Origin of the sequence: Pedobacter ginsengiterrae (assembly GCF_039537385.1) — a bacterium.
Classification (GTDB): Bacteria; Bacteroidota; Bacteroidia; order Sphingobacteriales; family Sphingobacteriaceae; genus Pedobacter; species Pedobacter ginsengiterrae.
The window spans coordinates 288358-403700 of record NZ_BAABAK010000020.1 but is presented as its reverse complement, the minus strand read 5'-3'; the positions used below and the strand labels follow the sequence as shown (position 1 = coordinate 403700).

The 115343-nt window shown below is 35.8% G+C and carries 109 protein-coding genes and 1 riboswitch (2 of these 110 only partly in view); of the genes, 43 read left to right on the top strand and 66 right to left on the bottom strand.

Going from position 1 to position 115343, the window contains the following annotated elements:
• The 5 genes from ABD692_RS20485 to ABD692_RS20465 all read left to right on the top strand — a co-directional run.
• Nucleotides 1–97, top strand: partial view of a LemA family protein gene (locus ABD692_RS20485; protein ID WP_344769967.1) — the final stretch only. 485 nt of this gene lie to the left of the window's left edge; 97 of the gene's 582 nt are visible here — the last part of the coding sequence; the start codon falls outside the window, past its left edge; it ends in the stop codon at nucleotides 95–97.
• Between the two features lie 83 nt (nucleotides 98–180).
• The gene (locus ABD692_RS20480; RefSeq protein WP_316762516.1) at nucleotides 181–621 is read left to right on the top strand and encodes a TPM domain-containing protein; all 441 of its coding nucleotides are present in this window, start codon (nucleotides 181–183) and stop codon (nucleotides 619–621) included.
• Nucleotides 622–627: 6 nt separating this feature from the next.
• The gene (locus ABD692_RS20475; protein ID WP_316762519.1) at nucleotides 628–1419 is read left to right on the top strand and encodes a TPM domain-containing protein; all 792 of its coding nucleotides are present in this window, start codon (nucleotides 628–630) and stop codon (nucleotides 1417–1419) included.
• 75 nt (nucleotides 1420–1494) lie between these two features.
• Nucleotides 1495–1881: a hypothetical protein gene (locus tag ABD692_RS20470; protein ID WP_316762522.1), complete on the top strand. Its 387-nt coding sequence runs from the start codon at nucleotides 1495–1497 to the stop codon at nucleotides 1879–1881.
• Between the two features lie 10 nt (nucleotides 1882–1891).
• Nucleotides 1892–2443 carry an NUDIX hydrolase gene (locus tag ABD692_RS20465; RefSeq protein ID WP_316762525.1) on the top strand — a complete coding sequence of 184 codons (552 nt, stop codon included), beginning with the start codon at nucleotides 1892–1894 and terminating at the stop codon, nucleotides 2441–2443.
• Between the two features lie 248 nt (nucleotides 2444–2691).
• On the opposite strand, the gene dnaA is transcribed toward ABD692_RS20465, so the two are convergent.
• The 3 genes from dnaA to ABD692_RS20450 form a co-directional block, all read right to left on the bottom strand.
• On the bottom strand, nucleotides 2692–4122 hold the full coding sequence (gene dnaA / locus ABD692_RS20460; RefSeq protein ID WP_109930718.1) for a chromosomal replication initiator protein DnaA: 1431 nt from the start codon (nucleotides 4120–4122) through the stop codon (nucleotides 2692–2694).
• Between the two features lie 469 nt (nucleotides 4123–4591).
• Nucleotides 4592–6139 (bottom strand): acyl-CoA mutase large subunit family protein, encoded by a 1548-nt coding sequence (locus ABD692_RS20455; protein WP_344769961.1) that lies wholly within the window; start codon nucleotides 6137–6139, stop codon nucleotides 4592–4594.
• A 125-nt stretch (nucleotides 6140–6264) separates the two neighbouring features.
• Nucleotides 6265–6795 (bottom strand): DUF7935 family protein, encoded by a 531-nt coding sequence (locus tag ABD692_RS20450; protein ID WP_344769959.1) that lies wholly within the window; start codon nucleotides 6793–6795, stop codon nucleotides 6265–6267.
• 91 nt (nucleotides 6796–6886) lie between these two features.
• Between ABD692_RS20450 and ABD692_RS20445 the strand changes: the two genes are divergently transcribed.
• A complete protein-coding gene (locus tag ABD692_RS20445) occupies nucleotides 6887–7240 on the top strand; it encodes a HesB/IscA family protein (RefSeq protein WP_316762536.1) in 354 nt (117 codons plus the stop codon).
• Nucleotides 7241–7352: 112 nt separating this feature from the next.
• Nucleotides 7353–8585, top strand: a complete 1233-nt coding sequence (locus ABD692_RS20440; protein ID WP_344769957.1) for an ABC transporter permease — start codon at nucleotides 7353–7355, stop codon at nucleotides 8583–8585.
• Between the two features lie 13 nt (nucleotides 8586–8598).
• Here ABD692_RS20440 and ABD692_RS20435 read toward each other — a convergent pair whose 3' ends face one another.
• From ABD692_RS20435 to ABD692_RS20415, 5 genes are read right to left on the bottom strand one after another with little or no spacing between them, the layout of a single operon-like run.
• Nucleotides 8599–9336 carry a tyrosine-protein phosphatase gene (locus ABD692_RS20435; RefSeq protein WP_344769955.1) on the bottom strand — a complete coding sequence of 246 codons (738 nt, stop codon included), beginning with the start codon at nucleotides 9334–9336 and terminating at the stop codon, nucleotides 8599–8601.
• A 16-nt stretch (nucleotides 9337–9352) separates the two neighbouring features.
• Nucleotides 9353–9907 (bottom strand): hypothetical protein, encoded by a 555-nt coding sequence (locus tag ABD692_RS20430; protein WP_344769953.1) that lies wholly within the window; start codon nucleotides 9905–9907, stop codon nucleotides 9353–9355.
• On the bottom strand, nucleotides 9908–10930 hold the full coding sequence (galE, locus tag ABD692_RS20425; protein ID WP_344769951.1) for a UDP-glucose 4-epimerase GalE: 1023 nt from the start codon (nucleotides 10928–10930) through the stop codon (nucleotides 9908–9910). It lies immediately after the preceding gene.
• 2 nt (nucleotides 10931–10932) lie between these two features.
• Complete coding sequence (locus tag ABD692_RS20420; RefSeq protein ID WP_316762548.1) at nucleotides 10933–11922, bottom strand: UDP-glucuronic acid decarboxylase family protein; 990 nt, start codon at nucleotides 11920–11922, stop codon at nucleotides 10933–10935.
• Nucleotide 11923: 1 nt separating this feature from the next.
• A complete protein-coding gene (locus tag ABD692_RS20415; protein ID WP_316762550.1) occupies nucleotides 11924–13234 on the bottom strand; it encodes a UDP-glucose dehydrogenase family protein in 1311 nt (436 codons plus the stop codon).
• Nucleotides 13235–13299: 65 nt separating this feature from the next.
• On the opposite strand from ABD692_RS20415, the gene ABD692_RS20410 reads away from it, so the two are divergent.
• Nucleotides 13300–14514 carry a 3-deoxy-D-manno-octulosonic acid transferase gene (locus tag ABD692_RS20410; protein ID WP_344769948.1) on the top strand — a complete coding sequence of 405 codons (1215 nt, stop codon included), beginning with the start codon at nucleotides 13300–13302 and terminating at the stop codon, nucleotides 14512–14514.
• Nucleotides 14515–14546: 32 nt separating this feature from the next.
• Here ABD692_RS20410 and ABD692_RS20405 read toward each other — a convergent pair whose 3' ends face one another.
• The 8 genes from ABD692_RS20405 to ABD692_RS20370 all read right to left on the bottom strand — a co-directional run bounded on the left by ABD692_RS20405 (nucleotide 14547) and on the right by ABD692_RS20370 (nucleotide 20806).
• A complete protein-coding gene (locus ABD692_RS20405) occupies nucleotides 14547–15167 on the bottom strand; it encodes an HAD family hydrolase (RefSeq protein ID WP_344769946.1) in 621 nt (206 codons plus the stop codon).
• A gap of 6 nt (nucleotides 15168–15173) precedes the next feature.
• Nucleotides 15174–16184 carry a ferrochelatase gene (gene hemH, locus ABD692_RS20400; RefSeq protein ID WP_344769944.1) on the bottom strand — a complete coding sequence of 337 codons (1011 nt, stop codon included), beginning with the start codon at nucleotides 16182–16184 and terminating at the stop codon, nucleotides 15174–15176.
• Nucleotides 16185–16281: 97 nt separating this feature from the next.
• Nucleotides 16282–16956, bottom strand: coding sequence for a fatty acid desaturase (locus tag ABD692_RS20395; RefSeq protein ID WP_344769941.1), 675 nt, complete (start codon nucleotides 16954–16956; stop codon nucleotides 16282–16284).
• A gap of 70 nt (nucleotides 16957–17026) precedes the next feature.
• Entirely contained in the window at nucleotides 17027–17875 is an 849-nt protein-coding gene (locus ABD692_RS20390) for a 4-hydroxy-3-methylbut-2-enyl diphosphate reductase (RefSeq protein WP_344769939.1), read from the bottom strand.
• Nucleotides 17876–17905: 30 nt separating this feature from the next.
• Nucleotides 17906–18562: a carotenoid biosynthesis protein gene (locus tag ABD692_RS20385; RefSeq protein WP_316762565.1), complete on the bottom strand. Its 657-nt coding sequence runs from the start codon at nucleotides 18560–18562 to the stop codon at nucleotides 17906–17908.
• On the bottom strand, nucleotides 18532–19629 hold the full coding sequence (locus tag ABD692_RS20380; RefSeq protein WP_344769936.1) for a glycosyltransferase family 2 protein: 1098 nt from the start codon (nucleotides 19627–19629) through the stop codon (nucleotides 18532–18534). Before ABD692_RS20380 ends, ABD692_RS20385 begins: the two co-directional genes overlap by 31 nt.
• Nucleotides 19626–20264: a 1-acyl-sn-glycerol-3-phosphate acyltransferase gene (locus ABD692_RS20375; protein WP_344769934.1), complete on the bottom strand. Its 639-nt coding sequence runs from the start codon at nucleotides 20262–20264 to the stop codon at nucleotides 19626–19628. The genes ABD692_RS20380 and ABD692_RS20375 overlap by 4 nt, the downstream gene beginning before the upstream one ends.
• Before the next feature lie 32 nt (nucleotides 20265–20296).
• Nucleotides 20297–20806, bottom strand: a complete 510-nt coding sequence (locus tag ABD692_RS20370; RefSeq protein ID WP_316762573.1) for a phosphoribosyltransferase family protein — start codon at nucleotides 20804–20806, stop codon at nucleotides 20297–20299.
• A 187-nt stretch (nucleotides 20807–20993) separates the two neighbouring features.
• Between ABD692_RS20370 and ABD692_RS20365 the strand changes: the two genes are divergently transcribed.
• On the top strand, nucleotides 20994–21701 hold the full coding sequence (locus ABD692_RS20365) for a head GIN domain-containing protein (RefSeq protein ID WP_316762575.1): 708 nt from the start codon (nucleotides 20994–20996) through the stop codon (nucleotides 21699–21701).
• Between the two features lie 129 nt (nucleotides 21702–21830).
• Here the strand turns inward: ABD692_RS20365 and ABD692_RS20360 are convergent, their stop codons facing one another.
• From ABD692_RS20360 to ABD692_RS20340, 5 genes are all read right to left on the bottom strand, one after another.
• Complete coding sequence (locus ABD692_RS20360; protein ID WP_316762578.1) at nucleotides 21831–22235, bottom strand: hypothetical protein; 405 nt, start codon at nucleotides 22233–22235, stop codon at nucleotides 21831–21833.
• A gap of 63 nt (nucleotides 22236–22298) precedes the next feature.
• Nucleotides 22299–23711 (bottom strand): 23S rRNA (uracil(1939)-C(5))-methyltransferase RlmD, encoded by a 1413-nt coding sequence (gene rlmD / locus ABD692_RS20355; RefSeq protein ID WP_344769929.1) that lies wholly within the window; start codon nucleotides 23709–23711, stop codon nucleotides 22299–22301.
• Between the two features lie 175 nt (nucleotides 23712–23886).
• Nucleotides 23887–23997 carry a hypothetical protein gene (locus tag ABD692_RS20350; RefSeq protein ID WP_025145553.1) on the bottom strand — a complete coding sequence of 37 codons (111 nt, stop codon included), beginning with the start codon at nucleotides 23995–23997 and terminating at the stop codon, nucleotides 23887–23889.
• 169 nt (nucleotides 23998–24166) lie between these two features.
• Nucleotides 24167–24436, bottom strand: coding sequence for a hypothetical protein (locus tag ABD692_RS20345; protein ID WP_344769926.1), 270 nt, complete (start codon nucleotides 24434–24436; stop codon nucleotides 24167–24169).
• Complete coding sequence (locus ABD692_RS20340) at nucleotides 24433–24921, bottom strand: PH domain-containing protein (RefSeq protein WP_344769924.1); 489 nt, start codon at nucleotides 24919–24921, stop codon at nucleotides 24433–24435. Before ABD692_RS20340 ends, ABD692_RS20345 begins: the two co-directional genes overlap by 4 nt.
• 294 nt (nucleotides 24922–25215) lie before the next feature.
• Here ABD692_RS20340 and ABD692_RS20335 point away from each other — a divergent pair, with 294 nt between their 5' ends.
• From ABD692_RS20335 to ABD692_RS20320, 4 genes are all read left to right on the top strand, one after another.
• On the top strand, nucleotides 25216–25674 hold the full coding sequence (locus tag ABD692_RS20335) for a DoxX family protein (RefSeq protein WP_344769922.1): 459 nt from the start codon (nucleotides 25216–25218) through the stop codon (nucleotides 25672–25674).
• Between the two features lie 62 nt (nucleotides 25675–25736).
• Nucleotides 25737–27440: a M28 family peptidase gene (locus ABD692_RS20330; protein ID WP_344769920.1), complete on the top strand. Its 1704-nt coding sequence runs from the start codon at nucleotides 25737–25739 to the stop codon at nucleotides 27438–27440.
• Between the two features lie 14 nt (nucleotides 27441–27454).
• Nucleotides 27455–28927: a 1-hydroxycarotenoid 3,4-desaturase CrtD gene (gene crtD, locus ABD692_RS20325; RefSeq protein WP_344769918.1), complete on the top strand. Its 1473-nt coding sequence runs from the start codon at nucleotides 27455–27457 to the stop codon at nucleotides 28925–28927.
• A gap of 55 nt (nucleotides 28928–28982) precedes the next feature.
• Nucleotides 28983–29390 carry an acyl-CoA thioesterase gene (locus tag ABD692_RS20320; RefSeq protein ID WP_316762606.1) on the top strand — a complete coding sequence of 136 codons (408 nt, stop codon included), beginning with the start codon at nucleotides 28983–28985 and terminating at the stop codon, nucleotides 29388–29390.
• On the opposite strand, the gene ABD692_RS20315 is transcribed toward ABD692_RS20320, so the two are convergent.
• Genes ABD692_RS20315 through ABD692_RS20295 form a run of 5 tightly spaced genes read right to left on the bottom strand, consistent with a single transcriptional unit; the run spans nucleotide 29387 to nucleotide 33089 of the window.
• Complete coding sequence (locus ABD692_RS20315) at nucleotides 29387–29896, bottom strand: shikimate kinase (RefSeq protein ID WP_344769915.1); 510 nt, start codon at nucleotides 29894–29896, stop codon at nucleotides 29387–29389. The genes ABD692_RS20320 and ABD692_RS20315 overlap by 4 nt on opposite strands.
• The gene (locus ABD692_RS20310) at nucleotides 29893–30336 is read right to left on the bottom strand and encodes a DinB family protein (protein WP_344769913.1); all 444 of its coding nucleotides are present in this window, start codon (nucleotides 30334–30336) and stop codon (nucleotides 29893–29895) included. The genes ABD692_RS20315 and ABD692_RS20310 overlap by 4 nt, the downstream gene beginning before the upstream one ends.
• 1 nt (nucleotide 30337) lies before the next feature.
• Nucleotides 30338–31393 carry an ABC transporter permease gene (locus tag ABD692_RS20305; RefSeq protein ID WP_344769910.1) on the bottom strand — a complete coding sequence of 352 codons (1056 nt, stop codon included), beginning with the start codon at nucleotides 31391–31393 and terminating at the stop codon, nucleotides 30338–30340.
• On the bottom strand, nucleotides 31393–32544 hold the full coding sequence (locus tag ABD692_RS20300; protein ID WP_344769908.1) for a BT_3928 family protein: 1152 nt from the start codon (nucleotides 32542–32544) through the stop codon (nucleotides 31393–31395). The genes ABD692_RS20305 and ABD692_RS20300 overlap by 1 nt, the downstream gene beginning before the upstream one ends.
• Nucleotides 32544–33089 carry a DUF1599 domain-containing protein gene (locus ABD692_RS20295; RefSeq protein ID WP_316762621.1) on the bottom strand — a complete coding sequence of 182 codons (546 nt, stop codon included), beginning with the start codon at nucleotides 33087–33089 and terminating at the stop codon, nucleotides 32544–32546. The genes ABD692_RS20300 and ABD692_RS20295 overlap by 1 nt, the downstream gene beginning before the upstream one ends.
• 98 nt (nucleotides 33090–33187) lie before the next feature.
• On the opposite strand from ABD692_RS20295, the gene folP reads away from it, so the two are divergent.
• The 3 genes from folP to cdaA all read left to right on the top strand — a co-directional run bounded on the left by folP (nucleotide 33188) and on the right by cdaA (nucleotide 35454).
• Nucleotides 33188–34039, top strand: coding sequence for a dihydropteroate synthase (gene folP / locus ABD692_RS20290; RefSeq protein WP_344769906.1), 852 nt, complete (start codon nucleotides 33188–33190; stop codon nucleotides 34037–34039).
• Nucleotides 34040–34208: 169 nt separating this feature from the next.
• Nucleotides 34209–34571 carry a four helix bundle protein gene (locus tag ABD692_RS20285; RefSeq protein WP_344769904.1) on the top strand — a complete coding sequence of 121 codons (363 nt, stop codon included), beginning with the start codon at nucleotides 34209–34211 and terminating at the stop codon, nucleotides 34569–34571.
• 91 nt (nucleotides 34572–34662) lie between these two features.
• On the top strand, nucleotides 34663–35454 hold the full coding sequence (cdaA, locus tag ABD692_RS20280; RefSeq protein ID WP_316762625.1) for a diadenylate cyclase CdaA: 792 nt from the start codon (nucleotides 34663–34665) through the stop codon (nucleotides 35452–35454).
• A 78-nt stretch (nucleotides 35455–35532) separates the two neighbouring features.
• Here the strand turns inward: cdaA and ABD692_RS20275 are convergent, their stop codons facing one another.
• The 7 genes from ABD692_RS20275 to recJ form a co-directional block, all read right to left on the bottom strand.
• Nucleotides 35533–35943, bottom strand: coding sequence for a BrxA/BrxB family bacilliredoxin (locus ABD692_RS20275; RefSeq protein ID WP_316762628.1), 411 nt, complete (start codon nucleotides 35941–35943; stop codon nucleotides 35533–35535).
• Nucleotides 35944–36037: 94 nt separating this feature from the next.
• A complete protein-coding gene (locus tag ABD692_RS20270) occupies nucleotides 36038–36511 on the bottom strand; it encodes a CCC motif membrane protein (protein ID WP_344769900.1) in 474 nt (157 codons plus the stop codon).
• A 9-nt stretch (nucleotides 36512–36520) separates the two neighbouring features.
• Nucleotides 36521–36832 carry a DUF2752 domain-containing protein gene (locus ABD692_RS20265; protein WP_344769898.1) on the bottom strand — a complete coding sequence of 104 codons (312 nt, stop codon included), beginning with the start codon at nucleotides 36830–36832 and terminating at the stop codon, nucleotides 36521–36523.
• An 8-nt stretch (nucleotides 36833–36840) separates the two neighbouring features.
• A complete protein-coding gene (locus ABD692_RS20260) occupies nucleotides 36841–37257 on the bottom strand; it encodes a YkvA family protein (RefSeq protein WP_344769896.1) in 417 nt (138 codons plus the stop codon).
• 46 nt (nucleotides 37258–37303) lie between these two features.
• Nucleotides 37304–38821: a GH3 auxin-responsive promoter family protein gene (locus ABD692_RS20255; RefSeq protein WP_316762637.1), complete on the bottom strand. Its 1518-nt coding sequence runs from the start codon at nucleotides 38819–38821 to the stop codon at nucleotides 37304–37306.
• A gap of 130 nt (nucleotides 38822–38951) precedes the next feature.
• On the bottom strand, nucleotides 38952–39692 hold the full coding sequence (gene lptB / locus ABD692_RS20250; protein ID WP_316762639.1) for an LPS export ABC transporter ATP-binding protein: 741 nt from the start codon (nucleotides 39690–39692) through the stop codon (nucleotides 38952–38954).
• 70 nt (nucleotides 39693–39762) lie between these two features.
• Nucleotides 39763–41463 (bottom strand): single-stranded-DNA-specific exonuclease RecJ, encoded by a 1701-nt coding sequence (gene recJ, locus ABD692_RS20245; RefSeq protein ID WP_344769893.1) that lies wholly within the window; start codon nucleotides 41461–41463, stop codon nucleotides 39763–39765.
• Nucleotides 41464–41561: 98 nt separating this feature from the next.
• Between recJ and ABD692_RS20240 the strand changes: the two genes are divergently transcribed.
• A complete protein-coding gene (locus ABD692_RS20240) occupies nucleotides 41562–42353 on the top strand; it encodes an MBL fold metallo-hydrolase (RefSeq protein ID WP_316762645.1) in 792 nt (263 codons plus the stop codon).
• 512 nt (nucleotides 42354–42865) lie between these two features.
• Here ABD692_RS20240 and ABD692_RS20235 read toward each other — a convergent pair.
• Nucleotides 42866–43438, bottom strand: coding sequence for a YceI family protein (locus ABD692_RS20235; protein ID WP_344769891.1), 573 nt, complete (start codon nucleotides 43436–43438; stop codon nucleotides 42866–42868).
• A gap of 360 nt (nucleotides 43439–43798) precedes the next feature.
• Between ABD692_RS20235 and ABD692_RS20230 the strand changes: the two genes are divergently transcribed.
• Nucleotides 43799–44158, top strand: coding sequence for a VOC family protein (locus ABD692_RS20230; protein ID WP_344769889.1), 360 nt, complete (start codon nucleotides 43799–43801; stop codon nucleotides 44156–44158).
• Nucleotides 44159–44417: 259 nt separating this feature from the next.
• Here the strand turns inward: ABD692_RS20230 and ABD692_RS20225 are convergent, their stop codons facing one another.
• Together ABD692_RS20225 and gcvP are read right to left on the bottom strand one after the other, a co-directional pair.
• Nucleotides 44418–48257 carry a TIM-barrel domain-containing protein gene (locus ABD692_RS20225; protein ID WP_344769887.1) on the bottom strand — a complete coding sequence of 1280 codons (3840 nt, stop codon included), beginning with the start codon at nucleotides 48255–48257 and terminating at the stop codon, nucleotides 44418–44420.
• 855 nt (nucleotides 48258–49112) lie between these two features.
• Nucleotides 49113–51989: an aminomethyl-transferring glycine dehydrogenase gene (gene gcvP / locus ABD692_RS20220; protein ID WP_344769885.1), complete on the bottom strand. Its 2877-nt coding sequence runs from the start codon at nucleotides 51987–51989 to the stop codon at nucleotides 49113–49115.
• A 359-nt stretch (nucleotides 51990–52348) separates the two neighbouring features.
• On the opposite strand from gcvP, the gene ABD692_RS20215 reads away from it, so the two are divergent.
• From ABD692_RS20215 to thrC, 4 genes are all read left to right on the top strand, one after another.
• Nucleotides 52349–52795, top strand: a complete 447-nt coding sequence (locus tag ABD692_RS20215) for a GyrI-like domain-containing protein (RefSeq protein ID WP_344769883.1) — start codon at nucleotides 52349–52351, stop codon at nucleotides 52793–52795.
• 776 nt (nucleotides 52796–53571) lie between these two features.
• Complete coding sequence (gene thrA / locus ABD692_RS20210; RefSeq protein WP_344769881.1) at nucleotides 53572–56022, top strand: bifunctional aspartate kinase/homoserine dehydrogenase I; 2451 nt, start codon at nucleotides 53572–53574, stop codon at nucleotides 56020–56022.
• Between the two features lie 148 nt (nucleotides 56023–56170).
• Nucleotides 56171–57133 carry a homoserine kinase gene (locus tag ABD692_RS20205; RefSeq protein ID WP_316763143.1) on the top strand — a complete coding sequence of 321 codons (963 nt, stop codon included), beginning with the start codon at nucleotides 56171–56173 and terminating at the stop codon, nucleotides 57131–57133.
• Nucleotides 57134–57204: 71 nt separating this feature from the next.
• A complete protein-coding gene (gene thrC, locus ABD692_RS20200; RefSeq protein WP_344769879.1) occupies nucleotides 57205–58515 on the top strand; it encodes a threonine synthase in 1311 nt (436 codons plus the stop codon).
• A gap of 342 nt (nucleotides 58516–58857) precedes the next feature.
• Here thrC and ABD692_RS20195 read toward each other — a convergent pair whose 3' ends face one another.
• The 9 genes from ABD692_RS20195 to murQ all read right to left on the bottom strand — a co-directional run bounded on the left by ABD692_RS20195 (nucleotide 58858) and on the right by murQ (nucleotide 69954).
• Nucleotides 58858–60363: a glycoside hydrolase family 10-like protein gene (locus ABD692_RS20195; RefSeq protein WP_344769877.1), complete on the bottom strand. Its 1506-nt coding sequence runs from the start codon at nucleotides 60361–60363 to the stop codon at nucleotides 58858–58860.
• A gap of 142 nt (nucleotides 60364–60505) precedes the next feature.
• Nucleotides 60506–60925, bottom strand: a complete 420-nt coding sequence (locus tag ABD692_RS20190) for a tail fiber domain-containing protein (RefSeq protein WP_316762665.1) — start codon at nucleotides 60923–60925, stop codon at nucleotides 60506–60508.
• A 70-nt stretch (nucleotides 60926–60995) separates the two neighbouring features.
• Nucleotides 60996–61304 (bottom strand): hypothetical protein, encoded by a 309-nt coding sequence (locus ABD692_RS20185; protein ID WP_344769875.1) that lies wholly within the window; start codon nucleotides 61302–61304, stop codon nucleotides 60996–60998.
• Between the two features lie 625 nt (nucleotides 61305–61929).
• A complete protein-coding gene (gene metF, locus ABD692_RS20180; protein ID WP_344769873.1) occupies nucleotides 61930–62883 on the bottom strand; it encodes a methylenetetrahydrofolate reductase [NAD(P)H] in 954 nt (317 codons plus the stop codon).
• 251 nt (nucleotides 62884–63134) lie between these two features.
• A complete protein-coding gene (locus tag ABD692_RS20175) occupies nucleotides 63135–63512 on the bottom strand; it encodes a four helix bundle protein (protein ID WP_344769871.1) in 378 nt (125 codons plus the stop codon).
• 72 nt (nucleotides 63513–63584) lie between these two features.
• Entirely contained in the window at nucleotides 63585–67286 is a 3702-nt protein-coding gene (gene metH / locus ABD692_RS20170) for a methionine synthase (protein WP_344769869.1), read from the bottom strand.
• A 170-nt stretch (nucleotides 67287–67456) separates the two neighbouring features.
• Nucleotides 67457–67560: riboswitch (SAM riboswitch) on the bottom strand.
• A 114-nt stretch (nucleotides 67561–67674) separates the two neighbouring features.
• Nucleotides 67675–68430, bottom strand: coding sequence for a Bax inhibitor-1/YccA family protein (locus ABD692_RS20165; RefSeq protein ID WP_316762684.1), 756 nt, complete (start codon nucleotides 68428–68430; stop codon nucleotides 67675–67677).
• Nucleotides 68431–68469: 39 nt separating this feature from the next.
• Complete coding sequence (locus tag ABD692_RS20160; RefSeq protein ID WP_316762690.1) at nucleotides 68470–69036, bottom strand: hypothetical protein; 567 nt, start codon at nucleotides 69034–69036, stop codon at nucleotides 68470–68472.
• Nucleotides 69037–69135: 99 nt separating this feature from the next.
• Nucleotides 69136–69954 (bottom strand): N-acetylmuramic acid 6-phosphate etherase, encoded by an 819-nt coding sequence (gene murQ / locus ABD692_RS20155; protein WP_344769868.1) that lies wholly within the window; start codon nucleotides 69952–69954, stop codon nucleotides 69136–69138.
• A 189-nt stretch (nucleotides 69955–70143) separates the two neighbouring features.
• Here murQ and ABD692_RS20150 point away from each other — a divergent pair, with 189 nt between their 5' ends.
• From ABD692_RS20150 to ABD692_RS20140, 3 genes are all read left to right on the top strand, one after another.
• On the top strand, nucleotides 70144–71751 hold the full coding sequence (locus ABD692_RS20150) for a S41 family peptidase (protein ID WP_316762696.1): 1608 nt from the start codon (nucleotides 70144–70146) through the stop codon (nucleotides 71749–71751).
• Between the two features lie 12 nt (nucleotides 71752–71763).
• Complete coding sequence (locus ABD692_RS20145) at nucleotides 71764–72360, top strand: short chain dehydrogenase (RefSeq protein ID WP_344769867.1); 597 nt, start codon at nucleotides 71764–71766, stop codon at nucleotides 72358–72360.
• An 83-nt stretch (nucleotides 72361–72443) separates the two neighbouring features.
• On the top strand, nucleotides 72444–72962 hold the full coding sequence (locus tag ABD692_RS20140) for a GNAT family N-acetyltransferase (RefSeq protein ID WP_344769866.1): 519 nt from the start codon (nucleotides 72444–72446) through the stop codon (nucleotides 72960–72962).
• Here ABD692_RS20140 and ABD692_RS20135 read toward each other — a convergent pair.
• From ABD692_RS20135 to ABD692_RS20105, 7 genes are all read right to left on the bottom strand, one after another.
• Nucleotides 72952–73461: a GNAT family N-acetyltransferase gene (locus ABD692_RS20135; RefSeq protein WP_344769865.1), complete on the bottom strand. Its 510-nt coding sequence runs from the start codon at nucleotides 73459–73461 to the stop codon at nucleotides 72952–72954. The genes ABD692_RS20140 and ABD692_RS20135 overlap by 11 nt on opposite strands.
• Before the next feature lie 62 nt (nucleotides 73462–73523).
• The gene (locus tag ABD692_RS20130) at nucleotides 73524–74810 is read right to left on the bottom strand and encodes an MFS transporter (protein ID WP_344769864.1); all 1287 of its coding nucleotides are present in this window, start codon (nucleotides 74808–74810) and stop codon (nucleotides 73524–73526) included.
• 89 nt (nucleotides 74811–74899) lie between these two features.
• A complete protein-coding gene (gene recG / locus ABD692_RS20125) occupies nucleotides 74900–77005 on the bottom strand; it encodes an ATP-dependent DNA helicase RecG (protein ID WP_344769863.1) in 2106 nt (701 codons plus the stop codon).
• A 5-nt stretch (nucleotides 77006–77010) separates the two neighbouring features.
• Entirely contained in the window at nucleotides 77011–77913 is a 903-nt protein-coding gene (locus ABD692_RS20120; RefSeq protein WP_344769862.1) for an EamA family transporter, read from the bottom strand.
• A gap of 2 nt (nucleotides 77914–77915) precedes the next feature.
• On the bottom strand, nucleotides 77916–78296 hold the full coding sequence (locus tag ABD692_RS20115; protein ID WP_344769861.1) for a RidA family protein: 381 nt from the start codon (nucleotides 78294–78296) through the stop codon (nucleotides 77916–77918).
• 20 nt (nucleotides 78297–78316) lie between these two features.
• The gene (locus tag ABD692_RS20110) at nucleotides 78317–78457 is read right to left on the bottom strand and encodes a DUF6728 family protein (RefSeq protein ID WP_344769860.1); all 141 of its coding nucleotides are present in this window, start codon (nucleotides 78455–78457) and stop codon (nucleotides 78317–78319) included.
• A gap of 75 nt (nucleotides 78458–78532) precedes the next feature.
• Nucleotides 78533–79894: an OmpA family protein gene (locus ABD692_RS20105; protein ID WP_344769859.1), complete on the bottom strand. Its 1362-nt coding sequence runs from the start codon at nucleotides 79892–79894 to the stop codon at nucleotides 78533–78535.
• Between the two features lie 172 nt (nucleotides 79895–80066).
• Here ABD692_RS20105 and ABD692_RS20100 point away from each other — a divergent pair, with 172 nt between their 5' ends.
• The gene (locus ABD692_RS20100) at nucleotides 80067–81356 is read left to right on the top strand and encodes an aminopeptidase P family protein (protein WP_344769857.1); all 1290 of its coding nucleotides are present in this window, start codon (nucleotides 80067–80069) and stop codon (nucleotides 81354–81356) included.
• A gap of 215 nt (nucleotides 81357–81571) precedes the next feature.
• Here ABD692_RS20100 and meaB read toward each other — a convergent pair whose 3' ends face one another.
• Nucleotides 81572–82474, bottom strand: coding sequence for a methylmalonyl Co-A mutase-associated GTPase MeaB (meaB, locus tag ABD692_RS20095; RefSeq protein ID WP_344769855.1), 903 nt, complete (start codon nucleotides 82472–82474; stop codon nucleotides 81572–81574).
• A 73-nt stretch (nucleotides 82475–82547) separates the two neighbouring features.
• On the opposite strand from meaB, the gene ABD692_RS20090 reads away from it, so the two are divergent.
• From ABD692_RS20090 to ABD692_RS20070, 5 genes are all read left to right on the top strand, one after another.
• Nucleotides 82548–83426 carry a glycosyltransferase family 2 protein gene (locus tag ABD692_RS20090; protein WP_344769853.1) on the top strand — a complete coding sequence of 293 codons (879 nt, stop codon included), beginning with the start codon at nucleotides 82548–82550 and terminating at the stop codon, nucleotides 83424–83426.
• Entirely contained in the window at nucleotides 83427–84413 is a 987-nt protein-coding gene (locus ABD692_RS20085) for a glycosyltransferase family 2 protein (protein WP_344769851.1), read from the top strand. It abuts the gene before it with no gap.
• A 128-nt stretch (nucleotides 84414–84541) separates the two neighbouring features.
• Complete coding sequence (locus tag ABD692_RS20080; protein WP_344769849.1) at nucleotides 84542–86368, top strand: ABC transporter ATP-binding protein; 1827 nt, start codon at nucleotides 84542–84544, stop codon at nucleotides 86366–86368.
• Between the two features lie 19 nt (nucleotides 86369–86387).
• Entirely contained in the window at nucleotides 86388–87344 is a 957-nt protein-coding gene (locus ABD692_RS20075; protein ID WP_344769847.1) for a WaaS/CpsH family glycosyltransferase, read from the top strand.
• On the top strand, nucleotides 87337–88359 hold the full coding sequence (locus ABD692_RS20070) for a glycosyltransferase (RefSeq protein ID WP_344769845.1): 1023 nt from the start codon (nucleotides 87337–87339) through the stop codon (nucleotides 88357–88359). The genes ABD692_RS20075 and ABD692_RS20070 overlap by 8 nt, the downstream gene beginning before the upstream one ends.
• A gap of 11 nt (nucleotides 88360–88370) precedes the next feature.
• Here ABD692_RS20070 and ABD692_RS20065 read toward each other — a convergent pair whose 3' ends face one another.
• Nucleotides 88371–89222, bottom strand: coding sequence for a glycosyltransferase (locus ABD692_RS20065; RefSeq protein WP_486352095.1), 852 nt, complete (start codon nucleotides 89220–89222; stop codon nucleotides 88371–88373).
• A gap of 83 nt (nucleotides 89223–89305) precedes the next feature.
• On the opposite strand from ABD692_RS20065, the gene glf reads away from it, so the two are divergent.
• Both glf and ABD692_RS20055 read left to right on the top strand, forming a co-directional pair.
• Nucleotides 89306–90421 (top strand): UDP-galactopyranose mutase, encoded by a 1116-nt coding sequence (glf, locus tag ABD692_RS20060; protein ID WP_316762744.1) that lies wholly within the window; start codon nucleotides 89306–89308, stop codon nucleotides 90419–90421.
• Nucleotides 90411–91226, top strand: a complete 816-nt coding sequence (locus ABD692_RS20055; RefSeq protein ID WP_316762747.1) for a DUF4422 domain-containing protein — start codon at nucleotides 90411–90413, stop codon at nucleotides 91224–91226. The genes glf and ABD692_RS20055 overlap by 11 nt, the downstream gene beginning before the upstream one ends.
• On the opposite strand, the gene ABD692_RS20050 is transcribed toward ABD692_RS20055, so the two are convergent.
• Nucleotides 91223–92317: an acyltransferase family protein gene (locus ABD692_RS20050; protein WP_344769839.1), complete on the bottom strand. Its 1095-nt coding sequence runs from the start codon at nucleotides 92315–92317 to the stop codon at nucleotides 91223–91225. The genes ABD692_RS20055 and ABD692_RS20050 overlap by 4 nt on opposite strands.
• 394 nt (nucleotides 92318–92711) lie before the next feature.
• On the opposite strand from ABD692_RS20050, the gene ABD692_RS20045 reads away from it, so the two are divergent.
• Nucleotides 92712–93815 (top strand): glycosyltransferase family 4 protein, encoded by a 1104-nt coding sequence (locus tag ABD692_RS20045; protein ID WP_344769837.1) that lies wholly within the window; start codon nucleotides 92712–92714, stop codon nucleotides 93813–93815.
• A 70-nt stretch (nucleotides 93816–93885) separates the two neighbouring features.
• Here ABD692_RS20045 and infB read toward each other — a convergent pair whose 3' ends face one another.
• The 4 genes from infB to ABD692_RS20025 all read right to left on the bottom strand — a co-directional run bounded on the left by infB (nucleotide 93886) and on the right by ABD692_RS20025 (nucleotide 99275).
• Entirely contained in the window at nucleotides 93886–96951 is a 3066-nt protein-coding gene (gene infB / locus ABD692_RS20040) for a translation initiation factor IF-2 (RefSeq protein WP_316762756.1), read from the bottom strand.
• Between the two features lie 61 nt (nucleotides 96952–97012).
• The gene (gene nusA, locus ABD692_RS20035) at nucleotides 97013–98257 is read right to left on the bottom strand and encodes a transcription termination factor NusA (RefSeq protein WP_316762759.1); all 1245 of its coding nucleotides are present in this window, start codon (nucleotides 98255–98257) and stop codon (nucleotides 97013–97015) included.
• Between the two features lie 2 nt (nucleotides 98258–98259).
• Nucleotides 98260–98724 (bottom strand): ribosome assembly cofactor RimP, encoded by a 465-nt coding sequence (gene rimP, locus ABD692_RS20030; protein ID WP_316762760.1) that lies wholly within the window; start codon nucleotides 98722–98724, stop codon nucleotides 98260–98262.
• A 122-nt stretch (nucleotides 98725–98846) separates the two neighbouring features.
• Entirely contained in the window at nucleotides 98847–99275 is a 429-nt protein-coding gene (locus ABD692_RS20025; protein ID WP_344769833.1) for a hypothetical protein, read from the bottom strand.
• An 18-nt stretch (nucleotides 99276–99293) separates the two neighbouring features.
• Here ABD692_RS20025 and ABD692_RS20020 point away from each other — a divergent pair, with 18 nt between their 5' ends.
• Nucleotides 99294–99638, top strand: coding sequence for a phage holin family protein (locus tag ABD692_RS20020; RefSeq protein ID WP_344769831.1), 345 nt, complete (start codon nucleotides 99294–99296; stop codon nucleotides 99636–99638).
• Nucleotides 99639–99734: 96 nt separating this feature from the next.
• On the opposite strand, the gene ABD692_RS20015 is transcribed toward ABD692_RS20020, so the two are convergent.
• The 4 genes from ABD692_RS20015 to panC form a co-directional block, all read right to left on the bottom strand.
• A complete protein-coding gene (locus ABD692_RS20015; RefSeq protein ID WP_344769829.1) occupies nucleotides 99735–100874 on the bottom strand; it encodes an acyl-CoA dehydrogenase in 1140 nt (379 codons plus the stop codon).
• A gap of 256 nt (nucleotides 100875–101130) precedes the next feature.
• A complete protein-coding gene (locus ABD692_RS20010) occupies nucleotides 101131–102123 on the bottom strand; it encodes a lysylphosphatidylglycerol synthase transmembrane domain-containing protein (protein WP_344769827.1) in 993 nt (330 codons plus the stop codon).
• A gap of 5 nt (nucleotides 102124–102128) precedes the next feature.
• Nucleotides 102129–102479, bottom strand: a complete 351-nt coding sequence (gene panD, locus ABD692_RS20005) for an aspartate 1-decarboxylase (RefSeq protein ID WP_316762775.1) — start codon at nucleotides 102477–102479, stop codon at nucleotides 102129–102131.
• A 117-nt stretch (nucleotides 102480–102596) separates the two neighbouring features.
• Complete coding sequence (gene panC / locus ABD692_RS20000; protein WP_344769823.1) at nucleotides 102597–103442, bottom strand: pantoate--beta-alanine ligase; 846 nt, start codon at nucleotides 103440–103442, stop codon at nucleotides 102597–102599.
• 149 nt (nucleotides 103443–103591) lie between these two features.
• Between panC and ABD692_RS19995 the strand changes: the two genes are divergently transcribed.
• The 3 genes from ABD692_RS19995 (at nucleotide 103592) to glmS (ending at nucleotide 107854) form a co-directional block, all read left to right on the top strand.
• On the top strand, nucleotides 103592–104416 hold the full coding sequence (locus ABD692_RS19995; protein WP_344769821.1) for a glycogen/starch synthase: 825 nt from the start codon (nucleotides 103592–103594) through the stop codon (nucleotides 104414–104416).
• 21 nt (nucleotides 104417–104437) lie between these two features.
• Complete coding sequence (locus ABD692_RS19990) at nucleotides 104438–105877, top strand: DUF4270 family protein (RefSeq protein ID WP_344769819.1); 1440 nt, start codon at nucleotides 104438–104440, stop codon at nucleotides 105875–105877.
• A gap of 138 nt (nucleotides 105878–106015) precedes the next feature.
• Complete coding sequence (gene glmS, locus ABD692_RS19985; RefSeq protein ID WP_316762787.1) at nucleotides 106016–107854, top strand: glutamine--fructose-6-phosphate transaminase (isomerizing); 1839 nt, start codon at nucleotides 106016–106018, stop codon at nucleotides 107852–107854.
• Nucleotides 107855–107927: 73 nt separating this feature from the next.
• Here the strand turns inward: glmS and ABD692_RS19980 are convergent, their stop codons facing one another.
• Both ABD692_RS19980 and mutY read right to left on the bottom strand, forming a co-directional pair.
• A complete protein-coding gene (locus tag ABD692_RS19980; protein WP_316762789.1) occupies nucleotides 107928–108368 on the bottom strand; it encodes a single-stranded DNA-binding protein in 441 nt (146 codons plus the stop codon).
• Nucleotides 108369–108443: 75 nt separating this feature from the next.
• Nucleotides 108444–109487 carry an A/G-specific adenine glycosylase gene (gene mutY, locus ABD692_RS19975; RefSeq protein ID WP_344769815.1) on the bottom strand — a complete coding sequence of 348 codons (1044 nt, stop codon included), beginning with the start codon at nucleotides 109485–109487 and terminating at the stop codon, nucleotides 108444–108446.
• Between the two features lie 171 nt (nucleotides 109488–109658).
• On the opposite strand from mutY, the gene ABD692_RS19970 reads away from it, so the two are divergent.
• From ABD692_RS19970 to ABD692_RS19945, 5 genes are all read left to right on the top strand, one after another.
• Nucleotides 109659–109961 carry an HU family DNA-binding protein gene (locus ABD692_RS19970; protein ID WP_056093708.1) on the top strand — a complete coding sequence of 101 codons (303 nt, stop codon included), beginning with the start codon at nucleotides 109659–109661 and terminating at the stop codon, nucleotides 109959–109961.
• A gap of 10 nt (nucleotides 109962–109971) precedes the next feature.
• Nucleotides 109972–110847, top strand: coding sequence for a tetratricopeptide repeat protein (locus ABD692_RS19965; protein WP_344769809.1), 876 nt, complete (start codon nucleotides 109972–109974; stop codon nucleotides 110845–110847).
• Nucleotides 110848–111127: 280 nt separating this feature from the next.
• A complete protein-coding gene (locus ABD692_RS19955) occupies nucleotides 111128–112678 on the top strand; it encodes an Rne/Rng family ribonuclease (RefSeq protein WP_344769807.1) in 1551 nt (516 codons plus the stop codon).
• 122 nt (nucleotides 112679–112800) lie between these two features.
• A complete protein-coding gene (radA, locus tag ABD692_RS19950) occupies nucleotides 112801–114177 on the top strand; it encodes a DNA repair protein RadA (RefSeq protein WP_316762806.1) in 1377 nt (458 codons plus the stop codon).
• Nucleotides 114178–114528: 351 nt separating this feature from the next.
• On the top strand, nucleotides 114529–114993 hold the full coding sequence (locus ABD692_RS19945; RefSeq protein WP_316762809.1) for a DUF4920 domain-containing protein: 465 nt from the start codon (nucleotides 114529–114531) through the stop codon (nucleotides 114991–114993).
• 79 nt (nucleotides 114994–115072) lie between these two features.
• On the opposite strand, the gene ABD692_RS19940 is transcribed toward ABD692_RS19945, so the two are convergent.
• Nucleotides 115073–115343, bottom strand: the 3' portion of a protein-coding gene (locus ABD692_RS19940) for a branched-chain amino acid aminotransferase (protein ID WP_316762813.1). Its footprint extends 794 nt past the window's final position; only the last 271 of its 1065 coding nucleotides appear in the window; its start codon lies off the right edge, out of view; its stop codon occupies nucleotides 115073–115075.

The window sequence follows — 115343 nt, the reverse complement described above, 5'->3', positions numbered from 1 at the left end:
TCCGAATAACTTAACGGCTGGCATGTTCGGCTTTAAGGCTAAAGGTTATTTCGAAGCCGATGCTACAGCCAAAGATGTGCCTAAAGTAGAATTTTAATATTCTGACTATAACATTTGAGGGTAATAGATGTTTATTCAGTTGAACATTTGTTACCCTTTTTACATCATTTAGATAAAGACATGTCGTTATTTTCGGATATTGAACAAGAAAAAATTGCCAAGGCAATTGCAGATGCAGAGCAAGCAACTTCAGGAGAAATCAGAATTGCTATAGATAAACGTTGCGAATCAGACCCATACGAAAAAGCTATTGAATACTTTTCCAAGTTAGATATGGATAAGACGGCTCAACGAAATGGGGTGTTAATTTATTTGGCTCACGCCGACCATAAATTTGCCATTATCGGAGATAGCGGGATTAATAAAGTTGTTCCTGCTGATTTTTGGGAAACAACTAAAGTGGCCATGACAGCGCATTTTGCCAAAGGTAATCTGGCAGATGGTATTATTGCAGGTGTTTCTTTAGCTGGCGAAAAGTTAGCTTTATTTTTTCCTTATCAACCAGGAGATATAAATGAATTGCCAAATGACATTGTATATATGGATCATAAAGAAAATTAATAACCGATGAAAAAATTATTCCTTTTATCGCTCTTCAGCTTATTATTTTCTTTTGCCTTTGCGCAAGATTTCCCTGAAAAGCCCTCAACTCTAGTTAATGATTACTCGGGGGTTTTATCTGCAAGTCAGAAACAGGCGCTAGAACAAAAACTTGTTGCTTTTGATGATTCTTCTTCTACTCAAATTGCCATAGCGATCTTAAAATCGGTTGGCGATTATGATATTAATGAATATGCGGTAGGCCTGGGCAGAAAATGGGGTGTTGGTCAAAGTGGCAAAAACAACGGTATTATGATTGTTGTTGCTGTTGGCGATCGAAAAATATCCATTCAAACTGGTTATGGCGTAGAGGGTGCTTTACCTGATATTTATGCCAAAAGGATTATTGAAAATGATATTAAACCCTTTTTTAAGGCTGGCGATTACTATTCTGGCCTGGATGCGGGTACCACTTCCATAATAAAATATACCAAGGGTGAGTACAAAAACGACAATCCACGGGTTTCTTCTAAAAAGGGAGGTTCGGGAAGTGTAGTTGTAATCATTATCATCATCATTGTTATAATAATTATTATGCGCAAAGGCGGTGGCGGTGGAAATGGCGAAATTATAGGAAGTCGTGGTGCATCGAACGCTTTATTCTGGGCTATGCTATTTGGAAGCGGAGGCGGTGGCCGAGGTGGAAGTGGTTTTGGTGGTGGAAGTAGCTGGGGTGGCGGCGGATCATCGGGCGGTGGCGGATTTGGCGGCTTCGGTGGAGGAAGTTTTGGCGGCGGCGGTTCTAGTGGAAGCTGGTAGTCTTGTTTGGTGATTGGTTGTTTGGTTATTTGAGAATATTAGCCCGATGTTATAGTTTAAATTAACTTTGTTAAAGTGTATAGAAAAGATCTGATTACGGCAGAAATCCAGAAACTGGCTGAAGTTTTAGCCAAAATAATGGGTTTAAAACTGGAAGGTAAATTTGCAGAGGCTGAAGTTATTTTTAATGATACCATGCAGAATAGTTTTGCTATTCCAAAAGAAATTCTGGATGGGGATAACCTTTCATCATTTGAAAAGTGGCTAAACGAAAGTGATATTCCTGCCGATAAACTTGACTCCTTAAGTGAATTTTTATACTACGAACTAGGTGTTAGTGATGCAAGAAATAAAGCCATAGCCCCAAAACTCAATTTAATTTATAATCTGCTGGCCGACAAACACAAAATTGTTCACCTGGTCAACCTGCATCGGCAGAAAACCATACAACAATATATTTAATTAACGATTTATGATCAACATAGAAAAGTGGCAAAGAGTTGCTTCTAAATATTTAGTGAGAGAGAAATGGGCAACCCTTCGTGTGGATGAAGTAAAATTACCTGATGGAATTATTAAAGATGATTATTATGTTTTGGAATATCCGAATTGGGTTAACGCAATTGCCTTAACAGCGGAGGGAAAAATAATTATGGTCCGTCAATATCGTCATGCAGCAGATCTAATTTCGTTAGAAGTTCCGGGCGGGGTAATTGATGGTGATGAAGCACCTGAGTTTGCGATTAAACGGGAATTACTTGAAGAAACTGGCTATAGTTTTAAAACCTGTAAACTGCTTGCCGAGCTTTATCCAAATCCTGCAACAGCTAATAATATTACTTATACTTATTTTTTAACAGGCGGAGTAAAAACTCATGAGCAACATCTGGATGAACATGAAATTCTAAATGTAGAGGAATACACCGTTGAAGAGGTTAAACAATTTTTAAAGGATAATAAAATTGCCCAGGCTCTTCACGTTGCTGCATTACTTTATGGTTTGGCGGAAATCGATAAAGGTTAAATTTACTGTAAAAGATTTTACCAGCTAAGAAAGCTTAGGGCATCTAAGTATTTGTAGTACAAACTTTGCAATAAAAGATTTTTACCATCTAAGAAAGCTTAGGGCATCTAAGTATTTAGAGAGTACAGATTTGCAATAAAGATTTTATCTGCTAAGTATTTCAGAGGGTTAATTAAATAAAAGAGGCCTGATTTTTATTAAATCAGGCCTCTTTTGTTTGTGATGAGTTTAATGGCTTTCGCCTTAAATTAACTCATTTTTAGTTTTTTCTGGATATCGTGAACGTAAGCTTTAAACTTTTTATCGGTATCAATTAAGTCTTCTACCGTTTGGCAAGCATAAATTACCGTACTGTGATCGCGGCCACCAAAGAAAGCACCAATTGTTTTTAGTGATGATTTGGTATGGCTTTTTGACAGGTACATCGAAATTTGGCGAGCCTGAACAATTTCTCTTTTACGGGTTTGCGATTTAACCATATCAACTGGTACTTCGAAATATTCGCAAACCAACTTCTGAATGTATTCCATCGAAATCTCTTTTGAAGTATTCTTGATGAAGTTCTTCAGCATTTGTTTTGCCAGATTCAAATCGATTTCCTTTTTATTCAAAGTAGCCTGAGCCAATAAAGAAACCATTGCACCCTCTAATTCACGTACGTTGTTATCAATATTATGCGCAACGTATTCAACAACTTCACCTGGCAATTCAATACCATCGGCATACATTTTCTTTCTTAAAATGGCAATACGGGTTTCCAAATCAGGGATTTGCAAATCTGCAGATAAGCCCCATTTAAAACGACTTAATAAACGTTCTTCCAAACCAGCTAAATCTTTCGGTGCTTTATCAGAGGTTAAAATAACCTGTTTGCCCGATTGGTGTAAGTGGTTAAAAATATGGAAGAAAATATCCTGAGTTTTTTCTTTACCAGCAAAGTTGTGTACATCATCCATGATGATTACATCCATTGCCTGATAGAAATTAACGAAATCGTTAATTGTGTTGTTCTTTAACGAGTCTACAAATTGCTGGCAAAACTTCTCACAGCTAACATAAATAACAAGCTTATCAGGCATGCTGCGCTTAATCTCATTACCAATTGCTTGTGCAAGGTGTGTTTTACCTAAACCTACTCCGCCATAAATCATCAAAGGGTTGAAAGATGTACCACCTGGTTTAGCAGCAACAGCGTAACCTGCCGAGCGAGCCAAACGATTGCAATCTCCTTCGATGTAATTTTCGAAAGTATAATTAGAGTTTAATTGTGGATCTACGTTTAATTTTTTTAGTCCAGGAATGATAAACGGATTTTTAATATCCTTATTTATCGATACCGGAATTGGCATGGATTGCACCTTAGCTTCTGCCCCGTTTCCGTTCGAAGGCATGTTTGTGGTGTAAGGATTACCGCTATTCGACGATTTGTCTACAACGATATTGTATTCCAACCTGCCATCCTCTCCAAGTTGTTTTTTTACTGTTTTACGTAGTAAGCCTACATAGTGCTCTTCAAGCCATTCGTAAAAGAACAAACTCGGTACCTGAATGGTTAAAACCTTACCTTCCAATTTAAGGGCTGTTATTGGCTCGAACCAGGTTTTAAAACTTTGGTTCGGGATGTTATCCTTAATAATTTGAAGACAGTTCTTCCACACTTCTGTACAAGTTTTTTCCATTGCGATTTCTATAATTTATTGGTTTTCAGTGCCGATTCGAATTTACGGGATGGTCCGTTTCGGGACTACGAATATTGAGAAAATTATCAACATTTGAAACAAAAATCTCAAATATTTCGTAACATATTCATAAGCAGGAAACTACCCTCCTTAACCTGAATTTTTAATGTGGATAACTATTTATTAACATTGGTTTTCCACATTAAAACTGATTTCTTAATCCTTTTACCCCTTAATTGCAAATCAGACACAGAAAAGCAAATTCCAAGCCACTATCTTTGTTAATCGGGCTGTTTGCTTTAGTTTTTATTTGCTGTAACCTAAAACCCACTGAAACCAAAGGGGTTGCAGCAACACAAATAAAAAGCTATCGCGGCCATCCCGTTTATTACACAAAACACCGTGGTGCTATTTCCCCTTTTCTGGTCAAAAGGCTTAACAAGAATGATTAATTTAGCGTATTACAAATTTAGTATTCACCAAAGCTATTTCTCAATGCATCGGCAATTTCCCCAAGGGTTGCGTACTTTTCAACAGCATCAATGATAAGTGGCATTAAATTCAAATTACCCATGGCCGAAACCTGTATTAAATCTAACGCTTCCTTTACCGCAATGTTGTTTCTTTCGGCTTTTAGTTTTTCAAGCTTATCGGTTTGTAATTTGCGAATAGAATCATCGATATTAAAAACCTCGGTAAGGCCTTCTTCCTTTTGAGTAAACTTATTTACGCCAACAGAAATGCGGGTTCCATCTTCTATTTCATTTTGATAGGCATAAGCCGAAGCCGCAATTTCCTGCTGCATGTAATCGCTTTCAATTGCATTTACAGAACCACCCATAGCATCAATCTTATCAATATAAGCCCAGGCAGCTACTTCAACTTCATCGGTTAGGTTTTCTACAAAAAAAGAACCCGCAAGCGGATCTACAGTATCCGTAACTCCGCTCTCGAAACCAATAATTTGTTGGGTACGAAGGGCAATTTTTGCGGCAGCTTCGGTTGGGAGCGATAATGCCTCATCGTAACCATTGGTGTGCAACGATTGGGTACCACCTAAAACAGCCGCCATAGCCTGATTGGTTACGCGTATTACATTATTTAAAGGCTGTTGCGCAGTTAATGTAGAACCGCCAGTTTGCGTGTGAAAACGAAGCATTTGCGCTTTTTCATCTGTTGCACCAAGTTCCCTGGTTATTTTTGCCCACATCCGCCTTGCGGCTCTAAATTTTGCTATTTCTTCGAAAAAGTTGTTGTGGCAATTAAAGAAGAAGGATAATCGCTTAGCGAAAACATTTATATCTAAACCTTTATCGATAGCGGCCCTTAAATAAGTTTTACCATTAGCTAAAGTAAAAGCCAGTTCTTGCACTGCGGTTGAACCTGCCTCCCGAATATGATAACCCGAAATGGATATCGTATTCCATTTAGGCACCTCTTTACTACAGAATTCGAAAATATCAGTAATTAGCCGCATCGACTGCTTAGGTGGATAAATATATGTCCCTCTGGCCGCGTACTCCTTAAGTATGTCGTTTTGTATGGTTCCCGAAATTTGCTTTAAATCTGCTCCTTGTTTTTTAGCCAAAGCAATATACATGGCTAGTAAAATCGATGCCGTAGCGTTGATGGTCATCGAAGTGGTAATATTTTTAAGCTCAATGCCATCAAACAGAATCTCGATATCCTTTAGCGAATCGATGGCGACACCAACCTTTCCTACTTCACCGTCGGCCATTTCATGATCGGAATCGTAACCAATTTGAGTGGGCAAATCAAAAGCAACCGATAAGCCCGTTGTACCCTGACCTAATAAATAATGATAACGTTTATTCGATTCTTCGGCGGTTGAAAAACCTGCGTACTGCCTCATTGTCCATAAACGTCCGCGATACATATCCTTCTGAATCCCCCTGGTAAAGGGATATTCGCCAGGTTTTTCATCCATCGGCTTCGAAGAAATGTAGAGTTCTTTTATTTCGATGCCCGATGTGGTCGTATATTTCTTATCGCTCATATTTGGTTATGCTTGGTTAACTGATAAAGTGTCTGGTTGGTTAACTGTTCAAGAATTTATTAGTTAACTCAGTTTGCGTGGTTATGATTAAACAGTTAAAACAATTAACCAATTTTAACACTTGATTAAAACAGTTTTTCAATATCTTTTTTAATTAACTCAATAGTTAAATCATATGGATTTTCATCAATACTTGCCATATGTTGCAAAATTGCTTTACTAAGTTCAATACCATTCGCATCGGCAGGTAAACCTTGTACCGCATTATTTATCATTGCAATTGTATCATCTTTTAATTTGCGAACCACATTCCAGGTAACGCTACCAACATAAAGCTGTTGTGTAATGTTATGCTGATATTCTGAACGCACCTCATTTAAAATACCTGCTTGTAAAGTAGAAATACCAATGCCTTGCTGGTGAAGACGAACCAATAGATTTGCAGGATTAATTCTATCAACGAAAATAATTAAACGCTCATGCGCCTGTAACCGAAGAGGTAAAATATGGGCTCTGCTTTCTTTATCCAATTCAATTGTTTTCAGGTTAAAAAATCGCTGAATATCATTCTTCAGCACATAATAAATAGCTAAAAGCGAAAGAAAAATCCCTGTAAATAAGGTTACAATATCTGTAATTATTTGTTGTGTGTTCATGGTATTGTTTAACTACGGTAATATTAACATCCGGATAAAAGCAAAAATGTGCATTATTATTTATATTTGTAACAGATAAAATTTAAATAACATGAGCACAACAGTTGATACCGCATTTGCACCAGTTACTTTTTCAGAAGGCGCAGCAAAAGAGTTATATAAATTAAAAGATCAGCAAGAAATTGGTGAGGATTACGGCTTACGTGTTGGCGTTGAAGGTGGCGGTTGCGCAGGCATGAATTATATTTTAGGTTTCGATCAAAGAAAAGATGGTGACCAGGAATTCTTAATTGATGGCATTCGTGTTTTTATGAATAAAGCACATCAAATGTATTTAATGGGTATGATGATTGACTGGCAAGACGGTTTAAACTCTCGTGGTTTTACTTTTGTTAATCCAAATGCAACAAGTACCTGCGGTTGCGGTACAAGTTTTTCGGCATAAAGAAAATATTATTGTAACATATTGCACAGTCCCCTTGTCTAAACATCGGGACTTTTTTATTTTTAGGGCAATAGTCTTTGAAATATCCATCGCAATTACGCTATATAACTAAATGAATTACAGAGAAAATATCAGGCTGGCATTACAATCTATCAAAAGCAATCGCTTACGTACCATGCTTACAGCGCTAATTATTGCGATTGGCTTAAGTGCTTTGGTTGGTATTTTAACTACGTTAGACGCTGTAAAAACCAGCATGACTGATGCTTTCAGCAGCATGGGCGCTAATTCATTTACAATCCGTAATCGTGGTACCGGGATAAGAATTGGTGGACAAGGTAAAAGGCCAAAACCTTTTAAAGCAATAAGGTATGAAGATGCAATTCGTTTTAAAGATAGTTTAAACACGCCAGCAACTGTTGCTGTAAGTTTCTTTGCCAGTGGTGGTTCTACTGTAAAAAATGGCAGCTTAAAAACCAATCCAAATATTAATGTTCAGGGGATAGATGAAAATGGACTGGCTTCTCAGGGTTTAAACCTATCGCTCGGAAGAAATTTCAGCGTTTCGGAGATCCAGATGGGCAATAACGTTTGTATAGTGGGGAGTGAAGTTGTAGATAAGCTTTTTAAAAGTGAAGATCCAATGGACAAAATGATTAGCGTAGGTAATAATCGTTTTAAAATTATTGGCGTTTTAGCTACAAAAGGTTCGAGTATGGGTTTTAGTGGTGATCGAGCGGTTTATGTTCCACTTTTAAAAGCCAAACAAATTAATTCAAATGCAAATCCTTCTTACACCATTACCGTTATGGTGCCTACAAATGAAATGCAGGAAAACATAATTGGAGAATCTACCGCACTTTTTAGAAACATCCGTAAGGTTAAAATTGCTGAAACGAATAATTTTGAAATTACCAAAAGTGATGCCGTAGCACAAACCTTGTTTGAAAATTTAGCTTTTGTGGTTTATGGTGGTGTTGCAATTGGTGTTATTACATTAATTGGTGCATCTATCGGGTTAATGAATATCATGCTGGTATCGGTGACTGAACGTACCCGCGAAATTGGAATCCGTAAGGCAATTGGGGCTAATCCGAAGGTTATTCGTCGCCAGTTTTTAATTGAGGCCGTAGTAATCTGTTTAATGGGTGGTAGCTTTGGAATATTTTTAGGTATTCTAATTGGCAATTTAATATCGCTTGCAATGGGCGGCTCGTTTATAATTCCCTGGTTATTTATAATTGGCGGTTTTGCAATATGTGTTGGTGTGGGAATTTTATCGGGTTATTACCCTGCTAAAAAAGCTTCTAAGCTAGATCCTGTTGAAGCGTTGAGATACGAATAAAAAAATTGAAGATTTAAAGCAAAACATTATTCAGCAGGTGCACTGTTAAAAGGCTTTGCATCGCAGCTGTATTTAAGCTTTCTTCTAAGGCTTTAGCGTGTTTTAAATGATGCATATCGCTGCCGATAAAATCGACCAGGTGATGTTCGACCATTTCTTCGGCTACTTTTTTAGCACCCGAACCGTAATAGCCAGTTAAAGCAATAGAGTTTAATTGTAAGAGGCAGCCTGTTTCTTTTATTTGATGATAGTTTTCTACGGAGGAGTAATAATAAGGATATCTCTCAGGATGAGCTAGAACAGGCTTATAACCTGCATCTTGCATTTTCTTAATAAATTCTACTAGATTTTGAGGCTGGTTGATGTACGACAATTCAAAAAGGAGAAAATTATCGCCAAAAGTTAAAACGTCTTTTTGATTAATCTTTTTCTCCAAAGTTTCATCCAAATAGTATTCTGCCGCTGCCTCAACTTCTAAATCTATTTGAATTTCATGCAGTCCTTTTCTTAAAATATCCAGGCCCCGATTAATGGTATCTGGTGTATTCCGAAAATAATCGGCCATAATATGTGGCGTTGCAATTAATTTTTTAAAACCCAATGCTTTAAACCTTTTTGCAAGTAATAAAGAATCGTTTAATGTTTGAGCACCATCGTCTATACCAGGAATAATGTGCGAATGCATATCAATACCGATATTCGAAAAATTAAATTCGGGAACGATTTGTTTCTTTTTAAAGAATCCGAACATTAGAATAGTTTATAAATTAAATTTCCTTAGGCAAATTCGCTTCTTCTGCAGCGCTTGCTAATTTAGAAGAATAAATTTTGGAGAGCAACTGATTTATCGTTTCTGATAAGTCGAATTGCAGATCTTCGTGTAATTTATGAAACTTATTTAAAGTTACAGACACGGTTTTGACGTAATATGTGGCAAACAAAAAACCAAAGTCTTTGTAGCCAAATAACGATCTTTTATAATCTAATGGAATAACGCTTAAGATAAAGAGCTTAAGTTCAACCTCCCCGAATGGGTCTTTAGTAACTTTATAAAAGTGGTTAACGCTTGTTATCATTTTTCGAACTTTAACAAGCGCTTCCTTAACATTCAGCTTTTTTAGCTCTGCGATCTGAGCTTCAATATCTGCTTTTATATTTTCTTTGCGAAGTTCTAAATCACTTTCATCTTCAAGCAACTTGTAATGAAGATGTTCTGTAAGCACTTTATCCTTTGCAATTAAGCGCAGCAATAACTTATCTTTTTCTTTAACGGGTAAATCTGTTATAGCAATCTTTAAGTCTTTGTGCTCTGCAAGCTTCATTTAAAAAGGATTAGCCTTTATGTATTTTTCCCATTCCCATGCAGAACGCATCATTTCATTCAAATCCAGTTCCGTTTGCCAGCCTAATAATTCTTTAGCCTTGCTAACATCGCCATAAATTTTTTCGATATCACCGCCTCTTCTTGGGCCAATCTGGTAATTTAATTTCTCACCTGTTGAACTTTCAAAAGCATTAATAATTTCCAATACAGAAGAACCTTTACCTGTTCCGATGTTAAAAACCTCGTAATTAGATGCTGATTTCTTTTCTTCTAATCTTTTTATTGCCGCTACGTGTGCTTTCGCTAAATCTACAACATGAATATAATCGCGTATTGCACTTCCATCTGGAGTACTATAGTCATTTCCATGTACCATAATCGGACCACGTTTGCCAATTGCAGATTGTGTAATAAAAGGTACTAAATTCGCTGGAACGCCGTTTGGTAATTCACCGATCAAAGCACTTTTATGTGCGCCAACCGGATTAAAGTAACGAAGCGCTACAATATTTAGAGCTGGTGTAACCGCAGCAGTTTCTACTAAAATTTCTTCTGCAATTTGTTTTGTATTTCCGTAAGGCGATTCTGCGGGTTTTACTTTTTCAGCTTCTGTTACGGGTAAACTATCTGGTTGCCCATAAACGGTACAAGATGAAGAGAACACAAAATCAATATTCTTATTAAAAACCTCTAATAAATTGATTAAGCTAAAAAAGTTATTTCTATAGTATTTTAAAGGTTTTTCTACCGATTCGCCAACGGCTTTAAAAGCAGCAAAGTGAATGATACCTGTAATATCAGTGTGCTTTGCTGCAAAATCGTTTACCTTTTGGATATCGCATAAATCAAATTGATGAAATTCGGGTTTGATTCCAATTATCGATTCAATCTGATCTAAAATTTTAATACTTGAGTTCGATAAATCATCAACAATTACAACTTCGTATCCAGCATTGTGTAATTCTACAACTGTATGGGAGCCAATATATCCTGTGCCTCCAGTAACTAAAATTTTAGACATTTTTAACGATTATATTTTTGGAAATCTTTGTGTTCTATTTTCGCCAAAGCCTCTTCAGGCAATGATTTAAAGTATTCGTATGTAATTTTTAATCCTTCAGCTCTACCTACCTTTGGTTCCCAGCCTAATAAAGCCCTTGCTTTAGTAATGTCTGGTCTGCGCTGTTTAGGATCATCCTGAGGAAGTTCTTTGTAAACTATTTTTTGTGAAGTACCCGTTAATTTGATAATTTCTTCGCAGAATTGTTTAATGGTAATTTCATCTGGATTACCAATATTTACTGGCTGCGCATAATCACTCATTAACAAACGGTAAATACCTTCAATCAAATCATCAACGTAACAGAATGAACGGGTTTGACTTCCATCACCGAAAACTGTTAAGTCTTCGCCACGTAATGCCTGGCCAATAAAAGCAGGTAACACACGACCATCATTTAAGCGCATTCTTGGTCCGTAAGTATTGAAAATACGAATAATTCGTGTTTCTACACCGTGAAAAGTATGGTATGCCATAGTAATGGCTTCCTGGAAACGCTTTGCTTCATCGTAAACACCGCGAGGACCAACTGGGTTTACATTACCCCAATATTCTTCTGGTTGTGGATTTACGCTTGGATCGCCATAAACTTCTGAAGTAGATGCGATAAGCATTCTTGCTCCTTTTGCTCGGGCTAATCCTAATAAGTTATGTGTACCCAATGAACCAACTTTTAAGGTTTGGATTGGAATTTTTAAGTAATCTATCGGGCTTGCAGGCGATGCAAAGTGTAATATGTAATCTAATGTTCCTGGGATATGAACAAACTTAGAAACGTCGTGATTATAGAATTCGAAGTTTTCTAAATGAAACAAGTGTTCAATATTGCTTAAATCGCCAGTTATTAAGTTATCCATTCCGATAACGTGATAACCTTCTTTTATAAAACGATCGCAAAGGTGTGAACCCAAAAATCCAGCTGCACCAGTAATTAAAATTCTTTTATTGCTCATGTTAATCTACCAGTTTACGGCCTATGCTGTTATAATAATATCCTAAATCAATCATTTTTTCAAGACTGTATAGGTTACGTCCGTCAAAAATCACTTTGTTTTTTAATGTTGCATCCATTTTATCAAAATCAGGATTACGGAAAACAGACCACTCTGTTGCAATTAAAAGTGCATCAGCGTTTTCCAGGGCATCGTACTGGTTATCGGCATATTCAACTTTATCGCCAATTACACCTTTAACATTTGCCATTCCTTCAGGATCGAAAACAGTTACAGTTGCACCGTTTTTAACTAATGCATCAATTATATATAAAGCTGGTGCTTCACGAACATCATCTGTTTCAGGTTTAAAGGCTAAACCCCAAAGTGCAAAATGCTTACCCTGAATATCATTTTTATAGTATTTCAAAACTTTATCAACCAAAATTGTTTTCTGGCGTTCGTTTACTTCCATAACTGATTTCAGGATCTGGAAATCGTAGGTATTCTCATCTGCCGCCATAACCAATGCCTGAACATCTTTAGGGAAACAAGAACCGCCGTATCCAATCCCTGGAAACAAGAAACGTTTACCAATTCTTTCGTCAGAACCTATTCCCTTTCTTACTGCATCTACATCGGCCCCTACCAATTCGCAAAGATTTGCAACCTCGTTCATGAAAGTGATTTTTGTAGCTAAAAACGAGTTAGCCGCATATTTTGTTAATTCTGATGAACGCTCATCCATAAACAAAATCGGATTTCCCTGGCGAACATATGGTCCGTAAAGGTCGGTCATTAATTTTGTAGCTCTTTCGCTTTTTGTTCCTAAAACAACGCGATCAGGCTTCATAAAATCTTCTACAGCAACACCTTCGCGTAAAAACTCAGGATTAGAAACTACATCCACTTCGATGTCGGTGTTTTCAGCAAAAACTGCTCTTACTTTATCCGCAGTTCCTACAGGAACTGTAGATTTATTAACGATTACTTTATATTCCTTAATAATTTTAGAAATATCTTTCGCTGCGCCTAAAATGTAAGAGAGATCTGCAGCACCATCACCGCCTGGAGGCGTAGGCAATGCCATAAAAATAATTTGAGCTTCTTCAATTGCTTCCGCCAAATTTGTGGTGAAATGTAATCTACCTTGCTCAATGTTTCTGTGAAAAAGCAAATCTAAACCAGGTTCGTAAATCGGAACCTCGCCGTTTTGCATTTTTTTCACCTTTGCTTCATTTATATCTACACAAATTACGTTATTACCTGTTTCAGCTAAACAGGTTCCAGTAACTAAACCTACGTATCCAGTACCAACTACGGCTATTTTCATATATTTAATAGGGGATTATATATATTTTCGTTTTATCTTGCCACGAAGATAATAAAATCCAATCAATGCTTTTACTTTATACAATAGGAATTAAACTTTATAACTTAATTATTTGGATTTTCGCCTTTTTTAATCAAAAGGCGGCACAATTTATTTTGGGCAGAAAACAGATTTTCAGTCAGATAGCAGAAAAAGTAAGCCCAAATAACCAAAACATATGGTTTCATTTTGCTTCTTTAGGGGAGTTTGAACAAGGCCGACCAGTTTTAGAGAAAATAAAATCATTACATCCTCAAAAAAAAATAATTGTTACTTTTTTTTCTCCTTCGGGATATGAGATCAGAAAAAACTATGCTTTGGCTGATGGAATTTTTTATTTGCCTTTAGATAGCAGCAAAAATGCGAAGCGATTTATTGAGATCGTTAATCCTGAAATGGCCATTTTCACCAAGTATGAGTTTTGGTATTACTATTTTAAAGCGCTGCATAAAAACAAAATCCCTTTGTATTTAATATCTGGTATATTTAGAAAAGAACAGATTTTTTTTAAGGGTTATGGCGGTTTTTACAGAGATATATTAAAATGTGTTACTCATTTCTTTGTTCAAAATGAAGAAAGTGATTTGTTATTAAAATCAATTGGGTTAAGTAATACAACTATAAGTGGCGACACTCGATTTGATCGGGTATTTGAGAACGCGGTTGCGCCTAAACAATTACCAGAAATTGCAGCTTTTTGTGCAGGTGCGCCTGTTTTAGTCTGCGGAAGTACCTGGCCAGAAGATGAAAAATTATTGACCAGTTTAGCGGCAAAATACCTGGATTGGAAATTGATTATTGCTCCACACGAAATTGATGATGGCCATATTCAAAGCATTCAGGCTTTATTTCCGCAAGCGATAAAATTTTCGGATTTAAAATCTCAAACTCCAGGTACGGAATCTCAGATTTTAATTATTAATAATATAGGCATGCTTTCTTCCCTATACCAATACGGCAAGGTGGCCTACATTGGTGGCGGGTTTGGTGTGGGAATACACAATACACTTGAAGCGGCGGCATTTGGTTTGCCAGTAATTTTCGGCCCTAAATACAGTAAGTTTCAAGAGGCTAAAGATTTAATCGCAATTGATGCTGCAAAAAGCATTTCATCAAATGAAGAATTAATTGCTGCATTTGAGCATTTCAATCGAAATGACGAATCATCAATTGCAGCAAAAAAATATGTTAACAGTAAACAAGGTGCTACTGAAATAATCCTGTCGAGTATTAATTTGTAATTAGTAGATAATTAAAGTAGGGAAGACTTAACTTATATCTGATCTACCCTAACCCAATCCATACCAGCACTAATTGCGGCTTGCACGCCAGGTTCTCCATCTTCGAAAACCATACATTTTGCCGGGTTTACATTTAAAATTTCTGCTGCTGCCAGAAAAGGATCGGCAAAAGGTTTACCTCTTTCTGTTTCGCCTGCACAAACCAGAGCTTCAACATAGGGTAGCAAACCAATTACGGCTAAAGTTTTCTCAACCGTTTTCCTGCTTCCGCCAGAAACTACACCAATTTTAACTTTACCCACATTATTTTTAAGGTGCTCGGCTACAAATTCTATAGGGAGTGTGGCCTCAATATAGTTCTGAAAAAAAGCTTCTGATTTTTCAATAGCAAAAGTTACCGGGAGTTGTACCTGATATCGCTTAGCAATTTCTTCTACTACCAAAACAGTTGGCCAACCCGCTAACTCATCAATAATTGCGGTATCTAAATCGAAGCCGTACTTCGCAGCAACAAGCTTATACGATAACCTATGCGCTTCCATATTATCGGCCAATGTTCCATCACAATCGTATAAGAAACCTTCGTAATCACCAGCAGTAAGTTCCCTTAGTTTATTAAGTTTATCTGCGCTTGTTTGTTGTATATCAATCATAATATATTACTTCACCATTCCAGCCAAAGCATCAATAAACTTCGGATTATCGTTTAAACTTTCCACTAACTGAACATGTTCGCCACCTAAAGCCTTAAACTCTTCGTGATACTCTACTGTAATTTCATATAGGGTTTCTAAGCAATCGGCAACAAAAGCAGGACTAAAAACTAATAATCGTTTTTTGCCTTCAGAAGCTAATCTTTTTAAAACATCAGTTGTGTAAGGTTGAACCCAAGGCTCTTTACCCAGGCGTGACTGAAAACAAACGGTATAGTTTTCTTTTGAAATATTTAGCTTCTGAGCGATTAATCTTGCCGTGTCGTGCCCTTGAGCAGAATAGCAGTATTTATTGGTGTCGTTTAAAGTTTGGCAACAATCTGCATTTTTAAGACAATAGTTACCTGTATGGTCGCACTTTAAAAGTTGTCTTTCAGGCAAACCATGAAAGCTGAATAAAATATGATCGTAAGTTTCGGGGTTATGTTTTCTGGCGTTTTCAGCAAAAACCTCAATCATCAATTCATTATCGTGAAACGAATTAACAAAAGAAATGGGTGGCATAGTTGGCCATTTGCTAACCAATTCCATAACGAGTTGCATTACTGAACCCGTGCTTGCTGAAGCATATTGAGGAAACATTGGAATTACCTGAATGCTTTCTACCAAGCCTGCTTTTAAATTTGCTAAAGCAGATGCAACAGATGGACTTTGATAACGCATGGCCAGTTCTACATGGTAATCATCTCCCAGTTTTTCTTGCAGCATTTTAGCTTGCAACCTACTGTAATACAATAATGGCGAACCATTTTCATTCCATATTTCTTTATAAAGCTTGGCGGTTTTAGGACTACGGAAAGGAACAATAATACCCTTAACCAGTAACGTTCTGTTAAATGCAGGAATATCAATTACTCTTTCATCCATCAAAAACTGATCTAAATACTTTCTTACATCAGGTACCGCAGGACTATCAGGTGTTCCTAAATTAACCAGTAAAATTCCCTTTTTGCTCATTTATAAATAATATGTTTTGTGCCGCAAATATCGTTTTTTTATTGTTTTCAACCTATCTCAAAAATATGATAGCCGACATTTTTCAGTCAAATTACCATCAGTTTTTCGTTTTATACAGTTGCCACCAGGGCGTTGCTGGTTTTTGATGATGCTCTAAGTGATAACCAAAAAAATAACAGGTTATAAAAGCGATGAAATGATTTTTATTTAAGGTTGAAGAATGGTATTCGTTATCGTGTTCACCTTTATGTGGCAAGTAGGTACCGAAATAAAAAAGCTGAAACGTACTTAGCAGCGATGGCAAAACCCAAAAAAGCAGTAAGTTTCTTTCATCAATCCAGATTTTTAAAACATTATACGCAACCGCCATTATGATAAGTTGAATAATGGTTACATAATTTAACATAAAGCTTAAATACCATTTCCAAAAGCCATGCGGGGCAAAATCGGGGTCGTCATTGGTATGAACGTGGTTATGGTGTTTGTGGTGTTTTTTGAAAAGTGTATTATAAAAAAAGCCTGCGTACAAGAATACTGCGGTATAACCAACTACCTTATTAATTATCTTGTTTGATGAAACTGTACCATGCATGGCATCATGGGCGGTTATAAACAAACCTGTAAATAAATGCATCTGCACCAGAATCATTAAATAAACAAGTGGATTACTCCATGAAAAATCCCAGTTTAGAAGAAAAAACAGACAACAGAACCAGCAGAAAATCACCGATAAGGCAACGAAAAATCCAGTAAGTTTTATGGCTGTTTTCAAAAAATATTTATGATGAGTTATTGTGATAAACAATAAAATCGAGAAAATGATTTACAAAATGTAAATTAGGTTAGTATTGCTCGAGCGCAGATTTAACCTTTTCCATTAACCACATGGGGGTTGATGTTGCACCACAAATCCCAACTTTATCATGCGCTGCAAACCAATTTTTATCTAATTCCTCTACATTAGAAATGAAATAAGAATTTTCATTATACTTTTTGCACACATCATACAAAACTTTTCCGTTTGATGATTTCTTACCTGAAACAAAAACTATTTTATTGTAGTTGCTTACAAAGTTCTCTAATTCCTGGTAACGGTTTGATACCTGTCTGCAAATGGTATCGTTCGCTTTAACTTCGTAACCACGAGATAACAACTGATCTTTTATATGATAAAACTTATCTACACTTTTTGTGGTTTGGCTGTAGAGTGTAAATTTTGATGGCAATTCTACATGATCCAATTCTGCCAAATCCTGAAAAACAATTGCCTTTCCATCGGTTTGCCCTTGCAAGCCAATAACTTCTGCATGCCCGTGTTTACCAAAAATTAAGATTTGTTCCTCATCATCGTGAGAATTCTTAATCCTGTTTTGCAATTTTAAAACAACAGGACATGATGCATCTATTAAGGTAAGGTTGTTTTCTAGGGCAAGCATGTAAGTAGAAGGTGCTTCACCGTGTGCTCTAATTAAAACTTTTTCGTTTTTTAAAGTTTTCAGCACTTCATGATCGATGATTTTAAGCCCCATATTGGTTAGGCGATCCACCTCTTCATCGTTGTGTACAATATCACCAAGGCAGTATAAACTTCCTTCATTTGCCAAAATATCTTCGGCCATTTCGATAGCGTAAACTACGCCAAAGCAAAAGCCTGATGATTTATCTATGGTAACTTGTAAATTGTAACTCATTGTATTGCAAAATTAAGCAAAAATATCCTATCATCTTGTCATGTACAAGACAACAAAAAATATTAGTTGAGAAATGTACATGGTAGTTCCGATATACTTTTGCTGCTTAAGCCCCAAAGCGTAATAAAATTTCAGTAAAATTACCGACACAATAAACCAGGCAATATAGTTTTGAACAGGAATTTTATGCCAATCCCAGTGCCAATAATCGAATTTCATCGCTACAGGTTCTAAAAAGAAATCGAAAATGATCAGGCATAATCCACCCAAAAGCGAAGCTAAAATGCCATTTCTAATTTTAAGGCTTTTTATCATTTGCCCTGTGCTAAAGATTAGAATTACCCAATTAACGCCCATTAACAGTGGAACTGTACCAACTTTAACACCTAATGTGGTGCCGTAATAATAGCTGCCAAAAATTTTACCTGTTTTTACGCCTAAAACTTCGACCAAAAACCCGCATAGAAATACACCACAAACAAAAAGTAAAAGCCTTTTAACATCTGCATTGTACGAAAAAACAATAACGGCAAACATTAATAGAAGATGAAAAGGAACTAATTTTATAAAATACGGTTGCGCAGCAGGAATTAAAAAACCAACTAAACCGACAGCATGAAAAATTAGGATAACGGCAACCGCCAAACGTTTTATTCTTAAATCTGCCTGATCAATCTGCCCTTCCATGTGCCTTTTTTAAATAAATAATTTTTTATTGAAATCATTGAAATTAAGAAAAAAAACAACATCTGTAAAGGGTGTAAAACTAAATTTAAAACCACGTTCTGTCCCGATAAAAAAGATATCATTAATCTAGTTAAAACAATTAATGTTAGTGGTAAAACCAGAAAACTTATATTAAGGTTTAAAATTAAAATAAGCGGCCCAACAATTACCAAAAGCTGGTAAAGTAATAATATTATGATGTTATTACCAAAACCTGCAAGTAAATTTTTACTAAACCCGTTTACACTTTCGCCCAGGTTTTTATACATTCTACAGTAAATTAACCCATTAGCTAATAAAGCTTCTACTTTAAAACCTTCTTGTTTAAGTTGTTTAATAATTTCTACATCTTCCACAACCTGGTTTTTAACCCGATAATGCCAGTTGTTTTCGCGGTAATTAGTGGCATTAAAAAACATACATTGACCACTTGCAGCGGCAAACGCTGGGTTTTTAGAAAGCCGAACCAGCCGAAGCGGTAAAAGATTCAGCAAAATAAAATGCATTAGCGGAACCGTTAATTTTTCGCCCGTTGTTATCATTTGCTGGTTGGTAAACAAACTAAGCAAGCTTAATTCGTTCGTTTCCATTCTGAAAATAAGGCTGTTAATTAAACCTCTTTTAATAACCTCGTCTGCATCAATAAACAAGAAATATTTGCCATTAGCCATTTCTGCAAGCTGATGACAAGCGAAATTTTTACCTAACCAATTCTTTTGTAATTCGGCTCCCCGCACCACTTTAAACTGAGGATTTTCTTTAGAGAAATCGTTAACGATATTAAATGTAGCATCCTTACTCCCATCATCTAAAACAATAACCTCATAATTAGAATAATCTTGTTCTTTTATAGATTGAAGTAACTGAAGAATATTTTCGGCCTCATCTCTTGCAGGAATTAGAATCGAAACTTTATCCTTATAATGTTTTATTGCTCTGGGCAATCTCGGATTAGAAAGGAAGTTAAAAACAGTAACCGAAAACCTGATGACTAAAAAAATAAGAATAGCGTAGATAAAAACTGTCATTCGGTTATTTTTGTTTGTTTAGCAAGCGAATGATCGTAATGTTTATTGAAGGCACTTTTTAGGAGTTGCAAACTAATGTATTCTTCGCTCTCCCAGTTTTGTAAATAGGTATAAGCCGATGCTTTTCGTTTGGCAAAGTAATCGATAAAGGTAGCCGCAAAAATGATATTGATTTTCTTTTGGCTTGCATTAATCATTTGCATCACCCCTTTTTCAAAAGAAATATTTTTTAAATGATTGGAATACAATTTACCTTGAGGGAAAACTAACACCAGGTTATCGGGATTATCGAGCAATTTACCTGCATAATTTAAAGTTTCTAAAACATCTTTCCCACTATGTTCTGCAGCAAAGGCGCCAAGGTATTTTAAAAAACCAACTTTATTATAGTTCTCCGCATTTACCAGAACATGAAATTGCTTTTTAAAAATCTTTTTGTTGATGTAAAATATAAAGAAACCATCCCACCAGCTAAAGTGGTTTGCGAGAATTAAAACGGATGAATCTTTTTTAAGTGCTGCCCGATCAAAATTAAAAGCGGCGAAATCTTTATCTATAATGAATTGAATATACCAGCTGAAAAATTTATGAATGACTGTATTTCTTCGGGGCTGATACATTTCGGGAAATTGCAAAAAATTGGGGTTAATTGCAAATGAACTTCGATTTAACTCAGATAAACTCTGTCTTCCTCGCCTTCTACATCCATTACAACATCTACATGTTCTTTTAAAATGGTAGCCAGCTCCAGTCCTACAAAATCGGTAGCAATCGGGAAAATTTTATGACTTCTATCAACAAGTACAACTGTTCTGATCTTTTTATGTGGCGTATTTAAGAAAACACCTAAGCCATAAGCTAACGTTTTTCCACTGTTTAAAACATCATCAACCAGAATAATTACTTTGTTTTTCCACTGGCTTTCATCTAAATCTGTTGACGCGATAAGTTTACTTGCTTCTCTTTCCAGATCGATACGAAGTAAGGTGAGTTTAAAGTCAGAGATTTTTTTCAGCACTTTTTCCAATCTTAAGGCCAGTTTATAACCTCTATCCCAAATTCCGGCAAGTACAATTTCTTTTTCGTTTAGGTTATCTTCCAAAATTTGGTAGGCTATACGATCTATTTTTTGTTGTATTTGTTTTTTATTCAGAATAAGGAATTGCGATGCGGCCATTTCAAAAAGGTTTGAATACAAAAAGAACGATTTTAAGGATTAAATTCAAGCATTTTTAAAAATAATTTAAATCGTTTGCAACGTTTTGCCAATGGCAACGTCTAATGATTAACCAAAAAACAAAATCAATCCACTATTTCGGCTCATAAAAATTAAAATAAACCCGAAGCATTTAATTAAACATATTATGAAAAACATCTTAAAAACATCCGCTACCCTATTATTTATCGTTGTAAGCAGTTATATAACGAAAGCACAGGACACTAAAACTGTCGAGATAAAAAACATTAACAGTGTAACCGTAAGTAGCGGCATTGATTTATACCTAACGCAAGGCAATAGCGAAAGTTTAAACATTAAAGCAAGTTCCGATCTATTAAAAAACGTTGTTGTTGAGTCAAGTGGAGGAAATCTAACGATTAAAATGAAGGAAGGCATCAACTGGGGTAGTATGTTTAAAAACCAGACAATTAAAGCTTATTTAAACTTTAAAACATTGTCGGCATTAACGGCTTCAGGTGGAAGCGATGTTTACAGTCAGAATCAGGTTAAGGCAGATAAATTTGCTTTACGTTCATCTGGTGGCAGCGATGTTAAGCTTAACTTAATCTGTAAAGATTTACAATTACAAACTAGTGGCGGCAGTGATGTTAAATTAACAGGAAAAGCAGAAAATATGGTATTACAAACTAGTGGTGGTAGCGATGTTGATGCTTATGATTTCGTTGTCGATTATGCAAAAGTAACTGCATCTGGAGGTTCTGATGCAAATATAAATGTAACAAAAGGTTTAGAGGCAGGTGCTTCAGGCGGAAGCGATGTACATTATAAAGGAAATGCTTCATTAAAGAAAACATCATCATCTAAAAGTGGCGATGTTACAAAAGTAAATTAGTAAGTTTAGTTTAAATCATTTTATTAGCGCTGTTTTGCATGGGCAAGACAGCGCTTTTTTTTGAAGGTGACGACAGGTTAAAAGGTTTATACTGCCAATCATTTCTGAAACCTAATGTCGTTCTCTTTTCTAAGCTTTTTTATAAGGATAATAAATAAAATTCGCTCCTTCTGGTACGATTACAAAAACACACATAAAGTTCTCTGGCTTTTTGTAAACCTTTAAAAACGGCTCTTTTTTCTCTTTATTAATAATTCCTTTTTCTACAAACTCTTCTAATGTTGATGCTTGAATAGACCAATCGGTATTCAGCTCTTCCCTATTCAGAATAAGTTCGCCAATGCTTACCTGGTGTTGATGCGCTATAAAAATTGGATGAGCTGAAATTCCCTCAACCATAATTTCTATTGCTACTTCTTTAATTGTATCTGAATAAAATTCTAAATCTTTTTCTAAACTAACTAAAGGGCTCTCTTGTTTTTTCGGTGCGCCGCTATCTTCTGGCGTTGCGTTTAATAATTCTTCTCTATCCATTTATAGTAAAAGTATATGGTTTAAGGGATAAGGTTTTGACAATTAATTTAAGGCAATCATACCTTATGCCTTCAACCTTAACAATACTACATTTTCTACATGTTGTGTATGTGGAAACATGTCAACGGGTTTAATACGAACAACATCATATTTATCCTTTAATAGCTCTAAATCTCTTGCTTGTGTAGCTGCATTACAACTTACATAAACAATTTTTTCGGCTTCCATTTCTAATAAACGTTGCACAACATCGGCATGCATACCTGCTCTTGGCGGGTCGGTAATTACAACATCAGGTTTGCCATGTTCTGTAATAAACTCACCTGTTAAAATGTCTTTCATATCGCCAGCATAAAAAATGGTATTATTAATTCCATTTAATGCTGAGTTAAATTTTGCGTCTTCAATTGCAGTAGGCACATATTCTACCCCTACAACCTGTTTAACATCTTTAGCTATAAAGTTTGCAATGGTTCCTGCACCCGTGTATAAATCATAAACCAGTTCATCGCCTTTAAAGCCAGCAAATTCTCTCGTAATTTTATACAATTCGAAAGCTTGTTCAGAATTGGTTTGATAGAAAGATTTAACGCCAATTTTAAATCGAATACCATCCATCTCTTCAAAAATATGATCGCGACCTGAAAAGGTAACAACATCCTGATCAAAGATTGTATCATTTTTCTTTTGATTAATGATGTACAATAAAGATGTGATTTGGGGAAATTCGGTTTTCAGGAAATTCATTAAACCATCAACTTGTTCTTGCTCTGGATAGGCAAATACGACCGCAACCATTACTTCTCCAGTTGATGAAGTACGAATAATCAGGTTGCGCAAAACCCCCTCATGGTTTCTTAAATCGTAAAATGAAAGCGAATTTTCGAGTGCATATTTACGAACGGAATTTCTAATTTGATTAGAAGGCTCGTCTTGTAAATAGCAGTGTTCTATATCTAAAATTTTATCGAAACGCAATGGAACGTGAAAGCCAAGTGCATTCATATCGAAATCTTCGTCGCGTTCTATATCGGTTCTATCCAACCAACGTTTATTCGAAAACGTAAACTCTAATTTATTGCGGTAATATCTGTTGTTTTCCGAACCTAAAATCGGCTCGGCAAACGAAGTATCTATTTTTCCAAGGCGCTGTAAAGCGGCCTCAACATTTTTTTGTTTAAATTTTAATTGAGAATCGTAACTCATGTGTTGCCATTTGCAACCTCCACAAGTACCAAAATGAGGACAAAACGGATCAGTACGCAAAGCTGATTTTTCATGTAGCTGTGCGATAATGGCTTCAGCAAAATTCTTTTTCTTTTTGGTTAAGCGAACATCAACCACATCTCCTGGAACGGCTTTATCCACAAAAATTACCAATTCATCGGCTTTACCTACACCTTTTCCTTCTTCGGCGATATCAATTATTTGTACGTTCGGAATTATAGTTACCGTACCTGGTTTTCTTCTACTCATTATGCCGCAAAGATAAGGGTAAAACCTGAAAGACTAAAGTGGAAAGCTAAGGTAAGAATGAATACAAATAAGTACAGTAGAAAAATATGAAATACGAATGTAATCTGAAAATAAAAGGCAATAAAAACCCGCTCAAACAGTAGCGTTTGATTTGGTAATTTTTAGCTATGAATGATTATTTGCCAAAAAACTTAAATGCCGCGCCCCAAAAGCCATCTAACCAGTTAAATTTTAAGTCAAATTTTTCATCTACCTGTACAGAAAACTCTAATATTTCTTTGCTCATGATAAAAAACTTAATCTATTTAAGCAATAATACAAAATTCAGACCAAAAACCCAAACGGTTCAAATTAAATTTAAGTTAAAATTACATGAATGATAGAATTAAGGTTTAATAAGATCTATATCTTTTGGGATGTGAAAAGGATGAGCTATTTATTCAAGTTGTTATAAATTACTTGCCATATTTTTTTCTAATTTTCTCTGTGATGACTGCTAAAATTAGGGAAACAATAATGTAATTAATTGTCAAGAAGTATGGATTTAATTTTACTCCCAAAGAATCTCTTAAAACAATCAAAGGATAGGAAAAAAATGTTGTAAGTCCACTGAAAATTTTGGCAACAGCTCCATCACTATTTTTAGTATCCGCCCATCCAGCGTAAATAACCATAATGAGGAAAAAGTAAAGAAATGTAAAGAGCAATATTAATTTAATTTTCATGGCAAAAATGCGAATAGTTTTGTATGATACTTAAATTTACTGAGATTCAAATACCTGTCAATATTCAGAAGATCAGGATAAAGTAAGTTGTTGATTATAATTTCTCCAGAGTTTGTTACAATTATTGCATAGTAGTATTCCTCTGAAAGAAGCCTACCTGAAGCGTAGCCTGTTTCATACATCGACACCGACATATAAAGATCAATTCGCACAATATCTTCATCTTTTATAATCTGCAAAGTTTCTCCTTGAAAAACCTTCATGCCATCAGTAGTAAATTCTATCTGCATATCTTTAGCTTGCATATAGTAAGTGTAGTGAAGAATTGTGACTGGAGAGAAACCAAGTGTCATGAATATTATAAACAATTCAGAACCTTTAAACTGTGCTAACAATGCAATGGTAATTATTACAAGATATAATACAATAGATAATAAGTTTTGCTTTATTAAAAGATAGTGATTCCGTAAAGTGACACGATGCATAATTATGGTAGGGAGGCCTTATTTTACTACTTTAGTCTTTATAAAAATCGAATATATTATTTTAAATTTAAAAGGAACTAAATTTCGATAACAGTCTCAAAAAAGAGGGGCTTCGCTGAAAGAAAAATCACATTTATCTTGCTGGGGTTTAACGAACAAGAAACGACCATATTTTCGTTTTGAACACGACAAAAATACTGACAATCAAAACGTTTCAATAAACTGATTTTTATTGGATTACGTTTATTAAATCCGTAACTTAATACATCATTTCACCTAAAAAGGAGGTTCATCATGAACGTAATCCGTAAAATTGAACATTGGGGCGATGTTCATCAAACAAAATGGCTTGATTTTCTCAGAATTATATTAGGCTTGATTATTTTTGGAAGGGGCGTTTCTTTTATCAGCGACACTACAACACTTCAAAATCTAATTACAGAGAACAATGTTTTTGGCTTCTCGGGCGTATTAATCAGTGTAGCGATACATATCGTTGCGTTTGCTCATTTAGTAGGCGGCATTTTAATAACGCTTGGTTTGGTAACACGTTTTGCAGTGGTTATTCAAATTCCAATACTACTGTTTGCGGTATTTTTTGTAAACCTTACCAAAGGATTTTCGATGCTAAATTCTGAGCTTTGGTTATCGGTTATAGTGTTATTTATGCTAATTCTGTTTTGGGTTGTTGGCTCAGGACCATTATCTGTTGATGAAGGTTTAAAAAACAAAAAAGGCAAGCGTTACGATTAACAAAAAGCTTAGCCAAATTAAAAACTATTCTTAGTATCTTTCAGCCTTTATAGCTGATTTTCATGAAAACTAAGATATTTTTAGGCCTGCTTTTAGCGGGATTTTCGAGTTATGCGCAAAACTCGCCAGAAGCAAATTTCAAATTAACCCGCCCTGCATTTAAAGAACAGAATGCGTTTCAAACCACGGCCTTTGTAGAAAAGTATTTTCGCTTGCCTGGCAACACGGGTTTTGATGCAAGTATTCATCATGTAGAAGATATTTTAAAAAAGGCAGGTTTTGTAGCGCAAAAACAAAATGAGTTTGAAGCACCGTTAACTTATCGCATCGAAAAACGAGCGATGAAAAACAAAACCTGGGAACCTGTTAACGCAAATATCGATATCGTTGGAGAACAACAGCCTTTGATTTCTTTCAAAACCAATCGCAACATGATTCCGATTAACTGCCAATCTACACCAGCAGAAGGTGTTACGGCAGAGGTGGTTTACATTGCCAAAGTTGTTCAAGCCGAAATCGATAAAATGGATTTAAAAGGGAAAATTCTTTTTTCAGAAACCAATCCAGCCCGATTATTGGCTATGGCAGCGAAAGCTGGTGCTGTTGGCGTTTTAGGTTATTCTATGCCTGCCTATACTAAACCAGAAATTCATCAAACTTCAATTCAGTTTGGAAGAATGGCTGCTAATAGTGAGGTATGGACCCTGTTGTTATCTTACGGCGCTAAGGAAAAGCTAAAAGCAGCTTGTTTAAAGGGTTCTACAAAACTGAAGGTTAATATTGAAACTAAAATCTATCAGGCTGAGGAATTAACCATTGTAGCCAATTTAAAAGGCAGTGAAAAACCTGATGAACGCTTCGTATTCAGTGCCCACGTTCAGGAACCTGGCGCCAATGATAATGCCAGCGGTGTAGGTACGCTTGCAGAAATGGCCAGATTAACGGCTGAACTTTACAAGGCAAAAAAGATTAGTCCAAAGCGCAGCTTAACCTTTTTATGGGGCGATGAAATTGTATCGACCAAAAGATACATTACAGAAGATACCACTCGTGCAAAAGGTATTTTATGGGGAATGAGTTTAGATATGGTTGGCGAAGACACGCAAAAAACGGGTGGTTCTTTCTTAATCGAAAAAATGCCAGACCCATCTGCAATCTGGACACGAGGAACGGACAAACACACGGAATGGGGTGCTGGAGATGTGACGGAGAAAGACCTTTTCCCGCATTATTTCAACGATTTTATTTTCGATATCTGTAAAACTCAAGGGAAATTCGCAAACTGGACGGTTAACTATAATCCTTTTGAAGGTGGAAGCGATCACACGCCTTTTCTGCAAAATAAAATTCCAGGCTTGTTAATGTGGCACTTTACAGATGTTTTTTATCATACAGATAATGATCGATTAGATAAAGTATCGCCAACGGAAATGAAGAACGTTGGTATAAGCGCTTTAACCGCTGCTTATACTTTAATTTCTGCCGATGAAAGCACAGCAACCGCAACGGTTTCGCAAGTTAAAGCTGACGCTTTGGTTCGACTTAAAACTGAATTTGACCTCAGTAAAAAAGCAATTGCAGACGGAAAATCTGCGACTGATGAAAAACACATTATAGAGGTTTGGAGTAAATGGTATATTGATGCTTTGGCTACGATTAATAAAATGCCAGTTAAACCCGAAACAACAAGAGTGGGTTCAGCTATAAAAGTTGCTACTGGCGAAATTGAAAAACAAACAAAAACTTATTTAGAAGAGTTAAAGTAGTTCAATTGCATTAAATGCCAAAAGCAATAATTATAGGTTCGGGAATTGCAGGAATTGCAACTGCAATAAGATTGGCGGTAAAAGGTTATGCAGTAACGGTTTTCGAATCAAATTCTTATCCTGGCGGAAAACTTACTGAAATTAATATCGATGGTTTTCGTTTTGATGCTGGACCGAGCTTATTTACCATGCCTCAATACGTAGATGAACTTTTTACGCTTGCGGGTAAAAATCCTAGGGATTACTTTCGATATGAGAAACTGGAAGAAATTTGTAAGTATTTCTATGAAGATGGCTTGTACTTAACTGCATCAGCTGATCTAAATGAATTTGCCAAAGAAATTGAGCAAAAAACCAATTCATCGGCAAGTGAAGTTTATAAATACCTCTCTAAAAGTGAAGCCATATACGAGATAACACATAAGGTTTTTTTAGAAAGAACTTTACACAAACTTAAAAGTTATTTACATTGGGACACGCTAAAATCGGCACTCCGATTTGGTCAAATCGATGCTTTTAGAGATCAAAATAAGGCAAATCAAAGCTTTTTTAAAGACGAGCGAATTGTTCAGCTTTTCAATCGCTATGCTACTTATAATGGTTCCAATCCGTATCAGGCGCCTGCAACTTTAAATGTAATTCCGCATTTTGAATATCATTTTGGTGCGTTCATTCCTGATAAAGGGATGTATAGTATCATCACGTCTTTAGTAAAGCTTGCCAAAGATTTGGGCGTAAAATTTCAATTCGATTGCAGAGTCGAAGAGATCATCTATTCGGCAGATGTTGTAAAAGGCATAAGAATTAAAAACTCGACCATTGAAGCTGATTTAGTTGTTTCGAATTTAGATATCTGGTTTACTTACAAAAACCTACTCCCAAAATTTGAAGCACCTGAAAAATTGCTTGCTCAGCAAAGAAGCAGTTCTGCCCTAATTTTTTATTGGGGTATAAAAAACGAATATCCAGAATTGGGGTTACACAACATTTTTTTTGCAGAAAATTACAAGACAGAATTCGATGCAATATGGCATGATCGAAAAATTCATACCGATCCGACAATTTACCTGAACATCACATCGAAATATATTAAAAACGATGCGCCAGTTAATTGCGAAAACTGGTTTGTAATGATAAATGTTCCTGCAAATAATGATCAAAACTGGGACGAACTTATCGCTAAAGCAAGACAAAATATCATTCAAAAGCTAAGCAGGTTATTAAAGAAAAACATAGCTGAAGATATTATTTGCGAGCAAATTCTCGACCCAAGAAGCATTGAGCAACAAACAGGCTCTTATCAAGGATCATTATATGGCAACAGCTCTAACAACCAGTTTGCAGCGTTTTTAAGGCATTCTAACTTCAGTTCAAAAATAGAAAATTTATATTTCTGCGGTGGAAGTGTGCACCCAGGAGGCGGAATTCCTTTGGCTTTATTATCTGCTAAAATTATTGACGATAATCTGAAGTTTCCCAAAGCCTAAAAGGATATATTTGCTTGCAAGGCATCTGAAATGTCTTTCAATAAAAAATCACTTTATGAATTTTCACACACGCAAATGGATAAAACCCGAAGACTTAAATCCTAACGGAGGATTATTTGGCGGAAGTCTTTTAAAATGGATAGACGAAGAAGCAGCAATTTACGCTATTGTTCAACTTGAAAACCCAAAGGTAGTAACCAAATATATGTCGGAAATTAACTTTGTTAGCTCAGGCAAACTAGGCGATATTATTGAAATGGGTATCACAGCAACAAATTTTGGTACAACTTCGATTACGATGTGCTGCGAGGTAAGAAACAAAATTACCCGTAAAAGTATTTTAACAATTGATAAAATTGTTTTCGTAAACATTAACGATTACGGCGAGCCAACACCACATGGCAAAACGAAAATAAAATATATTGAAGAACAATTTGCGCAGGAAGACGAGGGCAATGCTTAGCTATTTGTTTGCTCTTTAATTGCTTCTTCTAATTTTTCTGCATCCAAATCGAAAGCATTAACAATTACTTTTGCCTGGGTGTAAAAAGGATTACGCTCAGCAAGTTTTACATTTATAAAGTCTAATAGTTGCTCATCATCTAAATCCTTTATTAAAGGTCGTTTATGTCGATTCTGCAACCTAGATACCAATTGAGCAGGCTCTATTTCGAGGTAAACGGTCATGCCATTTTGATTCATCCAATCCATATTATCGAAAAAACAAGGTAATCCACCACCCGTTGCTACAACACAATGTTCAGGATAGCTGTGTGTTTTAAGCGTTTCACTTTCATAATCCCGGAAACCGCTTTCACCAAAAGCTTCGAAATATTCGGCAATTGTTTTCCCTGTTCTGGAAACAATTTCTGCATCTAAATCAATTACTGGGCAATCTAATCTATGTGCAAGTTGTTTAGCTTTGGTACTTTTGCCACAGCCCATGTAGCCGATCAGAAAAATTATCATAAAAGGTTATTACGTTTAAACAAGATATAATCGGTTGCTGAGGGTTCAATTCCAGCAGCTTTAAGCATCGACACAATTTGCCCGCGATGATAAGTTGAATGATTTAACATCTGCATAAACATGATGCCTATCGTATTTTTATGTTCATTGCCACGAGAATCATAATACAAAACTAAGGTTTCGAGCGATAAATTATCCAGGCAAGATTCTATCAATGCAAAATTGTCTTTAGAAATTGCTTGAAAATTATGTTTATCGTGTTCCTGCCAAACTTCAAATACAGGTTTTAACCCAACAATTCTGTTGGCCCAAATATGCTGTGCATTCAGAATGTGGCTAAATAATCTTTCTGCGTCAGGTAGATTTTTATCAATGGAAGAAAAAACATCCATCACCTTTGTGTCGGCTAGTTTTGTATAGGCAATAAATTCTTCAATCATTTTAAACCAATTTAACTCTTGGATCAACATACGCGTAAAGAATATCAACCAAAATATTTATCACCACAAATACAAAGGCAATAAATAAAATGGAACCCATTACGACAGGGAAATCAGACATTTCGAGGGCGGTTACTGTAGTTCGTCCTAATCCGTTATATCCAAATATATATTCAACAAAAAATGAACCAGCCAGTAGCGACGCAAACCAACCAGAAATAGCGGTTATAACAGGATTCATTGCGTTTTTTAAGGCATGTTTGTAGATAATAGCATTTCTACCCAAACCTTTTGCTTTTGCTGTGCGAATGTAATCTTGAGCTAAAACGTCAAGCATAGCACTTCTAGTTAATTGAACAATTATTGCCAAAGGCCTTAAACCTAAAGTTATCATGGGTAACCAAAGATTTCTTAATGTTAAAATTTCTCCGTTAAAAGGGTCGTAACTGTATAAGCTACCACTCATTTTTAATCCAGTGTAATTACTTAATACAAAGCCGAAAAGCCAAGCGATTATAATTCCTGCGAAAAATGATGGCGCCGAAATGCCTAAAATAGCAAATGCATTGGCCGATTTATCGATCCAGGAATCTTTATAAACTGCGGAAAGCACGCCTAAGAATACACCGATTAGCGTTGCAAAAATCATTGCGGTTAAGGCCAGAATAAAAGTATTCGGAACAGTTTCGGAAAGAATAGCCGTAACATCTCTTTTCGTTTGGTAAGAACTTCGTAAATATGGCCATTTTATCACCAAGGCCTTTTTATCGAAATTAATAAGTTTTGCGTAGTGATATTTTTTTTGTGTCAAACTATCATTATCTAAAACACTAACTGGAGATAAATCGTTGATGTACAAAACAAATTGCATAGGTTTCGAACGATCTAAACCAAACTCTTTACGTACGGCTTCCAGCGACTGCACGTCAGCTCTTTGCCCCATCGTCATTCTTGCAGGGTCGCCAGGCAAAATGTTAAACAATACAAAAACAACCAATACAACCCCAGCCATAACCAGTAATCCGTATAAGAGTTTTTTTATTGCGTAACCTAACATTATTTGCTAAAATATTTACTGCCCAATTGTTCGAAGCTTGGCACATTATGAAAATGCCACTTACTTATAACTACTCCATTTTTTAAAAGCAAAACACCTGGATTAGCCCTTACCATACTTTTTAATGGAACTGCATCTGCATAAAAAACTTCAGAGAAAAGGTTATATTTTTTGATGAATTTTTCTGCATCACTAGCCGAACTGGAGGTAAGTAAAACACTTCTGATATTAAATTGCTGCGTGGCATTTAGTGCTAAGGCATTTAAATCACCAATAGCTTTTTCATTCGTATCGTTTAAGTTATAAGCCACAAAAACCAAACTATAATACGGGTTTTCGATCAGCTCTTTTGTATAATCAGTTCCCGATGCATCGGTAATAATCAAATCTTTAATTTTAGGCTCGTACCCTTTTTTAACCAATGTTTTCGAAGGTTCGCCAACAATTTCCCAGTTATCATCTTTCCAGATTTCAGTTTTAAGGTAGTCCTTATCACTCATGTCTTTTTCAGCCTTGGTTTTTTTATTTTTAAGGTGATACATGATTTGAAACTCATCGGGTTTTTCTCCTGGCGGGATAACCATTAAAGAAGGAATATGCGCTCCGACTTTGTAAGGCAGAAAATCGATAACGGGTAAAAAATTATAGGTGTATAAACCAAAAAGCAACGAAACAACTGAAACTACAATTGCAATATTCCGTTGCGATTTCGCCTTTTGGACAGCAGGCTTAATAAAATCCTTTTTAAGGAATATATAAACGATCAGCACCAATAATACAAGATCCTTACCGAAAGATTGCCAAGGCGTAAGTGGAATGGCATCGCCAAAACAACCACAACTGGTTACTACTTTAAAAAAGGCAGAAACAAAAGTTAAAAGGGTAAAGAAAATGATAAGTATCAACAATCCCCAGGAAACTTTTTTACCCCAGAAACCCAGCAAGAGCAATGCGCCTAAAACAATTTCTAAAGTGCAAAGTAAAATCGCTATTCCCGTAGCAATCGGACTTAAAAAACTAATATGAAAGACATCAAAATACTCCTGAAGCTTATAACCAAATCCTAATGGATCATTGGCTTTTATTAATCCTGAAAAGATAAATAGTACCCCGACAAAAATTCTGGAAAAGGTTAAAAGTATATTCTTCATTATTTTACGCCTAGTTTAATTAATGCAAAAACCGAATAGTTTAACATATCCTGGTAATTTGCATTTACACCTTCTGATACTTGTGTTTGCCCTTCGTTATCTTCTATTTGCTTAACTCTAAAAACTTTCTGTAAAATTAAATCCGTTAAAGAGCTGATTCGCATATCTCTCCAGGCTTCGCCATAATCGTGGTTTTTAGCAAACATTAAATCCTTTGTTTCCTGCACTTTGCCATCGAATATCGATTGTACTTCTGCAAATGGCACTTCTAATGGATCATTTTCCGTTAACTCCAATTGCATCATGGCGATAACACAATAGTTAACAATGCCAATATACTCTGGAATAATGCCCTCGCCTACTTTACTTACTTTTTTTTCTTCTAAAGTACGAATGCGCTGCGCTTTAATAAAAATCTGATCGGTGATAGAGCTTGGTCTTAAAATGCGCCATGCAGTGCCATAATCTTTAGTTTTTTTAAGAAATAGTGATCTGCAAACTGCAATCACAGCATCGAATTCAGAAGAGGTATTTGTTTGTGCCAAGGCCAATAATTATTTAGTTTTAGTGTATTTTTGTAGTGGAAAAACAAAAGCTAAAGATACATTTTTAAAGCGAAACCCAAATCCCGAAAGGGTTTAATATGGCAGAAAAAAACTTTTTTGAACCAAAACAAAGCCTAAATATTAAAGGTAAAATCTTCGATTTAAGTAAGCCTAAAGTTATGGGCATCTTAAATATTACGCCCGATTCTTTTTATAACAATAGCCGAACAAATTCGATTGATGAAGCGCTTAGAAAAACGGAAACTTTCTTAAATGATGGCGCAACTTTTATTGATATTGGCGGCTATTCTTCAAGGCCAGGCGCAAAAGATATCTCAACAGATGAAGAACTTGGCAGACTTATTCCTGTAGTTGAGGCAATAAACAAAAATATTCCAGAAGCGATAATTTCTATCGACACCTTTAGAGCAAAGGTAGCAGAAGAAACAATTTTAGCAGGAGCACACATTATTAATGATATTGCTTCAGGCGATATGGATGCTAAAATGTTCGAAACCGTTGCCCGTCTTCAAGTACCCTACATTATGATGCATATGCAAGGTACACCGCAAAACATGCAGCAAAATCCTATTTACGATAATGTTTTATTGGACGTTATTGATTATCTCGTAAAGAAAATCGATATGTTAAAAAAACTAAAAGTTCATGATGTAATTATTGACCCAGGTTTCGGTTTTGGAAAAACGATTGAGCACAACTACGAATTGTTAAATCAAATGCAGGAATTTAAAATTTTCAAATTGCCTGTTTTAGCAGGATTCTCGAGAAAAGGCATGATTTATAAAGTTTTAAAAAATACAGCTGCAGAAGCATTAAATGGCACAACAATTTTAAATACCATTGCACTCCAAAAAGGCGCAAAAATTTTAAGGGTGCATGATGTAAAAGAAGCTGTTGAATGTGTGAAGCTAGTGGAAATGCTGGGATAAAAGGGTTAATTGTTTAAATTGGTTATTTGCTTAAATCGTTAATTACCATTTTCTGCAAAACTTAACTGTTATTTGTTTGAATTGGTTATTTGATAAATTACTACTGTAAAACTGCAGAACAAAACATCTGCCTATTGTTAGGATTGCATTAATGATTAATTAAATTATTATGCATATTTATTCATTTGAAAAACTGGAGACTTGGCAAATAGCCAGAGTTTTCAGAAAAGAAATCTACTTACTTGTCAAGAATTTCCCAAAAGATGAAATCTTTGGCTTAACAAGTCAAATTAAAAGATCAGCAAGTAGCATTGGAGATTGTTTAGCCGAAGGCTCAGCCCGCATCACAGCTAAAGATAAAGCCCATTTTGTTTCAATGTCTTATGCAAGTGCAGTGGAAACAATTAATCATATAATTGGGGCACATGATTTGGGTTATATATCAACTGATGATTATATACTTTTTAGACAAAAGCTCGACCAATTGACTAATAAATTAAATGCATTACGAAAATCGATTTTGAAAAATTAGACATTAATACATAAAAGCTAAACAATTCCCACAATTAACCAATTTAACATCAATTAAAACACTTTCCCAAAAAACAACTATCTTGGCATTGATGAAAAGCTTCGACTTCGATTTTCTTAAATTATCTGTAACGGATGCCGTTGACATTATTTTAGTTGCATTATTAATCTATTACGTTTATACGTTAATTCGTAACACGCTTGCCGTAAATTTATTGGTAGGCATGTTTATTATCACGGTTTTCTACTGGATAGTAAAAGGATTACATATGGAATTGCTAACCACCATCATAGATAAATTTATGAGTGTTGGTATTATCGCGTTGATTGTAATTTTCCATCCAGAGATTCGAAGATTCTTGTTGCTAATCGGAAAAAATGCCTTTTTACAAAAAAATAAAGCCTGGTGGGGTTATTTATTCGGCAGGAAAGAGATAGAAAGAAATAACTTAACACGGATTAAGCCAATTATTGATGCTTGTAAAACGATGAAGAAAACCCGAACAGGTGCATTAATTGTATTTGTTAAGTTTTACGATGAACAATTTTTTGCCAATAGCTGCGAGGTTGTTGATGCTAAAATTTCAAAACGTTTACTGGAAAGTATTTTTCAGAAAAACAGTCCGCTGCATGATGGTGCTGTTGTAATTTCTGAGAATAAAATTAAAAGCGCAAGTTGTATTTTACCCCTAACCGATAACGATCAGTTACCCTCGCAATTTGGACTAAGACACCGCGCTGGAATTGGTGTTTCTGAAACTACAGATGCTGTAGCGGTAATTATTTCGGAAGAAACTGGAGAAATATCTTATGCCAAACAAGGGCGTGTAAGAATGAATGTTTCTTTTGGAGAACTGGAGAAACTGCTTAATAAAGATTTTTAATTAGTTTTTTTAATGTTTGGGTGTTGGTTGGTTAGAATCCTGTAAAGCCAAAAAACTAACCAGCCAAAAGCCAAAAAACTAGCAGTATTGCTCAAAAGCACCGATTAAGTTATCGGCAATCATTTGTGCAGGGCGGCCTTCAATCTGATGACGCTCGATCATGTGTACCAATTTACCATCTTTAAATAAAGCCATTGCTGGTGATGATGGAGGAAAAGGCATCATATAATTTCTTACCTGATCTACTGCTTCTCTTTCCATGCCTGCAAATACAGTAACCAATTTATCAGGATGTTTTTCGTGTGCTGCCGCTGCTCTTGCTGCCGGGCGAGCATTTGCTGCTGCACAACCACAAACCGAGTTTACGACTACTAAAACAGTTCCTTCGCCTTTAATGGCTTGATCTACTTCTTGTGCATTTTTTAATTCTTCAAAACCAACGTTAGTTAATTCCTTACGCATTGGTTCTACTAAATATTCTGGATACATTATCTTTAATTTTTTATTTACAATTTCTACGGTACAAAAATAAGAAAATCGAACAGCATGAGCCATTCGATTTATATTTTTAAGGTAAATTTATTTATTGTAACCCTTTCTCTCTCAATAGCTCTTTCATAACTTCTGGATCTCTTAGTGCAGCCCAACCAAATAAAATTAGCATAGCAACAAGGCAGATGATATAAAGTAGACTTAAGATTGAACCAATTATGCCACAAACTTTACCTGCTTTAGTATTTTTATATGAGGATATTGAGTAATTAGCAGGATTAAGATTATACTTTTTAATATCCGCAGCACTTAAAACCCAAGCGATAATTCCAAAAATTAAGCCTAACCCGTAGCAGCAACAAGCTGGAATTGATAAAATCCCTAAAATTAAAGCGACAGTTGAGTTTGGTAAATTTTGCGGTCCGCCAAATTGATTAAACTGGGGATTTTGCTGAAAAGGTGGCGGAGTTAATGGCGGTTGAGATACTGAGCCAAATGCAGGAACATCATTATTTACTGGATTAACAGGTTGATTTTCTTGCGGATTTCCTTGTTCTTCTGACATAAAGTTAATTTAGTTTATAAGTTGATGGTTGTATATTTTGTAAATGTAATTGATTAGAATAATTACCGCAATAGCTACAAAGGTGATTTTTATAAGTTGAGCGCCAAATTTAAAATCAACTTTAAGGTGAATAAAAGTAAAAACCACGATAAAAATTAATGGTATTGTTGCAGGATACAATTTAAAAGAATCGATAAAATTGCCTTTAAGCAAAGCTAAAACTGATCTTTGTAAGCCGCAGCCAGGGCAATCTATCCCGAAGTGAGATTTAAATGGGCAACTTAACAGGTGTAGACTTAACCAATCTAAAAAGCTATGCATTAGATTCATCAATTGTACCGACTATTTTTTAGCTGACTATCCTTCCAAATTTTATACCGCTCCAGATCTTTAATAACTTGTTTATAAACGAGATTTAATATAAAAACATCATCAATAAAACCTAAAACAGGCACAAAATCTGGTACAACATCAATTGGAGAAAGGAAATAAATTAATCCACCCAGAATGGCTACGATGGAGCGTTTAGGGATTTCGGTGTAATCTCCGTTTACATAATCTTTTGCAACGGCAAAGAGCAACAGCATTTTTGCCCAAACACCTTCCAAATCACTTTTATTCGTAACGGCTTTACCCAGCGCCTCTTTAATGGTATCGCCAGCTTTGGCTTTATCTTTTAATATAACCGAAGCTTTGCTTTCTGATTTTTTGAAGAAATCTAATATTTTCTGCCTGTCCAATTTCATAATTGCTTTATTAAAAAACGATTAAATAGGGAATAAAATATTTAATCTACTGCGCTTTTATCATTTCCAAAATATCGTCTACATACTTCCGCTCGTTGGCTAAACGCGGAACTTTGTGTTGCCCGCCTAACTTATCTTTAGCTTTTAACCAATTGTAAAATGTATTGGCAGGGGCATTATGTACTTTTGGACGACATAAAGCCATATCTTTAAATCGCTTTGCATCATAATCAGAATTAACCTCGCGTAAGGTTTTATCCATCACATCGATAAATTTCTCGAAGTCGTTGGGTTGTTTATCAAACTCAATAATCCATTCGTGTCCACCAGCTTTTTCATCCTTAAAGTAAATCGGTCCTGCTGTATAATCTTTAATTTCTGCACCTGTTTCGCCGCAGGCTTTTGTTAAAGCTTGTTCGGCATTATCGATAATTACTTCTTCGCCAAACGCATTAATAAAATGTTTGGTTCGGCCAGTTATCTTTATTCGGTACGGTGCTAACGAAGTAAATTGAATCGTATCGCCAATCATGTAGCGCCATAATCCCCCATTGGTAGATATCACAATTGCATAGTTTTTATGCAACTCTACCTCGCCCAACAACAATGCTTTTGGATTTTCATCCCCAATGTTTTCCATCGGAACAAATTCATAGAAAATACCATAATCAAGCATTAAAAGCATTTCTTCTGAATTATCCTGATCCTGAATACCAAAAAAACCTTCTGATGCATTGTAGGTTTCCAGATAATACATATCATCAGATGGAATTAACTGCTTAAACTGCTCGCGATAGGGCCCGAAATTTACAGCACCATGAACGTAAAGCTCCAAATTAGGCCAAACTTCAAGCAGATTTTTCTTACCTGTGAGTTCTAAAACCTTTTTAGCTAAAACAATTGTCCATGTTGGCACACCCGAAATACTGGTAACATTTTCCTGAATGGTAGCTTCAGCCATTCTATCCATCTTGATTTCGTAATTATCCATCAGGGCGATAGACATATCTGGAGTGCGATAAAACTCAGCCCAAATTGGTAGGTTTTTAATCAGCACGGCTGATAAATCACCGTAAAAACAATCTTCATTTAGTTGATTAACCTGATGACTTCCACCCAAAACCAAACCCTTTCCAGTAAACATCTGGTTATCTGGCCGATTATTACAGTAAATGGAAAGCATATCTTTGCCGCCCTTAAAGTGGCATTCTTCTAAAGATTCTTCCGAAACTGGTATAAATTTACTTCTATCACTGGTAGTTCCCGATGATTTTGCAAACCACTTTATATCGGATGGCCATAAAATATTTTGCTCGCCATTCAGCATTCGCTCGATGTATGGCTTTAACGTATCATAATTTTGAATTGGAACCCGTTCCTGATATTGATAAGTGGTTAGAATCGTTTTGTAATCGTATTTTTTTCCCCACTCGGTATTTTCAGCACTATCTATTAAAGTATGAAACCACTCCTGCTGAACATCGTGAGGATATTTCATAAAAAGCTCGATCTGATGGATCCGCTTTTTCATTAGCCAGGTAAAAATTGAATTTACAAATGCCATATTAACCCCTAAACTTCTGATTTCTACTACTGATGAACACAGATAAACATTGATTTATTTGTGTTATAATTAATTTCATCTCTTTTTTTGAAGTCATATTATCAGTGCACATCCTTATTTGTGGTTAATATTAAACATCAAAATTCTTACGCTTCAAAACAAAATTCGAACCCAGATAAACTTTTCTTACCATTTCGTTTTCGGCTAACACTTCGGGAACGCCCTGCTCTAAAATTTTTCCTTCGAAAAGTAAATATGCTCGATCGGTAATCGAAAGGGTTTCCTGCACGTTATGATCGGTAATTAAAATACCAATATTTTTATGTTTAAGCTTCGCTACAATACTTTGAATTTCTTCAACAGCAATTGGATCTACACCTGCAAAAGGCTCATCTAAAAGGATAAAATTAGGATTTGCAGCCAAAGCACGGGCAATTTCTGTACGTCTTCGCTCGCCTCCAGATAATAAATCGCCGCGGTTTTTACGAACTTTATGTAAACTGAATTCGTTAATTAATTCTTCCAGTTTATCCCTCTGTTCTTCCTTGCTCATGTTGCTCATTTCCAAAATGGCAAGAATGTTATCTTCTACTGTAAGTTTTCTGAAAACCGATGCTTCCTGAGCTAAATAACCTATTCCTTTCTGTGCACGGCGATACATTGCATCTTCGGTAATGTCTTCTTCTTCTAAAAATATGCGACCTTCATTTGGCTTAATTAAACCAACAATCATATAAAATGAGGTTGTTTTACCAGCACCGTTCGGTCCTAATAAACCAACAATTTCACCTTGGCTTACATTAAAAGAAACATCGTTTACAACAGTACGCTGCTTATATTTTTTAACCAGATTTTCGGCTCTTAATATCATATATAACTTAACAGTTGATGTCGTTGTTGAGTTCTTCGATAAACTCAGGATGACATCTTTTGTAGATTTACTAATTAACTTTTATTCCTTTAATATTTAATTGCAAACGTTTTTTATCACGCCACACATTTTCTTCAATAGTATAACAAACAGAGAAAGGTACTTTTGGTTGTAAAAGTTTTTCAAATTCTGCTAGTCCGAAAGCAATGCCTTCAAAAATACTCGAATTTTGTTGTTTTATATTAACTTTTAAATGATTTGCGCCAACTACCATTGCGTGCTGAGCTAAATAAACATTATGTGTTACAAAAATAGGTGCCATGTTTTCTGGTCCGAAAGGGCCCATTTGTGCCAAAACACGATAAAATTTACCATCAATTTGAGCCAAATCTATTTCCGCATCAATCCGGATCATTGGGATTAATAACTCATCAGTAATACTTGCGGAAACAATTTCTTCAAATTTATCAGCGAAGGCATTAACATTACTTTCCTGCATGGTTAAGCCTGCGGCAAATTTATGTCCACCATATTGATCGAGCAAATGTGCACAACCGCTTAAAGCTTCGTATAAATCGAAACCAACAACCGAGCGACAAGAGCCTGCCACGTGTCCGTTCGACTTGGTTAAAACGATCGTTGGTCGATAATATTTTTCTGTTAAGCGCGACGCTACGATTCCAATTACACCCTTATGCCAGTTTTCATTAAAAACAACGGTTGTTTTTTTATTAATTAAAACTTCGCTGTCGCCTATCAAAGCCAAAGCCTCTCGGGTTATATCCTGATCGTAAGTTTTACGTTCGGTATTTTTTAAGTTGATCAGCTCGCTTTGTTCTGATGAATTGCCATCAACCTGGCAAAGCAACATAGCTACGGCGTGTTTTGCATGATCTATTCTACCTGCAGCATTAATCCGTGGACCTAAAGTAAAAACCACATCGGTAATTGTGTAGTTTTCGGTTTTACCCGAAACTTCCATTAAAGCTCTTAAACCTTCGCATGGATTTGTATTGAGTTTTTTGATGCCATAATAAGCTAAAATTCTGTTTTCGCCAACTACAGGCACAATATCTGCAGCAATGCTTACCATCACTAAATCAAGATATTGCAAATAGGTTTCTTTGGGTAAATTATGCTTTTGTGCATAAGCCTGAGCCAGTTTAAAACCAATTCCGCAGCCAGCCAGTTCTTTAAACGGGTATTCGCAATCCAAACGTTTTGGATCGAGAACAGCTACAGCTTTAGGAAGCTCATCTCCAGGTAAATGGTGATCGCAAATAATGAAATCGATTCCAAAAGTATTTGCATAATCAATTTTATCAATGGATTTTATGCCACAATCTAACGCAATAATTAGCGAAAAACCATTTTCATTTGCATAATCTATTCCAGCATTAGAAATGCCATATCCTTCCAAATATCTATCTGGAATATAGTATTCGATATTTTTAGTGAGTTGAGAAAAGAAACTATAAGCTAATGCAACAGAAGTTGTTCCATCGACATCATAATCGCCATAAATCAGAATTTTTTCATGAGTAGCTAAAGCTGATTCAATTCTTTCGATTGCTAAATCCATATCCTTCATTAAAAAAGGATTGTGAAGATGGTCTAAATCAGGTCTAAAAAAGTCTTTTGCCGAATCGAAATCACAAATATTTCTTTGTACTAATATTTGTGCAAGCGATTTATCTATATTGAGTTGTTCTGCTATTGTTGTTATGGTATCATCATTACAATTTGACGATTGCACCCATCTTTTTTCCATTTATTATATCTCCGAACAGTAAATATACATTTTAATTAAATACGGTTACATAATTTAGACTCACATACGAAAACGAATAAGCAAATAGATTGTTAACTTTGCTGTACAAATTAAATCTTCATATTTTGCAAGTTCACACCCTATTCGAAGGCACATATTCAGTCGATGCATCAAAGAAATTTGTTCCTTTCGATTCTGCTATTCATAGCTTTAAAGATAGACCAGCATCTTTATTTATAAACGTTCAACCTTTTTTAGTTGAGTTAAAAAATGACTTAGTTCTTTTTGATACTGGATTAGGTTTTAGTGATGATCATGGCGAATTAATTCTGCATAAAAATATTCGTAATGCAGGTTTCGACCCTACTGATGTTACTAAAGTTTTAATGTCGCATTTACATTACGACCACTCTGGCGGAATGATTCATAAACTTGGCGATAAAACAGAACTAAGTTTCCCCGATGCTGAATATGTAATTAATCGTGGTGAATGGGAAACTGCTTTCAGCAGCACTTCTTCATCTTACCACACAGATATTTTCGAGTTTATACAACGCAACGCTCAACTTAAATTTGTAGAAGGCGATGGAAATTTAGATGAAACCATTGCTTTTGAATTTACAGGAGCACATTGTCCAAACCATCAGGTTTTTCTTCTATCAGAGGGCAATCAAAAGGTATTTTTTGGTGGAGATGTTTTACCTGAACCTGGCGAATTGATTAAAAACTTTATTGCTAAGTACGATTTCGATGGCCGCAAAGCGATGGAATTACGCAAAGAGTTTGGTAAAAGAGCAGCTGCCGAAAACTGGGAATGTTTATTTTACCACAGCAAAGAACAAGCGACTGGTTTTGTAGATGAAATTGAAGGCGGGTTTAAGATTAGATAAGGGGAATTGAGTTGAAAGATAAAAGCGGAAAGACTAAAGCTGAAAGATAAAAGATTAAAGGTGAAAGATAAAAGCGGAAAGATTAAAGATTAAAGGTGAAAGACTAAAGCGGAAAGATTAAAGCTTAAATAAAAGTTCAAAAGAGCTAAAGCAAAAGTGCAATTGAATATGATTTCATTGCCGTCAGTTTCAACTGACGGATAATAAATGAAGTAACCAGGGCTTTAGCCAAATCCTGCAGTTTGAAAGTCTTTATTTCTTGTAGCTCAGTAAGTACATAAACCCGAAAGCAGCGAAAATACTTTTTACTTGTAGCACCCTTGAATGAAGCATCTGCATCCGATGAAACAGATTAAATCACCATCTGAGAAATCTTAGGACAGCTTAGCTTGTTTATATATTCTTTAAAAATTGTTATTAAAATCTTAGATATAACTTAGATGGTAAAAATCAATTAGCAAAAAAAGGTCTCGATTACATCGAGACCTTTCGTAATTCCGAGACAGGAATAATTATTTTTTAGCTACCAATTTAACAGCTAATTCAAACTCATCGTTAATTGCTTTGTCACCAATGCTATCAAAGAATGATTTTGAACCATATTTAATGTCGTATTTAGTTCTATCAACAACAATTTTACCAGCTAAAGCAGATACAGTACCATCAGCATTAACAGTTACAGTTGCAGGGAAACTTAATGGTTTAGTAATACCTTTAATAGTTAAGTTACCTGCTACAGTTGTACCAGCAACTTTAGTAATAACGAAAGTAGCCGTTGGGAATTTAGCTGTACCGAAGAAATCATCAGCTTTTAAGTGACCTTCTAATTTAGCACTACCATCAGCATCTTTAATTGAGTTCATATCGATAGTGAAAGTACCACCTGTAACTTTTTTACCATCAACATTTAAAGTACCTGATTGTAAAGCGATTGTTCCGTTGTGAGAACCTGTTACTTTTTTACCAACCCAAGTAATGGTCGATTTTGCTGCATCTACAGTGTAAGTAACTGGTTTAATAGTTGTAAAAGCTGATAAAGACACAACTGCAACTAATAAAAAGATTGAAGAGATTTTTAATTTCATTTTCTGGTTTTTTATAATTTGATACAAAGATATATTAACGTTCGGTAATCTGTTATTGACCTATGTTAAGTTTTTCAAAAATAGTCGATTTATTTAAAATCATTCTATTGACTAAAAAATATTGATGAGGTTTAATCGGAGTTCGTTTAAAAATGATTTGAAAAGCAAATTCCGCAAATAAATTAACGTTAGTCGGGCTTTACGCTGTATCTTTTAGCTTTTTCTTCGACTGCGCTCAGAATGACAGCTTAAAAGTATATCGCTTCAATCCCGTTTAAATAACAAAAACTATTGCTACTAGGTAAAGTTGTAAAACGCCTAATTGTTATTTCGCTATATTAGTTTTCTCAAAACAAAGAAATGAATCACAACGCAAAATCAATCCGTCCGTTTATTGGTGCTAAAGATTTCGAAGCATCGAGAAGTTTTTACCGCGATTTAGGTTTCGAAGAAATTACTTTAGGCAATCAAATGTCTGTTTTTAAAAGTGGAGCAATGGCTTTTTACTTGCAAAATGCCTACGTTAAAGATTGGGTAGATAATACCATGATTTTTATGGAGGTTGATGATGTATCTCGTTTTTATCAGGAACTTTTAGCTTTAGATTTAACCGCAAAATATAATGTTAAAGTAACACCAATTCGAAATGAAGATTGGGGAAGTGAATGTTTTTTACATGATCCTGCAGGGAATTTATGGCATTTTGGACAGTTTAGTTGAACTTATTACGCTCTGTCAGTTTACAAAATGTGTCATTCTGAATGCAAATGAAGAATCTACAATCGATTAGCACTGTCTAAAATTTAACGAAGTAAATTAGTTTGGTAATTTAATAAGGTAGTTTTTCATTGCCTGGAGATTTTTCGTTCCTCAGAATGACAAAGAAAAATTAAACAAAAATGTCGTCATTGTAAGGTACGAAGTAATCCTTGCAACAAAATAAATTGCTTCGTACCTCACAATAACGATTATTGTAATCTTAAAATTTAACCGAATTCAGCTTCTTATCAACAAGCAATCCATCAACAGCTTTTAAATCAAATTTAATATTTCGCTTAGCTTTCAGTTTTATAATAAACAATTCTTGCGTACCATTGAGTGTTTCTTTTTCGCCGACATTAACAAAAGTAGGATAAAGCACTTTCTTACCATCCGTATGTAGCCTATCGTTTGTTAGGTTTTCCATAGCTTTTGTTCCAACTATTTTTATGCTTTCAAATTCATAATCTTGCGAATTGTAAGGCAAAGCAAAACCCAGTGCATTTACCGAATGTAAATCAGTCCCTTTCACTTTAATTTCAATCGTTTCACCTTTATTATAAGCTTGTTTTGAAGTTGAAATTTCAATTTTACCAGAAACTTTATCTATGTTATTACTTCCTACTCCGCTCTCTAACTGGGTAGCCACAACAGAAATATCATAAGCATCGATTACATTATTTTTGTTTATATCGCCATTGCTTATATAACCTTCAAAATCGGCATCACCTTTTTTCAGTCCAGTATAATTAATGTACGAGGTTAAATCATTTCTATCAATTAAACGGTCATTGTTAATATCGCCAGGCAAATAACTTTCTGTTCCAGGCACTTTAAAAACATATAACTCTCTACCCGATCCGAAGCCACCTACAGCATCGGTAATGGCAATTTTAATATACCTCGCGCTTGGCTGGCCGCTAAAGGCAAAGGTTTTTACATCGCCATTATTTTTCCATTCAAAAGTTCCTGCGGTTGTCCACGTTTCTTTATTATTGCTATAGTAAATTGTACCTTTTAATAAAATACCGTTCCCTCTGCCCCAGCGAGGAACGTAGTTAAATTTCTCTAATTGATTAACTGATTTCAAATCCATCACCAAATCGAAAGGAACTGATTTAGTGCCCCATGCAGTATGCCAAATAGTACTTTCATCGAAATCGAAAAGATTTTCAATGCCTGAGCTCTCCTGATTTTTGGCGGTAGTTTCGCCAACAATGCCTTGAATGGCAAATTGCAAAGGGTTGGGTTTTGTTTTCCCACTAAATGTTTCCCAATTCGAATTCCCATCTTTATTTACAGCACGAATCTTAAATGAATAGTCGGTTTTAGGGTTTAAGCCATCGAAAACCAATGTCGTATCCTTAATGGTACTGTAATTCATATTGTCGAATTCGATTTCGTAATAATCAGCGTTATCCACTTTGCTCCAACTTGGTTTTAAGCTAAAAGCTTCACTATTTTTATCGGGTATTGCTATATGCTTTGGTGCGGATAGCGATCCTGTTTTTATCTTTTGTTTATTTACAGGCTGGAATACAAAACCTTGAACTTCTACTAAAATTTCATTCAAAGTAATATCAGCAGCTGCTAATTTCACCAACAATTGAGGGGTTTTAGTTAAAACACGCTTTTCGAAATCGCTACCTTTTGTGGCAAATTGATTTAAATTTGGAGCAACATCGTAGAAATAAACGTTTTCCAGTTTTGAAAAATCGCCCAACGAATTAACTTCTTTAAGTTTAACCTTCTGTTTTCCAATTTTAGCAGAAATAGACTTAGGTTTCTCGGTTAGATTGATACGTAAAACGGTAGCTTTTACTTTTTCGAAGCCAGTAAAACTACCTTGTGCAGCGTGAATATGAATATCTAACTTGTCATCCGCATTGCTTTCTATTAAAGTAGATACACCTTTCTCATATTTATAAGCTTCAGTTGTACCATCGTCGTCGTACTCTGTAAAAGAAGTTTTTCCAGCTGGATAAAACTCATATATCCGTAATTTCTTATTGATTTCTGAAACATTATTATTAGGATTAACCATCGGAATAATCGCTCCATTTTTTACAAAAACAGGCAGTTTCCAAATTGGGGCATCGAAGTTATTAAGGATTCGATTACCATCATATTTTTCACCTGTGAAATAATCAATCCAAACGCCTTCTGGCAAGTAAATTCCATCTCTAATATCATTTCCTTTTTCATCTGCTTTTGTTGCTTGATAAATTGGCGCAACTAAAAATGATGGTCCATATAAAAACTGATATTGCGTTGCCTTACCCTGAGTATAAGCATTCGGATATTCTAAAAACATGGCCCGCATAATTGGCAAACCATTTAATGCCTGTTTTGCAATGTTGTAAGAATAAGGTAAAAGCTCCGATTTCAGTTTTAAATAAGTTCGGTTAATCGATGTAGCAGATTCTCCCAAAGCATGTGGATATTTTTCGTTCGAGCCCCAACCATCCATATTTAACTGCATGGGGGTAAAAGCTTTCCACTGAAAATCTCTAGCATTAATTATTGGACTTTTGCCACCAAAAATACCATCCATATCAGAGGTAATATTCGGTTGACCTGATAAACCTGAACCGATATAAGTTGGAATATGAAAACGGATATATTCCCAAACACCACCAGTTTGATCGCCGCTCCAAATGGTTGCATAACGCTGTGTTCCTGCCCAGCCATCCAATGAAATAATAAATGGTCTGCTATTTTTTCCATAATCAGGCATTATTTTTCCAACATCGGCCACACCATTTAAACCAAAAGAATAACCAGCACCAACCCAAGCCACGTCGGTTTTCAGTACGCGAACGCCTGCATCTCTTACTTCTTTAATTATATCTCTTTGCAAAAGCGGACTTACCTCAGGTTTCGGATGCAAATCTGATTGTGTCCATAAGCCAATTTCAACACCATTTGTCCTGGCGTAATCGCCAAAACTTTTCAAGTTTTGAATATTTCCATCTAAAGTTTGGGTTTGGCCATAACCAGCGCCATAGCCATCATTTGGCAATATCCAACCAAGTGGCATATCGTGCGCTTTGTAACGATCGATAACTGCCCGAGCAGAAAACTGATAATTATTCTTCTCCCCGTTTAGCGATTCTTTTATTCCGCCGTTATCTTTCTGACTTTCCTTATATTTTTTTCCGTCTTCGAACGTAATACCTGTAGAATCTGCTTTCCAAAAATCGCGATTGTAAGCATTTAAATGTCCTTCGTAAAATCCAAATTTTGGCAAAAGAACTGGGTTGCCCGTTAATTGATAAAAATCATTTAACAAAGGAACTGCACCAGCATTAACCATTACAAATAAATCGAGGTAATTGGTTTCGTGAGTTAATTTTACAATTCCTTTTTCTTTCGACCCGAAATCATACTTACCTTTTTTGAAAGTATAAAACATAATGCCATAGCCATTGCTAGACCAGTAAAATGGATTTGGAGAGGCTACGCCCCCATCTGTCCAGCTGTTTTGATTTTCGATAGCAATAGCTTCCCCTTTATGAGAAAAACGACCATTTTGAACACCTCCACCATAAAAGTATTCTTGCGGATTTTCTTTTAAAATTAACACCACACCTTTCTTTTCGAACGCAATTGGTTTTAATAATTCTAATACCGTGGCTTTGGTTTTTAGATTTATAACCTTAAGTAGCGAAGTATTTTTATCTATCTCTACATCAACCAAATTTGTTGTAATGGAAATTTGGCTTTTATCATCCTTAAACGAAAGACTAGAAAGTGATTTTCTTGGATTATCGACTAAAATTTTAGCATCAGGTTTTGCTGCTGGATCACGGAGAACTCCTCCTGTATTATCTTGAAACAAGCGAAAAATATTCTCGTTATAAAAATCGAAGAGCAGTTTTTCGTTATTCGCATACAGTACCTCAACAGTAGTTGAATTGATTTTTTTAGCACTAACTATTTTAATTGGCTCCTTCTCTTTTTGCTCATCTTGAGCATAACTATATGTTGCTGATAAAACCAAAAAAAAGGAAAGCAGCATTTTTTGGTTTCGTTGAAGTATTAGAAATAAATTCATCATTATTTTAAGTTTGGCTAGTATTTTTATGTTTAAAAAAGCTTTCACAACAGTGTAAAAGCTGGTTTTAAATGGCTGACTTAGCCTTTGATAAAATTAATAAAAGCAGATTCAATTAGTCCTAGTAATGAGAATGATACGAAAACGTTTGCGTAAGAAGCGCATTTGTTATTACTTGAGATCGTTACTTTCTCTTTAAACCTGCCCCCACAACAGAAATACTTGCAAAAAAAATCTGCAAAGTTTTATGAAAATGATTCATAAATTTGCAGATGATTGGTTCGTGTGGACACCAAACCAAGGCCGTAGTCGTAAAATCAAAATCGTCTTTTAGACTGAAACGCAACGAAATGGAGAAATCTTTGAACCTAAGTTTTTCATTATAAAGATTTCTCGGCTTCGCTCGAAATGGCAACAAAAAAAAACTCGCAGATGATTGGTTCGTGTGGACACAAACCAAGGCCGCAGCCAAAAAATCAAAATCGTCTTTTCGACTGAAACGCAATGAAATGGAGAAATCTTTGAACCTAAGTTTTTCATTATAAAGATTTCTTGGCTTTGCTCGAAATGACGACCAAAAAAACTCGCAGATGATTGGTTTGTGAGGACACAAACCAAGGCGGGGGTTTATGCTATAATTATTGCAAAACGGATACCAATCGGAATAGAATCATTTTATTGGACATTCGATTTCAAAAAAAATCTGCAAGTCGTATGAAAATGATTCATAAAACTTGCAGATGACTGGCTTGTGAGGACACAAACCAAGGCTATGATCCGTCTCGCCTGCTTACAGCAGGCAAACAATGACGGAGTTCGCTTTGGAAAGGAAAAACCTTAAACCCTAAACTCTAATCCTTAAGGAACTATTTCTTCTAAATAACTCTCCACTGGTGGACAAGCACAAATTAACGATCTATCGCCGTGGCTATCGTTTACACGACCAACCGATGGCCAAAACTTGCGTTCCAACACATAAGGAAGCGGGAAAGCAGCAGTTTGACGGCTGTAAGCATGTTCCCATTCGTTAGCTGTAATTACTGAAACGGTATGAGGTGCATTTTTCAATGGATTATCAACCTTATCAAAAGTTAAATTTTCAACCTGATCTATTTCCTTTTTAATAGCGATTAGTGCATCACAGAAACGATCTAACTCATGTTTAGGCTCAGATTCTGTTGGCTCAACCATTAAAGTACCTGCAACAGGGAAAGAAACCGTTGGTGCATGGAAACCATAATCCATTAAACGTTTTGCAATATCAGTAACTTCAATTCCGAAAGCTTTGAAAGAGCGGCAATCTAAAATCATCTCGTGTGCACAACGACCCTGAGCACCTGAATAAAGCACTGGATAGTGTTGCTCTAAACGAGTTTTCATATAATTTGCGTTTAAAATCGCATATTTTGTAGCGTTGGTTAATCCCTCTGCACCCATCATAGCGATGTAAGCATGTGAAATAATCAAGATTGAAGCTGAACCCCATGGTGCAGATGAAACTGCAGAAATTGATTTTCCTTTATCGATATCTACCACAGCGTGACCGGGAAGATAAGGAACCAAGTGTTTTGCAACACCGATTGGACCCATACCTGGACCACCACCACCGTGAGGAATACAGAAAGTTTTGTGCAAGTTTAAGTGGCAAACATCTGCACCAATATTAGCTGGACTTGTTAAACCAACCTGGGCATTCATATTTGCACCATCCATATAAACTTGTCCACCGTTAGCGTGAATCGTTTCACAAATTTCGATTATGCTTTCTTCGAATACACCGTGAGTTGATGGATAAGTTACCATCAAACAAGATAGATTGTCTTTATGTAATTCTGCTTTTGCTTTTAAATCTTCCACATCGATGTTACCGTTTTCCAACGATTTTACAACAACGATTTTCATATCAGCCATTGCTGCAGAAGCAGGATTTGTACCGTGAGCAGATGCAGGAATTAAAGCTACGTTACGGTGGAAATCACCTCTATCTTGGTGGTAAGCACGAATAACCATCAAACCAGCGTACTCGCCTTGAGCACCAGCGTTTGGCTGTAAACTCATGGCAGCGAAACCAGTAATTTCACTTAACCATTTATCCAGTTCGTTGAAAACCGAATAATAACCTAATACTTGATCAGCTGGCGCAAACGGGTGTACGCGACCAAAGTGAGACCAGGTTACTGGAATCATTTCTGCAGTTGCGTTCAATTTCATTGTACAACTTCCCAAAGCAATCATCGAGTGGCAAAGCGATAAATCTTTCGCCTCTAAAGATTTAATGTAACGCAACATTTCATGCTCCGAATGGTGCGAGTTAAAAATTGGGTGTGTTAAATATTCAGAAGTACGCTGTAAAGCTGATGGAATTACGGTTTCAACATTTTCAACAACTTCTACCTGATCAGCGGCTACTGCTTTTACTTTAGCGAAGATTTTAGCGATTAAAGCAATGTCTTCAAAAGTGGTAGTTTCATCGATTGAAATAGTAGCAACATTACCAACATAGTTTAAGTTGATTTCGTTATCTAAACAACCTGAATGAATGCCACCTTTTAAATCGCCTAAATCGAAACGAATCGTATCAAAATAAGCTGAATTTAATTGCTCGTAACCTAAACCTTTAAGTGTTGAGACTAAACTTACCGCCAAACCATGTGTGCGTTCTGCAATAGCTTTTAAACCTTTCGGACCGTGATAAGCCGCGTAGAAACCAGCCATAATAGCCAACAATGCTTGTGCAGTACAAATGTTTGAAGTTGCTTTATCTCTACGGATATGCTGCTCGCGGGTTTGCAAAGCCATACGTAAAGCGTAATCGCCATGGCTATCGATGGTTACACCAATAATACGACCTGGGATTGAACGCTTATATTCGTCTTTAGTTGCAAAGAACGCAGCATGTGGACCACCAAAACCCATCGGAATACCGAAGCGTTGAGTTGTTCCTACAACAATATCCGCTCCCCATTCGCCTGGAGGCGTTAATAAGGTTAAGCTTAAAATATCAGCCGCAACTGTTAATTTAATATTTTGATTATGTAATTCAGAAGCAAAGTTTTTATAATCGAAAACCTCACCATTACCTGCAGGATATTGAACAATCGCACCGAAGAAATCTTCCGTAGCAACGAAATCTAAATGACTTCCAATAACCAATTCGATACCGTAAGGATTAGCACGGGTTTTTAAAATATCTATCGTTTGAGGAAAAACTAATTCCGAAACAAAGTACTTTTTCGCAGCTTGATTTTTACGCGTGCTGTATTGCATAAACATCGCCTCAGCTGCAGCCGTACCTTCATCTAAAAGAGATGCATTGGCAATTTCCATTCCAGTTAAATCAATAACCATCGTTTGGAAATTCAACAATGCCTGTAAACGACCTTGAGCAATCTCCGCCTGGTATGGCGTGTATTGCGTGTACCATCCTGGATTTTCGAAAACGTTACGCAAAATTACACCTGGCGTAATCGTATCGTAATAACCCTGACCGATAAAGCTTTTGAAAACTTTATTTAACAACGAAGTTTGTTTTAAAGCACCAAGATATTCAGTTTCTGATTTCGCTGCAGGCAAATTTAGAGGTTGTTTTAACCTAATCGCCGTCGGAACAGTTTGTTCAATTAGCTCATCAATAGAATTTACGCCAACAGTCTGCAACATTTCAGCAGTATCTGCCTCATTTGGTGCAATATGACGATTTTGAAAATCTTCCTTGTAATGGATATTTAAGCTCATGCGGGTATGAATAATAAATTTGCTGCAAAGGTAGCAAAAAGCCAAGTATTTTTAAACAGGAAAAGCACCTCAAATCGTCATATTTTCGTAGCTATACATCAGATAAAATCTACGTTTTTAGTAGGATAAGTCAATTTTTAAATAATTTCAAAATTATATAAGGATAGGTGAAACTTTAGCTTTTAAAAATTCTGTTTTAAGGATTTGAACATATAGAAAGTTAAAGTAATTTAAAATTCGTATTCGATCTACAAACAACCCAATAAGCTTACTAAACACCTTGTTTAGAAGTCATTTTGTGGAAAACATTAACTCATAATCTCTGTTACAAGCAATATCTTCGTTTAAAATCTAAACTAATGGAAAACTTCAAAATTATTGGCATTTCGGTTGAAACCAAAAACCAAAATAGCCAGGCGGCAACTGATTTAGGGCAACTTTGGGGAAGGTTTTATAATGAACAAATTTTCAATAAAATACCAAATAAGGAAAGCGAAGAAGTTTACGCCGTTTATACCGATTACGAAAGTGATTATACTGGAAAATACACCACGATTATTGGGCAAAGGGTAAATTCATTAGACAATATTCCTGATGGATTGGTTGGGAGAGAAATTAATAATGAAAGGCTTTTAAGATATGTTGCAAAGGGAGAAATGCCGAATGCGGTTGTAGAAACCTGGAAAGAGATTTGGGCAAATAATATTGCTTTATATCGTACATACAACGCCGATTTTGAGGTGTATGGTGAAAAATCTCAAAATGGAAACGAATCGGAAGTAGAGATTTATATTGGGATAAGGTAATTTATATTATGTATCTATTATCTGTTGGTTGAAACCAACTGGATTGAATATGAAAAAAGACAAATAAAAGCAATTTTACACTTTTGGGTTTGAACACTGAACGCATTAAGATTGCTTCATAACCTCGCAATGACGACCGACGTCAAAATCCCTAAACCCACTAGGGCGGCAATAAACTCAAATAGTAATTCAAACCTAATTTAACCAAACCTGACAGTAGCAAAAACACTTTTTGTTTTGCTGACTTAAATAAAGAGCAACTTCTTGACTCCTCGCAATTACGATAATAGGAACGCAATTGCATCCACAAAAAGATTGTAGCAAATGGCAGGACTGCTGTAACTGAAGAATTACTGAAGCACCTTTTCTAATAATTAAATTTTGAAGCAAGATTTCCACGTTGCCCCGTCCACAATGACAGTTTATCTGTTTTAGTTTTCAGTTCAAAAAATATCATTATTCAATCCACTTAAACGTTTTATTAAAAAATTTTAAAGAAAATTTAAAAAACATTTGCATTTTAAAAAAATAATCTCCTACTTTACGGTGTACAAAGTACACAAAGACGATATGAATTTTAACACATCAATTATTACAACGATTATTATTACCACCGGAGAAAATCAGGGAGGCTAATTTGTTGTAAATTGAAAAAATATAAAAACAGAAAGCGTCCCGACACAAATCGGGGCGCTTTTTTTTTACCCAAAACCATTGAAAACTGCATAAACCAAAATTAATTAACAAACCCGCAAGGTTCATTTAAACTAAAAAAAATGAAAGTATTAAAATTCGGCGGCACATCCGTAGGTTCGGCCGAGAACATTAAAACCCTCTTACGCCTGGTTGGTGAAGAAAAACAGAAGAACAATCCGATAGTTGTATTATCGGCAATGAGTGGCGTAACTAATTTGCTTACCGATATGGCTGAAATGGCCGAGCGTGGCGAGGATTACGACGTACATTTAAAAGAAATTGAGGCTAAACATTTTGCTGTTATCCGCTCGCTTTTACCAGCGGCAGCTCAAAACCCAGTATTTACCCGCTTAAAAATCTTTTTTAATGAGTTAGAAGATTTATTGCAGGCAGTAACCAATTTACGTGAGTTGAGTTTGCAAACGAAAGACCAGATTTTAAGCTACGGTGAACGCTGCTCGAGTTTTATGATTGCACATATTGCAGCTCAAAGTTTTGGCAATGCAATGTATGTGAACGGTGCTGAATTAATTAAAACCGACAGCAACTTCGGCCAGGCAAAGGTTGATACCGAATTAACAGAGATCTTAATTAACGACTTTTACCAGGCCAACGAAGATAAAGTGCTTTTCGTTACTGGTTTTATTGCCAGCAACGCAGCGGGTAGAGTTACTACGCTAGGTCGCGGAGGTTCTGATTATACCGCGGCGGTTTGGGGCGCTGCCTTAAATGTCGAGGAAATCGAAATCTGGACAGACGTAAACGGCATGATGACTGCCGACCCCCGCATTGTTAAAAAAGCATTTTCTTTACCAGAATTGAGCTATACAGAAGCAATGGAATTGAGTTATTTTGGAGCGAAAGTGATTTATCCGCCAACGATGATTCCTGCGTTCATGAAAAAAATTCCAATTGTAATTAAAAATACTTTCGAGCCTGATTTCGGAGGAACTTATATTAAAAGCGATGTAAAGTCTTCGAGTTTACCCATTAAAGGCATCTCATCGATCGACCACATTAGTATCATCAACCTAACTGGAAGCGGTATGGTTGGTAAGGCTGGTTTTAGCGGCCGATTGTTTTCTTTGCTTTCTCGTGAGCAAATTAATGTAGTTTTGATTACGCAGTCATCTTCAGAACACAGTATAACTTTCGCAGTTAAACCGACAGATGCCAGCCAGGCAATCAGCTTAATCAAAAAAGAATTTGAACTGGAATTAGATGCTAAAAAACTGGAACTTCCAGAGGTTGAAAACAACCTGGCTGTTTTAGCTATTGTTGGCGAAAATATGAAACGCACACCAGGTATGAGTGGTCGTTTGTTTAATGCTTTGGGTCGTAATGGTATTAACGTTAGGGCGATTGCACAAGGTTCTTCAGAATATAACATTTCGGTAATTATCAGTAAAGATGATTTATCAAAAGCAGTAAATGCGGTGCATGATGCATTCTTTACCGACTTAAAACGTACACTGAATATTTTTTGCTTAGGAACAGGAAATATTGGCAAAACTTTGTTCAATCAATTGAAAGAGCAAATGCCGTTCTTGGCGGCCAATAATGATTTACAGGTTAAGGTTGCGGGAATTTGTAACACCAGAAAAATGATTTTCAATGCAGAAGGTTTGTCGCTGGAAAATTGGGAAACTGAATTAAGCAGCAATGGAACGCAGGCAGATTTGGCCACTTTTGTAGCTAAAATGAAAGCCATGAATTTGCCAAACTGTGTTTTTGTGGATAATACCGCAGCAGAAACGCCAATTGAATTTTATCAGGGTGTTTTTGAAAGTAGCATTTCGGTGGTTACTTGTAATAAAAAAGGTAATTCTGCCGATTTTGCTCAATACAAATCTTTTAAAGATACCGCCCGTAAATTCGGCGTAGATTTTTATTATGAAACTAATGTTGGTGCAGGTTTACCGATTATCCGCACTTTAAAAGAGTTGATGGTGAGTGGGGATAAAGTTGCCCGCATCGAAGCGATTTTATCTGGAACGATTTCTTACATCTTCAATAACTTTAAAGGAGAAGCTGGTTTTTACGAAACCGTAAAAGAAGCACAGGAATTGGGCTATACCGAACCAGACCCACGCGACGATTTAAATGGAAAAGATTTCATGCGTAAAATGTTAATTCTGGCTCGCGATGCAGGCTATCCTTTAGAAGCTGCTGATGTGAAAATTGACAATATTTTACCTGAGGCTTGCTTAAACGCAACATCTGTTGAAGATTTTTATAACGAATTACAGGCGAACTCGGCTTTCTTCGAAGATCTGAAAAACAAAGCTGCAAACGATGGTAAAGTCTTACGTTACATCGGGAAACTGGAAGATGGCAACGTAGAAATCAGCTTGCAAATGGTTGATGATAGCCATCCTTTCTATATGCTTTCGGGAAGTGATAATATTATCTCGTTTACCACAGACAGGTACAAATCTCGTCCGCTAGTGGTAAAAGGCCCTGGTGCTGGTGCAGAAGTTACGGCCGCAGGTGTTTTTGCAGATATTATAAATGTTGGGCAGAACCCATAAACCCCCTAGCCCCCTAAAGGGGGAACTAAAGGCGTGATGGAAAGAGAAAGAAACTAAAAAGCCAATAGCCTTGGATTTAATCCTTAGGCAGTAAAAAAATAAATAGAAAATGTCAAATAACAATATAAGCCCTGCTGAAACATTAGACATGAACAATGGAAATACAACTCCAATTTTAGGGGGACAGAGTGTTAGAGTTTTCGCTCCTGCAACTGTTGCCAACGTAGTTTGCGGTTTCGATGTACTGGGTTTCGCTGTTAATGAGCCTGGCGATGAAGTTGAAATGCGCTTAACCGATACGCCTGGTGTGATCATAAAAAGGATTACTGGCGATGATGGAAAATTACCTTTAGATGCTGCAAAAAATACAGTAAGCGCCAGCGTTCAACATTACTTGCAACACATTAACCGATTGGATGTTGGTGTTGAAATCGAATTACATAAGAAGATGCCTATTGGAAGTGGTTTAGGCTCGAGCTCCGCAAGTACGGTTGCTGGTTTATTTGCCATTAACAAACTGATGGGTGATTTATTAACCCCTAAGGAGCTGGTTCCTTTTGCGATGAAAGGCGAAGAACTTGCTTGCGGTTATGGTCATGCAGATAACGTTGCACCTGCAATAATGGGTGGTTTTGTTTTAGTTAGAAGTTACGAACCATTGGATGTAATTTCATTACCAACACCTGCTGGAATGTATGCCGCAATTGTTTATCCACAAGTTGATGTACCTACAAAAGATGCCCGCCAGATGATTCGTAGCAAGGTATTTTTAAAGGATGCAGTAACCCAATGGGGAAATGTTGCAGGCTTAGTTAGCGGGTTATTCATGAATGATTTTGATTTAATCGGCCGCAGCATGAAAGATGTTTTGGTAGAACCAACACGTTCGATCCTGATTCCAGGCTTCGAAGAAATGAGAAATCTAGCTATGGAAAATGGTGCAATTGGTTTCGGAATTTCAGGTTCGGGCCCATCAGTTTTCGCCTTAACCAAAGACGAGGAAACCGCAAAAAAAATAACCAAAGCCCAACAGCAACACTTACATAAACTTAATATTAACAGCAAAGCTTACGTTTCTTCGGTTAACGCCGAGGGACCGAGGGTAATTTAAGTAATAAGTTTTACGTGATAAGTCAGCTTGTGCAAAGCTTCACGTAAAACTTAGAACCTACAACTTAAAACATGAAACTATACTCAACCAACAATAAAGATTTACGTGTTTCTTTTAAAGAAGCCGTTTTTAATAGCATGCCGCAGGATAAAGGCTTATATATGCCTGTAGAAATTCCGCAATTGGATGCAGATTTTATCCAAAATATTGAACAATATTCTTTACCAGAAATCGCTTGCAAAATCGCATCAACTTTGTTGAAAGATGAAATTCCTGCTGACGATTTAAAGGCTTTGATTGATGATGCGATTAACTTCGAAGCACCAGCCGTAAAACTTGATGATAAAACTTTTGTACTGGAACTTTTCCATGGCCCATCACTGGCTTTTAAGGATTTCGGAGCACGGTTCATGAGTCGTGTAATGGCTTATTTTTTAAAGGATGGAGAACAATTATTGGATGTTTTGGTTGCCACCTCTGGCGATACAGGTGGCGCTGTAGCTCTGGGTTTTTTAGGTGTACCAAATACTCGTGTAACTATTCTTTATCCAGAGGGAAAAGTGAGTCCGATACAAGAGCTGCAATTAACCACAAACGGACAGAATATTAGAGCCATTGAGGTAAAAGGAACTTTTGATGATTGCCAGGCCCTGGTTAAACAAGCATTCGCTGATGATGAACTGAATGCAAAATTTCGTTTGACTTCTGCAAATTCGATTAATATTTCGAGATTAATTCCGCAAACTTTTTATTACTTCAACACTTATGCACAGCTGAAAAAACAAGGCTTAAATGATGTAATCTTTTCTGTTCCAAGTGGAAATTTTGGCAACATCGGCGCTGGTTTATTGGCTTATAAATTAGGCTTACCAGTAAAACAATTTATCGCTGCAACAAACGTAAACGATACGGTTCCACGCTTTTTAGAAACTGGCGTTTATGAAACCAAACCATCAACTCAAACCTATTCTAACGCGATGGATGTTGGTGCACCAAGTAATTGGATTCGCATTATGGATTTGTTTAACAATAATGTTGATGCTTTGAAAAAGGTTGTTACTTCTTATCGTTTCAATGATGAAGAAACCCTTGAAGGCATTAAAGAAATCGATGCTAAATTTAATTATGTTGCTTGTCCGCACACCGCAATTGCTTATTTAGCCATTGAAAAATTCAGAAAAGAAAATCCTGCTGATGAAAGTGCTGCTGTATTCTTATCTACCGCTCATGCTTGCAAATTCCCAGATATCTTCCCTCAAGATATTGCAGCAAAAATTGAAATACCAGAACAGGTTACTGCTTTAGAGAGCAAACTGCAACATGCAGATAAATTAAATGCTGATTTTGAAATATTTAAAAGTTATTTATTAGATAAAGCTTAATCTTGGGTGGATTATAAATCCACAGAAATAACGGTCGAGATTGCAAATCTCGACCAACTTTATAGGCTAGTCGCAACATGTTAGTTGGGGATTTGAAATCCCGACTTAAAAACTAAGGATTTTTAATCCTGTGGAATCAGTTATTGTTTCGGAACCAGAACATTATAACTATAGCTCGGCGATAAACTATAGTGGTGGATTAGAGATAATTGAAGTTGTTTATTTGTAAAATCATGGGTGGATTAGAAATCCAAAATATAATAGACGAGATTGCAAATCTCGACAAACTTTATGCTAGTCGGGATTTGCAATCCCGACTTAAAAACTAAGGATTTTCAATCCTTAAAACACTTGCTCAATTCGAACAACACTTTCATTCCCAGTTCTGTCGATTGCAGTAACGGCTATTCCCTGTAACTTCTGAGAAACCAATTTTGCTGCATCGGCAAATATGGATTTTGGAACCTGTAAAAATCTGCTTTTATAATTCAGAATAACGTAACTCCATTTACCACCGTAGTTGGTATAAACAATATATTTAAAATCATCCTTTTCATAAGCAGGGTTCCACTTAATATAAATATCCGTCGTTCGATCTTCTATGGAAACTTTAGGTGCAATCGGTTTTTCATTATCCAGCCAAGGCGATTCAGGCACCAAAGCTTCATTTTTATATGGGCCTTTAAGTAAATCATTTCGTAAACTTTCGTGGGTTAATAAAGCAGCAATGCTCCAATGCGCTGCACCTGGCGATTTTGGCAGGATACCTCTGGTAATCATAATTTGATTAATAATTTCATCGCTATTTTTATCTCCGCCACCAATTCCGCTGTTCATTCCAGGCCAAAGATGCCTTTGTTTAGTGTTCTCTGATTGCCACCAACCTAGCAGCACAGGAAAACTTTGAGGAATGTTGTTTACTTGCCAATATAACTGAGGCATAAAATAATCGATCCAACCCTCATTTAGCCAAAGTTTCGCATCCGCATAAAGTTTATCGTATTGGTCGAATCCTTTAATAGATTCAGGGAAGCCTGGACGCCAAATTCCAAAAGGACTTATGCCAAATTTTACTTGTTTTTTTTCTTCTTTTATCGTTTTATAAATTCTTTGAATAAATACATTAACCTGTTCTCTTCGCCAATCTCCACGTTCTAATCGGCCTCCAGTTTTTTGATACTCAGCATAACTTGCCGAATCGGGGAAATCTTCTCCACCATTATATTCAGCATAAGGATAAAAGTAATCATCAAAATGAACACCATCAATATCATAACGTTTCACTATATCTTTAACTACGGCAGCCGATAAATCTTGTGTTCCTTTTTTTGAAGGATCAAGCCACCAATAGCCCTGTTTTAATTTATACACCAGTTCTGGGTGTTTTTTAACAACCGAAAACTTAGATGGCTGACCTCCAGAAATATGATGAGCACGATATGGATTTAGCCAAACATGTAGTTCTAATCCCCTGTCATGAGCAGCTTCTATCCAAAATTCTAGCGGATCGTAATAAGGTTTAGGAGCCTGCCCCTGCTTTCCAGTTAAAAAGTAAGACCAAGGCTCAATATTACTCTTGTATAAAGCATCGGCTTGCGGCCTAACCTGAAATATTACCGCATTGAAGTTATTTTTCTTCAACATATCCAGCAAAGCGATGGCCTCATCTTGCTGTTGCTGCGTAGATAAACCTGGTTTACTAGGCCAGTTGATATTAGCAACCGATGCTACCCATGCCGCCCGAAATTCTCTTTCAGGTTTTGGAATTGCAGGTGTAATAATTTCTTGAGCAATTGTTTTCTTTGTAAAACCGATTACTATAAAAAAGGCAATTAATATATTTCTCATAAATAAATGTTGGATAAACTTAAGCCATTTGTTTTACTTAAATCCGTGTATGGTATTTTTTGCAAGGTAAACAGGATTCATTAAAAACAAAAAAGGCCAGAATATTAATATCCTGGCCAAACCAACCTATTAAACTAAAAAACTATCTTGTATTTCGAGATTTTAACACATTAATCTCTTTCTTTAATTGTTCAATTTGTTCTTGCTGCTCTTTAATACTCCCCACTAAAAGTGGAATAAGGCTTTCATAATCAACTTTTGATACAGTAGCCGAACGGAAAGAATTTTTACCAGACGAATAATCCTTAGCGGTTTTGGTAACCAAAGCTGGCAATACTTTCTGCACATCAGCTGTTACGAAACCAAATTGCGATTTGTCTGAGATTTTCAGCTTATCCGCCCATTGCTTATCGTAATTAAAACTTACTGGTTGTAACTGTGTAACCACAGAAACTGAATTATTAATGGGCTTAATATTTGTTTGTGCAACTTCTTGTGCACTAATTTTTAAAGATGCAGATATTAAAAATACCGCAAATGATAATGAAATTGCTCGTTTCATATTATGATAGAATTATTAAATTTAAAAGAATAGACTACGGTATTTAACCCGTAACAGTTTAATTAAGAAATTAAACCAATGATGAAGGAGGAGGTGTTAAAACCTCAGGAAAATATGCAGGTATAAAGAAATTTAAAGGCAGTAAAACCTTTGTTGGAATCAAAACAGGCGATTTCAAATCGTGATAAGAAACCAAATGATCGTACAAGTATTCAGCTTCAACTTGTTTTTCTTCCTTTTCTGTTGATTCTTTATCTGATTCAGAATACTCGATTTGGCTAACTGATTTTTTGAAAACAGATAATGCACCGCTTGCCTTAAAAAATAATGTTAAAGCAAAACAGCAGATTAAAATGTATTTGAAAATACCTGCGTTCATGGTTACAAAGATAAAACCTCTGCGCTTAAAACAGAATTTTTAAGTTAAAGTTCTGTCAAAATTTGAAGCATTTAGGTTTTAGCGAAATCAATATCTGCAACTGTTGTTCTATAATTTACAAAAGCCGCTCTTATTCCTTTCTTTCTATTGTAGAAGGTTGAAGTCATAAATGCCTTAGCCGTGACATTCATTTTATTAAGGAAATCAGATACTAAGTTTTCATTTGTTAAAGAAAAACAACCGTATTTAAACGAACAGGCGCTAATAAAACAAAGTTGTCGTTTATAAAGCTTGCAAATAATTGCGCCATGTTTACATTGCTTTCTACAATTTGCCGATATCCATATTACCATAACTCCTAAAGTAAACCATGCTGGTAAAGCTTTTTAACTGCGGGAGTTTTCGGGAAGAAAATTTAGATAGCTGAAATTTTATATAGGTATTGCTTCAAGGTTTATAAATCGTCGTTTAGATGGTTTTATAGACTGATTATGCTTGTTTTTAGGTTTGCTTTAACGATGGAAACGGCATCCTTTTTAGCTGTCATCCTGAGCGAAGTCGAAGGACAGCTAAAAAGATATAGCTTACAGCGTGTTAAAACGCCAAAAACACTACGACTGCTTGATTAAAATATTGCTCTTGCGATTTGCTTAGTTTGTTCTGGCCTTCCCATTGTATAAAAATGCAATACAGGTGCGCCAAATTCCATAAGCTCTTTACATTGCTTAATCATGGCTTCTGTACCAATTTCTTTCGCTTCAGCATTATTTTTTGCGTGAGATAATGCATCCGTTAATTCATCAGGTAAATCGATGTGGAAGATTTTTGGCAAAACATTTAACTGTGTGAGCGTACTGATTGGTTTCAAACCCGGGATAATCGGCACATTAATATCATTCTCTCTACATTTTTTAACAAAATCGAAGTACTTCTGATTATCAAAAAACATTTGTGTTACAATAAATTCAGCACCCATGTCCACTTTCTTTTTCAAGTATTTGAAATCGGCATTTAAGTTTGGTGCTTCAAAATGCTTTTCAGGATAACCGGCAACACCGATACAAAAATCACTTTTAAATGTCTCTATATCCTCATGGAGAAATTTACCATCATTGTGATTTTTGATGTGTTCGATTAAATCTGTGGCATAACAATGGCCACCTTTCGTTGGCACGAAAGAATGATCGGCTGCACGGGCATCACCACGTAAAGCTAAAACGTTATCGATTCCTAAAAACTGCAAATCGATAAGTGCATTCTCTGTTTCTTCTTTGGTAAAACCACCACAAATTAAATGCGGAACGGCATCAATTTTATATTTATGAATGATTGCCGCACAAATGGCAATAGTTCCTGGACGCTTACGGTAAGAAACCTTCTGCAACAAGCCATTTTCCTGCTCTTTGTAAATATAATCTTCGCGGAGTGAAGTCACATCGATAAAAGGCGGGTTAAACTCCAAAAGCGGATCAATGGCGTCATAAATCCACTGAATACTTTGTCCTTTTATCGGCGGTAATAGTTCAAAAGAGAATAAGGTTTTACCCTTTGCGTTTTTTATATGGTCTGTAATCTTCATTCTGTTGCGTGTTGTTCGTTACGTGTTGCCTGCTTGGATGCCTATTTCACAAATTGTTGGTAATATTTGATAAATCCACTTAGAAGCTTTCTGGTTATCTCAATTCTATTTAATAAAAGTTCGTTACGTCTTGCCTGTTTAGATGCCTATTTCACACGTTGTTCTTAATATTTAACAAATCCAATTCGAAGCTTTCTGTTTATCTCAATCCTATTTAATAAAGATTCGTTACGTGTTGCCTGGTTAGATGCCTATTTCACAAGTTGTTGGTAATATTTGATAAATCCACTTAGAAGCTTTCTGGTTATCTCAATTCTATTTAATAAAGATTTAAACAATTCAGCAGTTAAATAGCTTTGATCAAAAGCAATATAAGTTTGAGTTTCCAATTCATATATTGATCCTCTTGCAATGAAGAAAAATTGAATGCTGTCTTTTGGATAATTCCTTCCACACCCTTCTGCGATATTTGAAGCGATTGAAACAGCACATCTTCTCATTTGGCTAGTTAAACCAAACAATTCCTCTTTAGGAAATAACTTGGATGCAGTATAAATTTCATTCGCCAAAATCCTCGCCTCTTTCCAAACATCTAAATCGGTGTAAGCTTTTTTTTCTTTTTCTATCATGTTTATTCGACGGAAATCTTCTTTATGTATTATCTCCAAGACAGGTAACTGAAAACTCGCAACTGGCATCAGTTAATAGGCTAAATTCGGCGAAAGCCACCTTTCTACCTCTTCAACCGACATATCTTTACGAATGGCATAATCATCAATCTGATCTTTTGTAATTTTTCCTAAACCAAAATATCTTGATTGTGGATGAGCAAAGTAGAAACCGCTTACCGCAGCTGTTGGATACATGGCGTAACTTTCAGTTAAATGTAAATCGATTTTATTTTCTGCATCAAGTAATGCGAACAGCGTTCCTTTCTCGGTATGTTCAGGACAGGCAGGATATCCTGGCGCTGGACGAATTCCTGCATACTCTTCCTTAATTAATTCAGAATTGCTCAGGTTTTCTTCTTTTGCATAACCCCAGAACTCTTTACGCACACGTTCGTGCATACGCTCGGCAAAAGCTTCAGCTAAACGATCGGCCAAAGCCTTGGCCATAATGCTGTTGTAATCATCGTGATTCGATTCAAATTCCTCAACCAAAGCATCAATCCCAATACCCGCAGTTAAAGCAAAACCACCAAAATAATCTTGTATTCCACTTTCTTTTGGTGCGATAAAATCGGATAAGGCATAATATGGTTGTCCATCTACTTTCTCTGCCTGTTGACGAAGCGTGTGAATGGTAACCATTTGCTTATCACCTGTTGCATGTTGAGCGTTAGCTGGTAACACATCACCGTCAACAGACAACTGAATATCATCACCAACCGTATTGGCAGGCCAAAAACCAATTACAGCCCTGGCTGTTAGCAACTTACCATCCAAAATTCGTTTTAACAAAGTTTGCGCATCATCAAATAGCTTTTTGGCTTCATCGCCAATATTTTTATCATCAAATATTTTCGGATAACTTCCGCGAAGTTCCCAGGTATGGAAAAATGGTGTCCAATCGATATATGGAACCAATTCTTCCAAAGGATAATTATCGAAAACCCTGGTGCCTGTAAATTCAGGAACTGGAAGGTTTTGTTCGAAATCGATTTTGAATTTATTTTCTCGAGCCTGTTCAAGCGTTTTAAAACGTTTATCAGAACGTTTGTTTAAATGTGCTTCACGTGCTTTATCATATTCAGCCCTGATGCCTGCAACATATTCATCTTTTGTTTCAGGATTCATTAAGGTGCTACAAACGGTAACGCTCCTCGAAGCATCTAAAACGTGAATGGCAGGCCCCGAATAATTTGGTGCTACCTTAACTGCAGCATGAATACGAGAAGTTGTTGCTCCACCAATAATTAAAGGAATAGTAAAATTCTCACGCTCCATTTCTTTGGCGAAGTGAACCATTTCATCTAACGATGGTGTAATCAAACCACTTAAGCCAATTATATCGGCATTGATTTCTTTGGCTTTTTTAATGATTTCCTGTGCAGGAACCATGACACCCATATCTACAATTTCAAAGTTATTACAAGCCAATACTACGCCTACAATATTCTTTCCAATATCATGCACATCACCTTTAACCGTAGCCATTAAAACCCTACCCGCTGATGAACTTTGATTCTGGTCTGGGTTATCTAACTTTTCCTGCTCAATAAATGGTAATAAATAGGCCACGGCTTTTTTCATTACCCTTGCCGATTTTACCACCTGCGGAAGAAACATTTTGCCTGCGCCAAATAAATCTCCCACAATATTCATCCCATCCATTAACGGACCTTCAATAACCTGAATCGGACGGGGATATTTCTGACGAGCCTCTTCAACATCATCATCCAGGTATTCTACAATTCCTTTTACAAGCGAATGCGATAACCTTTCTTCCACCGTTCCTTTTCTCCATTCTTCATCTCGAACGACTTCTTTACCTTTACTTTTTATGGTATCGGCATATTCAACCAATCGTTCGGTAGCATCATCTCTGCGGTTAAGCAAAACGTCTTCCACACGCTCTAAAAGCTCAGGTGGAATTTCCTGATAAACCTCTAACATACCAGCGTTTACAATGCCCATATCTAAACCCGCCTGAATGGCATGATACAAAAAGGCAGAATGCATCGCTTCGCGAACGGTATTATTTCCTCTGAAAGAGAATGAAATATTCGAAACTCCACCACTCACTTTTGCATGTGGCAGATTTTCTTTGATCCACCTTGTGGCATTTATAAAGTCAACAGCGTAGTTATTATGCTCCTCCAATCCCGTTGCAACGGTTAAAATATTCGGGTCGAAAATGATATCCTCAGGAGGAAAACCAATTTCACTGACCAAAATATCATAACTTCTTTTACAAATCTCTTTTCTACGTTCGTAATTATCGGCTTGTCCTTGTTCATCGAAAGCCATTACCACTACCGCAGCACCGTATTGCATAATTTTACGAGCGCTCTCTCTAAATTTATCTTCGCCTTCTTTAAGTGAAATCGAGTTTACAATTCCTTTTCCCTGCAAGCACTTCAAACCATTTTCAATAACCGACCATTTAGAAGAATCGACCATGATTGGCAATTTGGCAATATCAGGTTCTGAAGCAATGAGGTTTAAGAATTTGGTCATGGCTGCTTCTGAATCGAGCATACCTTCATCCATATTCACATCAATTACCTGTGCGCCACCTTCTACCTGTTGCAAGGCAACGGCAAGAGCAGCTTCGTAATCTCCGCCTAAAATCAATTTAGAAAACTTTGGAGAACCTGTGATGTTCGTTCTCTCCCCAACGTTTACAAAAATACTGTCTGGTTTAATAGTTACTGGTTCCAAGCCGCTTAAACGCATAAAAGGCTCAATTACTGGTAATTTTCGTGGAGCTGCCTTTCTTGCATTATTCGCAATACAACCAATATGTTCTGGCGTTGTGCCACAACAACCACCCACAATATTTACAAAACCTGATGCAATAAAATCATCAACCAAGTGTGCGGTTTCATGCGGTTGCTCATCATAAGCACCAAACTCATTTGGCAAGCCTGCATTGGGATAAGCAGAAACATAACAACCTGCTTTATTTGCCAATTCTTCAATGTGAGGCCGCATTTCTTTTGCCCCTAAAGCACAGTTAAAACCGATACTTAAGGGTTTTGCATGCATCACAGAATTTAAGAAAGCTTCTGCAGTTTGTCCAGATAAAGTTCTGCCCGAAGCGTCGGTAATGGTACCAGAAATCATAATTTCCAGTTTCCGCCCAATTACTTCTTCGTATTTTTTGATGGCTACAATAGCCACTTTAGCATTTAAAGTATCAAAAATGGTTTCAATTAAGAGTACATCTGCACCACCATCTACCAAGCCACGTACCTGCTCGTAATAAGCTTCCTCTAATTCATCAAAATAAACGGCTCTGTAACCAGGGTCGTTTACGTTAGGCGACATAGAAAGGGTACGATTAGTTGGGCCAATAGCGCCAGCAACGAAACATTTCCGATCAGGATTCTTTGCCATAAACTCATCAACCGCTTCCTTGGCAACTCTCGAACCTTCGAAACTCATCTCGTAAGACAAATCTTCCATCTGGTAATCGGCCATGGAAATACGTTGTGTACTGAAGGTATTGGTTTCTATAATATCAGCGCCCGATGTTAGATATTCGAGGTGTATGGCTTTGATAATATCAGGGCGTGTAATGTTTAGCAAATCGTTATTGCCTTTAACATCACAAGGATGATTTTTAAATCTCTCCCCTCTAAAATCTTCTTCCGTTAAAGTATAACGCTGAATCATGGTACCCATCGCACCATCGATTACCAAAATACGTTTTTCTAATTCTTCTCTAATGCTCATTTGTTGTTTCTAGTAGCAAGTTGTTAGTGTCGAGTAGCAAGATTTCTTGACATCGATCTAACTGCAGATAACGAGCAAAAAATATTAGACGAACATGTCTTTATATTTGATACTTTATACCTGATACTTAAAAAGCTTATCTTAAAAGTTGGCGTGTAAACTACCACTAAAACTTATCTGCTCTCGCCACTGCTGAGATTAGAATGTAGCACCTTGTTGGCACAGGTTGCTAAGACTTCGTTGGGTCTAATCCCTCCGTCTTTCTTAATAAGCATACAAAAATGCAACAAAGCAACATCAATTCCAAAAATTATCGCTTTGCTACCAAATAAAATTACAAAGGCCACGCAAAACTGCATGGCCTTAAGAATATTGTTCTGTTTACAGATTACTTTCTGCTTCCGAAAATACGAAGTAAGAAAAGGAAGATGTTTAAGAAATCCAAGTATAAAGATAATGCTGCAACAATGGCCATTTTCTTAGATTCTACTTGTAAAACCTGCTCGCCACTTGCTTCTATTCCTTCGCCAATACGTTTAATTTTTTGAACGTCGTAAGCGGTTAAAGCTGTAAAAATAGCGATACCGATGAAAGCCATAAATAAACTGAATTGCTCACTTTGAATAAACATATTAACAACACTCGCAATAACTAAACCGATCACGCCAACCATTAAAATTGGTCCGAATTTACTTAAATCGATGTTTGTGGTGTAACCCATTACAGCCATAATACCAAATATACCAGCAGCACCTGCAAAACAGCTTACTACCGAACCTGAAGTGTATGCAAGAAGGATAAAGCTTAAACTGATACCTGTTAGTACCGAATACAAAACAAAAACTCCAACTAATGCTGGGTATGAAAGTTTACTTAAACCAAAACCCATTAGCAGAACCAAACCAAGTGGTGCAAACATAGCAATATAGCCAAAAATTGACATACCAGCTTTTCCTGTTTCTGGATTGATATTAATTAAGTATTGCATAAATTGTTCGTTTGTACCGAAAAGATATGCAGCAACTGTTGATAAGCTTAATGCCACAAACATCCATAAGAAAACATTTGCGAAGAATTTCTTAGAAACAGAACCTTCTTGTACAAAAACGCTGTTTTCCTGATATTGATAATTTTGTTGTTCCATTTTTTATTTTGTGTATTTAATGATTTTAAAAATAACAATTTAGTTCAATCTTTTTGTCAGTAATTCTTCAACTTTCTTAAAGAACTGTAACGGTTTTAGTGTACGCCAGGGAAGATTATCAAAAGCACCACCAAAATTAATATAATAATCGATGCTATTATCTTTAAACTCCTGAATAACGTGCTCCTGGAAATTTACGCCCACAATCCAGCCATCTTCTACTTCCTGAAACCATTCTTCATAATAACTATCATCAGAAGCATGGAAGTTTAAAACATTCTCACCAATAAGGATGAATTTGTTTATGCCTTCATCCATCATCAACTCTAAAATATCCCGTTTGAGCAGCATGATGTCGTTATTTATCGCATCATTCCATTCACCGATTAATTCAATTATAGCGTAACTCCGATCGTAATCTGCATAGAGCACTTTCATGTAAAGCGTGTTCGATCCAAATTCATCCCACTGCGGATGGAGTAAAAAATTGTAAATCTGTTTATCGAAGTAAAGTTCCGAATATTCGGTATTGTAAAATGGCGAACGCTCATCTTCTGCCGAAATGTATTCATCTCTCCACTGGTAATAAGGTTCGATTTCGTGCATTTTAAGTTAAAAGTTGAAGGTTAAAAGCTAGCTAATGGCTTTGCTAAAAATTAAACTATATGGGTTCTTTCTGAAAATTCGTCCTTAAACAAGTAGCTTTTAACTTTTAACGCCTTGTTGCTTTGCTTCTACCGCTTTTCGTACGCTTCCATGAACCGATAAAAGATCGGCAGCTTCATCATAACCAATATTTAATTCGTCGGCAACCATTTGTATCCCTCTATCAACCAATTTATTATTAGTTAACTGCATATCAACCATTTTGTTTCCAACAACACGCCCTAACTGAACCATAACTGTGGTACTCAGCATGTTTAAAACCAGTTTTTGCGCCGTTCCAGATTTCATACGAGTAGAACCTGTAATATATTCAGGTCCGACCACTACTTCTACTGGAAAATCAGATTCCGCCGCAATTGGGCCTCCCGTATTACAAACAATGCATCCTGTTAAAACGCCAAGTTTTCGGGCAGTATTTAAGCCGCCAACCACATAAGGGGTAGTGCCCGATGCCGCCAAGCCTACTAAACAATCATGTTCATTAATATCGAATTCCTGTAAATCCTTCCAGGCCTGCTCTGCATCATCTTCGGCAAACTCAACAGCTCTTCTAATTGCCGTATCGCCACCTGCAATAATACCTACAACCCAATCAAACGGCACACCATAAGTAGGCGGACATTCTGAAGCATCGACTACGCCTAAACGACCACTCGTACCCGCTCCGATATAAAAAAGACGACCGCCTTTTTTCATTCTTTCGGCAACTGCCGAAGTTAGTTTTTCGATCTGAGGCAAAGATTTTTCTACTGCAAAGGCTACAGTTTTATCTTCGTTGTTGATGCCCTGCAAAACTTCCATTACCGACATTTTATCGATGTCGTTGTAGTTTGATTCTTGCTCGGTAACTCTGTTCATAAATTTAATTTTGATAAAATTCGGTAAATTCTTTCTAAAAACTACCCTAAAAAACGAAAAATATATGTTATAAAATTAGCTGAACGGTTTTTTGGCGTTAATTTATGTTAAAAATTAGAAACAAAAGACGATAAAATGTGGTTAAAAAAATAATCAACCCGCTAATTTTCATAAATTTGCATAACGCCAATGAAAAAGAATACCCGTAATAATATCCTAATCGCGACAAGCTATTCTGTAATTTTAATAGTTGGGATGTTTTTGGGCATAAAATTCATCAAAGACCAGGGTTTTGGCGTTAAAAAAAGTCCTTCGTTAACTGCAAATAATTCTGCAAAACTAGATGAAATCCTACATATCATTAATGGAAATTATGTAGATGACATCAACACGGATTCTTTGCAAAATTTACCTATCGATAGCGTCTTACATCAACTAGATCCTCATAGTGTTTACCTTCCTCCTGCAAATGCACAGGATATGCAGGATAATTTAGAAGGAAATTTTGAAGGGGTCGGCATAGAATATTATATGCTTAACGATACCATGATGGTTACAGGCGTAATTAAAGATGGCCCTGCATACCAGGCAGGCATAAAACTTGGTGATAAAATTTTAAGTATAGATACCGCGACTGTAAGCGGAAGAAATTTAGGCAAGGATCAGCTATCAGGCCGTTTTAGAGGCAAAGCTGGAAGCGGTGTAAACGTACTTTTAATGCACAGCGGAAACCAGCTACCAAATCGTGTAATGGTTACAAGAGGTAAGGTAAGTATCAGTAGCATTGATGCGGCTTATATGTTAAATCCAGAAACTGGTTACGTACGCATTAGCAAATTTGGTGCAAATACAGATAGTGATTTTAGTGCAGCAGCAGCAAGCCTGAAAGCAAAAGGAATGAAAAAGCTGATTCTCGATTTGCGTGATAACGGAGGAGGATACTTTAGTGCTGCAACTGGCCTAGCCGACCAGTTTTTACCCGAAAATAAGTTAATTGTTTATACGCAAGGCAAACACGAGCCACGTACGGATTACTTTTCGACGGGCAATGGGGCATTTCAACAAGGAAAATTAGCCATTCTGATTAACGAAAACACAGCGTCGGCAAGTGAAATTGTGGCAGGAGCCATCCAGGATTTAGGTCGTGGAATTATTGTTGGTCGCCGTTCTTTTGGTAAAGGATTGGTACAGGAACAATTTGCTTTTGATGATGGTTCGGCATTGAATTTAACTATTGCAAGATATTATACACCATCGGGGCGAAGCATTCAAAAATCTTATAAAAAAGGTTACGATGCTTACAAGCATGAATTAGATGAACGCATGAATGATGGCGAATTAACAGGCGATTTAACCTCGTTTAAAGATTCCCTCGAAAAAAATGGTGGCATAAATTTATCGCAGCCGAGAAAGCCGAAAACTACAGGTGGAATTCAGCCTGATATTTTTGTGAAACTCGATACCATTGGTTATAATAAATTTTACAGCAACCTGGTTAGCAAAAAGGTACTGTCTGATTACGTTTTTAACACCCTCACCAATAAATATAGTCAGGCGTATATTGAACAAAATGTAAATGTTTTTACCTTAAACGACCTTGATTTTAAGGATTTCATCGGTTATTTACAGCGCAAAAATGTAACCATCGATCGTTTTCAATTATACAATTCTAAAACCGTTATTCTAAACGATTTGAAGGCTTTGCTTTGCCGTTATTACTTAGGTGATGTTGGTTACTATAGAGCGGCAAACCAAAACGATAATGCAGTTAAACAGGCGTTAAATAGTCTTCAATAAAAACTCAATATTATGAAAATAATTATAGTTGGAGCTACAGGAACACTGGGCAAAAAAGTTTCGTTTGCATTTTCCCAAAATCACGAAATTATTCGTGTAGGTAAAACGAATGGAGATATTCAGGCAGATATTACAGATGAAAAATCCATTAAGGCAATGTTTGATAAGATCGGAAACTTTGATGCATTGATTTGTACAAGTGGCAAAGGCCCTTTCGCACCATTAAGCCAAATGACGGGTACTAATTTTAAAGAGGCTTTATTGGATAAACTTTTAGGACAAATTAACCTTGTTCTGATCGGGCAAAACTACATTAACAACAATGGTTCTTTTACACTAACCTCTGGCATACTTGCTGAGCACCCAGTTCTATCAGGTGCGGCATTAAGCACTGCAAACGGCGGCTTAAATTCTTTTGTTTATGCTGCATCAGCAGAACTTAAAAATGGCGTTCGTATAAATGCCGTAAGCCCAAATGTTGTAGAAGATTCTCCTTCTTACTTCGATGCTTTTCCTGGCGAAATTCCTGTAAGTATGGATAAGGTTGTTAAAGCATTCGAGAAAAGTGTTTTGGGTATTATAACTGGACAAATAATTAAGGTATATTAAAATTTAATTAACAAAAATTTGATTTAATTTTCAAGGAGTTAAATTACTTTTCTTATTATATTCAACCGTTTAAATTACCAGAAATGATAGAAACGGAACGCCTCATTTTAATACCGCTTAACCACGATCAGTTATTAAAATACATTAAAGATGATCATTCCCTTGAAAAAGAGTTTAATCTCTTTCCAACAAAAAAAAACATATCAGCCGAATTACAGGAAGCGTTGTGGCAAACCATATTGCCTAATGTATTCGATAAAGATAAAAACTACCTCTATCACACTTTGTGGACTATTATTTCTAAACCCGACCACAGGATGGTAGGTGATATTTGCTTTGTTGGCGAACCAGATGCCAATGGCGAAATCGAAATTGGTTATGGTACTTATGAGGAATTTAGGAACCGTGGTTTTATGACGGAGGCTATTGCCAGGATTATAGAATGGGCAAAGGAACAGCAAAATGTAAAAAGTATTTCAGCATCGACCGAGATCGAAAATGTTGCTTCCTACTCTATATTAAAGAAAAATAACTTTATTAAAATTGCAGAAGGCGAAGGGATGTATGCCTGGAAATTAGATTTCAGCCAATCTATACTTTAATCTCAAATAAGCTTAAGCTTATTCCTTCATAGTGTTTAGGTAAACCTTCGGTTTCCTGCATCGTTACTACGCCCACATAATCAAAACCGCAACCAGTGTAATAGGCTAAAAGTTTTTCGTTATCGGCCCAAGTATCCATTCTGATATATTTTATGCCATTTAACGGAGCGAATGCTTTAGCCCATTTAATAATTTCTTTAACAAAAGAATAGCCTCTAAACCCTGGATGCGTAACAATACGATGAATGTAAATAGAATCGACATCCTGATCGCCCCAAATTAATTTATCTTCAAAAGTTACCGCGAAAATGCAGGCGACCTCGCCATTAACCAAGATTTTATATTGTCTGTTTTCAGCAATTTCTGTTTCTACAAGGCTTCTGCTGAAACCCTGCCAGTGTTTATTAAATACTTTTTTTTGATGAGCAATTGCCATATCGTAAAACTGAAAAATAGTTTCGATATCAGAAATTTGGCTATTTATTACCTGAATTTGCATACAACGAAGATAGGAAATACAATTTGAGTTAATTTGTCTTTCTGTTGAGATGAGGTTAAGAATTAAGCGGCTTTAGAAGTTTGCTCATTTATATCTTGAAGGCTTAACTTCGTAAGTGATCTTGTTTTCAACCAGGTTAAAAATGCAATGCCAATTGTCATGCTTCCACCAAATACAACTGCTGGAACCAACGTTAGCAATTTAGCCGATAAACCAGATTCAAACTCTCCTATTTCGTTTGATGAACCAATAAACATGCTATTTACCGCAGATACTCTTCCTCGCATATCGTCGGGCGTAAGCAACTGCATAATGGTTTGACGGATAATTACACTTACACTATCGAACGAGCCTTCCAGAAACAGGAAGAATAGCGTTAAATAAAAGTTTTTCGACAACCCATAACAGATGATACTTAGGCCAAAACCCGTTACCGCGATAAGTAAATTACGCCACGGTTTGCCCATTGGAGAAAAACGGGTCATAGCTAACATCGTAATTACCGCTCCAGAAGATGCAGCACCACGCATCATACCCAAACCGAACGAACCCAGATGAAAAACATCTTTAGCAAACATGGGCAACAAGGCAACAGCTCCGCCAAAAAATACAGAAAACAAATCTAAACTCATGGCCCAAACCATCATTTTGGTTTTAAAAACGAAGTTAATCCCTTCTTTTAAGCTGTGAAATATGCTTTCTTTCGGAACGTAAGTGGATGGATGCTTTTTGAAAGTGAAAATACAGATCAATGATATAGAAACCAATACAACAATTACGCTATACGCGGCCGTTATGCCCCAAAGCCAATTTACCAAGCCACCAACCAACGGACCAATAATCGTTGCCAGTTGCCAGCTGCTGCTATTCCATGTGCTCGAATTAGGATATAATTCTTTTGGAACAATTTTAGCCATCAGAGAGAATGTGGCGGGACCAAAGAAACCACGGGCCAAACCTATGCAGAAGACCAAACCGTACATAATCAATACAATTAAATCTTCTTTAAGATGAAGATATTTACTCGTTATGATCAACATTAAAACGGATGCGAACCATACGCCTGAGAAAATTTTGATTAGCAAACCACGTTTTTCGCTCTTATCAGCAATGTAACCACCATACAAAGCAATTCCTATAGCTGGAATGGCCTCACATAAGCCAACTAAACCAAGTTTTAATGGGTCGTGTGTTAAATCGTAGATATGGTAACCAATTACAACGGCCTGCATTTGATAAGCAAGTGTAAAGAAGAAGCGCATACCTAAAAAAGAGCGAAATTCTTTATAACGTAAAGCCGCAAATGGGTCTGGCTTGGTTAAAACGGAGTTGGGGTCTGAATCTGCCACTGAATATTTTTATTTGCAAAACTAAGTGTTGAAAAATTAAAATCGCAACAGAATTAAAACTACATTAGAAACCTTACCAAGATATGATATTAAGAGATTTTATCGAATGATATTCCTCTTTCAAGTTTTGTGAGATGTGCTTTAAGCAAAGCATTTTCAGGCTTTTCTAACTGTGGGTCTGTTTCAAAAAGTTCGATTACGGTATTTCTAGCTTCTGATAAGATAATCTGATCTTTAGCTAAATCAGCAAGTTTTAGATCAAGTACACCACTTTGTTGTGTTCCGGTAATATCTCCAGGCCCTCGAAGTTGTAAATCTATTTCCGAAATTTCGAACCCATTATTCGTTCTAACCATGGTATCTAACCGAACTTTACCTTCTTTGCTGAGTTTGTTTCCACTCATGAGAATACAAAAAGAATGGTCTGAACCACGCCCAACCCTTCCTCTTAATTGATGCAGTTGCGAAAGACCAAAACGTTCGGCATTTTCGATAACCATTACCGATGCATTTGGAACATTTACACCAACCTCAATTACCGTAGTTGCAACCATAATCTGGCATTTACCATCAATAAACTGTTGCATCTCAAACTGTTTATCTGCGTTTGGCATTTGGCCATGCACAATGCTGATCTGATAATCTGGACGGGGAAATTGATAGCTCAGCTGCTCTACTCCTGCCTCCAGGTGCAACAAATCTAATTTTTCGCTTTCTTTTATTAAAGGATAAACAATGTAAACCTGCCTGCCTTTTGCAATTTCCTGCTTCATAAAACCAAACATCCGCAATCTTTGACCTTCAAAAAGATGCTTGGTTTCAATTGGTTTTCTTCCTGCGGGTAACTCATCAATTACCGAAACATCCAGGTCGCCGTATAGAGTCATGGCCAAAGTTCGTGGAATTGGCGTTGCAGTCATTACCAGGATATGTGGTGGAATAACATTTTTACGCCAAAGTTTCGCCCGCTGTTCCACACCAAAACGATGCTGCTCATCGATAACCACCAATCCTAAATTTTTAAACTGAACCTTATCTTCAATTAAAGCATGTGTGCCAATCAGAATATCAATTTCCCCATTTTCCAACTGTTCGTGTAAAATGATTCTGTCCTTTTTCTTCGTATTTCCAGTTAAAATGGCAACTCTAACCAAATCATCGGTTACCAGTTCAGTTATGGAGGCATAATGTTGTCGAGCCAAAATTTCAGTTGGCGCCATCATACAAGCCTGATAGCCATTATCGTTTGCCAAAAGCATACTCATTAAAGCAACAGCTGTTTTCCCGCTTCCTACATCGCCCTGCACAAGCCTATTCATCTGAACACCGCGTTGGGTATCAATCCGTATTTCCTTAACAACACGTTTTTGGGCATTTGTTAATTCGAAAGGTAAAAACTCTTTATAAAAACGGTTAACCTTTTCGCCAACTTTCTCAAAAGTTACACCCTTAAATTTTAACTGGCGCAGTTGCTTATTATGCAAGAGCTGCAATTGAATAAAGAATAGTTCCTCAAATTTCAGCCTTCGTTCGGCAGCATTTAAATCTTTCTGGTTCTTAGGAAAATGGATATTCAGCAAAGCCATTCTTTTATCTGGAAGCTGATATTTATTTAAAATATAAGGTGGCAAATTCTCTGGAACCTGCGGAATAACCTGATCCAATAAACCGGCTATTAAGCGCTGTAATCCTTTCGAATCGAGATTAAATTTTTTAAGCTTTTCAGTTGAATTATAAACAGGTTGTAAAGTTAAATTACCTCGTCCTGCGGGTTTATTTTGATAAAGCTCCATTTCTGGATGAGAAATACTAAAAGTACCGTTAAACAACGTTGGTTTTCCAAAGGCTACATAAGCCGTACCAACCACAATATTATCTTCTACCCACTTTAAACTCTGAAACCAAACCAGTTCCATTATTCCAGTTTCGTCTTTAAAAACGGCAATAATCCGTTTGGCTCTTTTCTCCCCAATAACTTTTTTGCTAATTACCCGCCCAATAATTTGGATGTATTGAGAATCGAGATTAATCTGATTAATTTTGAAATACTTTGTTCTATCAATATATCGGAATGGATAATGTGCAAGCATATCCTGAAAGGTAAAAAGACCAAGATCTTTTTTTAAAACATCGGCCCTGCTTGGGCCAACACCTTTAATAAATTCTACAGGAGTATCTAAAACCGAATTGAACAAAATAATTAGTCTTTCTTGTAAGCAACACTTTTTAGCAATTGTGCATTAAAAATAATTATCGACAGCAGTAAAAGCAAGTAAGCAAATAACTGATGTATATCTATTTTCTCTTTAAAATAGAAAAATGCAACTGCAAAAGCAACTATCGGGTTTAAATATATCAAAATTCCTAAGGCTGAAGATGGCATCCCCAATAGCGCATACGAATTTAGAAAAAGCGGAATTATAGTAAAAACAATTGCAATTAAGAAAATGTGTGTCCAAAAATAAGTATCAGTAGGAAAAGCATTTGAATTTACAAAGTACATCGGCAACATGATTAATCCAGAAAGAATTAGCTGTACACCTAGGAAATTAAACTTATCTACTTGCTTAATAACTTTTAAAACAATTACATAAAGCGCATAAAATGAAGCTATAATTACCGCCCAGGCTACCTCATACAAAGAACCCGTTGCGAGTAAAATTATACTTATAAACGCTACAGCAATTGCAATAACCTTAGTTCTGGTAAGCCTTTCTTTAAGAATAATAAATCCACATAACGCCGTTATAAGCGGGCAAACCATGTACGCAAAAGCAGCCGCCTTTAAACTAACGCTATTTACCGCAAAAATATACGTAAACCAATTGCCCGTAATTAGAACAGCAGATAAAATAGTGAGTAACGCCAGCTTTGTTTTCTCACCTTTTTTTAATGATCGAACATGGATTATATCTTTTTTGAGTGCTGTTCTTCTGAATAAAAGAATGGTTCCCCAAACCATAATGATGGAAATAAATATTCGATAGTATAAAATTTCCTGGGGTGGGAAATGTTTTATATTTCTAAGCGGAACAGACATTGTTCCCCAGATAATGTAGGGAATAATGCCTGCTAAAAAGTATTTGCTTTTACTCGATATCAAAGTTATGATACAATGGCAATTACCGAAATTTCTACATTAACATTTTTAGGCAGTACTGATACTTGTACCGTTTCTCGTGCAGGAAAATCTGAAGTGAAGTATTTTCCATAAATCTCATTTACCTGAGTAAAGGTTCCCATATCAGTTAAAAAGATAGTGGTTTTTACAACGTTTTCGAAATCAAGGCCAGCCTCTAACAAAACCGCTTTTAAATTACGCATAACTTGATGAGTTTCCTCTTCTATATTGCTGATGTTTAATTCACCATTTTCGGGGTTAATAGCAACCTGACCAGATACAAAAAGAAAGTTTCCTGCTAATACAGCCTGATTGTATGGCCCAATTGGCGCTGGTGCATTGGTGGTTTTAATAATTTTTTTCATTTCGAATATTGTAGTGATTTTTAAGATTTAGTAAGCCATTGAATAAGCTTATAAATGATGCCCGCAAGAAAAACTAAAATAGCCAATGCATTAATAAAATGCATAATCCTTATATTAATGTTATTAGGTCTATTCGGATCCTTTTTTCTAAAGAAGTACATAAGGCAAATGTATGAAATAAAAAAAGGGTCGCGACATAAAGTCGCGACCCTTTTTTAAAATTTTATATTGAAATACTAGTTTCTAGCAGTTTCAACACGACGGTTTTGGATACGACCTTCTTCAGTATCGTTAGAAGCAATTGGATTAGCTTCGCCATTACCTTTAGTAGCAACTTGAGTAGCGTTAACGCCAGAGTTTACTAAGTAAGTTTTAACAGAGTTAGCTCTGTCTTTAGATAATTTCAAGTTATATGCAGCAGTACCTTCGCTTGAAGCGTAACCGTTTACAGTTACTTTACCACCGTTTTCACGTAACACTGAAGATAATTTATCTAAAGTAGGGTAAGACTCAGTTTTTAATACTGAAGAGTTGAAATCGAAACCAATTTTCTCAAAACCTGTTACAGTTGAAGAATCTTTAGCAGCTTCGAATTTAGGAAGTGGACATCCTGAACCATCAACAGCAGTACCTGCAGGAGTTCCTGGGCATTTGTCGAATTGATCAGCAACACCATCACCATCAGTATCTTTTTTCAAATCTTCAACAGATTTTTCAACAGCAGATACACGGTTTTTCAAAGCTTCAACTTCTTGACGTAAAGTTGGATCTTTTAACTCATCGTACATAGTAGCTAATGGGTTAGTCCACTCTAAGCTAGGTTTAGCAGAAGAACCTAAAGAGAATTCTAAACCAGCATAACCGTAAGAGAATTTATCTTTAGTAGTACCTTGAGCATAAACTCCATCAAAGTTATCAGCATCAATAAAGTTCATTGTGTAACCTAAGTTGAAGTTAACACGCTCAGAAACTTTAAATTTAACACCAACACCTACTGGAATGTACATGCCTTTTACGTAATCTTTAGCTTCATGTGGATCGCCTACAGGACCTGTAGCTTTACCTTTCCAATCAACAACAGCACCGTTAGTATAAGTTACTTTTGGAGCATAAGCCATATAACCAGCACCTGCAGTAACGAAGAAACCTACTGAATTCTCACGACGTAAGAAATCGATAGAACCAACGTTAACAACACCGCGTAAATCTACAGCATATTGTAATTGAGTTTCGTATTCTTTAGCAGTTGCACTACCTGGAGCAATAGGACCATTTGTAGAAACATTTGAACCTGAAACTTTACCACGAACACCATTCAATTCTAATGCAAAAGAATGACCTAATTGTTTACGGATATTTAAACCGTAACCTAAGTTAACATCCCATTGGTTAAAATCGTTAGAACCGCCAATAGCAACAACTGGAGCTAAAACACCACCGTTCACACCGATTGACCAAGTTCTGTACTGTCCTCTTCCACCAAATACTTTGGTAGAAGAAGTTGTTGCAGGAGCATCTTGAGCGACAGCAAGAGTAGCTACTCCTGTTAATGCCACTAAAGAAAGTGCAACACTTTTCTTTAAAGTAGAATAATTCATAATCTTTTTTCTTTTTTAAGGGTTAAACAATTTAATTGATTAATTTTTTAGTAACTGCAAAATTAAACAAAATATTAAATTTTCAAACTTTTATACAAACTCCGTTCCAAACTTCACTATAATTAATCATTTTCTTACATTTGGCCATCACCTATTTTACCTTATAATAGTTATGAAATACCCACAAATCAATCAGGATCTATTTATTTTAAATAGAAAAAACTTCATTAAAGAACTAAAAGACAACTCTTTAGCTATATTTCAATCGCAAGATGAATTCCCTAGAAGTGGCGATCAGAATTTCGTTTTCAAGCAAAATCCAGATTTATTTTATTTAACAGGAATCGATCAGGAGCAGACAATATTGCTGCTTTATCCCGATTGTCCTAACCCTTTGTACAGACAAGTCCTGTTTTTAAGACAGACAAATGATTATATTAAAGTTTGGGAAGGATATAAGTACACCAAAGAACAAGCAAAGGCTACCTCTGGTATTGAAAGCATTTTTTGGCTGGAAGATTTTGATAATATCCTGCATAGCATTGTGAATTATGCCGATAACATTTACCTAAATACAAATGAGAATGATAGGTATGCGCATACCGTACCTTATCGTGATATTCGCTTTATCGAGCAAATGCGCTCGAAATACCCTTTACATCATTACGAACGTTCTGCACCGATCATGAGGGGCTTAAGAGCTGTTAAATCAGATGTTGAAGTCGAACTAACAAAAAAGGCTTGTGGCATTACGCGTGATGCCTTTGAAAGGGTTTTAAAATTTATTAAGCCTGGTGTTAAGGAATACGAAATTGAAGCAGAAATTATTCATGAATTTATTCGTCAGGGTGGAACTGGACACGCCTATACGCCTATTATTGCATCGGGCCATAATGCAAACATTTTGCACTACATCGATAATAACCAGGAATGTAAAGCTGGCGATGTAATTCTGTTTGATTTTGGTGCAGAATATGCCAACTATAACGCAGATATGAGTCGTTCGGTGCCAGTAAACGGAAAATTTACCCAAAGACAAAAAGATGTTTACAATGCTGTTTTGCATGTAATGAAAGAGGCTACAAAGCTACTTGTAACAGGAACCGTATGGAATACATACCACGAGCAGGTTGGCGAAATTATGACGGAACAACTGGTTAATCTTGGTTTATTGTCTACTGCTGATGTTAAAAATCAAAACCCAGCGTGGCCTGCTTATAAAAAATATTTCATGCACGGTACTTCTCACCATTTAGGAATTGATGTTCATGATTTTGCAGGGCGATATACTTCATTCGCTGCAGGAAACATATTAACGGTAGAACCAGGTATTTATATTCCAGAAGAAGGCTTAGGTATTCGTTTAGAGAACAACATCCTAATTACAGCGACTGGAAATATTGATTTAATGGCCGATATCCCAGTGGAAGCTGCAGAGATTGAAGATATTATGAATGGATAGTATAACTGATGCACTCCATTAGCATTTGATATATGCACCTCGATTAGACCTTCAGGCTATGCCATTTGCCTTTTGTTAACCCTTTCTTTACTATTTCTTTACCTAATGGGTTAACAAAGGGTAAAGGATGGGTTAACAGAGGGTAGGGAAAGGGTTAACAAAGGGTTAACAAATAGTATATCAAGGGTTAACCAAGTATACAGAAAGGGTAATGATTATACTGATTGTATAAACTGTTCTGCAAAGCGATAAATATTAAAATCACTTTCTTTTAAAGCTTCGCGAATATCTTCGTGAAGCTTTTTTCTATCTATATCTTTCATTTTATAATGCTGAATAATTTTCCAGGCCTTTTCTGCATATAAAAATTCTTTTGTTTGATGTGATCCTTTATCTAAAGGCTTAATCATCCATTTACATAATTCTTCTATACCCTCATTTTTATCCGCGATAGTTTTCAGTATTGGAATTGTCTTTGAGCCTTGATGAACAATTTTTTTCAGATTATTGGCAAATGTTGCTGCTCCATCCCGATCTGCTTTGTTAATAACAAAACAATCTGCTATCTCCATTAATCCCGATTTAATATTTTGAATTTCATCGCCCGACTCAGGAACTAAAACAACTACCGTCCTGTCAGCCAAGCCAGCAATCTCTACTTCCGATTGCCCAACACCAACTGTTTCTACAAGTATTAAATCAAAATTCGAGGCTTTCAAAACATCAACCATTTCAATTGTTTTGGCTGAAATTCCACCTAATGCACCACGAGTAGCAAGCGAACGGATAAATACATTTGGCTTATTAAATTGAGCAGCCATTCTAATCCGATCGCCCAATAAAGAACCGTAGTTAAATGGCGAAGTTGGATCAATGGCCAAAATAGCAAGCCGCTTATCTTTAGCAGTAAAATAATTCGTTATTGCATTTACCAATGTGCTTTTCCCTGCACCCGGTGGGCCAGTTATGCCTACAACAGGAACTTCTGCTTTGCTATCTAAATCTCTCAAAATCAATTCAGCAGGTTTTATATCGTTCTCAACCAAAGTTAAAACCCGGGCTAAAACCTTATAATTACCTTGTTTAATTTCGCCTAAAAGAGATAGATGGGTATTCATCAATAAAACTATATTTGTACAAATTAACAAAATTATAACCCGGATATCGGTCTAAATCAACAACAAAATTTAAATGAAAGTTACTGGCTTTACCTTTATCAGAAATGCAATTGCAAACGATTACCCGGTACGCGAAGCCATTCTTTCTGTTTTGCCGCTTTGCGATGATTTTGTTGTTGCTTTAGGAAATTCGACGGATGAAACCACCCAGCTTATAAAAAGCATCGATCCTAATAAAATAAAAGTAATTGATACGATTTGGAATGAAGATTTGAAAGAAGGCGGTCATGTTTTTGCAGATGAAACCAATAAAGCCTTAGCTGCAATTCCAAAAGACACCGACTGGATGGTGTACATTCAGGGTGATGAAGCAATTCACGAAGATTATCTGCCCCTGATCAAAAAAGAAATGGAAGCTGCGCTTGATGACAATAATATTGAAGCGTTGCTGTTAAAATACAAGCACTTTTATGCTTCTTACGATTACCTTGCCGAATCAAGACGCTGGTATAGAAGAGAGGTTAGAATTTTAAAAAACTTACCTGGCGTACACTCTTATAAGGATGCGCAGGGTTTCAGAATTAACGAACGAAAGCTTAAAGTTAAACTGATCGATGCGTACATTTACCATTACGGCTGGGTAAAACCACCAAAAGGTTTACAAGGCAAAGTGCGAAACTTTAATCAATATTATCAAACGGAAGAATGGATCGAGCAAAATTATCCAGTGCAAAATACGTTTGATATGCATAATGCAGATCGCTTAGTTCATTTTAAAGGCACTCATCCGAAGGTTTTAAAACCGAGAATTGAGTCGGCAAACTGGAAATTTGAACAGGATTTAACAAAACAAACCCCTAAAATGAATTTCCGTAGAACGTTACTACAAAAAATTGAAGATTTAACAGGCTTACGTCTTTTCGAATATCGTAATTACAAAATTGTAAAGTAAATGCAAAAAAGCGTTTCTATCGTAATACCAAATTATAACGGCAAACATTTACTGGAGCAATACCTGCCATCAGTTTTTGTGGCGGCACAAAAGGCAAATACGGAATTTGAAGTTATTGTAATCGATGATGGCTCTAAAGATGATAGCATTAACTTTTTAAAGGAACAGTATCAGGACGTTAAACTTCTGATTAACGATAAAAACAGAGGTTTTTCTTACACCTGTAATCATGGCATCCGCGAAGCTAAATACGAATTGATTCTACTTTTAAATTCTGATGTAAAACTTACACCCGATTATTTTGAACATCAATGGAAATATTTTAGCAAGGCTGATACTTTTGGCGTAATGGCCAGAATTATGAGTTTTGACGAAACGAAGATAGAAGATGCTGCTCGTTTACTTTATTATAGTGGGTGCAGAATTAAAGCCAACAAGTTTTACTATAGCGAAAACCCACAGGATGAAGATGTTTACACGGCTTATCTTTCTGGCGCAAATGCATTGGTTGACGCAAAAAAGCTAAAAGAGCTTGGTGGTTTTGATGAAATATTCTCTCCGTTCTCCTCAGAAGATTTTGATTTAAGCTTAAGAGCCTGGCAATTGGGCTGGAAATGTTATTACGAACATCGGGCTTTCTGTTTCCATCACATCAGCGGGAGTACAAAAACGCAAATCAAATCAGACTTTATAAAGAAGATATACTATAGAAACCGGTTCTTTTTGCAACGCATCCAGCTTAATGGCGCACGTTTAAACTTGCTTCCTTTACATTTATTGTTTGCTGAAATTATTCCTAAACTTTTAACTGGTAAATTTTGGATTTTGGATGCATATAAACAATATATAGCTTCATTTGCGGCAATTAGCAGTAGCCGCCAAAAACTTGAAACCTTAAAGCAAAAGTATAATTCATCCATAGGTATATCTGATGTAATGGAAATCATAAATCAATCCGTTGCTCAAAAAACCATAAAACGATTGTAATTTTATAAGGCTCAAAGCCTCAAAACATAAAGGTCTGTTTGAAAACCGTACATTTGCCAAGTTTTAATTAAATTTTTTGGAGATGTTTTTAACCCGTCATCCATTGTACATATTCCATTTTATATAAAATGAAGACCTATTTTCGTTTATTATCCTTTGCCAAGCCAATAGAAAAGTTCGCCATACCTTATGTTATTGCAACGCTTTTCGCTATTATTTTTAATACCTTCCTTTTTACTTTACTAGGACCATTAATGCAGGCTTTGTTTTTAAAAGATAGCCTTTCTAAACCTTTGCCCTCTTCAGGAGAGAAGTCGCTTTTAGACCCAAGAGAACTTTTTCAAGCTTATATTGATAAAATAAGTACGCAACATGGCGATGTTTACGCACTTCAAATAATTTGCGTAGTAATTGTTATTACCGTGTTTCTCGCTAATTTCTTCCGTTATTTTTCTCAGCGTTATATGGAGGATCTAAGGGTTCACACCTTACTTAATATGCGCAAAAAGGTATTTGATAATGTAATGAACCTACACGTTGGCTACTTCAACAACGAGCGCAAAGGTGATATTATTTCAAAAGTAGCCTCTGACGTTCAAGTGGTACAATTTACAGTAACCAATACCTTGCAAGTGGTTTTCAAAGAACCATTACAATTAATATTTTTTGTAGCCGTCCTATTATCTATTTCTGTTAAATTAACTTTATTTTCATTACTGGTTATCCCTGTTTCTGGTTTTATAATCAGTAAAATTGTTAAAAGATTAAAACAGCAAGCTACCCAATCGCATGAATCCTTTGCAAAAATGATTGGCTTTTTAGATGAATCTTTAAGTGGTATTAAAATCATTAAAGCATTTAATGCTGCAGAACGTGTTAAAAATAAGTTCGGCGAAGAAAACAAATTCTACTCCTTTTTAAACAGAAAGATGGCAAGAAGACAACAGCTTGCGTCACCTGTTTCTCAAACTTTGGGTGTTTTGGTCGTTGTTTTTATCCTTTTATATGGTGGCACTATGATTTTAACTGGACAAGGAGACCTTAAAGGAGGTGCTTTTGTAGTTTATCTTGCGACTTTCAGTCAGGTTATGCAGCCAATAAAAGCTTTAACAGATTCATTTAGTGGAATACATTCAGGTATTTCAGCTGGTGAACGCGTACTGGAACTAATCGATACTAAACCAGAACTTACAAATAAAGAAAATGCGGAAAACTTAAGTAAGTTCAGTAATGCGCTTGTTTTCGAAAACGTCGCTTTCAGCTATGGCGAAAAGCAAGTGCTTAAAAACATTAACCTGACTATTCAAAAAGGGCAAACCGTTGCTTTGGTGGGCCCATCTGGTGGTGGTAAAAGTACCCTAATGGATTTGATTCCCCGCTTTCATGATCCAAAATCAGGAACAATTAAAATTGATGGATACGATTATAAAGATTTAACAGTCGAAAGTATTCGCAGCCAAATGGGTACTGTAAATCAGGAGTCATTTCTTTTTAACGATACCATATTTAACAATATTGCTTTTGCAAAACCCGATGCATCGGAAGCAGAAGTTATCGCGGCAGCTAAAATTGCCAACGCTCACGAGTTTATTCAAAATACGGAAGATGGTTATCAAACCTTTGTTGGCGACCGAGGAAACAGACTTTCTGGCGGACAAAGACAAAGAGTTTGTATCGCAAGAGCTGTTTTAGCGAACCCGCCAATCATGCTTTTAGATGAAGCAACTTCTGCTTTAGATACCGAATCTGAAAAACTGGTTCAGGATGCTTTAAACAACCTGATGAAAAACAGAACATCAATTGTTATTGCACACCGGTTAAGTACCATTCAACATGCCGACAAAATTGTTGTTATTGACAAGGGCGAAGTGTTAGAAACTGGTAGTCATCAGGAATTAATGTCGCAAAACGGCTTGTATAAACGTTTAATAGATATGCAAGCTTTTAACGATTAAAGGCTTAAAACTTAATCTAATGAAACAAGTTCTATTGATGATGCCAAGCTACTATGACTTTGATGAAGTTATAACGTCAGTTTTAGTAAAACATAGTGATTGTATTGTAACAGCCATTGATACGAGTCCGAAACTTGCCTACAGAAATAATTTTGATCGGGTTATAAATTTTTTTTCAAAATTATTATTAAGAAAAAATCTTAAACCAGAAATGCATAGAAAACGCATTTTGCGACAAATAAATAGCTTAACTAAAGTAGATTATTTAGTTGTTAATCGAGTTGATTTAATTGATGATATAATTTTCGATACTGTAATAAAAAAAGCCGAACACAAGATTTTATTACTTTGGGATAGTTTATCTAAAGTTGGTGCACCGATGGATAGGTTGGCCCATTTTAATGTAATTTATAGTTTTGATAGCAATGATTGCAAAAATTATAATTTCAAAAAGATAGAGAATTTCCACTTTTGGGATTTTCAGGCACATATTACGCCTAAATATGATGCTATTTATTTAGGAACATTAGATCAAAGAGAGTCCGATTTAATCAAGATTATGGAGTATCTCAAAATAGACAATAAAACCTACAAAGCTTTTTTACATGTTCCGCGAGGTAAAAAGATACAGCAGGTTAATGGAATTGAAATCTTGAATAAAATAATACCTTTTAAGGAGTCAATTTCATTTGCCAATCAAGGTTCTTTAATTGTAGATCTTGCACATAAAAATCAAACTGGCCTATCCTTTAGGGTTTTTGAAGCTATGTTTTTAAGAAAAAAACTAATTACAACTAATACAAATATTCGCGAGTATGATTTCTATGATCCTCATAACATATTCGTATTAGATGATGTGAATGAAATTAATATTCCTAATGATTTCTGGACAACTCAGTACAAAGAAATTGCAAAAGAAATTGTAGATAAATATGCCGCAGAAAACTGGGTAAAAAAGATTCTTTCTAATGGATAAAAAGAAAATATATGTAATATGTCCAGATAGGGATAAACCATTAGGGGGAGTTAAGCAGCTTTACAGATTAGTAGATGTTTTAAATTCCTTAGGGCACGAAGCATACGTGCTGCATAAAAAGAAAAACTTCAGAGTTACCTGGTACACGAATAACACTGCCGTGATCAATTTCGCTGGAGTTTTCAAAAAGCTAAATTGGTATAAGAAAAATTTTTTCATGCAATTTATAGAGGGATTGCTATTTGGAAAAAAAATGCCTGAAGAGGGTAGTATTTTAGTTTTTCCAGAAATATACGGCCCACATATTAATTACTTTACCGAATACTCAATAGTTATATTTAATCAAAACTGTTATTACACATTTGAGCAATTCCCAGCATTTAAGGCATCCAATTCGCCTTATAATAATTCGAATTTATTAGGATGCCTAGTGGTTTCAAAGGATTCAGAAAATTATCTTTCTCAATTTTATCCCCAAGTAAAAACAAATAGAATTAGGATTGGGTTGTCTGAAACATTTAGCTATAGCTCAAAAAAGAAAAAGCAAATTGCGTTTATGCCAAGGAAACTGGCTGAAGATGCAAACCAGATTTATCAATTCCTTAATGGAAAAGATTACTTTAAAGAATGGGAATTTGTAGCCATTGATGGATTAAATGAAGAACAAGTTGCATCGCTATTAAAAGAAAGTGCTATTTTTCTTTCCTTTAATCATAGAGAAGGATTTGGGTTACCCCCAGTTGAAGCTATGGCATGTGGTTGTTTTGTTATTGGGTATACTGGCAATGCTGGCGAAGAATATTTCAAACCAGAATTCAGTATTAAAGTAGCTGATAGAAATATTTTAGATTTTTTATCAAAATTAGAAAACACCATTATTCAGTACAATAACAATCCAACAGAATTGCTTAATAAAGGCAAGCTTGCTTCTGAATATATATTAAGCATTTATAACAAAGACAATGAACATATCGATATAGAAAATGCATGGAAAAGGATAGCTGAGTCTAATTAAAAAACGTCAGGCTATTTTTTGAAGAGAAAAAAATAAATCTTTAATAGTAATTTAAAGCTCATAACTCTCGACTTTTTGCCTTGAAAAATCACATTATTTATCTCAGATAAAGTAAATCCTTCTGCCTTCATTCTTTGTATTAATGCTCTAAAACCATTTTTTTCTAAAAAGAAAATTTTTTTCTTAGACAAGTTCCGAATATTAATAGGTAGTAAAGAACTCCATTTAGCATGAACTTTTAATATATCAATGAGCCAGTCTTTATTTAAATTTCCTTCTGAAAAATGTTCAATTAATATTTCAAATGTTACAGCAACATCAAAATATTGACCTATACCAATCGAAAAATCAAGATCATATCCGTGAAATCCTTTTAATATTTTTTCATCAAAAGAATATTTTTGAACAGCGTCTCTAGTACAACAGAACCAAAGTCCATCAATAGTAGCAACATTTGTAAGCAATGCATTTTCTGGATTTGAATACTCCAAAATAGCTTTGTGCTCTGAAAATTTAAAGTGTTGTATAAAATTATAATTAAGGAGCTCTGGTTCTTCATTTTTAAAACTATGCCAAGTAGATGGTGCAACTGACTTGTACTGACTTCCTGCAACACCTAGTAACCCTAACTGTTTGTTGTTTTCGAATATCTGTAATACTAACGCACCCCAGTTTTCTGTTTTAAAAACAATGTCTTCATGCATAAAACATAAAACATCAAAATGAGATTGACTAACACCCTTATTGTACAGCTCGCATAATCCCATTCTACCATCACCATTCTCTATTGCAATTACTTCATAATTAACTCCTATGGTTTTACTAATGCTAGCTTCTACTTTTGCTAATAACTCAGGCTTCACCGATGCAATTATAATTGAGATCATTTGCAATAATAACTAATCTTTATAAAATAACATTTTGCAATAATTATATTTGCCGTAATATGCAGAAAAGGTACGATTATCTTATTGTTGGAGCGGGTCTGTATGGGTCCGTTTTTGCTCATGAAATGACAAAAATCGGGAAACAATGTTTGGTCATTGATAAACGAGATCATTTGGGTGGCAATGTTTTTACAAAGAATGTAGAAGGGATTAATGTTCATTGGTATGGCGCTCATATATTTCATACGAATGATAAAACCATTTGGGATTACGTTAATCAGTTTGCAGAATTTAACAGGTATACAAATTCGCCCATAGCTAATTATAAAGGCGAGCTATATAATTTGCCTTTTAACATGAACACATTTTATAAAATGTGGGGCACAAAAACTCCTGATGAAGCAAAGGCAGAAATTGCTAGGCAAATTGCACACTTAGAAATAGACAACCCTAAAAATTTAGAAGAACAAGCACTCAAGTTAGTTGGGAAAGATATATACGAAAAGTTAATAAAACATTATACCGAAAAGCAATGGGGGAAAAAGGCAATCGAACTTCCAGCATTTATTATTAAACGATTACCTGTTAGGTTTACCTACGATAATAATTATTTTGGGGATAAATATCAGGGAATACCACTTGGCGGTTATACAAAAATAGTTGAGCAGTTGCTTAAAGGATCGGATGTTTTACTAGAAACAGATTTTTTAAATGACATAGCTTATTTTAAAAGTAAAGCAAAAAAAACAGTTTATACAGGTAAAATCGATGCTTATTACAATTTTAAATATGGGCATTTAGAATATAGAAGTTTAGATTTTAAAGTCGAAATACATAATCGGGAAAATTATCAGGGAAATGCAGTAATGAATTTTACAGACGCTGAAACCCCATATACGAGAATCTATGAACATAAACATTTTGAATTTGGCACACAACCAAAAACAGTTATAACAAAAGAATATCCAAATAAAAACCCTAAAAACGCTGAACCTTATTATCCAGTAAATGATGATAACAATATGGCTATTCTTAAGTGCTATAAAAACTTAGCCGAAAAAGAAGAAAACGTTATTTTTGGTGGGAGGTTAGCAGAATACAGATATTACGATATGCATCAAGTTATCGCTTCTGCTTTAGCAAGAACTAAACAGGAAATAAAAAATGAACAGTAAAAGCTTAACTATATTTTCCGTTTATCATAAAGATTATGAAGTTCCAAACTGCGATTTTATAGTTCCAATACAAGTTGGAAAAAAAATTTCAGAAACTAATCTTGGCTTTTTAAGCGATGATGTAGGTGATAATATTGCTCATAAAAATCAAACTTATGGCGAATTAACTGCTCTTTATTGGCTATGGAAACATTTAGATAATTTTGAAGTGGATTATATCGGGCTTTGCCACTATAGGAGATATTTCGTTGATTATAATGTTAGGATAAAAAATAAATTTTTGTACAAGAAAACAAAGACAGATCCGTCTAGTGTTTATGTTGAGTCATTATGCTCATCGACTTACGACAGAATTTCTTCGCCAAAATTAGGAAACCAGATTGTCCAACTATTACAAGATGTGGATATTCTTTTACCAAAGAAGCTTGTGCATGAATTGAAGCCTGGCATTTCTTTATCCATCAAGGATCATTATATCTATCATCACATTAAAGAAGATTGGTTTTTAATGAGAGAAGCAGTTTTAAAACTATATCCTGAATTTAAAGAGGGATTTGACACTTTTTTTGAAGATTCTGATAGTATGTTTTGCTATAATATGATGGTATCATCGAAATCCATTTTTTCAGATTACTGCGCTTGGCTATTCCCGATCATAACAGAATTGGAAAAAACAGTCAAACTTAGCGATTACCCATATCAACGTAGAATATTTGGCTTCTTTTCAGAACGTTTACTTAATCTTTATGTTTACAGTAAGAACTTAAAAGTGGCGGAGTTGCCCGTTTTGTTTATTATTTCTTAGTTTCCTATTATCCATTTAAAACGAGTTTTTTGCAGGAATTTAGTTATTGAAAAACTAATTCCATAAACGATAAGAAATCTTAAAACACTAAAACCAATATTTAGATATACTGAACTTGAAATAACGGCAAGAATTTCACCTTTAAATAGTTCAGGTAAAAGTCTAATAATTAATATTTGATGAATTAGGTATATACCGAAAGTTGATTGTCTAGGCGTAAGTATTCGATCAACTGTTTTAATATCACCAACTTTAAGCAAAAGACCAAACATAGACAACGAATATAGGATATTAGTTATGCGTAAGGTATTATATTCATCGTGAGAACCTCTTGTCATTAGTAAGTAGGTTTCTGCGCAGGCTAAAACGAAAAGCACAGAGTTTAATCCAATCATTTGTTCCCAAGAAATACTCTTAATAAATTGTGTTATTTTTTCAAAATTCCGATTTAGAAATACACCCAACCATAGATAAAATACAAAACCAAAAAGTGCTGTTGAATGATGCGTAACAAACCATTCTGTATAAAGGTTGAAACTATAAGTTAAAGAGCAAAGCAGTAGGACAAGCCCAAACCAAAATTTATAAAGATATTTTTTAAATGCGAGTAGAATTGTAATACAAATGAGAAAATTGAGAATAAACCAAAAACTACTCTCAAATAGAATATATTTTAACTCATTCGAAAAGTAAGTTATTGGGTCATTTAAAAATAAGCCAGTATTGTTGCCTCTTTTAAACACAATCCAGTTCTGAATAAAATTAGCAACAACTAAAACCAAAATCCATACTAACCAGGGTTTGATGGTATTAGTAAACCTTCTTTTTATGTAGTTACCTGGTGTATATTCTGTAAATTTATAATTTATTAAAAAGCCGCCAATTAAAAAAAAAGCAACAGTTGCGAATTTAAAAAATTGCATGGAAGCAATTTGTAAAATTGTTTCGCCAACAGAGTCATATTTCGCTCCCCATAATGTGGCAGAATGCTCAAATACAATGCCCATCATTGATATACACCGAATAGTATCAACAAAATTGAAGTTTTTCTTGAGTGTCGGGTCGACAAGATTTTGTTCTGTTTTCTCCATAATTTGTAAAAAGCGAATATCTACAAAAAAAAAGCCTCAATCTTAAACTGAATCTCTTTTAACATGTATGTGTGCAAAATATTACATAGATAAAGATGCTCTATAAACCAAAAAGGGCTCCTACTACAGCAGCACCTTAATGTTTTCGGTCTATAATCGATCCGATACTAGTTCTTACGCTAATAACCAGGGAATGCTATGGCTCGATTTTAGAATTATCAATATGCAATCATGCTTTTGTTATTAATCTAGATAACCAGTGAGATTAATAACAAAAGCGAGTAGGTGTTTAATGCTTATTTTTATAAAAAAATCTTTAATTAGCTGATTTATTAAAGTTTAGCACAAAAAAGACTTTTTTTTTATATTTTAGATTGTCCCTAAGTTATAAAAGATGATCAAAGTTTTATTTGACCACCAAACGTTCTCTCTACAACGCTATGGAGGAATTTCGCGTTATTTTGCAAATGTTTATCATACTATACAAAAACAAGATGATATTCAAGCTAAAATTTCCGCACTTTACACTAATAATTACTATTTAAAAGATTTTAATGGCTTGTTAAGCAATAATCCTGTTGGAAAACTTATTTTTAAGGAAAGAGTAAGAGGATATCTCTGGAACAGGGCCTATTCTAAAAGAGTAATTGATAAAAATGACTTTGATATTTTTCATCCTACTTATTATCACACTTATTTTTTGGAGCGGCTAAAAAAGCCTTTTGTATTAACCGTTCATGATATGATTCATGAAATTATGCCAGAATATTTTCCTAATGATGATAAGTCATCTTTTGAAAAAAGGCAGTGTATCGAAAAAGCAAGCCATATTATTGCCATTTCTGAAAATACAAAGAGAGACCTTCAAAATATCTTCCAGATTCCTGATGAAAAAATTACAGTAATTCACCATGGGTTTACTCCATCTCAGGAAAGCGATGAAACAGGTGCCGAAACCGATATTAGCAAAGGAAATTATTTGCTTTTCGTTGGAGATCGATCTTTTTACAAGAATTTTTATCGCTTTGCCATCGCCGCTGCTGCATTCTTACAAAAGAGAAAAAACTTTAAGCTCATTTGTGCAGGTGGAGGACCTTTCCAGCATGCTGAAATCGAGCATCTCTTAAAATTAAAGATTATGGATCGGGTAACTCAAATAACAGCTACAGAACGTGAGTTAGACCTTTTGTACCAAAATACTTCTGCATTCATCTTTCCATCAATTTATGAAGGCTTTGGTTTACCTATTTTAGAGGCTTTTAAACAAAAGGCGCCAATTATTATGAGCGACATAGCCTGCTTTAGAGAAATTGCTGGAGATGCAAGCTTATACTTCAATCCATTCGACCCAGAAGACATCTTAGCAAAGATTGAACACTTAGTTGATGATAAAGCATTGAAAGATGATTTGATAAAAAAAGGATCTCAGCAAATACTAAATTTCACAATGGAAAAATGTGCAAATAAAACAATTGATGTGTATAGAAACTTATTGTAGCCAAATATATAGGTAACAAAAAAGGTCCTGACGAAATTTCATCAGGACCTTTATTATTTATAACTAAATATTATAATTTTCTAGCTACTTCTACTTGTTCGTAAGCTTCTACGATATCGCCAACCTCAATGTTGTTAAAGTTTTGAATATTCAGACCACATTCATAGCCTTTTAATACTTCTTTAACATCATCTTTAAAGCGTTTTAACGATGCTAATTCACCTGTATAAACTACAACACCATCTCTAACGATACGGATTTTGCTGTTACGTGTAATTTTACCATCTAATACCATACAACCTGCAATGGTACCCACTTTAGTAATTTTGAACGTTTCACGAATCTCTACGTTAGCCACAATTTTCTCTTCAAATTCTGGATCCAACATACCTTCCATTGCCGATTTAATCTCGTTGATTGCGTCGTAAATGATAGAATATAAACGGATATCGATTTGCTCAGCTTCTGCTAGTTTACGTGCACCTGTTGATGGACGAACCTGGAAACCAATAATAATCGCATCTGAAGCCGAAGCTAACAATACATCAGATTCTGAAATCTGACCAACACCTTTACTAATGATGTTAATTTGAATCTGCTCAGTCGAAAGTTTCAATAATGAATCGGCTAATGCTTCTATCGAACCATCCACATCACCTTTAACAATGATATTAAGTTCTTTAAAGTTACCGATAGCCAAACGACGACCAATCTCATCCAATGTAATGTGTTTCTGCGTACGTAAACCTTGTTCGCGTTGTAACTGCATACGTTTGTTTGCAATATCACGAGCTTCAGTTTCGCTCTCTAATGCATTGAATCGATCACCTGCTGTTGGTGCACCTTGCATACCCAAAACCTGTACGGGTTGCGATGGGCCTGCAGAATCAACCTTCATACCACGTTCGTTGGTTAACGCTTTAACACGTCCGCTATAACTACCAGCTAAAATTGGATCTCCAACTCTTAATGTACCAGCCTGAACCAATACAGTAGTTACAATACCACGTCCTTTATCTAATGCAGATTCGATTACTGAACCTGTAGCTCTTTTATTTGGATTAGCTTTAAGCTCTAATAACTCAGCTTCTAATAATACCTTATCTAAAAGTAAATCAACATTTAGTCCGGTTTTACTTGATATTTCCTGAGACTGGAATTTACCGCCCCAATCTTCAACCAAGATATTCATTACTGATAACTGCTCACGCACTTTATCAGAGTTTGCACCTGGTTTATCTACTTTCGTGAAAGCAAATACCAATGGAACACCTGCCGCTTGTGCGTGGTTGATAGCCTCTTTTGTTTGAGGCATCACTGCATCATCTGCCGCAATTACAATGATTGCAATATCGGCAACCTTAGCACCACGGGCACGCATCGCTGTAAATGCTTCGTGACCAGGCGTATCTAAGAATGTTACTTTTTTACCAGTTGGTGTAGTTACCATATAAGCACCGATGTGCTGTGTAATACCACCTGCCTCACCAGCAACTACATTTGCTTTACGGATATAATCCAGCAATGAAGTTTTACCGTGATCGACGTGACCCATAATCGTAACAACCGGGGCTCTTTCGATTAAGTCTGCCTCGTTATCTTCTTCCTCAATTACGTTTTCTTCATCTTCATCTGGTTTAACGAATTGAATTTCGTAGCCAAACTCATCAGCAACAATAGTTAAGGTTTCAGCATCTAAACGCTGGTTAATCGATACGAACATACCAAGACTCATACATGTACCAATAATTTTGGTAACCTGTACATCCATCATGCTCGCTAATTCATTAGCCGTAACAAATTCTGTTACTTTTAATATTTTCGATTGAGATTCAAGTTCATTTGCTGCTTCTTCTGCGTTAAATGCAACATCATCACGTTTCTGACGACGTAACTTAGCACGTTGAGCAAATTTACCAGATTTACCTGCACCACTTAAACGAGCAAGTGTTGCCTTGATTTGATCTTGAATTTCTTTCTCAGTAGGCTCTTCTTTAGGTCCGCTTGGTGTAGCATTTCTATTTTGGAAACCTGGTCTGTTATTATTTCTATTTCCTTGATAAGGAGTACCGCCTTGTCCGGCAGGCCTGTTACCTTGATATGGAGTTCCACCGCCTGGTCTGTTACCTTGGTACGGCTGACGAGGTTGACCTGGTGCACCACCTTGACCCTGACCAGCAGGATTTTGACCTTGCTGACCTTGGCCACCATGTTGACCTGGTTGGCCTGGAGCTCCAGGAGTTTTTTTACGTTTACGCTTGCGTTTTGCAGCTTCGCTATCGCTAGATGATGCAACCGGACCGTTTCTTCTATCAGGAGTTGTTGGTAAAACAATTTTACCAATAATATTAGGACCTGTTAATTTAACGGTACGAGCTTTAATAACTTCTGGCTCATTACTAACTGGAGGTGCAGGTTTAACTTCTGCAGGCTTAACTTCCGTTGGTTTAACCTCAACAGGCTTAACCTCTACTTTCGGTTGTTCTACAACTGGTTTTGGTGCTTCCTCAACTTTCGGCGTAGATACAGGAGCTTCCTCCTTTTTAACTTCAACAGGTTTAACCTCTGCTTTCGGTTGTTCTACAACTGGTTTTGGTGCTTCTTCAACTTTCGGCGCAGCTACAGGAGTTTCTTCCTTTTTAACTGGTCTTGTTTTAGAATTAAGATCATTTAAATCGATCTTACCAACAACCTTAACACCAGGTAAGTTTCCATCCTCAACAGGTTTAGCTTCTGTTTTAGTTTCCTTTGCAGGTTCTACAACAGCAGGTGTTTCTGCTTTTGGGGTTTCAACTTTAGGTTTTTCTACCGGAGGTGTAAACGTTTGAGTATTTTTTATTAAAATCTCTTCGTTTTTCTCAAAATCGGCATTCTTTTTCGGTGCTTCAGCTGGCTTTTCAGTCTCAGGCTCGTCACGACGTATCTTACCAATCACTATTTGTTTGGCTTCTTCTCTTACGATCTTATCTCCCTGATACTCTTTTAATAAGGCATCATACATATCGCCCGAAAGTTTAAACATAGGGCTTTTCTCGGCTGAGAACCCTTTTTTGTTTAAAAACTCTACGGCCGTACCCATGCCTATATTAAGTTCTTTAATAGCTTTAATTAAAATGATTGGTTTGTCGTCTGACATTTAGCTCCTGTTATTTTTTTATTTTAATACAAAAGTAGTGTTTATTTGGCAATTACACCACTTATTCAAATTCTGACTTCAAAATTTGAACCACTTCTTTAATGGTTTCTTCTTCAAGGTCGGTACGTTTTACTAAATCTTCTACTGTAAGTGCCAAAACACTCTTAGCAGTATCGCATCCGATAGCCTTTAATTCGTCGATAATCCAGCTATCAATCTCATCTGAGAATTCTTCTAAATCAACGTCTTCATCTGTTTCTTCACCAGCTTCACGGTAAACATCAATTTCGTAACCGGTTAACTTACCAGCTAGTTTAATGTTGTGTCCGCCACGGCCAATTGCCAGTGAAACCTGATCTGGTTTTAAGTAAACCGATGCATGTTTAGTTTCATCGTCCAATTTAATAGAGGTAATTTTTGCTGGGCTTAAAGCACGGGTAATATATAATGAAATGTTATTTGTGAAATTAATCACGTCAATATTTTCGTTTTTCAATTCGCGAACGATACCATGAATACGAGAACCTTTCATACCAACGCAAGCACCTACCGGATCAATACGATCGTCGTAAGATTCTACTGCAACTTTAGCACGTTCTCCTGGTTCGCGAACGATTTTCTTGATGGTAATTAATCCGTCGAAAATTTCAGGAACTTCTTGTTCAAACAAACGTTGTAAGAATTCGGGTGCAGTTCTCGAAATAATAATTTTAGGATTTGCATTAATCATTTCCACTTTAGAAATTACTGCTCTCACAGAATCTCCTTTTTTGAAATAATCAGCAGGAATTTGCTCTGTTTTAGGCATTAAAAGTTCATTACCTTCATCATCTAAAACCAAAGTTTCTTTTTTCCAAACCTGGTAAACTTCACCTGTTATAATTTCGCCTACACGGTCTTTATATTTTTTGAAAATTTCGTCTTTTTCTAATTCTAATACTTTAGAAACCAAAGTTTGGCGGGCAGCTAAAATCGCTCTGCGACCGAAACTTTCTAAAGTAATTTGTTCAATATAATCGTCACCAACTTCTAAAGTACTATCTAATTTAGAAACTTCAGCAAGCTCAATTTCCAAATCATCATCTTCAGAAAACCCATCTTCCATTACTTTTCTCGTTCTCCAGATTTCCAAATCCCCATTATCCGGATTCACGATAACATCACAGTTCTCGTCGGTTCCGTATTTTTTACGCAACATGCTACGAAAAACTTCTTCCAACACACTAATCACCGTAGGGCGATCTATATTTTTGAAATCTTTAAACTCCTGGAAAGAGTCAATTAAATTAATTGTTGTAGTACTCATTTTTACTTAAATGAAATTAACACACTTGTTTCTATTATATCATTAAACGGTACAGATGTTTCTACTGTAACCGCCTTTTTACCTTTTTCTTTAACTGATTCTTCAATCAGAATATTGTTTTCTGTAACCTCTAAAAGTTTACCTTCCTTTTTTTGTCCGCCTGCGAATTTAATGCTTACTGTACGGCCAATATTTTTATTGTACTGGCGGATTAGCTTTAATGGCTCGCCAACACCTGGAGAAGAAACTTCTAAATTATAAGCTTGCTCAATGGCATTTTCTTCTTCTAAATGAAACCCAACATGCCTGCTTATTGCCACACAATCCTGTATGCTTATGCCTTCATCACCATCAACATGAATAATTAGCTTGTTGTTTGGCAACATTCTCACTTCAACCAAAAAAAGTTCTGGCCGATCAGCAATTTTTTCTTCAACGAGTGCTATAACTCTCTTTTCTACCTGCATATTTTAACCTGAATTTCATAGAAAAAGGGGACATTGTCCCCTTCTCTTTTCTTCGATTACGATGCAAATGTACAAATTATTTAGAAATAATCAAACTATGATACAGGAATTTACAGTTTCGATTATCTTTTTAGCACTTGTTGTTGTGGTTCGAGGTTGTGTTTTATTGTACCTTTTAGCAACTTACCACCATCAGCAAATTTAACGCCGATGTAACTTTCTACCAGATAACTTTTTCCCGCTAAAAATGGTTCTTCTGGCACAAACAGAACAGAATCGCCTTGTAATTTTGTATGGCCCGCAATATATTCTTCATTTTGCAAACTATCTGTTTCGTTCGGTGTTAATAAAACCGAAATAAAATTAACTGAATCAGGATTAGTGTGATATGCATTTCTAACCTGAAACAAACTGGCTTCATCAATATTTTTAATTACAATTGAACTGCTATCAGCAGAAAATTTTATTACAGGAGCGTTGCTATTATTAGAGCAAGAGCCTAAATTTAACGCAATAACAACGTATATCAAACATTTAACAGATTTAAACATTTTACTAAATTAAACATTATGAGATTAATTATCGAAGTCCTTTTAATGGGATTAGCCGTTTTTATAGGAGCAAAACTAGTTCCTGGTGTAAGCGTAGATGGCTACGGAAGTGCAATAATTGCGGCCATTTTAATTGCTTTGGCAAATGCAACTATTGGCTTTATTTTAAGATTATTAACCTTTCCCGTTAATTTTTTAACCCTAGGCTTAATGTCTTTTATAATTACCGTACTGATGATTTTATTGGTCGATAATATGATGGCATCTTTCAATACATCTGGTTTCTTTTCTGCGGCTTTTTTAGCAATTGTAGTTGCTTTGGTTAAAGCAGTTTTTGGAGCAATAGCGGGCGACAAAGACTAATTAAACTTTTATTGCAAAGATTTAAAACGAAAGAGGTTATATGGAATGTATTATTTCCATATAACCTCTTTATTTATTTCAACTGTACGCTTAAAACTATCTGATCACTTCTCTCGAAATGACCATTTTCTGAATTTCAGATGTCCCTTCGTAAATCTGTGTAATTTTAGCATCACGCATTAATCTTTCTACGTGGTATTCTTTTACGAAACCATAACCGCCGTGTACCTGAACAGCTTCTACAGTTACATCCATGGCAACCTTCGATGCAAATAATTTTGCCATCGAGCCAGCCTGCGTATAAGGTAAGCCTTGTTGTTTCAGCCATGCGGCTTTATAAACCAACAACCTTGCAGCTTCAATCTGGGTGGCCATATCGGCGAGTTTAAAAGCGATTGCCTGATGTTCTGCGATCGGTTTTCCAAACGACTTTCGTTCTTTTGCGTATTTCGTTGCCAGCTCAAAAGCACCCTGAGCAATACCCAATGCTTGTGCTGCAATACCAATTCTACCACCCTCTAAAGTTTTCATAGCGAATTTAAAGCCAAATCCGTCTTCCCCTATCCTATTCTCCTTTGGCACCTTAACATCATTAAACATTAAAGAGTGTGTATCAGAACCACGAATACCAAGTTTATTTTCTTTCGGACCAACAGTAAAACCTTCCATTCCTTTTTCTACAATAAAGGCATTAATGCCTTTATGTTTTAATTCGGGATGGGTTTGCGCAATTACTAAATAAGTTGATGCAGTGCTGCCGTTGGTAATCCAATTTTTAGTGCCGTTTAATAAATAATAATCTCCTTTATCTTCCGCTGTAGTATGCTGAGAAGTTGCATCAGAACCCGCTTCGGGCTCAGACAAACAGAAAGCACCAATTTTTTCTCCCGATGCTAAAGGTTTGAGGTATTTTTCTTTTTGAGACTCACTTCCGTAGGCTTCCAAGCCATAACAAACCAGTGAGTTGTTTACCGAAACCACAACAGATGCAGAGGCATCAATTTTAGAAAGCTCTTCCATAACAAGTACGTAAGAGATTGCATCTAAACCGCTTCCATTATATTTTTCATCAACCATCATACCCAGAAAACCAAGTTCTCCGAGCTTTTTTACCTGTTCTGCAGGAAATTTTTGATGTTCATCTCTTTCGATTACTCCAGGCTTTAACTCTTGATTTGCAAAATCGCGGGCCGCCTGCTGAATCATTATTTGTTCTTCACTTAATTCAAAATGCATAACAATTATGTATAAAAGGTTAGTGAACCAAATGTAGGGTTTATAGATTAAAAATACTATGGCTGCATAGTATTTATTTTTATCAGAATTTTCTCTATAACAAATTGAAGCAATAAAATTTCTATTGGCCTTGCTTAGTCTGTTTTACTTCACAGAATCCTCAGTTAATAACCAGCTTATCTAGAGTATCAATATACCGAGGTTATACCGAAGTATTACCGAGTTACATCCGAGGTTACCATGGATATAAAGGAACTTAAACTGCCTTGGTTACCTTTTGCTTTTTGGTTAAGACGGCCAATAAACTCAGGCTTCCTAAAATTAAGGTTAACAGAATTTGTGAAGAGTGAATTATAGTTGCGTAAGCCAAACCATCTTTAAAAGAAAGCGAATATAAAACCAATGACTGTGCAACCATCCAATGAAAAACACCGATTCCACCTTGCACTGGCGCAACCATTGCGAAGCTCGAAAAAACCAATGCCGTAAAAGCGGCATTAAAGCCTAAATTACTGGTAATCTGTATAGAAGAAAAAGCTAAATACATGGAAAGGCAATAGAAAAACCAGATACCGAAAGTATAAAGCATAAATAAGGCTTTATTTTTAAGTTTGCCATAAGAATTAAAGCCTTGTTTCAACCCTGCCAGTATTCTTAAAAACTTCTTGCTCAATTTTTTCTTAATAAAATAAATCATCAAAAATAAAAAGAACATTAACACGAGCCCAATACCGATAAGCGAAAGGTAATTCAAACTTCTCAGTTTAAGAGCAAAATTTAGGTACAGATTGTTATAAATAAAACCAGAAACCAGGTTGTACTGAAAAACCAGCATAAATACTCCGCCCGAAAACAGAATCAATACATCTATCAATCGCTCTGTTATTACGGTTCCTATTGAAGAAAACATGGGAACTTTTTCTGTTCTAAGCATAATAGAACAGCGACCTATTTCGCCAAAACGCGGCAGCGCTAAATTTGCCAGATAGCCAATAATTACAGCGTGATAAGTATGCCAAAAACCAACTTTATAATTTATTGATTGATAAAGCATTCGCCATCTTGCAGCTCTAAGTACGTGCGCCATCCATAATGAAACGCATGAAGCCATTACCCAATGGATTTTAGCATTTTTGATTTCAAGCCAAATCCCATTTAAATCCTGCCCTTTAAATGCTAAATATAAAATGCCAACACCCACAAAAAAGAGGATCAGGTATTTTAACACCGATTTAAGGCTGAATATCAAAATGTTTATTTTAACAAGTGATTATTATCATCAGGAAAAACAAGTATTGGATTGTATTTTTTTGCATCTTCGATAGGTAGAGAACCGTAAGACATAATAATAAGTATATCGCCAAGTTGAGCAAGACGAGCTGTTGCGCCATTTAAGCAAATGGTTCCTGTTCCTCTTTCGCCCTTAATTACATAAGTTTCGAAACGAGCACCATTATTATTATTTACAATTTGCACCTTTTCATTAGCGATAATGTTAGCTGCATCCATTAAATCTTCATCAATCGTAATACTGCCTACATAATTCAATTCAGCTTGTGTTACTTTAACACGGTGTATTTTCGATTTTAATATTGTGATAACCATTTGGCAAAGTTAGTAATAAAGGATTGGATGAAAAAAACGAAAAGTGCGATGAAGATATAATATGGGAAACGGATGATGTAGAATTAGCAATAGCTCAACTATTCCTTCCCTCTTAGGTTATTTAATTATAATATTATCTATAAGTCGGGTTGTGCCAACCTGAGCTGCTACTAAAGCCACTAAACTATTTTCATCCTTAGAGTTTGCAGGCTCCAGCGTATTGCCATCGGCTATTGTGAAATAATCGAGTGTAACGCCTTCTATATTGTTGTAAAGCGACTTTGCTTTTTCTTCAAGTTCCTCCAAAGAATATTTCGTGAAATTATCGGCAACAAACTGCAAAGATTTACTTAAAACCAAAGCATTTTTTCGGTCTGTTTCAGAAAGATGAATATTCCTGCTACTCATAGCCAGTCCATCATCTTCACGAATAATTGGGCATGTGATTATATTTATTGGCAGTTTGAAATGAGCGAGCATATTTTTAATCATTAGTACTTGCTGAAAATCTTTCTGACCGAACATGGCTAGATCTGGTTCTACTGCATCAAAAAGTTTCTTAACAATTTGAGTAACGCCTTGATAATGGCCTTTTCTAAATTCGCCCTCTAATAAAAATTCGGCTTTGCCTAAATCTATGTGCCAGTTTTCATCTGCACCTGCGGGATACATTTCTGTAACATTTGGCATAAAAACGCCATTACAACCAGCATCATTAAGCATGGCCAGATCATGTTCAATTGGTCGCGGATATTTCTCTAGATCTTTTGGATCGGTAAATTGAGTAGGATTAACGAAAATACTGCATATAATAACATCAGCATTTTCCTGCGCTAACTTTATTAATGAAATATGGCCATTATGTAAAGCACCCATAGTAGGTACAAGTGCTATTTTTTTACCTGATGCCTTTAGTGGTTTTAAATAAGCCTTAAGTGCTTCTTTAGTTTTGAATACTTCCAATTTGAACAATCTGAATTAAAGCCGTAAAGGTGTAAATTAATATAAACGAAACCAAACAAATGCTTGCTATATTGATAAATAGTATTATTATTCTTATCTTTGCAGCTCATTATCTTTTATTTAACTTAATATTTTCTTAGAATATGGAGATGGCAAAAACGAAGCTGCTGATTGTTACACACGAGATGTCGCCTTTCCTCGAGCTTACTAAAATTTCTGAAATTACTCGCCAGTTACCACAGGCAATGCAAGAGAAAGGATTCGAAATCCGCATCTTAATGCCAAAATTCGGTAACATCAACGAGAGAAGAAATCGTTTACACGAAGTAATACGCTTATCGGGAATGAACATCATCATAGATGATAACGATAACCCTTTAATTATTAAAGTGGCTTCTATACCAGCTGCACGCATGCAGGTATATTTCTTGGATAATGAAGAGTATTTCCAACGCAAGCAAGTATTTGCTGATGCAAGTGGAAAATTCTTTGACGATAACGACGAGCGTACAATCTTTTTCTGTAAAGGCGCTTTAGAAACGGTAAAAAAATTAGGCTGGGCTCCTGATATTGTTCACTGCCATGGCTGGATGAGTTCATTGGTACCTGCTTACATTAAAACAACTTACAAAAACGATCCTACTTTCAAAAATTCTAAAGTAGTATACTCTGTATATGAAGGCGGTTTCACTGAAAAATTAAATGTTAACTTCTCGAAGAAAGCTGTAATGGCAAATATGACAGAAGATGATACTAAAGCATTTGAACCTGCAGATTTAAACAGCTTACACATTGGAGCGATAACACACTCGGATGCAGTAGTTTTAGCAGATGAAAATCTTGATGAAGCTATGTTAAAATTTGTTAAAGATTCAAATAAGCCAACTTTAGCTTATAACTTAACCGAAAATTTTGAAAACTTCTACACTTTTTACGAAGAAATTTCAAATGAAGAATTGGTTTCTGTTGCTTAATTAGGTATTATTATTTTAAATATGAAATTTATAAAACAAGACTTATTAACCCTGTTGATAGGTCTTTTTCTTTTTGCATCTTGTAAAAACACGAGTAATATTGGTTTAGATGTTGACCCAAACACAGCTATTCAAGGCACTTTGGTGAATGATCAGCAGGTTACCTCTCAAACTTTAAAGGAGCCTGATTTTAATACCAGTATATTAACTCAACATCCGATCGGCTATATGGTTGATCCAATTTTCGGTAAAACAGAGTCGAGCGTGGGTATGACGGTTACGCCTCCCAGTCTTAGCTATGATTTTAAAACTTCACCTGTTTTAGATTCGGCCGTTTTGGTTTTAAATTTAGCACCGCAGTTTTATGGCGATACGGCTACATCAAAATACAGTATCGATGTTTACCAGTTAACTGCTCCAATTTTAAAACTTAAAGCTTCTGATGCAATTCCACATAATGGAACTTTATTAGGTAATTTTAACAGTAAAATATTCCCAAATACGAAAATCAAAATTACGGATATTGTGGTTGGAGGAAAGGATACAGTAAGAACGGTTCCTGCTCAAATTAGAATTCCTTTGAATAAAGCTTTTATTCAGAATACAATTTTAACTCTTCCAACAACAGGTACTTCAACAAGTGATAAATTTGTTCAGTATTTTAAAGGTTTATATGCAGAAATAAACAAAACAAGCTCTACTGGTACAGGTGGAGTTGCTTTTTTAGACTTTGCTGGTACCAATTCATACCTGCAACTGGTTTACAAAACAACAAACGCATCAAGTGGGATTGATACGGTATCCACTAATTTCCCAATTGGAACTTCGAGTGGGACAGTTACAGCAAATATTAACCACGATTACACAAGTACAGCAGTTAAAACTCAATTAGATAATCCTGGTCCAGCAGCTAATCCAACTCAATACGGTGTAACTTATTTGCAAGATTTAGGTGGTGTAAGAACAAAAATTTCTTTCCCTACGCTTAAAAACTTTACAACCACATACGGAAAGGCAATTATTAACAAGGCAGAATTAGTGGTTGATTTAAGCGCTGGAACATTCGCTTTACCATTTGCACCTTCACAAAGATTATCGCTATATCGCTGGGATATTGCAAGCCAGGAAGTAAATTTACCAGACCACGATCAATCTGGAACTTCTTCGACTGGCGCAACTTATACAGGTGATGCTAGAGCAAAATCGGATGCAGTATTTGGAGGTTATTACGATTCATTAAAAAACAGGTATGTATTTAATGTTACAGCGTATGTACAAGATATTATTGACGGAACTAAGATTGATTACGGAACATATATTGCTCCATCTTCTTTAACGGCAACAGCATTTAATTTAGGCACATCAAGAACTACTTACTCGGCATCGAGAGCGGTTATTGGAACTTTTGGTAGCACGACCAACAGATTAAAACTTAATATTTATTACACAAAAATAAATTAAGATTTTGTTTAAATACGCTAAGCCCTGCTTGTTAAACAAGCGGGGCTTTTTAGTTTCAAATTTTTCCAATAAAAAAATCAATACCCCTATAAAGCAAACGTTTGTTTAGTATATTTGGCGCAAAATACTTATAAAAACATGTGTGGAATAGTAGGTTATATAGGCTACAGAGAAGCTTGGCCAATTGTTTTAAAAGGCCTTAAAAGATTAGAATACCGCGGTTATGATAGTGCTGGAATTGCATTAATGAACAATAGCGGCGATCATATTTACAAGAAAGTTGGAAAAGTTGCTGCTTTAGAAGAATTTGCAGAAGATAAAGATAAATCGGGAACAATTGCCATGGGACATACCCGCTGGGCAACACATGGTGTACCGTCGGATCGGAATTCCCATCCTCATACTTCAAACGATGGTCAGTTATCGATCATTCATAATGGTATTATTGAAAACTATGCTACGCTTAAAGAAGAGCTTTTAGGTAGAGGTCATGAATTTAAAAGTGATACCGATACGGAAGTTTTGATTCACTTAATCGAGGAAATTCAAAAAATTGAACAAATAGATCTTCTCGAAGCAGTAAGACTAGCCTTACACGAAGTTAGCGGTGCCTACGCGATTGTGATTATGGACAAAGCGTATCCAGATCGTTTAATTGCTGCAAGAAAAGGCAGTCCGATGGTTATTGGAGTCGGCAAAGGCGAATACTTTATTGCTTCTGATGCGACACCAATAATTGAATACACGAAGAATGTAATTTACCTTAACGATAATGAAATTGCTTTAGTAACAAAAGATGATTTATTAGTAAAGCATTTAGATAATGTTGTTCAAACCCCACTAATTCAGGAATTAGAGTTAAAGCTTGAAATGCTTGAAAAAGGTGGCTTCGATCACTTTATGTTAAAGGAAATTTACGAGCAACCTAGATCTATCAGAGATTGTATGCGTGGCCGTATTTATCCCGAAGAAGGTAAGGTGCAATTGGGCGGTATTAAAGAGTTTGTAGAAAAACTTAAAAATATCGACCGTATAATTATCGTTGCTTGTGGTACATCATGGCATGCTGGCTTGGTTGGAGAATATTTAATCGAAGAATACGCACGGATCCCAGTTGAAGTTGAATATGCATCAGAATTCAGATACCGTAATCCGATTATTACAGAAAAAGATGTTGTAATTGCAATTTCTCAATCAGGAGAAACTGCTGATACTATGGCGGCAATAGAAATGGCTAAAGAGCGTGGTGCTACCATTTTCGGAATCTGTAATGTTGCAGGAGCTTCAATTCCAAGATTGAGTCATGCAGGCGTATATACCCATGCAGGTCCAGAGATTGGTGTGGCATCAACAAAAGCATTTACTGCTCAGGTTACGGTTTTAACGCTTATGGCGTTTTACATGGCTCAACAAAAAGGTACCATTACTCAATCTAAATTGATTAGTTTATTAACTGAATTAGATAATATCCCTGATAAGATCCAAACTGCGCTTGAATCTAACGACATAATTAAGGAAGTTGCGGCACAAATTAAGGATTCGAGAAATTGTTTATTCTTAGGTAGAGGAAGTGGTTTCCCTGTCGCATTAGAAGGCGCTTTAAAGCTTAAGGAAATATCTTACATCCATGCAGAGGGTTATCCTGCAGCAGAAATGAAACACGGCCCAATCGCTTTAATTGATGAAGAAATGCCAGTTGTGTTTATTGCAACTCAAAATTCATCGTACGAGAAAGTGATCAGTAATATACAAGAAGTAAAAGCCCGTAAAGGAAAAGTTATTGCAATTGTAACTCAAGGCGATACTGAAGTTAAAAAAATGGCTGATTATTGCATTGAGATTCCTGATTCTGATGAAGCATTTTTACCTTTATTAGCAACAATTCCATTGCAGCTTTTATCTTATCATATTGCAGTGATGAGAGGTTGTAATGTAGATCAGCCAAGAAATTTGGCTAAATCTGTAACCGTAGAATAACGTAAAACGGAGAGATAAAAAAGGGTTGCCATTTTATTTCTGGCAACCTTTTTTGTTTTATAACGAATTGAATTTAGAACGGCAGATCACCATTTTCATCATCTGGTCGTATTGTAAATTCATCTTCTATTTTCGATTCTACATTATTCTGAACATGGTTTACTGGTTGACCAGGCTCAAAATCACTTTTTCGTCCAAGCATAGTGAAATTCTCTGCAACGATTTCAGTTACGTACTTTTTCACCTTCTCCTTATCCTCAAAAGATCGAGTTCTTAACTTACCTTCAATATAAACTAGTTTACCTTTTTGCAAGTACTTTGAAGCAACTTCCGCCAAACCTCTCCATAAAACTATATTATGCCATTCGGTTTGTTCTACACGCTTACCATCTTTATTATACGTTTCTGATGTTGCGAGCGGAAAGCTGGCTACGGTAACGCCTCCATCCAAATGCCGCACTTCTGGGTCTTTTCCCAAGTGCCCTACTAAAATAACTTTGTTAATCCCAGACATAAAATATTGTTTTTGGTTAGTTTTATCTTAAAGCGATTGTTAAATCAAATGAAAGTTAGTTAGTCTATTCATTTATTAAAAGTTCTCATCTATAAAGTTTTTGATAACGTTAGGTTGAGGTAGTTCATTTAGTACATCTAAAGAAACCCAATTAAGTTCCTTTTGTTTACTAAAGTTAAATATATAATTTTTTAAAGCAAAAAATTGAACATGGATTATTTGGTGCGTTAATATATGCTTTTTATAAGTAATCAGCTTAAAATCTGCCTCCTCTCCAAACATGTCTTTTATCTGATTAACGAAGTCGGTATCTTCAATTATTAAAATAGAATTCGTTTCAATATTCGGAAAATCATAAAGATGTTGCCATATATCCTTTGCCTGGCGTTCTTTCATTAAAACTTCGGTACCGTTATTACATACAAAATAATTAAAATATCTATGCTTCTTTTCGGCCTTTCCAATCTTAACAGGCAGTTGATTTACAACTTTATTCTGAAAGGCATAACAATCTATACTTATTGGGCAAACAGCACAATTGGGGGATTTAGGTTTGCATTGCAGTGCGCCAAATTCCATTATTGCCTGATTGTATAATGCAGAATCTTCGGCATAAAGCAAATCATTAGCGAGCTTAAAAAATTCATTTTTACCTGCCGGAGAATTAATTGCTGTACTAATTCCAAAATACCTGGCTAAAACCCGAAACACATTTCCATCTACAACAGCTCTCGCCTCTCCGGCTGAAAAAGAAGAAATTGCTGCAGCGGTGTACGCTCCGATTCCTTTAAGCTTGATCAAATCATCGTGCTGGTTCGGAAAATTGCCATTATGATTACTCATGACCAATTGCGCTGTAGCATGCATATTTCTTCCTCTGGAATAATAGCCTAATCCTTGCCAAAGCATTAATACCTTACTTTCTGTTGCGGAAGCAAAATCTGCAACAGTTGGAAAATTCTCTAGGAATTTGTTAAAATACGGTAACCCCTGTTCAACTCTGGTTTGTTGCAAAATAATCTCAGAGAGCCATATCGTGTAAGCATCATTTGTATGCCGCCAGGGTAAATCTCTTTTATTATTCAGATACCAATTTATAAGCTCATTTTGGAATGTCATTGCTGCAAATTACGGTGTAATTATTTGTTTTTAAAAAAACTTGCAATAGCCTGATAAGAACCGTGATAAAAAAATCATCTTTTATTTCCCTATCTCATTAAAAAGCAATACTTTTGCAACCCCAAATCAGTGATAATATTAAAATACACAATACATAATAATTAATAAAATATGACTAAGGCAGATATTATTTCAGAAATATCAACAAAAACCGGAATTGAGAAGGTTGATGTGCAGGAAACGGTTGAGGCGTTCTTTAAGGTTATCAAAACCAGCATGATTGGCGGTGAAAATGTTTACGTAAGAGGCTTCGGAAGCTTTGTTGTTAAAAAGAGAGCACAAAAAACAGCTAGAAATATCTCTAAAAACACTGCAATAATTATCCCAGAACATTTTGTTCCAAGCTTTAAACCAGCAAAAGTTTTTGTTGATAAAGTAAAAAATAACTCTAAAAAAATTCAAGTAGAAGCTTAAATCTAAAAATATGAATAGCAGCATAAAATTAAAACAAACCATCATTATTGGAGCGATTTTATTGCTTGTTGCCTTCTTATTTACTAGAGATATTAAAGGTTTAATTAAACCAACAGAAGAAAATGGTAAAATGCCATCATCGGGTCAAGTGGCCCAGGCAGCAGCTCCTTCTACTTCTGGATTAAGCATTCAACAAACATCTGAAGCTGCTAAAAATGTAATTAATAAAAGTTTAGCGACTGATATTACAGCCTTAGAAAACAGCTACAAAGGTGCAACTGGTACAGAAAAAACTGAATTGGCTCAAAAACTAGCTCAGAAATGGGATGATGTTGAACAATTGACACCTTCTGCACTTTATTTAGAAGTTGTTGCCGAAGCTAAACCTACAGCTACAAACTGGTTAGCATCTGGCAATAAATTTTTAAAAGCTTTTGAGAGTACACAAGATAGTTTAGCACAACCTGCTTTATTGCAGAAAGCGAATACTTCTTTCACAAAAGCGCTTGAATTAGACAAAGAAAACATAGATGCCAAAACAGGATTAGGCGTAACGATAGTAAATGGCTTAGGCGCACCAATGCAAGGTATTGCAATGTTGTTAGAAGTTGTTGCTAAAGACCCTAAAAATCTTAAAGCAAATATGAACCTTGGTTTATTTTCAATTAAATCAGGTCAGTTCGATAAAGCAATTCCTCGTTTTAACACAGTTATTGCTACAGCGCCAACACCTGAAGCCTATTTTTATTTAGCTACGGCTTTAGAAAACTTAGACAAAAACAAAGAAGCCGTAGAGGCTTATTTAAAAAGCAAAAAATTAGCGGCAAATCCAACTTTATCATCATTTATCGATAAAAAGGTTGCTGAACTAAAGAATAAAAGTTAATTAACGGATTAATAAAAACATTTAAAACTTAAAATTATGCCAAGCGGTAAAAAAAGAAAAAGACATAAAATGGCTACGCACAAACGTAAAAAACGTTTAAGAAAAAACAGACATAAGAAAAAATAGTTTCTTATTTTGATTTAGCCTTTAAACCTCATAGCTTACTATGAGGTTTAAACACTTATATATGATTTTTTTTCTTATATAATCTCTGGCTATATCAATATTTTCTTGATTACTATCCATTTGTTAATAGGCGAAAGCCTTAAATCTGTAGCTGTTGGTAAAAGAATTAATTATCAATTCGACTCCTGCCGGAGTTACCATAGCTTTGATTGAAGACAAACAACTTGTTGAGCTTCATAAAGAACAAATCAATAATAACTACGCTGTAGGCGATATTTATTTAGGCCGCATTAAAAAAATTATGCCTGGCCTGAATGCTGCTTTCGTGGATGTTGGTTATGAAAAAGATGCATTTTTGCATTACTTTGATTTGGGCCCACAGGTACAATCTTTAATTAAGCTAACTAAGATCAAGCGTAATGGCTCGGTTACAGGCACACTGTTAGATAATTTAAAGCTCGAAGCTGATATAAATAAAGCGGGCAAAATTTCTGATGTGCTTAGTAAAAATATGCTCGTTCCTGTACAAATTGCCAAAGAGCCAATTTCTACAAAAGGACCGCGTTTAAGTTCCGACCTATCTATCGCCGGCAGGTATGTGGTACTGGTGCCATTCTCCAATACCATATCCATATCAAAAAAAATAAAAAGTAATACAGAACGTAATCGCCTTAAAAAGATTATCGAAAGTATTAAACCTCAAAATTTTGGGGTAATCATCAGAACCGTTTCCGAAGGAAGAGGTGTTGCCGAAATGCAAAAAGATCTTTTAGATTTGGTTGCAAAGTGGGAAACCTTTATTAAAAAACTTCCTACTGCCGAACCTTCAAAAAGAGTTTGGGGTGAAATGGACAGATCATCTACGTTAATTCGTGATATTCTGAATCCTGATTTTACAAACGTTTACGTGAGCACGCCTGAGTTGTTCGATGATATTCGTTCTTATGTACATGATATTTCTCCAGAAATGGAAAAAATTGTAAAACTGTACAAACAAAAAGAACCAATCTTTGATCATTTCGGTATTGAAAAGCAAATCAAAAATGCTTTTGGCAAAACAGTAAACTTGCCAGGTGGTGCTTATTTGGTGGTAGAACACACAGAAGCACTGCATGTAGTCGATGTTAATAGCGGTAACCGTACTGCCAGTAAAGAAAATCAAGAAGAGAATGCTTTACAGGTAAATAAAGAGGCGGCGAAAGAAATTGCTCGTCAATTGCGTTTACGCGATATGGGCGGTATTGTGGTAATCGATTTTATCGATATGCACAAACCAACTAACCGTAAAATTTTATTCGATTATTTACGCGAATTGATGCTTTTGGATCGTGCTAAACACACGATTTTGCCGCCGAGTAAATTCGGATTGGTGCAAATAACCAGACAGCGTGTTCGCCCAGAAATGAATATTGTTACTGTAGAGAAGTGCCCTGCATGTGATGGAACAGGTGAAATAAAAGCCAGTATTGTTCTTATGGATGATATTGAGAACAACCTGAATTACATATTAAGAGAGCAAAATGAAAAAGGAATTACACTTTGTGTCCATCCTTACATCGAAGCTTATATCACAAAAGGAATTTTTAGCTTACAACGTCGTTGGTTCTTTAAATATGGCCAATGGATAAAAGTAAAAGCACAATCTGCATACTATTTAACAGAGTTTCATTTTATCTCATCAAAAGATGAAGAGATAAAACTTTAAAGAAAGAATTTTATAAAAACGCCTAATACCTTATTGGAATTAGGCGTTTTTTTTGTGCAAAAATGATTTAGTTTTTCCAGCGTATAAAATCTAAATTCGTAAGTCTAAAATCTAAAATTAAATTGGCAAAAACTAAAACAGCATACTTCTGTCAAAGTTGTGGATACGAATCTGCAAAATGGTTAGGTAAATGTCCTTCGTGTAACCAGTGGAATACTTTTGTAGAAGAAATCGTCGAAAAAAGTTCAACCTCCATTCCAACATGGAAAACTGAAGCTACTTCAAGAAAACTTAGTAAACCAAGCAAGGTTGATGAAATACAAAGTTCTACTGAGCGAAGAATACCTACGGGCGATAAAGAATTGGATCGCGTATTGGGTGGCGGTTTAGTTGAAGGCTCATTGATTTTAATTGGAGGTGAGCCTGGCATTGGTAAATCGACTTTAATGCTGCAATTGGCTTTAAATTTAAAAGGTAAAAAACTGCTTTACATTTCTGGGGAAGAAAGCGAACAACAAATTAAAATGCGGGCAGAAAGGATAAAAGAAAGTCCATCTTCTGATTGCTATATTTTAACCGAAACCTCTACTCAAAATATATTTAAACAAATTGAAATACTTGAACCCGAAATTGTAGTTGTTGATTCTATACAAACTTTGCACTCGGCACATATCGATTCTACACCTGGAAGCGTATCGCAGGTACGCGAATGTACTGCAGAATTATTACGTTTTGCTAAAGAAACAGGAACACCCGTTTTTTTAATTGGGCACATCACAAAAGATGGCGCTATCGCGGGCCCGAAAATACTCGAGCACATGGTTGATACTGTTTTACAGTTTGAAGGCGACAGACATCATGTTTATCGCATTTTACGCTCGATAAAGAATAGATTTGGAGCAGCAGCTGAGCTGGGGATCTACGAAATGCAAGGTAGTGGATTAAGAGAGGTTTCGAATCCTTCAGAAATATTGTTATCGCAACGCGACGAAGAATTAAGCGGAATTGCAATTGCGGCAATGCTGGAAGGCGCAAGACCAATGCTAATCGAAACGCAAGCGCTGGTAAGTTCTGCTGCCTATGGCAATCCACAAAGATCGGCTACTGGTTTTGACACGCGAAGGATGAACATGCTTTTAGCTGTTTTAGAAAAACGCTGTGGATTTAGATTAAGTGCACAAGATGTATTTCTAAATATTGCTGGAGGCATTAGGGTTGAAGACCCTGCAATTGATTTAGCTGTATTAATTGCCATTATTTCATCGCACCAGGATATTGCCGTTTCTTCTAAAAATTGTTTTGCAGCTGAAGTCGGTTTATCTGGAGAAATTAGAGCTGTTAATAGAATAGAGCAAAGAATAGCAGAAGCAGATAAATTAGGTTTCGAAAGCATATATATTTCTAAATACAACCTAAAGGGAATAGCCTTAGAAAAATATAATATAGAAATTAAGGCCGTTAGTAAAATTGAAGAAGTATTTAGTTTAATATTTGGGTAAAGCGACGCTAAAAAACGGGGAACCATATCAACAAGTTTCTACAGTTAGAAGATGATTTTCCCCGATTCCCCAAGAAGAAAAATATTGGCACAAGTTTTACAAAATCATAAATCACTGAAAAACAACACAATACAAGCCGATTACTTCAAATATTAAGTTTGGTTTAACATTTGCCTTACATGTTATGTTGTACATCATGGGATGTGATCTATAACAATAGGGATGATTTTCCTCGTTAGTGAGAACTAGCGAGGATTTTTTTTGTTTTCACTATTTAGAAAAATTTTAAATAACTTTGAAACAGATAATTATCGGAATAACTAATCATTATATCTCTTAAAGAATACCATCATGAAAAAAATTATTTTAAGCTTAGCGTTTTGTTTAATTGCTACATTCACTTTTGCTCAGACAGAATATAAAGGCCAAAAATTTGGTGAAGCAGTTACACCTGGCGATGTTAAACCTGCCGCAAAAATGGAGGCCGCTATGGGTAGCAAAACAACTACCGATATGAAAATTGAAGGTAAAGTCGTAGATGTATGTAAGAAAAAAGGATGCTGGATGACCTTAGAAATGGCTAACGGTGAACCAATGAGAGTTACTTTTAAAGATTATGCTTTCTTTATGCCAATGGATATTGTAGGCAAGCAAGTTGTTTTAGACGGTGTTGCTAAAAAGCAAACCATCTCTGTAGAAACCTTACGTCACTATGCTGAGGATGCGAAAAAATCGCCTGAAGAAGTAGCTAAAATTACAGATCCTAAAAAAGAACTGGCTTTTGAAGCTAAAGGTGTTGTGATATTAGATAAATAAGCTTAAAGCGGAAAGCTTTGATATAAAAAATGCCCCAGTACAATGTATTGGGGCATTTATATTTTAAGTCTTTAACGAATTACAAAACCCAGTTCCATCCAAATTCATCTGGTGCCAAACCGTAACGAATATCGTTTAGTTTTTTAGCAATGCCATTAGAAATGGTTCTTGTAGCTGAATCTGTTAATTTATATGTTTTACCTAAGTAGCCAATTTCACCAATTTGCGTTACAGTTGCAGCAGTTCCTGCAGCAAAAGCTTCAGTTAAACTTCCGCTTTCAATACCCTCTATAACTTCTTTAACTGATACTCTACGTTCTTCAACCTCTACTCCAGCAGCTTTAGCTAAT

Excerpts from the sequence above, each read along its gene's own strand:
- ABD692_RS20480 (WP_316762516.1), top strand. The coding sequence starts at position 181 with ATGTCGTTATTTTCGGATATTGAACAAGAAAAAATTGCCAAGGCAATT.
- ABD692_RS20475 (WP_316762519.1), top strand. The coding sequence starts at position 628 with ATGAAAAAATTATTCCTTTTATCGCTCTTCAGCTTATTATTTTCTTTT.
- ABD692_RS20465 (WP_316762525.1), top strand. The coding sequence starts at position 1,892 with ATGATCAACATAGAAAAGTGGCAAAGAGTTGCTTCTAAATATTTAGTG.
- dnaA (WP_109930718.1), bottom strand. The coding sequence starts at position 4,122 with ATGGAAAAAACTTGTACAGAAGTGTGGAAGAACTGTCTTCAAATTATT.
- ABD692_RS20455 (WP_344769961.1), bottom strand. The coding sequence starts at position 6,139 with ATGAGCGATAAGAAATATACGACCACATCGGGCATCGAAATAAAAGAA.
- ABD692_RS20450 (WP_344769959.1), bottom strand. The coding sequence starts at position 6,795 with ATGAACACACAACAAATAATTACAGATATTGTAACCTTATTTACAGGG.
- ABD692_RS20445 (WP_316762536.1), top strand. The coding sequence starts at position 6,887 with ATGAGCACAACAGTTGATACCGCATTTGCACCAGTTACTTTTTCAGAA.
- ABD692_RS20440 (WP_344769957.1), top strand. The coding sequence starts at position 7,353 with ATGAATTACAGAGAAAATATCAGGCTGGCATTACAATCTATCAAAAGC.
- ABD692_RS20435 (WP_344769955.1), bottom strand. The coding sequence starts at position 9,336 with ATGTTCGGATTCTTTAAAAAGAAACAAATCGTTCCCGAATTTAATTTT.
- ABD692_RS20430 (WP_344769953.1), bottom strand. The coding sequence starts at position 9,907 with ATGAAGCTTGCAGAGCACAAAGACTTAAAGATTGCTATAACAGATTTA.
- galE (WP_344769951.1), bottom strand. The coding sequence starts at position 10,930 with ATGTCTAAAATTTTAGTTACTGGAGGCACAGGATATATTGGCTCCCAT.
- ABD692_RS20420 (WP_316762548.1), bottom strand. The coding sequence starts at position 11,922 with ATGAGCAATAAAAGAATTTTAATTACTGGTGCAGCTGGATTTTTGGGT.
- ABD692_RS20415 (WP_316762550.1), bottom strand. The coding sequence starts at position 13,234 with ATGAAAATAGCCGTAGTTGGTACTGGATACGTAGGTTTAGTTACTGGA.
- ABD692_RS20410 (WP_344769948.1), top strand. The coding sequence starts at position 13,300 with ATGCTTTTACTTTATACAATAGGAATTAAACTTTATAACTTAATTATT.
- ABD692_RS20405 (WP_344769946.1), bottom strand. The coding sequence starts at position 15,167 with ATGATTGATATACAACAAACAAGCGCAGATAAACTTAATAAACTAAGG.
- hemH (WP_344769944.1), bottom strand. The coding sequence starts at position 16,184 with ATGAGCAAAAAGGGAATTTTACTGGTTAATTTAGGAACACCTGATAGT.
- ABD692_RS20390 (WP_344769939.1), bottom strand. The coding sequence starts at position 17,875 with ATGAGTTACAATTTACAAGTTACCATAGATAAATCATCAGGCTTTTGC.
- ABD692_RS20385 (WP_316762565.1), bottom strand. The coding sequence starts at position 18,562 with ATGGAAGGGCAGATTGATCAGGCAGATTTAAGAATAAAACGTTTGGCG.
- ABD692_RS20380 (WP_344769936.1), bottom strand. The coding sequence starts at position 19,629 with ATGACAGTTTTTATCTACGCTATTCTTATTTTTTTAGTCATCAGGTTT.
- ABD692_RS20370 (WP_316762573.1), bottom strand. The coding sequence starts at position 20,806 with ATGGCCGCATCGCAATTCCTTATTCTGAATAAAAAACAAATACAACAA.
- ABD692_RS20365 (WP_316762575.1), top strand. The coding sequence starts at position 20,994 with ATGAAAAACATCTTAAAAACATCCGCTACCCTATTATTTATCGTTGTA.
- ABD692_RS20360 (WP_316762578.1), bottom strand. The coding sequence starts at position 22,235 with ATGGATAGAGAAGAATTATTAAACGCAACGCCAGAAGATAGCGGCGCA.
- rlmD (WP_344769929.1), bottom strand. The coding sequence starts at position 23,711 with ATGAGTAGAAGAAAACCAGGTACGGTAACTATAATTCCGAACGTACAA.
- ABD692_RS20350 (WP_025145553.1), bottom strand. The coding sequence starts at position 23,997 with ATGAGCAAAGAAATATTAGAGTTTTCTGTACAGGTAGATGAAAAATTT.
- ABD692_RS20345 (WP_344769926.1), bottom strand. The coding sequence starts at position 24,436 with ATGAAAATTAAATTAATATTGCTCTTTACATTTCTTTACTTTTTCCTC.
- ABD692_RS20340 (WP_344769924.1), bottom strand. The coding sequence starts at position 24,921 with ATGCATCGTGTCACTTTACGGAATCACTATCTTTTAATAAAGCAAAAC.
- ABD692_RS20335 (WP_344769922.1), top strand. The coding sequence starts at position 25,216 with ATGAACGTAATCCGTAAAATTGAACATTGGGGCGATGTTCATCAAACA.
- ABD692_RS20330 (WP_344769920.1), top strand. The coding sequence starts at position 25,737 with ATGAAAACTAAGATATTTTTAGGCCTGCTTTTAGCGGGATTTTCGAGT.
- crtD (WP_344769918.1), top strand. The coding sequence starts at position 27,455 with ATGCCAAAAGCAATAATTATAGGTTCGGGAATTGCAGGAATTGCAACT.
- ABD692_RS20320 (WP_316762606.1), top strand. The coding sequence starts at position 28,983 with ATGAATTTTCACACACGCAAATGGATAAAACCCGAAGACTTAAATCCT.
- ABD692_RS20315 (WP_344769915.1), bottom strand. The coding sequence starts at position 29,896 with ATGATAATTTTTCTGATCGGCTACATGGGCTGTGGCAAAAGTACCAAA.
- ABD692_RS20310 (WP_344769913.1), bottom strand. The coding sequence starts at position 30,336 with ATGATTGAAGAATTTATTGCCTATACAAAACTAGCCGACACAAAGGTG.
- ABD692_RS20305 (WP_344769910.1), bottom strand. The coding sequence starts at position 31,393 with ATGTTAGGTTACGCAATAAAAAAACTCTTATACGGATTACTGGTTATG.
- ABD692_RS20300 (WP_344769908.1), bottom strand. The coding sequence starts at position 32,544 with ATGAAGAATATACTTTTAACCTTTTCCAGAATTTTTGTCGGGGTACTA.
- folP (WP_344769906.1), top strand. The coding sequence starts at position 33,188 with ATGGCAGAAAAAAACTTTTTTGAACCAAAACAAAGCCTAAATATTAAA.
- ABD692_RS20285 (WP_344769904.1), top strand. The coding sequence starts at position 34,209 with ATGCATATTTATTCATTTGAAAAACTGGAGACTTGGCAAATAGCCAGA.
- cdaA (WP_316762625.1), top strand. The coding sequence starts at position 34,663 with ATGAAAAGCTTCGACTTCGATTTTCTTAAATTATCTGTAACGGATGCC.
- ABD692_RS20275 (WP_316762628.1), bottom strand. The coding sequence starts at position 35,943 with ATGTATCCAGAATATTTAGTAGAACCAATGCGTAAGGAATTAACTAAC.
- ABD692_RS20270 (WP_344769900.1), bottom strand. The coding sequence starts at position 36,511 with ATGTCAGAAGAACAAGGAAATCCGCAAGAAAATCAACCTGTTAATCCA.
- ABD692_RS20265 (WP_344769898.1), bottom strand. The coding sequence starts at position 36,832 with ATGCATAGCTTTTTAGATTGGTTAAGTCTACACCTGTTAAGTTGCCCA.
- ABD692_RS20260 (WP_344769896.1), bottom strand. The coding sequence starts at position 37,257 with ATGAAATTGGACAGGCAGAAAATATTAGATTTCTTCAAAAAATCAGAA.
- ABD692_RS20255 (WP_316762637.1), bottom strand. The coding sequence starts at position 38,821 with ATGGCATTTGTAAATTCAATTTTTACCTGGCTAATGAAAAAGCGGATC.
- lptB (WP_316762639.1), bottom strand. The coding sequence starts at position 39,692 with ATGATATTAAGAGCCGAAAATCTGGTTAAAAAATATAAGCAGCGTACT.
- recJ (WP_344769893.1), bottom strand. The coding sequence starts at position 41,463 with ATGGAAAAAAGATGGGTGCAATCGTCAAATTGTAATGATGATACCATA.
- ABD692_RS20235 (WP_344769891.1), bottom strand. The coding sequence starts at position 43,438 with ATGAAATTAAAAATCTCTTCAATCTTTTTATTAGTTGCAGTTGTGTCT.
- ABD692_RS20230 (WP_344769889.1), top strand. The coding sequence starts at position 43,799 with ATGAATCACAACGCAAAATCAATCCGTCCGTTTATTGGTGCTAAAGAT.
- ABD692_RS20225 (WP_344769887.1), bottom strand. The coding sequence starts at position 48,257 with ATGATGAATTTATTTCTAATACTTCAACGAAACCAAAAAATGCTGCTT.
- gcvP (WP_344769885.1), bottom strand. The coding sequence starts at position 51,989 with ATGAGCTTAAATATCCATTACAAGGAAGATTTTCAAAATCGTCATATT.
- ABD692_RS20215 (WP_344769883.1), top strand. The coding sequence starts at position 52,349 with ATGGAAAACTTCAAAATTATTGGCATTTCGGTTGAAACCAAAAACCAA.
- thrA (WP_344769881.1), top strand. The coding sequence starts at position 53,572 with ATGAAAGTATTAAAATTCGGCGGCACATCCGTAGGTTCGGCCGAGAAC.
- ABD692_RS20205 (WP_316763143.1), top strand. The coding sequence starts at position 56,171 with ATGAACAATGGAAATACAACTCCAATTTTAGGGGGACAGAGTGTTAGA.
- thrC (WP_344769879.1), top strand. The coding sequence starts at position 57,205 with ATGAAACTATACTCAACCAACAATAAAGATTTACGTGTTTCTTTTAAA.
- ABD692_RS20195 (WP_344769877.1), bottom strand. The coding sequence starts at position 60,363 with ATGAGAAATATATTAATTGCCTTTTTTATAGTAATCGGTTTTACAAAG.
- ABD692_RS20190 (WP_316762665.1), bottom strand. The coding sequence starts at position 60,925 with ATGAAACGAGCAATTTCATTATCATTTGCGGTATTTTTAATATCTGCA.
- ABD692_RS20185 (WP_344769875.1), bottom strand. The coding sequence starts at position 61,304 with ATGAACGCAGGTATTTTCAAATACATTTTAATCTGCTGTTTTGCTTTA.
- metF (WP_344769873.1), bottom strand. The coding sequence starts at position 62,883 with ATGAAGATTACAGACCATATAAAAAACGCAAAGGGTAAAACCTTATTC.
- ABD692_RS20175 (WP_344769871.1), bottom strand. The coding sequence starts at position 63,512 with ATGATAGAAAAAGAAAAAAAAGCTTACACCGATTTAGATGTTTGGAAA.
- metH (WP_344769869.1), bottom strand. The coding sequence starts at position 67,286 with ATGAGCATTAGAGAAGAATTAGAAAAACGTATTTTGGTAATCGATGGT.
- ABD692_RS20165 (WP_316762684.1), bottom strand. The coding sequence starts at position 68,430 with ATGGAACAACAAAATTATCAATATCAGGAAAACAGCGTTTTTGTACAA.
- ABD692_RS20160 (WP_316762690.1), bottom strand. The coding sequence starts at position 69,036 with ATGCACGAAATCGAACCTTATTACCAGTGGAGAGATGAATACATTTCG.
- murQ (WP_344769868.1), bottom strand. The coding sequence starts at position 69,954 with ATGAACAGAGTTACCGAGCAAGAATCAAACTACAACGACATCGATAAA.
- ABD692_RS20150 (WP_316762696.1), top strand. The coding sequence starts at position 70,144 with ATGAAAAAGAATACCCGTAATAATATCCTAATCGCGACAAGCTATTCT.
- ABD692_RS20145 (WP_344769867.1), top strand. The coding sequence starts at position 71,764 with ATGAAAATAATTATAGTTGGAGCTACAGGAACACTGGGCAAAAAAGTT.
- ABD692_RS20140 (WP_344769866.1), top strand. The coding sequence starts at position 72,444 with ATGATAGAAACGGAACGCCTCATTTTAATACCGCTTAACCACGATCAG.
- ABD692_RS20135 (WP_344769865.1), bottom strand. The coding sequence starts at position 73,461 with ATGCAAATTCAGGTAATAAATAGCCAAATTTCTGATATCGAAACTATT.
- ABD692_RS20115 (WP_344769861.1), bottom strand. The coding sequence starts at position 78,296 with ATGAAAAAAATTATTAAAACCACCAATGCACCAGCGCCAATTGGGCCA.
- ABD692_RS20110 (WP_344769860.1), bottom strand. The coding sequence starts at position 78,457 with ATGTACTTCTTTAGAAAAAAGGATCCGAATAGACCTAATAACATTAAT.
- ABD692_RS20105 (WP_344769859.1), bottom strand. The coding sequence starts at position 79,894 with ATGAATTATTCTACTTTAAAGAAAAGTGTTGCACTTTCTTTAGTGGCA.
- ABD692_RS20100 (WP_344769857.1), top strand. The coding sequence starts at position 80,067 with ATGAAATACCCACAAATCAATCAGGATCTATTTATTTTAAATAGAAAA.
- meaB (WP_344769855.1), bottom strand. The coding sequence starts at position 82,474 with ATGAATACCCATCTATCTCTTTTAGGCGAAATTAAACAAGGTAATTAT.
- ABD692_RS20090 (WP_344769853.1), top strand. The coding sequence starts at position 82,548 with ATGAAAGTTACTGGCTTTACCTTTATCAGAAATGCAATTGCAAACGAT.
- ABD692_RS20085 (WP_344769851.1), top strand. The coding sequence starts at position 83,427 with ATGCAAAAAAGCGTTTCTATCGTAATACCAAATTATAACGGCAAACAT.
- ABD692_RS20080 (WP_344769849.1), top strand. The coding sequence starts at position 84,542 with ATGAAGACCTATTTTCGTTTATTATCCTTTGCCAAGCCAATAGAAAAG.
- ABD692_RS20075 (WP_344769847.1), top strand. The coding sequence starts at position 86,388 with ATGAAACAAGTTCTATTGATGATGCCAAGCTACTATGACTTTGATGAA.
- ABD692_RS20070 (WP_344769845.1), top strand. The coding sequence starts at position 87,337 with ATGGATAAAAAGAAAATATATGTAATATGTCCAGATAGGGATAAACCA.
- glf (WP_316762744.1), top strand. The coding sequence starts at position 89,306 with ATGCAGAAAAGGTACGATTATCTTATTGTTGGAGCGGGTCTGTATGGG.
- ABD692_RS20055 (WP_316762747.1), top strand. The coding sequence starts at position 90,411 with ATGAACAGTAAAAGCTTAACTATATTTTCCGTTTATCATAAAGATTAT.
- ABD692_RS20050 (WP_344769839.1), bottom strand. The coding sequence starts at position 92,317 with ATGGAGAAAACAGAACAAAATCTTGTCGACCCGACACTCAAGAAAAAC.
- ABD692_RS20045 (WP_344769837.1), top strand. The coding sequence starts at position 92,712 with ATGATCAAAGTTTTATTTGACCACCAAACGTTCTCTCTACAACGCTAT.
- infB (WP_316762756.1), bottom strand. The coding sequence starts at position 96,951 with ATGTCAGACGACAAACCAATCATTTTAATTAAAGCTATTAAAGAACTT.
- nusA (WP_316762759.1), bottom strand. The coding sequence starts at position 98,257 with ATGAGTACTACAACAATTAATTTAATTGACTCTTTCCAGGAGTTTAAA.
- rimP (WP_316762760.1), bottom strand. The coding sequence starts at position 98,724 with ATGCAGGTAGAAAAGAGAGTTATAGCACTCGTTGAAGAAAAAATTGCT.
- ABD692_RS20025 (WP_344769833.1), bottom strand. The coding sequence starts at position 99,275 with ATGTTTAAATCTGTTAAATGTTTGATATACGTTGTTATTGCGTTAAAT.
- ABD692_RS20020 (WP_344769831.1), top strand. The coding sequence starts at position 99,294 with ATGAGATTAATTATCGAAGTCCTTTTAATGGGATTAGCCGTTTTTATA.
- ABD692_RS20015 (WP_344769829.1), bottom strand. The coding sequence starts at position 100,874 with ATGCATTTTGAATTAAGTGAAGAACAAATAATGATTCAGCAGGCGGCC.
- panD (WP_316762775.1), bottom strand. The coding sequence starts at position 102,479 with ATGGTTATCACAATATTAAAATCGAAAATACACCGTGTTAAAGTAACA.
- ABD692_RS19995 (WP_344769821.1), top strand. The coding sequence starts at position 103,592 with ATGGCAAAAACGAAGCTGCTGATTGTTACACACGAGATGTCGCCTTTC.
- ABD692_RS19990 (WP_344769819.1), top strand. The coding sequence starts at position 104,438 with ATGAAATTTATAAAACAAGACTTATTAACCCTGTTGATAGGTCTTTTT.
- glmS (WP_316762787.1), top strand. The coding sequence starts at position 106,016 with ATGTGTGGAATAGTAGGTTATATAGGCTACAGAGAAGCTTGGCCAATT.
- ABD692_RS19980 (WP_316762789.1), bottom strand. The coding sequence starts at position 108,368 with ATGTCTGGGATTAACAAAGTTATTTTAGTAGGGCACTTGGGAAAAGAC.
- mutY (WP_344769815.1), bottom strand. The coding sequence starts at position 109,487 with ATGACATTCCAAAATGAGCTTATAAATTGGTATCTGAATAATAAAAGA.
- ABD692_RS19970 (WP_056093708.1), top strand. The coding sequence starts at position 109,659 with ATGACTAAGGCAGATATTATTTCAGAAATATCAACAAAAACCGGAATT.
- ABD692_RS19965 (WP_344769809.1), top strand. The coding sequence starts at position 109,972 with ATGAATAGCAGCATAAAATTAAAACAAACCATCATTATTGGAGCGATT.
- ABD692_RS19945 (WP_316762809.1), top strand. The coding sequence starts at position 114,529 with ATGAAAAAAATTATTTTAAGCTTAGCGTTTTGTTTAATTGCTACATTC.